Consider the following 115,343-nt stretch of genomic DNA (forward strand, 5'->3'; position numbering starts at 1 on the left):
GCTCTCGCCTACCCGACAGCTTGACACCTGCAACGGGTGCCAGGACCACACGGTTTTGCCGTACGCTTATCCACGCCGTCGTCGAGGCGTAAACCAGCGTCCACCGCAACCCGTCCAACGTCCGTGACGACGGCCGACGCCCTTCTGACCAGGACGGGATGGCCAACACATACGCCTGATTTTCCTTCTGGTAAACAGAAATATTTTTTATTTAGGGGCTTGACATGATTTCCGTAAAACAGAACTGATTTGCCCGTCGGGTTGTTTTGCCGCAGGCATGGCTGCCTTAGCCGCATTGGTCGGTGGCAGCCATCCTGGGGCACCCTCAGTTCACATTGAACCTTCAAGCGGCTGGATCGCACCAAGGCTGCATCAGCGCGGCTCGCTCCAAGGCGACGCGGGAGATTTCATGTGATGGATACTGTGATGGATAGTGCCGTACAATCCCGCCGGTTCAGCATTATCGGCAGCGTGACAGGCCTGTTGGCGCTGCTGGTCTCGGCGCTGACGCAATTGGTGCCGGGGGTCTATCTTTCCGGGCTCGTCGGTCAGGCGACCTGGAACGAGGTACTCTCAACGGGGGCGGCCGCGCTCGGCGTGATCGCCATCTCTTTCGCCGTCGTCGCAATCATCATGAAGGAAGGAAAGCTGCTGGCAGGTATCGCGGCCGTCCTCGGCTTCGCAGCCATCGCCGTCCAGATATGGTGGGTTCTGCTCATCCTGGCGATCGCAATCATCATCATCAACTCGCTATAATCCTGAACGCGCAGGATGGGGTGGGGATGAAAGTGCAGTCCGCCGTTCGAACGATAAAATGCACCGTTACCGTAACCCCTCGCATGAAATAGACCCCTACGCGGTTCCGGCAAAGACGCCCGTTATCTAACTGCACCGAATACCGAACCTTCGAAGTGCCGCCAAAAGGCTTTCGGAATCAAATGGTTTGGAGAGGAATACCAATCGTTCATCATGCGCAAATCTGCGACGAACGCTGTCGTCGGCATAGCCGGTCGCCAGGATGATCGGCAGATCAGGTTGAACTGCGCGAATATCCGCAACCAATTCGTCACCCCGCCGGTCTGGCAATCCAAGGTCGATAATTGCGCCGGCAAGCTCGCCGTGCTCAGCCCGAAATTTCGTCAACCCCTCCGAGGCGCTTGCAGCCCCCAGGACGACGCATCCGGCGTCAACGAGAACGTCTGCGAGAAACATTTGGACCAGGAATTCATCCTCAACCACGAGAATGCGCGTCTCCCGCTGCTCCCGTTGACGATCCAGCAATTCACGAATTCGCGTTGCGAGCGCGGCGTAGGTGAAGGGCTTGTTGAGCAATTCAATCTCGGCATCAAGCCTGCCCTCGTGGACCAAGGCGCCGGCGGCGTAAGCCGTTGTCATCAAGACTTGAATAGAGGGGCGGTTTGCCCGAGCGCGTTCCGCCAAAACTCGGCCATCCATGCCGCCCGGCAGCCCAAGGTCGGTAAACAACAGGCAAATGTCATTCTCGCGGGTAAGGATCTCAAGCGCGGACCGTCCGTCAATGGCTTCAAAGACCCGATAACCCAACTCGCGCAGGCTATTGACCGTGTAGCTACGAACGTCCGCTTCGTCCTCGACGACGAGAACTGTCTCGCCTTGTTTGGCGCGCGGCGCATCCGCGGCCGCCTGCGGCTCCGCGACAGGAGTCCAGGTGGGAACAGCGGCATCCATGACCTTCGGCAGATAAATTTTGACTGATGTGCCGATACCGGGTTCGCTGTAAAGCTTCACGTGACCGCCGCTCTGCCTGACAAACCCATAGACCTGGCTCAACCCCAAACCCGTCCCGCGCCCGCCAGCCTTTGTCGTGAAGAACGGCTCAAAAACCTGCTTGAGCACATCGGGCGTCATCCCCATTCCCGTGTCTGTAACGGAAATGAGAACATAGGGCCCACTTGCGATATCGGCGTTGACTGTCGGATGCTCGGAATCGAGTTCGACGTTGGACGTTTCGATCACAAGTTGCCCACCCGACGGCATCGCGTCGCGTGCGTTGACCGCAAGGTTCAGAATCGCCGCTTCGAGTTCTGTGGGATCGATTTCAACGTTCCAAGGGTCTTTGATCAATCCGGTCCGCACGACGATCTGCTCGCCGAGTGTGCGCTGGAGCAAATCGGACATCCCGGAAACGAGACGGTTGACGTCAAGCAACTGGGGTTCGAGCGGTTTCCGCCGCGCAAACGCCAGCAATTTCTCCGTGAGCTTCGCGGCCTGTCGTGCGCCCCGGTTGGCATTTTCCAGCGCGCGCGATAACGCAGGATCAGTGGCAGCAAATCGACGTTGAGCGCTCTCCAGATTGCCCAGCACGACCGTCAGAAGATTGTTGAAGTCGTGCGCTATCCCCGCCGTCAGCAATCCGACCGCTTCCATTTTTGCCGAATGTCTCAGACGTTCCTCGGTGGCCTTGCGGGCCGAGACATCCCGAAGGCTTGCAAGGCGGACCGGCTGACGATCCCAGGTCGTATCAACAATCCGTATTTCCGCGTCAATTTGGTCGCCGTCCGGCTTGTGGATGGCGATTTCAGCTGTGTCTCCGGCGATAAACGGTATTCCGATCGGACGCCCGATCAATAGCTCGGCCTGCCGCCCGAAAATCTGCTCTGCGGCGGGGTTCGCAAACAGCACGGTTCCGTTCTCGTCAATCACAATGATCCCGTCGGCATTTTTCTCGACAAGGAATCTAATCTCGGCTTGATCGATGCCGCTGCGGGAATTGGCATCCGCACTATTCATGGTATCGACCTTGCCGCCTGTTCACCGCTTCATCGTGCAATATCATCACCGGTGAACACGTTTGGCGCGGTTTTGAAGGACTCGCCAAAGTGCATGCCGGCGCTGTCGATTGTGAACTTCCGAATTTCCTTGGCATGCTCGCTGCCTCGCATCTTTAGCACCATAAGACCTCTATTCATGGTGTTCTGCTCCTGGATGTAGCGCAGCAAGATGATGGAATCGGTCAAGGTCGAGATGTGCTGCTCGCTGACGCTCTCACCACCGATGAGGGATTTGCTGGTGGCGGTACAGAGCCCGGCAATTTCCCGCTTCTTGATGAAGGAGGTAAGGCTGATCAGAAATTCGCGGAACCCGGTATCCGGGGCGATCCGCTCCAACGCGGAGAGGCTGTCCACCGCAATCCGGTTCGGCTGGAATTCGTCGACAAGGCTCTGGATGGTGAGCAGATGATCCGGCAGCCCCTGCGCTTCAGGATAGAGACAGACGATTTTGAGTTTTCCCGCAGCCTCCATCTGAGCAAAATCGGCGCCCCAACCGCTCGCGTTGCGGAACAGCTGGCCTTTGCTTTCCTCATACCCAAACAGAATGGCCTTCTCTCCGGCGACTACGCCGCCGGCGAGAAAGTTGGTGACGAGCAGGGTCTTGCCGGTGCCTGTTGCACCGCTCACCAGCGTCACGCTGTCGCGAAAAAAGCCGCCCCCGCACATTTTGTCGATTTCAGAATTTCCACTTGTGACGCGCACCGTGCTTGATTGCTGTTCCAGGCGAAGCGAGGAAAGCGGGACAGCGACGACGCCCTGGTTCGCCAGCAGGGTAAAGGGTGCCTCACCTTCGGCGTGATGGCTGCCGCGCATCTTGAGGACCTCGATGGTGCGGCGACGCTTTTCGCGATAAAGGACGTTGCGCAAAATAACGACGTTGTCTGCAACGAACTCTTCCAGGCGATGTCGCGTGATCTCTCCATATTCACTATTGCGTTCCGCCGTCATGAGCACCGTAAGGCCGGACTTTTTGAGGGCGCTGCTGATATGAAACAGCTCGCGACGCAGTATCTTCGGGTCGCCGATAAAATGGTCAAAAAGTTGAGTAAGCGAATCCAGAACGACGCGCTTGGCGTTTACGGTCTTGACTGCATGCTGAACGCGAGAGAGCAAACCAACCAGATCGAAATCGCCAATAATCAATTCATCGCTTGCCGGCGGACTGGCATCGACAAATCCCAGGCGCCCGTCTTTCCGCCATTTCGCCAGTTCCCAGCCAAATCCCCGCATATTGGCTTCAATATCCGCCGGCGGTTCCTCGAACGTTACAAGCACGCCATTCTCACCAAAAGTCGTAATTCCGTGTGCGAGAAATTGTGTCGCGAAGACCGTTTTGCCGCTTCCAGGCGTGCCACCAACGACCGTGGTTCGAGCGCGAGGCAACCCACCCATAACCAGTTCATCGAAGGCCTGAACGCCGGTCTGAACCCGATCCAGCACGGCAGCAATGTCGGCATCCTCTGTGGTCATGCTCTTGTTCCTTCAGATTCGATTCCGAGAAAATCGAGGACCCTCTCCACGTCGCTGAGATCACCGATTATCCGCCGCGGGCGAACAGGGTGTTCAAGAGCGAGTGTCGGCGTGGCGATGATCGCAGCTTGCTCGGCGAGTTCCGGATTCTTGAGCACATCGATAATTTCGACGGCCAGTCCGTCGCGCGCCTTCGCGACGTCTCGCAGGCGCCGCAGATTCTGCTCCGCTCGGCGAGAGGTCGCTGACGGTCCGGCGATGTAGAGTCGAAGCAAGAGGTTGGTCACGTCGGAATCGCCTTCTTGGCGCTGAGAAACATCGGGCGTCGCCGATGAAGCCGCACTGACCTCGCACCGCGCATGGGGACCATGGCGGCACATCCGAATGCCGCCATGACTCGTCCTAGAAGACACGGTGGCCGGCTTTCCGGCAAGAGAGAGAGAAATACCAGCCCTACTAGTACAGGCCGTCGCTTCGCGGCGTTTGGCCCGAGCGCTTCGATGACGCTCGCGCGTTCAGCGCGTCGTGGCTCGTGAGCGCACGCTCCCGCGCCCAGATGACCGCGGCGCTACGGCGATTTACGCCAATTTTGCGGTACAATGACGCAATGTGGTTGCGCACGGTATTCTGGGAAAGATGAAGCATCTCGCCCATTTCGGAGTCGCTTCGCCCTTCGCAAATCAGCCAAAGCACCTCGCGTTCGCGGCCCGTTAGAATATCGAGGTCGGAGGATCGCGGCGACGACCTCGTGCCCTGACGCAATGCGTTGAACTTCTCAACGATCATTCGGGTAAGCCACGAACTGTCGGACATAACGGCCTCGATAGCTGCGATCAGCTGCGAAGGCTCCTTTTGTTCGCCGGCTTGTTGAATTACGCACACCGGAGAAGGTTTGCCGTCAATCATGACCTGGGTAGTCGCGACAAAGCAATCGATCGTCCGGCCTTCCGGCCGGGGTATCGGCAAGGCAATATCCTGCAAGCCACCGTTGAGACGACGCCGCAGGTTTTCATCGACCCAAACAATTTGTCCTGTCGCATCGACAAAAATAGCGCCCTCGGTAAAGGCAGAAGCGAGTTGCTCCAGCTCCTCGTTGCGCCCAAAATCTCTCGTCACCTGGTCCATGACGGCCCCCTGTGTGGACTCATGATCGGCAAATTGGAAGTTGCCAAGATAACGTTGCGGAGGGGGACTGGTTCCGGCCTACTAACTCCATAGTACATCAGCACTATTCGCAGCGTGGAGCGGTCATGAGTTCGCGCGGTGCGGTTCCGATCGGAAAGTGGAGAATTTTACTGCGTTCCTGAGCAAAAATGCCGGCGTAGAATGAACGAGGCAATGCCTGCTGCGTGCGAGCGAAGCAAGCCATCACGCCGCTTGCGAAACGATGGAGTGCTTCCACCTTCGCTCGTTGAGCTACAGCGGACAAGCCGTCGCTGTCGCTCCTCGCAATGACGAGACCTCAGCCCGTCGGGTTGTTTTTGCCGCAGCCACCGCGGCGTCAGGCCAGATGCCGGTCCCGCGCCGCAATGAAATTCCGGATCGATTGCGGGATCGGGACCGGACGATGGGATTTCTGATCGGTATAGACCCAGACGATCTCGCCGGTCACCAGCGCCTCATGGCTGCCTTTCTGAAAGATCGCGAGTTCGAAGGTAAGGCTTGAATTGCCGATCCGCGCCACCCGCGCCCCGACGTCCAACTCCTGGTCGAACAGCACCGGCGCCTTGTACTCGATCAGCGATTTGACGACGTGGAAGTCGATCCCGGTCTTTCGGGAGTCGGCATACTGGTCGTAGCCGAGCGCGCGGAAATATTCGGTGATCGTGGTGTCGAAATAGGTCAGGTAATGCGCGTTGAAGACAACGCCCTGCCCGTCGATTTCGGAATAGCGCACTCGAAACGGGTGGAAGAACCAGAACTGCTCGCGTGACATCAGATCATTTCCCGGAAAGACCGCTCTTCCGCGCCGAGTTCAGACCGACACGCTTTTCCAATGTCGGCAAGTCGCCATGCACCAACTTCCATAGCACGGGCGCGGCAATACTCTCGTAATCGTGGCGCAGTACGTTGCCGATCCCTGCAACTTTCTGCCATGGGATTTCCGGATGGCGCGCCTTCAGGTCGTCCGTAAGATGACGACTGGCTTCCGAAATGATCTCGTCACCGCGCTCGACGAGCCACTGTCGCTGCCAATCGCCTTCGAACGCTTCGAGCGACACATCCGCCAATACGCCATTGACGCGTTCGATCGCCTCGATGATGTCCGTTAAGCGGGGGATGAGCGACCGTGTTATCACTAGAACACGCGGACGGCTGTTGCTTCTATCGTATCCCGCAGCGCCTTGTGCAGGCTGTCGCGCGTCATGATTTCCGTCTTCCGGCCGAGAATGCTGGCCGCGTACTCTTTCACGTCCATCAGCTCGTACACGCCGAGCTTGCCCTTCTCGTAATCAAAAAAGAGATCGACGTCGGAATCGTGTTTCGCCTCGCCACGCGCCATTGAGCCGAACATGTAAAGATGTTCGACGCCAAGCCGCTTCAAATCGGCTTCGTGCTGCCGCAACCGGCTAATGGCCTCATCGCGTTCCATAGCAACATCATAGCAAATCCGGGCGGGTGATTCCACGCCTTTCGATCTCGGCATCACGTAGCAGGTAGCCCGCATGAGCTTCGCGATATGCGGGGACACGCCCCGGATGTCGCTGCGCTCATCCGGGCTACGGATCACAGACAAGTCACCCGCTCGGCGGCGAGATAGCCGAACAGCAGGCCGAGGCCGAACAGCAGCACCAGGCCCGCCGCGCCGAATTCGATGCCGCGCATGATCAGCGCGCCGCCGCCTTCGCGGCCGGCGCTGAGGCGCTCGGCGAGACCTCGCGCGGACACCGCGACAACGGCAATGGTCGCGACCGTGATCGCGGTACCGAGGCCCATCACGAAGGTCGCGGCGATGCCGGCCCAGAACAGGCCCTGCGCCAGCGCGAACACCAAAACCAGGATCGCGCCCGAACAGGGCCTTAGGCCCACGGCGAAGATCGCGCCCAGCCCACGCTGCCAGCCGCCGGGACCGGCAAGCTGATCCGGCGTCGGGCCGTGGGAATGGCCGCAATGCTCGTCATGGACGTGGTCGGCTGCGTGGGAATGAGCGTCAGCATGAGCGTGCGCGTGGGCGTGACCGTGCGCATGGGCGTCAGCGTGCGCGTGCGCATGGTGATGATGTTCATGGTGGTGGTGATCGTGGTGATGGTGATCGTGGCCATGATTGTGATGATGGCTGGCCGCAGCCGTAGCGGTGGCCATCGCGGGCACGGGCTTGGCCTGCAGCGCGCGCATAAATCCGCCGCCCTTGGTCCAGACCAGCCGGGCGCCGAACGCCGCGATCAGGGCGTAGCTCGCGATCTCGATCGCCTTCTCCGCCCCGCACATCGTCTTGGCGGTGGCGTTGAGCAGCCAGGCGCAGATGCCGACGATCAGCACGGCGACCAGCGCCTGCAGCATCGCGGACGCAAACGACAGCACGATGCCGCGCCGCGCGGTCTCCTGGTTGGCGACCAGATAGGACGAGATGACGGCCTTGCCGTGGCCAGGACCGGCGGCGTGGAAGATCCCGTACGCAAAAGAGATCGCCAGCAGCGTCCAGACCGCTGAGCCGTCGGACTTGGCGGCGCGGATGGTCGCCGACATTTCGCGGTAGAATTCCGATTGCTTGGCCAAGAGCCAGCCGACGATGCCGCCGACCTGCGGCTCAGGGGCTTTGGCCGGCCGGGGGCCGCCGAACGGGTTTTGCGCCAGCAGGGCGTGGAGGACGCCGTCGACCGCGACAATGGCGGCGAGTGCGACGATCCCGATCAGGAGCGCGTGGGTGAAGCTGGAGCCTTTTCCGTTTCGATCGAATCGAAACGCGGCTCCAGATTCGTTTTCTTGACGCGTTTTCTTGACGCGAACCGGACCCACTTCGCTGGAAAACGCTTTGGTCACGGGCAATCCACCAAAATCTTGTTGGCGTACATGGCGCCGTAGTTGGAATTGTCGCCGTTCATGAAGTTGTTTTCGTTGAGCCGCTGCGCATTGGCGGTGCCGTCATTGGGCCGCTGGAATTGCAGCTTGCAGTCGGCGGGGGCGCCGACCAGCTTGATCGGGTCCTTCTCCTCGAACTTGAAATCGATGAAGAAGGCGGGATCGAACACCTCCAGCGCGGCCTGTTTGGCCTTGAACGGCGTCTTGGCGGGCAGCATGAAGTGCAGCGTCAGCGCGTCATCCTTGAATTCGAGGTAGTAGTCGACCGGCTCCAGGAATCTCTCCTTCTTGCCGTCGGCCTTGGCGAAGGTGAAGTAGCCGAATTCCTTCAGCGACTCGATATTGGTCTGCGCCAGCGGCGCCAGTTCCTCGCGGCTGTAGACGCCTTTTGTCTTCGTCTCGATGCCCTGCAGCGCATAGGTCGAGAACATGTCGTCGAAGGTCCAGGCGTGGCGCACGCCTGAGATCGCGCCGTCAGGGGCGTAGACCACCTCGCTCTTGGCGGTGATCCAGACATGCGGATGGGCCTGGGCTGGGGCAGCGCCGAGCAGCGACGCGACGATCAAGCCTAAGAAGCCGAACAGTACACGCATTACGTCGTCCCTGCGAACGCAGGGACCCATACGCCGTGTCGTCTCGTTTGGGCAGTGTGGCAAAGGCGTTCCTTTACAACGAACATTAGTGGTTATGGGTCCCTGCGTTCGCAGGGACGACAGTGGGGCTCACGCCGCCTCCGGCGTTTCGAGCAGGCCCCGGCGGCGCAGCAGCGCGTCGGGCTCCGGCTCCCGGCCGCGGAACGCGACATAGGCATCCTCGGGGTCGCGCGAGCCGCCGGACGAGTAGATGTCGTCATGCAGGCGCTTGGCGGTGGCGGGATCGAAGATGTCGCCGGCCTCCTCGAAGGCGCCGAACGCATCGGCGTCCATCACCTCCGACCACATGTAGCTGTAATAGCCCGACGCATAATGGTCGCCGGAGAAGATGTGGCCGAATTGCGTGGGCCGGTGCCGCAGCGCGATCTCGGCGGGCATCCCGATTTTCTCCAGCTCCGCCTTCTCGAACGCGCCGACGTCGCGGCTGGCCGAGGCCGGCTGGGTGTGGAATTCGAGGTCGATCAGCGCCGAGGAGACGAATTCGACGGTGGCAAAGCCCTGGTTGAATTTTCGCGCGGCCAGGAAGCGGGTGAGCAGTTCGTCCGGCAGCGGCTCGCCGGTCTGGTAGTGTTTTGCAAACTGCCGCAGCACCTGCGGCTGCTCCTGCCAGTGCTCGTAGAGCTGCGAGGGCAGCTCGACGAAGTCGGTGAAGACAGAGGTGCCGGACAGCGAGGGATAGTTCACGTTGGACAGCATGCCGTGCAGGCCGTGGCCGAACTCGTGGAACAGGGTCCGCGCGTCGTCCGGCGACAGCAGCGACGGCTCGCCGTCGGCGCCCTTGGCGAAGTTGCAGACATTGATCACCAAGGGAGCGATCGCGCCGTCGAGCTTCTGCTGGTCGCGCAGCGAGGTCATCCAGGCGCCGGAGCGCTTTGACGGCCTGGCGAAGTAGTCGCCATAGAACAGCGCCTTGTGCTTGCCGTCGGCGCCCTTGACCTCCCAGACCCGGACGTCCGGGTGCCAGACCGGGATATCCTTGCGCTCGGCGAAGGTGACGCCGAACAGGCGGGTGGCGCAGTCGAAGGCGGCCTCGATCATGTGGTCGAGCACCAGATACGGCTTGATCGCGGCGTCGTCGAAATTGGCGCGGACCTGGCGCAGCTTTTCGGCGTAGTAGCGCCAGTCCCACGGCGCCAGCGCGAAATTGCCGCCCTCTTCGGCGATCATGGCCTGCAGCGCGTCGCGGTCGGCGAGCGCCCTCGCCCGCGCCGGCTTCCAGACCCGCTCCAGCAGGCTGCGCACCGCCTCGGGCGTCCTGGCCATGGAGTCTTCGAGGCGATAGGCCGCATAGTTCGGGTAACCCATGATCTTCGCGGCCTCCTCGCGGAGCCCCAGGATCTCCACCACGGTGGCGTTGTTGTCGTTGGCGTTGCCGTTGTCGCCGCGGGCGGTGAAGGCACGGAACACCTTCTCGCGCAGGTCACGCCGATCCGAGCTCTTCAGGAACGGCTCCACGGAAGAGCGCGACAGCGTCACGATCGCCTTGCCGGCCATCCCGCGCGCCTCGGCGGCGGCCTTGGCGGCGGCGACGAAGGCTTCAGGCAGCCCGCCGCGGTCGTCCTCGCCAAGCTCCATGAACCAGTCCTGCTCGTCGCCGAGCAGGTGATGGCTGAACGAGGTGCCAAGCTCGGCCAGCCGCTCGTTGATCTCGGCCCGGCGCGCCTTGGCGGCTTCGTCGAGGCCGGCGCCGGCGCGGTGGAAGTTGGTGTAGGTGCGCTCCAGCAGCCGGATCTCCTCAGCCGTGAGGCCGAGCGCGGCGCGGTTGTGGTGGAGCATGGCGATGCGCCCGAACAGCACCGCGTTCATCATGATCGGATTCCAGTGCCGCGCCATCCTGGGCGACACTTCCTTGTCGATCTCCAGGATCGCCGGATTGGAGTGAGCCGACACCAGGTCGTAGAACACGGCGGAGACCTTGGAGAGCAGCTTGCCGGAGCGCTCCAGCGCCGTAATCGTGTTGGCAAAGTCGGGCGCCGCCGGATCGTGGGTGATGGCGGCGACCTCGGCGGCGTGATCGGCAAAGGCCTGCTCGAAAGCCGGCAGGAAGTGCTCCGGGAGAATTTCCGCAAACGGCGGCGTCTCGAACGGCGTCAGCCACGGCCGAAGCAGCGGATTTGCCGGGGCTTCCGGAGGGGCTGCATTTTGCTGGGTTTCCGACATCACAAATCCCGTTTTCGCGCTGAAGCCGCTGCGGGCCCCAGGCCTTGTTTTTGACGCGTTTTGCTCAGGCGAACCGGTACCCGCTTCGGCTCGAAAACGCTCTGAATGATGCGTCAATCTATATCACGCGATACGGCATTTTTGGGCCTTTTAAGCTTGATAGTGGGGGCCTTTTCGGAGAGATTGCGCCCACCCAACAGGACCCGTTTCCATGAGCATGCAGCCTTCTTCCGGTGCCAAGAGCGAGATCATCTGGCCGAGCGTCATCACCGTCATCTCGGCGGCGATCCTGATCGGCGCCGAGGTGTTCGGCGCGGCGTTCGCCGGCGGCTGGGCGATCGCGATCCTGCTTGGACTCTCCGACACCGGCGCGCACATCCTGCAGGCGGTGATGTTCGCCATCGGCGTCGTGATCATGGTCGGCTTCATCCGCCAAGCTCAGCGCATCGAGCCGTTCTGGAAACGCAGCTGACGCGCTTGAAGCGAAGAAAGCGCTGCGGCGCAGGCGCTTTCGCGATTCCACTTCACGCGACAACACTCCGTAATTTCCCCGAGAAGTCTTAACGGCTGTTCATGTTTGACGTCGCCAGCGCGCGCTGGCGACGTCAAGAGACGCGCTGAGCGCGCTGCTGTAAGCACGCGTTAGGGAAATTTGCCCACAGCCTAAAAAAAATGTTGCGAAGCGGATTCAAAAGTCTTATTTGCACTCTTGCCCAATTTCGCACGTGCCTGTGGTCGTGTGTCAGTCGGTAGGTATCCGGACAAGAGGCCGGACAGCCGCCAAGGGATGAAGAACCGAGGGTCGCTTCATTAGCGGCCAGCATCTCTCTCAAGAGATGCCGTTGAAGGTCTCTGCATCCTTTGCAACCGTGACTGGCAGCCGGAGGCGAACCGGCGCACCCCGCTCTCAACGGGGGACGCGACTTAAAGCAACGACGGATCGGGCTTTTTTGGTCTCTACCGGCATTCCAACGCCGGCGCGGGCTACTGAAAAGGCTTGTCCTTCATTGCCAGGTGTGCGGGCGGGAAATTCCCAACCAATCCACGGCAGCACTATTCGGTCTGAGTCCAAGGCCTAGTCGCGTCTCCATCGTGCGACTGCGCCGAAGCACTTATGGCCGAGATTTACATTTGAACGGGTCCCGTCGCTGGGCCGTTTGGAGGGTGCTATGACCGAACGTATTCAGGAATTCCTGCGCAACCGCCGCAGCGAGGGCCAGGACACCGAGCCGTGCCTCGTGGTCGACCTCGAAGTCGTGCGCGACAACTACCAGACCTTCGCGAAGGCCTTGCCGGACAGCCGCGTGTTCTACGCGGTGAAGGCAAACCCGTCGCCGGAAGTGCTGCAGCTGCTGGCCTCGATGGGCTCGTGCTTCGACACCGCGACCGTCGCCGAGATCGAAATGGCGCTGGCTGCCGGTGCGACGCCGGACCGCGTCTCCTATGGCAACACGATCAAGAAGGAGCGCGACATCGCGCGTGCCTTCGCGCTCGGCATTCGCCTGTTCGCGGTCGACTGCGCCGCCGAAGTCGAGAAGGTCGCCCGTGCCGCGCCCGGCGCCAAGGTGTTCTGCCGCATCCTCTATGATTGCGCCGGCGCCGAATGGCCGCTGTCGCGCAAGTTCGGCTGCGATCCGGAGATGGCGGTCGACGTGCTCGACCTCGCCAAGCGCCTGGGCCTGGAGCCGTGCGGCATCTCGTTCCATGTCGGCTCGCAGCAGCGCAAGGTGAAGGCGTGGGACCGTGCCCTGTCGATGGCCTCGTCGGTGTTCCGTGACTGCGCCGAGCGCGGGATCAACCTGTCCATGGTCAACATGGGCGGCGGCTTCCCGACCAAGTACCTCAAGGACGTTCCTCCGGTCCTGCAATATGGCCGGTCGATCTTCCGCGCGCTGCGCAAGCATTTCGGCAACCAGATCCCGGAAACCATCATCGAGCCGGGACGCGGCATGGTCGGCAATGCCGGCATCATCGAGACCGAAGTCGTTCTGATCTCCAAGAAGAGCGACGAGGACGAGGTGCGCTGGGTGTATCTGGACATCGGCAAGTTCGGCGGTCTCGCCGAGACGATGGACGAGTCGATCCGCTACGCCATCCGCACCCCGCATGACGGTGCGGACATGACGCCGTGCGTGCTCGCGGGCCCGACCTGCGACAGCGCCGACGTGTTGTACGAGAAGCTGCCGTATCCGCTCCCGGTTACGCTCGAGATCGGCGACAAGCTGCTGATCGAAGGCACCGGCGCCTATACGTCGACCTACTCGTCGGTGGCGTTCAACGGCATCCCGCCGCTGCGGACCTACCACATCTGAACTGGCCGCTGAGGCCTGACTAACCGGGAGCCGGCGCGCCGGCTCCCATCCCTCATTTCGCGATTTTTCTGACAACGCTCCGCGGCTCGAACAGCCGTGCGAGTGAGGACTGACGTGCCATGACTGCTTTGCGGAAGACCACTGTTGCCCTCACCCCGAATGCCGCTCCGTTCGCGATCCGTGCGGAACGGGCTTCGGACGTCGTCGCGCGTGAAGCGCTGCTGGATGCCTGCTTTGGCGCAAACCGCCTTAACCGCACCTGCCAGCGCCTGCGTGACGGACGTACGCCCGCCGAAGGCCTTGCCTTGTCGGCCGTGGCACGGGGGAAGCTAGTGGGCACCGTCCGGTTGTGGCACGTCAGCGCCGGGGGCATCCCGGCGCTGATGCTCGGCCCGCTGGCGGTTGAGGAATCCTCCCGCCAATTTGGCGTCGGGGCCGCGCTGATGGACCACGCGCTCGCGGCGGCGACGGCGCGTGGCCATCGCGCGGTGATCCTGCTCGGCGACGCGCCGTATTACGTCAGGTTCGGCTTCTCGGCCGAAAAGACCGGCGCGCTGTCGCTGCCCGGCCCGTTCGAGCGCGACCGCCTGCTCGGCCTCGAACTGCGCGACGGCGGGCTCGACGGCGCGTGGGGTATGATCTCGGCGTCCGGCGCGCCGCTGGCCAGGGCAAAGGCATCTCGCGCGAAGAAGGCGCTACAGACTGTGCCGCACGCGGCCTGAGCCGTCGCGTCAGAGGGGTTGCGCGGTCCGGCGAAAAGCCCTTAAACCCCGCCAAATCAGCTATTTCCGGATCAGGCCGCAAATCGAGGTTCCGATGCCCCGCCGTCTCATTTCCACCGGTTCGCCGTTCGAGAAGACCGCCGGCTACAGCCGCGCCGTGATCGACGGCGATTTCGCCTTTGTCGCCGGCACCACCGGCTATGACTACACCACCATGACGATGCCTGACGATGTCACAAGCCAGTCACGGAACTGCTTCAAGACCATCGAGGCCGCCTTGAAAGAAGGCGGCTTCGCGATGGCCGACATCGTCCGCGCGACCTACTACATCACCGACCTCAGGGATGCGGATGCCCATTTCGCGGTCTGCGGCGAAGTCCTCGGCGACATCCGTCCGGCCGCGACGCTTCTGGTGGTCGCCGGGCTCTACAAGCCCGAGATGAAGATCGAGATCGAAGTAACCGCCAAGCGCCGCAGCGCCTGATCCACCCCTCACCATCTGTCCGCCAGCACTTTCCGGAGAAACCATCCCATGAGCCCCGCCTCGCAGATCTACGCGAAGATCACCGGTCCCATCGTCATGGTCGGCTTCGGCTCCATCGGCAAAGGCACGTTGCCGATGATCGAGCGGCATCTCGATTACGACAAGTCGCGCATCACCGTGATCGATCCCAAGGACGAGGGCCGCAAGGCGCATTGCGAGAAGCACAATGTAAGATTCATCCAGCAGGGCGTGACCAAAGACAATTATCGCGAGTTGCTTACCCCGCTGCTCACTGAAGGCGGCGGCCAGGGTTTCTGCGTCAATCTCTCGGTCGATACCGGCTCCACCGACATCATGGAGCTCTGCAACGAAATTGGCGCGCTTTATATCGACACCGTCAACGAGCCCTGGCTCGGCTTCTATTTCGATTCGTCGAAGGGCCCGGAAGCGCGCTCCAACTACGCCCTTCGCGAAGCGACGCTGGCCGCCAAGAAGGCGCGCCCCGCGGGCTCGACGACGGCCGTCTCCTGCTGTGGCGCCAATCCCGGCATGGTGTCCTTTTTCGTCAAGCAGGCGCTGCTCAATGTCGCCGCTGATCTGAAGCTCAATGCCCCCAAGCCGAAGACCAAGGCCGAATGGGCTGATTTGATGCGGCAGGCCGGGATCAAGGGCATCCACATCGCCGAACGCGACACCCAGCGCTCCAAGTCGCCGAAAGAGCCTGACGTCTTCGTCAATACCTGGTCGGTGGAAGGTTTCCTGTCGGAAGGCGTGCAGCCGTCCGAACTCGGCTGGGGCACCCATGAAAAATGGATGCCCGAGAATGCGCGTACCCACCAGGCCGGCTGCGGCGCCGCCATCTATCTGATGCAACCCGGCGCCAACACGCGCGTGCGCACCTGGTGCCCGACCCGCGGCGCGCAGTATGGCTTCCTCGTCACCCACAACGAGTCGATCTCGATCTCCGATTACTTCACGGTGCGTGACGCATCGGGCACGGCGATCTACCGGCCGACCTGCCACTATGCCTATCACCCGGCCGACGATGCCGTGCTGTCGCTGCATGAAATGTTCGGCCGCGCTGCAAAGATGCAGGAAAAGCACCACATCCTCGACGAGAACGAAATCGTCGACGGCATCGACGAACTCGGCGTGCTGCTGTTCGGCCATGACAACAATGCCTACTGGTACGGCTCGCAGCTCTCGATCGAAGAGACCCGCAAACTCGCGCCCTATCAGAACGCCACCGGCCTGCAAGTGACCTCCGCCGTGCTCGGCGGCATGGTGTGGGCGCTGGAAAACCCGAACGAAGGCATCGTCGAAGCCGACGAGATGGATTTCGATCGTCTGCTGGAAATCCAGATGCCGTATCTCGGCCCGGTAAAGGGTTTTTACACCGACTGGACGCCGCTGACGGACCGGCCGGGCCTGTTCCCGGAAGACATCGACACGTCAGATCCCTGGCAGTTCCGGAATATTCTGGTGCGGTAAGGTTGGGTTCCACGCCCCGGTGCACTGCAGCATCAGGGGTCGCCGCTCAGCGTAACGCTCGCTTAATGAAATCGCGCCATCCTGAAGGGTACCCCTTTTGCGAGGGCCTTGAGCCGTCCTGTGTCTCTGCGCAGCGACGTCCCCGGTGGAGCGGTGGAAATGCGCGTCTTTATCGCAATCATGCTATCGGCGGTCGTTTTGGCCGGGTGCAAACCTGACAACAACAACGACATCACCGGCTCGATCGATAACTGCGCCCGCAAGCTCTACAGCTCCTACAATCCCAAGGACCTGAAGCAGTGCATTAACGTGTGCATCTCCTGCCAGCGCGGCGTGATGACGACCTGCTCGACCTCCTGCACGCTGAAGGGCGCGCAGTAGAGCGTCTTCGTCATTCCGCGATGGTGACGACCCTCACTTCGCCATATAGTCGAACGCCACCTTCCCCAATCCCAGCGTCAGATCGGCCTTGAAATGCAGTGCGGAGACCACTTCGCGCACCGGAAGCCGGGCAACGTCGCACAGCGCATGGGGAAACAGGCCAAGCGCGGCCGGACCGCTCCATGCTTCCTTCAGCGTGATGTCTTCGAGATGGAAGCGGACCAGTTCGCAGATCCGAGGGCTGCCGTCGACATGCGGGATGATCTTGAGAATGAAGTTCGGCGCCTTCATGCCCTTCAGCACGGCGTCATGATCGACCGGGCGGTGCTTGTAGCCCATGGTGGCGGAGGCGCAGAGCACCGAGCCGTAATGCAGCGAGCCGACCAGCACATCGCTCTCGACTTCGATCTTCGGCTTCGCCAGCTTTTTGGGGAAACCCCAGATTTCACGACCGCCGGCGATCGGGCCTTCGTCGTCGAGATACATGGCGTGGGTATAGGCGCCCTCCTCGCCGTTGAGACGGACCGGGATCACCTGGCCGGTTTCGGTGTAGTCGCCGAAGCCGGTCGAGTCGGGCATGCGGATGAACTCGTATTTGACGACGGGTTCAACGACTTCGAGCGGCTCCGGCACCACGGCACGAAGCACCTCCGGGTCGGTCCGGTAGGTGATGATGAAATATTCCCGGTTGAAGAACCGATAGGGCCCCGGCGGGAACGACGGGTTGGTCAGCGGCATCGAGTACGCGGTTTTCCTGACATCGTCGATCTTCATGGCCTGCCCCATCTGTCATCGGCGCGGTCGCGCGATGAGGGATTATGGGGGAGCTTGATGATGCAGGCGAGACTGTAAATCCGGCAGCGTCAGTCAAATCGGCGTCAGCGAGGTGATGCTGACGTCATCCTGAGGTGCGAGCCTTGCGGTGCACTTGCACCGCTGGGCGAGCCTCGAAGGATGGGCCACGGGCCGTATTCATCCTTCGAGGCGCGCAAGAGCGCGCGCACCTCAGGATGACGGTGCGGGATTTGGAAATCCTACTTCTGCTTGATTGGTTCGGCCGTTTTCTCTGCCGGTGCGGGCGGCAGCGCGGGCTGTGCGCCCGCTTTCTGCGCGTCGGCATCGGGACGCGCCGGTTCAGGCGGCACGTTGGACGGCCGGGTGCCGGTCGTCGTCTCCGCAGGAACAGACGGCTTTTTTTCCGCGTCCGGCGTCGATTGCAGCGGCTGGGTGGCCTGCGCCAGTTGTTGCGGCGGGCGCGCGCTCAATTCCATCAGCGACAGGCCTGAAATGACAAGCCCCGCCGTGACCAGGACGGCCGCGACAAGAAAATCATTCCGGTAATTGCGCTTGTCATGATCGGCAGGCATGTCGTTCACCGCGAGATTGTTCGCGACATCAACGGCCGGCCACAAGAATTGTTCCGCGCGCAGCCCGCGTGGAACCGGCAACCGAGGAGAACGCCCTAATCCTTGGTGCTGACTTCCCAGGTGGCGTGGCGAACGCCGGGCTGGCGCTGCATATCGACCGCGACCGCATTCAGTTCGTTGGGATCGATCGCGGTGGAGACCAGCGTGGCGACGATCTCCAGGAGGTCATCGCCATGCTCGACCACATTGAGTTCAGCGACCGGATATTTTGCATGCTCCAGCCGCTCGACCAGATGGTCGCGCATGTCGGGCAGCGCCTCCGCACTGACCGCGAGCTTGAAGTAGTAGGTCGCCTCGGACGCGCGTTCGTCGATCGGAATGCGGTTGATCGCGTTCACCAGCGGACGCAGCAAGGTGTTCCCGGCGACCACGAACACGGTCAGCGCCGCCGCCTGGGCCACCATGTCGGCGCCGGCGCAAGCTCCGACCCCGGCCGACCCCCACAGCGTTGCGGCGGTGTTGAGGCCGCGGACGTTCATGCCCTCTTTCATGATGACGCCGGCGCCGAGGAAGCCGATCCCCGAAACGACATAGGCGATCACATGTACGGCGCCTTCGGCGTACTTCAGATGCATCGCCAGATCGACGAAGGCGGCCGCACCGACGGCGACCAGCACATTGGTGCGCAGGCCCGCGGTCCGCTGCCGGTATTGCCGCTCGGCGCCGATCAGGGTGCCCAAAACGAACGCCGCGGTCAGGCTGACCAGGGTGTCGAGGAAATCGGCGATCTGGAATGTCGTCAGGAAGCGCATGTCGGTTTTCTAGGGGAGAGAGGTGACGAATCTATCACAGCCTGAACGATCTGGCCCGTTCCGGCGACTAACCTCGGGTGCGAGCGACGATCCGCTTCGCTGCGGGCAACGGCGCTCGATGCGGTCCCGGATAGAACAGATTCGCCTGATTCTGCGAGAATTGTCATGAAAAGATTGCTTTACGTCGCGGTCTCGCTGCTCGGCATTCAATGCTCGCCCGCGGCTGCGGACCAGAACTGCATGACGGGCTATTACCGCACCAGGCAGCCCGCCTGCATCGACAGCGTGCTGTCGCAAATGCGAGCCGGCCCAAACGCTGATCCCAGTGCGGTCATCGGATTCCTGGCGCAGATCTTCAGCACGTCGCCCGCGGAAAAGCAGCGCATCCTGCAGCTTGAAGCCTCTTCATATGTCAAATCGGTGAAGCTCGTAGCGCTCTACGGCGCCGGCCTCACGGAAGACGCGCAGAAATTTGCCGAGGAAAACCAGATCAAGGCCACGCTGCAGAAAATCGAAAAGAACCAGCCTGCCAAACTTGCCGTGGTGCGGCCGTCGTCGAATGCCGCCGACAACGACCTCTTGATCGGCGCCTATATGGCATCCGGTGACACCAGCTTCATTGAAAGAATCCTCGCAAACTTCTCCAGCGCAGACGACGACATGGCAGGCATCGCCATGCGCATGGGATTCATGAAGAGCAAGTTCGGACCGAACATGACCGCGGAAGGCCGGGACAACGTGATGGCCAAGATGGCCTGCGACAAATACGCGTGCAAAACCGAGCCCGCCAAATTCTTTCGCGTGCTGACATTGGCGAGCGCCTTTTGGGCGTTGCAGTCGCTGGCATCAGCCGACGACGGCATCAAGAAGACCTTCACCGGCTTTTTTGCGAACGATCCTCGCCTGAAAAACCTGTTCGCGGCCGAGCAAGCGGCGTTCGGGAATTATGTGACGGCGCTCACCATGCTCGCCGTCTTCAAACCCGACCCGAAAGACCGCGACAAGACCGCCGAAAACATGAGCAAGGCCGCTTCGGCCTTCGAAAATCTCGAACCGGCCGGCAAGACGTTTGACCACATCGAGGCTTACGTCAAAGCTGGGAAGAAGGTGAAGTGACGCGGGCTGGATTGGCTTCACCTCTCCCGCGTGCGGGGGTCGAGACGAGCGAAGCTCGCTCTTAGGTCGGATCGCATCGACAGATGCGATTCGGGTGGGGGAACCTCTCTCCCCACGAACAGTCTGACTCGTGGCGACACCCCCACCCAACCCTCCCCCGCAAGGGCGGGAGAGGGAGCGCACCGTCAATTGCCGATGCACTTCAGTCTGGTCTCGCCAGCGCAAACGGGTGACCTACAGCTCCACCATGCCGGCGTCGCCGTCTTCGGTGCCGAAGGCGAGCAGCGATCCCTTGGGGCTCCAGGCCAGCGCCGAAACCGCGGCGTTGCCCCGCCGGCGCACCAGGATCTCCGCGCCGTCCTCGATCCGCACCATCAGCACGCAACCGTCGCTGTAGCCGGCGGCCAGGATGTCATGCTTCGGATGACAGGCGACCGCGGAGACGCGGGCCTGCAGCGGCGCCAGCATCGCCGGCTCCTTGCCCATCGGCCCGTCCTTGCTGGCGAACGGCCAGATGATCACGGTGTCGGCGCCCGAGGTTGCGAGCCCCTTGCCGCCGGCGCTCCACGACATCGAGCGGACGCGGCCGGGATAGCCGCTCATGCGCATGTGCCGGTTGTCGGCGAGCCGCCAGCCATGCAGCGCCGGCTCGTGCATCCCGGTCACCAGAAACTTGTTGTCCGGGCTGAAGGTGACCGACAGATGCGAGCCGGCCCATTCCAGAAACTCAGGCTTCGCCGCCATGTTGGGAAACCACAGCGTCACGCCGTTATAATGCGCGACCGCCAGCCGCAGGCCCTTGGGCGCGAACGCCAGGCCGCCGACGGTCGAGGGCATATCGAATGTTTTCTCTTCGCTCTTGCCGCTGCGGACATACGAGACCTTGCCGGCCGACCATGCCACCGCGCCATCGGGATGCAGCGCGACGTTGTCGATCCAGCGCCGCTTGGCATCGGTCGCGAGCACGCTGACCTCGCCCTTGGCATTGAGCGCGACGAGCTTGCCGTCGTCGCCGCCGGTAACGACGCGCGCGCCGTCGGACGCCGCACACAGCACCGCACCGCCGTGAATATCGACAGGTGAAATCTCGCCGCCGGCGCCGACGATGGCAGCCTTCTCCTCAGCGCCGACGAAGACCGCGGTCTCGCCGAGAAAATACACCGACGATATCGGCATGCCGACCGCAAGCGGCCGCACCTTGTCGGTGATCGAAGCAATGGAGGCGCCTTCGCCCGGATCAAACTGTTTCATCACGTGGTGATACAGCTCTCAAAACCGTCGCGAATCATCTGCTCCGGCAATTCGCGACCGATGAACACAAGCCGGCTCTCGCGCCGTTCGTCATCCTTCCACTTACGCTGATGGTCGCCCTCGAGCATCATGTGGACGCCCTGGAACACGTAGCGGTCGTCATCGTCGCTGAAGGCGAGGATGCCCTTGGAGCGAAGGATCTTCTGCCCTTCGGAGGCGACGAGGTTCTGCAGCCACGGCATGAACTTGGTGGCATCGAGCGGCTTGTCCGTGCGCAGCGACAGCGACTGCATCTCCTCGTCATGGTAGTGCTTCAGCCCGCCATGGCTGTGGCTGTGATCATGATGATGGTCATGGCCGTGGTGATGATCGTGATCATGGTGATGATCATGGCCGTCGCCGGCATCGAGGAATTCCGGCTCGATCTCGAGAATGCGGTCGAGATCGAACGCGCCGCGTTCCAGCACGTCCGCCAGCGCCACCTTGCAGCGCTCGGTGCGGTGCAGTTTTGCGTAAGGGTTGATGCCGCGGATCCGCGCCTCGACTTCGGCAAGCTCGGCTTTGGAAACCAGGTCAGTCTTGTTGAGCACGATGACGTCGGCGAAAGCGATCTGGTTCTTGGCTTCCGGCGCGTCCTTCAAACGGTCGCTGAGCCATTTGGCATCGGCGACGGTGACGACCGCGTCGAGCCGGGCGTTCTTCTGCACGTCCTCGTCGACGAAGAAGGTCTGCGCGACCGGCGCCGGGTCGGCCAAGCCGGTGGTCTCGACGATGATGGCGTCGAATTTGCCCTTGCGCTTCATCAGGCCGTCGAGGATGCGCACGAGGTCGCCGCGCACGGTGCAGCAGACGCAGCCATTGTTCATCTCGAACACTTCTTCATCGGCGCCGATGATGAGGTCATTGTCGATGCCGATCTCGCCGAATTCGTTGACGATGACGGCGTATTTCTTGCCGTGGTTTTCCGACAGGATGCGGTTGAGCAGCGTGGTTTTGCCGGCGCCGAGATAGCCCGTCAGCACGGTCACAGGAATTTTTTGGGACGTCAGTTCAGACATGGTGGCTCCGGGCGGAAATTCGGGCACGCCGGCAACAGCAGGGAGGCCCCTGCCCTATTCGCCAAGCGCGCTGGTCAGTGCCTTTATATTGTGCCTGACCATATCAATGTAAGTGGGTGCATCGCCCTTTTCGGCCGTCAAACTGTCCGAATAGAGGGTCCCGCCGATCCTGGCACCGGTCTCGGCCGAGATTCGGCGGATCAGGCGCGGATCGCTGACATTTTCCAGAAAAACCGCCGGGATTTTGGCGGTTCGGATCTGGGTGATAATACCGGCGATATCGCGGGCACTGGGCTCGGATTCCGTGGATACGCCGACGGGGGCAATGAATTCGACGTCGTAGGCGGCGGCGAAATAGCCGAAGGCGCCGTGGGTCGAAATCACCTTGCGGCGGCCCGCCGGGATCTTTGCGACGGCTTCGCGCGCCTCGCGGTCCAGGGTGTCGAGTTTCGCCAGATAGGCCTCCGCATTGGCGCGAAAACCCTGGGCTGAGGCAGGATCGGCGGCCGCCAGCGCGTCGCGGATATTGCCGACATAGATTTTGGCATTGGCGACGGATTGCCAGGCGTGCGGGTCGGCATCCGAGCCAAGCTTGAGCGGCGCGATACCGGCGGTCGCCGTCACGACGGAAACCTTGCTCCCGGCGGATTTCAGCAGCCGCGGCAGCCAGCCCTCGAAGCCAAGGCCATTGACGAAAATCAGCTTCGCATCGGCAATCTTCTTCGCATCCGCCGGCGTCGGCGAGTAGACATGCGCATCGCCGTCAGCACCGACCAGCGTCGTGACGCTGACGCTGGTGCCGCCGACATTGCGGACGAAATCGCCGAGGATAGAGAAGCTGGCGACAACCTTGAGGCGCTCCTGCGCGCTGGCCGGAACGACTGTGGCGATCAGCACCAGACACATGAGGGAGAACAAACGCTGCATCGTTACGCCTCGAGATGCCGGCCGGGGAACAGCTGCCGGACCAGGCCGCTGACATTGCCGAACAGCACGGACACCACATAGATCCCCGCCGCGACCAGGATGACCGCGGGGCCTGACGGAATTTTGGTCTGGAACGACAGCACCAGCCCGGCATAGCCCGACACCATGGCGCTCGCGACCGCGATGCAGATCATCCCGGTGATGTCGCGCGACCAGAACCGCGCGATTCCCGCGGGCAGGATCATCAGCCCGACGCCGAGCAAGGTGCCGAGCGCGTGAAAACCGTTGACGAGATTGATCACGACCAGCGCCAGAAACGCCAGATGCGCCGGCGCGCCGGCGCGGCTCACGGTGCGCAGGAACACCGGATCGACGCATTCGATCACCAGCGGGCGATAGATCACGGCCAGCACAAGGAGCGTAATCGTGGCGTTGAAGGCGATCACCAGCAGGGTCTGGTCGTCCATCGCCAGGATGTTGCCGAACAGCACGTGCAAGAGGTCGATATTGGTGCCCTTGATGGACACGATGGTGACGCCGAGCGCCAGCGACACCAGATAGAACGTCGCCAGCGAGGCGTCTTCCTTCAGTTCGGTGGTGCGCGCGACCACACCGGCCAGGATCGCGACCGTAAAACCTGCGATCAGGCCGCCGGTCGTCATCGCAAACAGATTGAGCCCGGAGACCAAAAAGCCGATCGCGGCCCCGGGCAGGATCGCATGCGCCATGGCGTCGCCGACCAGACTCATCCGCCGCAGCATCAGGAACACGCCGATCGGAGCGGCACCCAACGACAGCGCGATCACGGCCGCCAGCGCGCGGCGCATGAACTCGAATTCGGTGAAAGGCGCGATCAGCGCATCATGGAGCATTGCAATCAGGCCGCCCGCGACGGCGCATCTTCGGCGCAGGCCGCGGCCCGGTCGTCGAAGGCTTCGCACATCTTCATCGCCACCATCAGGTTATCCGGCGTCAGCACCTGCGCGGTCGCGCCCCATGCCACCGGGCCTCGGGCCAGCAGCAGGGTTTCGGGGAAATGGTTGCGCACCATGTCGAGATCATGCAGCGCCGCCAGCACGGTGCGGCCTTCGCCGTGCCAGCGCTTGACCAGCGCAACCAGGTCGGCGGAGGTTTTGGCGTCGATGGCGTTGAACGGCTCGTCCAGCACGATCAGCCGCGCGTCCTGCAACAACACCCGGGCGAACAGCATGCGCTGCATCTGGCCGCCGGACAGCGTGCCGATCGGGCGGTTCTCAAAACCGTTGAGGCCGACGGCGGCAAGCCCCGCCAAAATCCGCTCGCGCTCTTTCTTGCCCATGCCGCCGAAGAAGCCGGTCGAGCGCCACAGTCCGGTGCCGACGAAATCGAACACCGAAATCGGAAAGCTGCGGTCGATGTCGGCGGTCTGCGGCAGGTAGGCGATGTCCTTGCTGTCGAGCCCGCCCAGCGCGATCGATCCCGACAGGGGTTTAAGGATGCCGGCAAGGCCGCGAAACAGCGTCGACTTGCCGGCGCCGTTCGGCCCGATCACCGCGACCAGCGCGCCCCCGGCGACCTCGAGGTTGAGATGATGCACCGCCGGATGCCGGTCGTAGCCGAGCGTGACATTGCTGAATTTCACCTGAGCTTTTGCCTGCGCCGCCATGCTCACCTCATCGCCACCAGCACGACCACCCAAAGACAGGCGCTGACCGCGAGCGCCGCGCCAAGCCGTGCCGCCACGGTCATCCGCAGGATCGACCACGGCGCCGGCTGCGCCGGATGCGGCGTCGAGGGGTCGTGGTGATGGGGGTGACCATGGCTATGGGCGTGCCCGTGGTGTCCATGGTCGTGGGAATGGGAGTGAGCCATGCAAGGATGTTATATTATAACATTACGGGAGTCCACGCGTTGGCGCCGGATACTGGACCAACCGCTGGCGTGATTTGCCCGACTGGGTGCGGGGCCAATCCGGCCGATTGGAACCTTCACAGGCCATGCTTCGCCCAAACGGCGCGGACCTCTTCGTCTGTCGCAAACTCGCCGCGCGCAGCTTCCGCCCGCGAAGCATCAAAGTCCGCTTCTTCGTCAAGCGTGAGTCCATAAGGCGTTTGGGTGAGGCTAGGAGCGGTCGTCTCACGGGTCGTTTTCACGGCCGTCTCGTCACTTCTGCGGTTGATTACACGCAAGATCAGATCTCGCCTTCTAACGCCTTGATCTCGGCGACAGCGGCAGCAAGCAAGGGCGGAAGATGCACCGTTACGGTTTCCCAGACATAAGACGCGGCGACGTTGTCGTATTGATGCCGATAGAAATTGCCAACATCCCGGATGGATCGCCAAGGCAATTCAGGATGCCTATCGCGCAGATCGTCGGGTAACCGGCGGCTTGCTTCCGAGATAATTTCCAGAGCGTGTCACGGCATAGAGATGCAAACGCGACTCGCCGAATTCCTGGCTGGTCAAACCTTCGACAAATCCGCCGGCGAGCAGGATGTTGTCCCGAATGTCGTACAAGGCGAGCTTGACGGACTCAGAATGCATAAATGGCTTCGCGCTCGGCGATCGGCTTCAAATGAGGCTTGAGCGCAATCCGGTTTGAAACATCCACACGCACCGGAAACAGGTCTTCGATGCTGTGAACGATCCCAACGTATTTGAAAACATCCATCCGGACGTCCGGCGCGATTTCGACCAGAATGTCGATGTCGCTGTCGGGACGGGCGTCGCCGCGGGCGCGCGAGCCGAACAGGGCCGCATGGCTCACACCCTGAGCCTTCAAGGCGGCTTCATGCTCGCGCAACCTCGCAAGGATATCCTGCTTTTCCATGGGATGCATTCTACCAGAAGCGCTGCTTTCCAGCAGTCCCAAAAAGCGGCGAGTCCTTAGCTACCACTCAGCAGAATAAAATTCCCATATTTTCAATAGCTTGAGGAGGCAGCTGCCAACCTCACGGCTTTCCGATCGCCATCGCCAAGGCCGCCGCCAGGAACGGAAACGGCACCGACACTGCGGCCCGGAACCAGACGAAACGCGCCGGCATGAACGGGATTTCCCAGAGTATCAGCCGCTGGAAGGCGAACAGCGCCCAGGCGACGACATAGGCGATCACCTGCGGCGAACCGCCGCCGACCTTCAGCGCCACTGCGCCGATGGAAAAGCCGACCACCGGGCCGCCCGGGGTTAGCCCGCCCGCGATCACGGCGGTGAGCACGCCGAGCCAGCCGGAATCCGGGCCCAGCCAGCCGGTGATGATTTCGGAGGGAATGACGGCGGCGATGTAGCCGGAGCCGATCACACCGAGCGCGATCCGCGGCACGATGTTGATGAAATCCATCGCGCCTTCGCGCGCCGCCGAAACCACCACGACACGGCCGCGCCGGAACGCGATCAAGCCGAGCACCAGGACGGAGCCCCACAGCGTAATGTCGATGAGCAGCGCGCTTATCGTCATGACGGCTCGCCCTTCATGTTGGCTCACCCTTGGGATACATCCGCACATAGACGAAGCGCCCGAGCGCGCCTGCGAGGATCGGGATCGGCAGCGAGATCACGATCCGCCACAGCGTGAAATCGGTGCCGAGGATCGGCAGTTCCCAGGCGACCGCGCGGCCGTAACCGATCAGCGTCCAGCTCACCACCATCGCGATGGTGGCGCCGAAATCCGCGCCGACGGTGAGCAATGCAGCGGCCACCGGATAGGCCGTGAACGGCCCGCCCGGCAGGATGGCGCCGAATGCCGTTCCGATCAGCAATCCCTTCAGGCCGGAGTTCGGCCCGAGCGATCGCGACACTTTCTCGTGCGGCAGGATTTCCGTAATGAGCGCGCCGAGCAGGCAGCCGGCCAATACGCGCGGCAGGATCTCGCCGAACAGCCAGAGATCATCGGTGAGAATCTTGAGCACGCCGTCGATACCGTCGCGGCGATAGACCAGCGTGGCGCTGACCGCGACCAGCACGGCGATGAAGATCATCGACCAGCCGACCGGCTTGCGCTTGCGTCGCGGGACCGCTTCGGCCTCCGGGCTATCGTCGGCCGGCGCCGGCTGTTTCAAAGGAGGTTCTGACAATGCAATGAATCGGCAGGTGAAAAGTCCAACCCTGCTTAGTCCCGGCCGGGTCCTCACGCAAACGGAACAACTGAAACATCCATGCGCGGCTCAGGCATGGCCATGCAAGGCTGTCACGGGCCTTTCAGGTCAGGTGGCGCACCAGCGCGAGGCCGGCAAACAGGCCGGCAATCGACAGCACGACCGAGCCGATAATGTAAGCCGCCGCCAGGCCAAGCTCACCCCGCTCATAGAGCACGGCGGTATCGAGCGAGAACGCGGAAAACGTCGTGTAGCCCCCGAGTATGCCCGTCATCAGGAACAGCCGCCACGGCTGCGAGGTCTCGCCCTTGAGGACGAGATAGCCGGCGATCAGCCCCATCACGGTCGATCCTGAGATGTTGATGATGAAGGTGCCCCAGGGAAATCCGGTACCGATGCAGCGCGCACAGGTGAGGTTGATGAAATGGCGCAGCGACGCGCCAAGGCCGCCACCGACGAAGACCAGCAAATAGCTCATCGCAGCATTTTCCACATCGCGAAATCACCCGGCCACAGCGCTTGTGCCGCAAGCCCGCGACGCCTGCAAGCATGGCATGGGAGGCAAAAGATAAGGGCGGCAGTTTTGCACTGCCGCCCCTGAAATTTATTCTACGTCATTCCGGGGCGCGCGATAGCGCGAACCTCAGATGCGCAATTGCGCATCGGGGGAATCTCGAGATTCCGGGTTCGATGCTTCGCATCGCCCGGAATGACAAACAGATCAAGCCTTGCCGAACAGCTGGTCGACATATTCCCAGTTCACGAGATTATCGACGAACGCCTTCAAATAGTCCGGGCGGCGGTTGCGATAGTCGATGTAGTAGGAGTGCTCCCAGACGTCGCAGCCGAGGATCGGGGTTGCGCCATGAACCAGCGGGCTTTCGCCGTTCGCGGTCTTGGAGATTTCGAGCTTGCCGTTCTTGACCGACAACCAGCACCAGCCGGAGCCGAACTGGCCGACGCCGGCGGCGGCGAAGTCGGTCTTGAACTTGTCGAGCCCGCCGAGATCCTCGGTGATCTTCTTTTCCAAACGGCCGGGCAGCTTGCTGCCGCCGCCATTCGGTTTCATCCAGTTCCAGAAATGCAGATGGTTGTAGTGCTGGCCGGCGTTGTTGAACACGGCCGGGTTCTTGCCGAACGAGGCCTTGACGATCTCCTCGAGGGACTTGCCTTCGAATTCGGTCCCCTTGATCGCGTTGTTTCCGTTGGTCACGTAAGCCTGGTGATGCTTGTCGTGGTGGAATTCCAGCGTTTCCTTGGACATATAGGGGGCAAGGGCGTCATGGGCATAGGGAAGATCGGGTAGCGTGAAGGTCATGGGGTGATGTCCGAAAATGATGGGAGACGTGGTGTAACGGGAACCCTTATAGAAGGTTCCATCGTGCTTAAACACCGCAATTTGACAAAGCGGGGCGGCTTCTTCGGTAACGATGCTCCGCGTCCAGCGTATGACGGGACATACGGCCATTGCGGGGTGAAAGATGAGTATCGAGATCGATATCCTGAACGGGGACGCGTCATGGCCGCGGGTCGAACCGCTGATGAATGCGGTCTGGCCGACACGTGTGGTCGAGAAACTGTCCTGGGGCCACGTCAAATGGGCCCACGCCGATTTGCGCGTGCTGATCGAAGCGCCAGAGGAATCGTCAAAACCCGGCCTTGTCTGCCATGTCGGCATCTATTTCCGCACCGTGACCTGGAACGGGCGCAAGGTCGATATCGGCGGTATCGGCGGGGTTGCGACCCGCGAGGATTTCCGGGGGCGCGGGCTTGCCGGCCTCGCGCTCGGCGCCGCGGTCCAGACCATGCGCGACCACGAAGCGATCAAGTTTGCGCTGTTGTTCTGTGAGCCGCATAATTTCGCCTTCTACGAGGCCCGCGGCTGGCATAAATTCACTGGCGAGATCTATGCCGAGCAGCCGGAGGGACGCATTCGTTTCGAGGCGATGGCGCCGTTCGTGTTCGACTTCACCCGCGCCCCGCGCGACGGCATCATCGACCTATGCGGCCTGCCATGGTGACCCCTGCGCGGCGATGGGGTGGCTTGCGGTCGCGCGTGCCGATAATATGTTGGCCATAATATATTGCCTTCTGGCCGACAAACCGGTGACGCATGACGATCGACGCCCCGCTTGATTTGCGCCCCGCGGCCATCCCGGCTGCGCCGGTCAACAACCTCTTGACCTCGCCGATCCTGCCGACGCTGCTAAAACTCGCGCTCCCCAATGCGATCGCGATGGTCGGCACCGCGCTGGTGGCGGTCGCCGAGACCTCCTATATCGGCCGGCTCGGCACCGAGCCGCTGGCCGGGATCGCGCTGGTGTTTCCGTTCGTGATGCTGACGCAGATGATGTCGGCGGGCGCGATGGGCGGTGGCGTGTCCTCCGCCATCAGCCGCGCGCTCGGCGCCGGCAACCGCGAGCGCGCCGCGACGCTGGCGCTGCATGCGGCCATGATCGGCACCTGCGCCGGGCTGATCTTCACCGTGATGATGCTGGCGTTCGGCCGGCAATTCTACTCGCTGCTTGGCGGCCGCGGCGGCGTGCTCGAGCAGGCCATGCAATATTCGCACGTGCTGTTCTCCGGCGCGGTTTCGATCTGGCTCGTCAACACGCTGGCCTCGGTGGTGCGCGGCACCGGTGATATGCGCATTCCCTCGGCGGTGCTGATCGTCGTCGCCTTCGTTCAGGTCGTGGTCGGTGGCGGCCTCGGTCTTGGATTGTTCGGCCTGCCGAAGCTTGGCATGCCCGGGGTTGCCGCAGGCCAGCTCACCGCCTTCACACTCGGGGCGATATTCCTGGCGTGGTACCTCGCCAGCGGCCGCAGCCGGCTGAAGCTGAATTTCACAGCCTTCCGGTTCGAGCGCGACATGTTCATCGACATCCTCAAGGTCGGCGCGATCTCCTGCCTGGCGCCGCTGCAGACCGTCCTGACCATCCTGATCTTCACCAAAATCGTGGCGGGCCTCGGCACGGAGACGCTGGCCGGTTACGGCATGGGTTCGCGGCTGGAATTCCTGCTGGTCCCGATTGCATTTGCGTTCGGCATCGCCTCGGTGCCGATGGTCGGCATGGCCGTTGGCGCTGGCCTCGTGGCGCGGGCGCGCCGGGTGGCTTGGACCGCGGCCGCCGCGGCAGGCCTGACCGTCGGCCTGATCGGCCTGGTCGTCGCGATTAAGCCGACGCTCTGGATCTCGCTGTTCACCAGCGACCCCGGGGTGACGGCTGCCGCCTCTTCCTACTTTGCCTGGGCCGGTCCGGCCTTCGGCTTCTTCGGCACCGGCCTCGCCCTCTACTTCGCCTCGCAGGGCGCGGCAAAGGTCGGCGGCCCGGTCATGGCCGGCACCATCCGGCTACTGCTGGTCGGCCTCGGCGGCTGGTGGCTGGCGTCATCGGGCGCACCGGCCTGGACCTTGTTCGCGCTCGTCGGCGCCGCGATGGTCGTACACGGCCTCTCCACGGTGCTGTTCATTCGCTTCACGCGCTGGGGCAAATGAGCATCCAGCCCCGTTGTGTGGCGGCGAGCAGCTTACGCCGCCATCGCCTTCAAGGCGGTCGCCGCCGAGGCATAGCCGCCGCGTGCACCATCGATGAAGTGAACGTGGTCGCTGCGCATCACCGACGGTGTGAAGCAGGTCATCATCGCCGCGTCCTGGCGGTGCAAGCCATATCGCACGACACCATTTGAGGCCGCCTTTGCCAGCCGTTGCGCCAGCGCCTGCTCGAGCTCCGGCGTGCAATCGAGGATCATCCGCAATCCATCGTCGTATTTGCGGAAGTCGGAATTCTCCACCACCTGCTGCATGTAGGTCTTCGGCACGAAATTGCCGACCTTGATGCCGAAGCGCAACACGACATAGGCCCACAGTGCGATGGCCAACGCGGAACTGCGCCGCCGCAACAACGACCCGCCGCGCGCGGCACGCGCCTCGTATTCGATGCCCGCCGGAGGAAAGCGGATATCGGGTCCGCCTGAAGGCACCGGCCGCCCGGCATCAGGGCTGCGTTCGACGAGATCGATGATGTCTTCGATCGCTTTGCGGAATGCGCGCGGATCGGCGCCCTTTGCCGGAACCACCAGCACCGAAAGAATGAGACCGCGGGTGGAGGGAATTTCCTCGAACCGGCATGACAGGCCGGACAAATCCGGCTGCTCGCCCGCCGGCGCCGCGGGGACCGCGAATTCGCCGCGCTTCATCGCCGCGTCCGCCCAGCCGAGACCGCCGCCGGAAAACATCGCGAGGGACAAATTGGGCGACGGCCCGAAGCGCGCGACTCTGATGTCGAGGCCCTGCGCGCGGATTGCTGTCACCGGCACCAGCGCCACCCGCATCGAAAGATCAAGGCCTTCGCTGACCCAGGTCGCAGTCGCCGCCAGCGCCTCGCGCGCGCGGCCGAGATCGGCGGGCGCCACGGCAAAGCTCGCGCCATCGCCGCCGAACACAAACGGAAATTCGCGTCCATCCAGCGCATTGGTCACGGCGGCGATCACAGCGGCTCCCGCCATGTTGACCGCCTTGTAGCGCTGGTTGGCGATCGCCTTGGTCGATTCCACGATATCGGCGACGCCGACGGTCCAATCATCCGGCAACGGCGAATACAGCGCCGGATCCATCAGGCTGGTGAAGCCGCGAAAGACCGGAATGCCGCCGTAGAAGATGTCGGTGCCGTCGGGCGTGGTCATTGCGATGCACCCCGTTTTCCGAAGCTGTCTAACAGATACGGCCTAACCTATATTCGGGTTCGCCCCTGCTACAGTTTGACACCCCGCAGCACCAATTGGTTGAGCCTGCTCGCAAACGCCGCCGGGTCTTCCGGCAACTCGCCATCGAGGATCTGCGCCTGCTCCAGCAGCAGGAACGACAGGTCCGCGGCTGCGTCCTTGGCCCCGGCAATCGCCGCCACCAAAGGATGGCGCAGATTGATCTCGAGGATCGGTTTTGTCAGCGGACCCTGGTTCTGCATCGCCAGCAAGCGCTCGAGCTGGCGGTCGCGGCCGTCGCCGCCGGCCACCAGACAGGACGCGCTCGACGTCAGCCGCTGCGACGCCCGCACGTCGGAGACGCGTTCCCCGAGCGTATCCTTGATGACGGCGATGGTCGCGGCCTCGTCCGTGGTGCTCTCTTCCTTCTTGTCGTCCGCTTTGTCGTCCAGCAGCGGGATCAGACCGAAATCGATATCGCCCTGGCTCAGCGATTTCAGCGGCTTGCCGCCGAAATCGAGCGGCGCCGAGGTCCAGAACGCATCGACCGGATCGGTCAGCAGCAGCACCTCGATGCCACGGGCCGTTGCGGATTCGAGCTTCGGGTTCGACTTTAGCCGCTCGATGCTGTCGCCGGTGAGGTAATAGACCTCGGTCTGGTTCGGCTTGAGGTTTTCGACATACTGCTTCAGCGAACGCTTCTCGCCCGATGTTGTGGTGAAGCGCGACAAGCCCAGCAGTTTCTCGCGCCGCTCGAAATCTTCCCAGATGCCTTCCTTGATCACCGGCCCGAACGAATCCCAGATTTTCGCGAACGCCTCCGGCTCCTTGTCGCCGAGGCTTTCCAATTCCGTGATCACGCGGCCGGTGACGGCCTTGCGGATCTGCGCGAGCTGCGGATTGTTCTGCAGCATCTCGCGGGAAATATTGAGCGGCAGGTCCTCGCTGTCGATCACGCCGCGGATAAAGCGCAAATAAGCCGGCAACAAATCGGCATCGTCGGCAATGAAAACCCGGCGGACATAGAGCTTCACCTTGCCCTTGCGTGCCTGGTCGAACAGGTCGAACGGTTTTGTCGATGGCGCGAACAGCAGCACCGCATAGGACTGGCGGCCCTCGGCGCGGTAATGCAAGATCATCGCGGGCTCGTCGAAGGCGCCGGCGATCGACTGATAGGCGCCCTTGTAATCGTCAGGCGTCAATTCCGATTTCGGCCGCTGCCACAGCGCGCTGGCCGAATTGATCTGGCGCGGCTCACCCTCCTCCGGCACCAGCTCAATCGGAAACTGGATGTTGTCGGAATAGGCGCGGACGATGCGCTCGATCTCGTAGGTCTCGAGATATTTCTGCGCGCTCTCTTTCAGATGCAGCACGATCTCGGTGCCCTGCGTGATACGCGCGGCATCTTCCTCACTCGCGGGCGCGATCTCAAATCCGCTGCCGCCCGACGACGACCAGGTCCAGACCTGATCCGAACCGGCGCGGCGGCTGGTGACGACGATGCGCTCGGCGACCATGAAGGCGGCATAGAAGCCGACGCCGAACTGGCCGATCAGATTGGCGCCATCCTTGGCCTCGGTCAGGCGCGACAAAAACGACTTGGTGCCGGAACGCGCGATGGTGCCGAGATTGTCGATCAATTCCTGCCGGTCCATGCCGATGCCGCTGTCGACCACGGCAAGCGTGTTCGCCGCCTTGTTCGGCACGATGCGGATCGCGGGCGGCGCGCCATCGGTGATCAGCTCGGGTGCCGCGATCGCCTCATAGCGCAGCTTGTCGCAGGCGTCGGACGCGTTCGAAATCAGTTCGCGCAGGAAGATATCGGTTTCCGAATAAACCGAGTGCACCATCAGATGCAGGAGTTCGGCGACCTCGGCCTGGAACGGCTGGGATTCGGGGGCAGTCGTGGTGGTCATCAGGGGCTCACGAGATCAAGCGTGGGTGGGAAAGCCCCTGATATAGCGATACTATCTGGAGTGGCAAGGTTCGACGGCCTGGCTGGTTCCTGCCCTCGGCCGACCCTAATCCGCAATCGCGGCCAGATAGCGCCGGACCGAAGCATCGAATGCGGCCTTTGCGCCCGCCTCGATGTTCTTGCCCCACCACGCGCCATAGATGCGGTCGAACGCCAACGGCGCGACCGCGCGCGCAATGCCTTGAACCGATTTCGCGTTCAAGGGGATGTAGTTCGGGAAGCTGTACATGAAGCTCAGCGAGCGGCGGTCCATCGCCACCATGGCAACATCACCGGTGAGCAGCGCGCCTCGCCCCTCGCCGCCCGCACGCCAATGCAGGATCGTGCCGCCGGCGAAATGACCGCCGGTGCGGATGAGAACAATGTCATCGGAAATCTGGCGGCTGTCGCCGGTCCACGGCACGATCGCGGCATGCGGCCGCGTGACCCATTGCCGATCGTCGCCATGCAGATAGATCGGCACGCCGCCAAAGGCCTCGCTCCAGTCGGCGACCGCGCCGTAATAATGCGGGTGCGAAACCGCAATCGCCTTCAGGCCGCCGAGCGAGCGGACATGGTCTACCGCCTCCGATGTGGCCAGAGGCACGCAATCCCACATCACGCAACCGTCGGCCTCGGGAACGAGCAGCGCGCGCTGCCCGATCGCGAAGCCCGGATCGAGAGCGATCCCTGATATGCCGAGGTCATCGCGCCAGACGAGCTTATGGCGCTCCGCCAATGCTTCGCGCGAAAACCATTGCTGGCCTTTCCAGTTCACGTACTGCCGTTCGTCCTCACAAATCGGGCACGCTGCCGGCGGCGCCACGCTGTCCGGAAACTGGGCACCACATTGCTCGCAAGTCCACAAGGGCATCGCCGTCACTCCCATCCGATAGAAACGCGACTCTGGCAAATGCGCGGTTTCGGATCAACAAGAGCAAGTTTTAGACTTCAAGTTCCGGACAATTGACTTGCTTCCGCGCCGCTGGGGGGTAAGTTCCGCCTGATTATTGCAGGACGCGCGCGCAGCCGGCGCGTGGACGGGCTGGATGATCTCCACGCCCAGGGTTTTCTCAACAATTATTGACGGGATCAGATTATCTCGACCATTCAAAAATTTTGCATGATTGTAGGCTGGCTGGCGCTGGCATTCATCGCCTACGCGACGCTGTCGCCGATCGACGCCCGCCCCGTGCTTGCCGAAGGTCTGATTGAGCATTTCGTCGCCTTCGCCTTGCTGGGCCTTGCGCTTGGATTCGCTTACCCTGACCGCGTGGTTTTTGTTGTCGCGATCGTTGTCGGAGGCGCAGTGGCGTTGGAGACCATGCAACTGCTGACGCCGGACCGCCACGGCCGTCTGCTTGATGCAGCCGTGAAGGCGGCGGGCGGCATCGGCGGGATTGGCGCCGGACAATGGGCGGTCATGCTGCTGAAGGGCAAAATCGGCCGCGGCAAATAGCGCATTTCGATTCGGTTTTACCGTTATTTCAAATAGCCGTTATTTCAAATGCCTTGCCCGGACACTTGGTGTCGATATTTCTTATGGGGCGCCTGTTTGGATTATCCCAAGACAGGCGCCGATTATTTCCAGCGACGCGGAACTGTCATGCCCTTGGTCACTCCGCCGCGAGCTTCACTTCCGGTGCAGCAGCGCGGACGTCGGCGTCGACCTGGGCTTCGAATTTCGCAAAATTCTTCTGGAACATGCCGACCAGCGCGCGCGCGGTCTTGTCGAATTCGGCCTTGTCCTGCCAGGTATTGACGGGATTGAGGATGTCGCTGGGGACACTCGGCAGCGCCGTCGGCACCGCAAAACCGAAATATTTGTCGGTGCGGAATTCGACATTGCGCAGCGAGCCGTTGAGCGCCGCGGTCAATAGCGCCCGCGTCACCTTGATCGGCATCCGGCTTCCGGTGCCGTATTTGCCGCCGGTCCAGCCGGTGTTGACCAGCCAGCAATCGACATTGTGCTTGGCGATCAGCTCGCGCAGCATGTTGCCGTAGACCGACGGATCAAGGGGGAGGAACGGCGAGCCGAAACAGGTCGAGAATTCCGGCTGCGGCTCGCTGCCGAGACCACGCTCGGTGCCGGCGACCTTGGCGGTGTAGCCGGACAGGAAGTGATACATCGCCTGCGCCGGGGTCAGTTTGGCGATCGGCGGCAGCACGCCGAAGGCGTCGGCCGCCAGCATCACCACGTTCTTCGGCTGGCCGGCACGTCCGGTGCGCGAGGCGTTCGGGATGAAATCGAGCGGATAGGCCGAGCGGGTGTTTTCGGTTTTCGAACCGTCATCGAAGTCAGGCACGCGGGTGCGCTCGTCGAGCACGACGTTTTCCAGCACCGCGCCGAAGCGGTTGGAGGCCGCGAAAATCTCCGGCTCGGCTTCCGGCGACAGCTTGATGCACTTGGCATAACAGCCGCCTTCGAAATTGAAGACGCCGTCCTTGCCCCAGCCATGCTCGTCGTCGCCGATCAGCGTGCGCTGGGGATCGGCCGACAGCGTGGTCTTGCCGGTGCCGGAGAGGCCGAAGAAGATCGCGGTGTCACCGTCGGGGCCGACATTGGCCGAGCAGTGCATCGGCAGCACGCCCTTGGCGGGGAGATAATAGTTCAGCGTCGTGAACACGCTCTTCTTCATCTCGCCGGCATAATAAGACCCGCCGATCAGGACGATCTTGCGGGCGAAGTCGATTGCCACGACGTTCTCGGACTTGCAGCCGTGGCGTTTGGGATCGGCGCGGAAGCTCGGCAGATCGATGATGGTGAGCTCCGGCACGAAGCTGGCGAGATCAGCAGCTTCAGGGCGGATCAGCAGCGTGCGGATGAACAGCGAATGCCAGGCCAATTCCGTAAAGACGCGGGTCTTGATCTGGAACGAGGGATCAGCGCCGCCATAGAGATCCTGCGCGAACAGCGTCATGCCTTCGGCGTGCGTGAGGAAATCGGCATAGAGCGCGTCGAACTGCTCTGAGGTGATCGACTGGTTGCCGGCCCACCACATCTTCTCGGTGGAGGCGTCGCGCACCGTGAACTTGTCCTTCGGACTGCGGCCGGTGAATTCGCCGGTGTCGGCGCACAGCGACCCATCGGCGGAGAGCACGGCTTCGCCTGACGACAGCGAATATTGGTAGAGCTGCGGCGCTCCGAGGTTCCAGCGAACCTCTTTGAGTTTCTTTAAACCGAACTTATCGGCGCCAAAGGCACCGTTACGCACGCCTGTCTCTTGCACGAAGGATCTCCATCAATCACCGCACGACCTAGCGGTCGATCACGAAATGCGAATGACAATGAAACGCAAGAATAGTGCCACGAGCCGCGGCCTACCTACTCAAGACGACGGGCAGGCATGCAACAGCATCATGTCCGGCACAATCTGCCCGAATTGTAGTCGCGGGGCGTGAGATCTCCGGGCAGTTCGCCGGTGAGGCCGGCCGTAACCATTTCTTTTCTCGCCCGGATGGGCCGTGCCGGTCAGCCCGCCACGCCATGGTAACCGCGATACCATTCGACAAATCGCCGCAGGCCCTCAGCCAACGGCGTCGACGGCGAGAAGCCGACATCGCGTTGCAGCGCCGATATGTCGGCACAGGTCTCGAGCACGTCCCCCGCCTGCATCGGAAGGAGATCCCGAACCGCCGGCTTTCCAATGATCTGTTCGAGCGTCGAAACAAAATCGAGCAAATTTACCGGCTGGTTGTTGCCAATGTTATAGACCCGATACGGAGCCGCACTTGTGGCGGATTCAGGCCGCTCCGCATCCCAGGCCGGATTCGGCGCAGCCGGACGATCCAGGGTGCGGATCACTCCCTCCGCGATATCGTCGACATAGGTGAAGTCGCGCCGCATGTTGCCGTGGTTGAAAATCCTGATCGGCTTGCCTTCGAAAATCGCGCGCGTGAAGAGATAGGCCGCCATATCCGGCCTTCCCCACGGGCCATACACGGTAAAGAACCGCAGGCCGGTGACCGGAAGCCGGTGCACATGGGCATAGGTGTGCGCCATCAGCTCGTTGGCTTTTTTACTTGCGGCGTAGAGGCTGACCGGATGATCGACCGAGTGCTCCGTCGCGTACGGAAGCGTGCGGTTGGCGCCGTAAACGGAACTCGAGGAAGCAAAAACCAGGTGCTTCACGTTATGTCGGCGGCTGCTCTCCAGCACGGTGACGAACCCGTCGCAATTCGCCCGGATGCAGGCGATCGGATCGTCGATCGATGCGCGAACGCCCGGCTGCGCGGCAAGATGCACGACGCGATCGGGTCTGACCGCATCGAAAACAAGTTTCGTCGCGCTGGAATCCGCAAGATCCGTTTCATGAAATGCGAAGCCCGTGTGCTGCTTCAGGTAATTGAGCCGGGCGCGCTTCAGCGCCGGATCGTAATAGGGCGTGAGCGCGTCGATGCCGACAACCTGCTCACCACGCGCGAGCAGCCGTTCGCACACCTGCATGCCGATAAATCCGGCGGCCCCAGTGACAATCACAGGTCCTAAAGTCGACACGGTCATCCTCATTCGGTCCGCGCATTACCAGCGTAAGGCAACTCGCCACGCTTCAAGCGCAATCTGCCAAATTCGTGTGCAGAGTATTTAAATCGCCTTCGCGCGTTCAATCCCTGAAAGACGTATGCAGGGCATCCGTCAGCGGCGACACGATATATTCCAGCGCCGTGCGCTCACCGGTCGCGACCACGACGTCGGCCTGCATGCCCGCGATCAGCTTGTCGCGGTAGCGTTCATCGAGCTTGGCATCGGAGAGATCGATGAGGCCGAGGAAATAGGGCTGCTTGGTAACATCGTCCACCAGTCTGTCATGCGAAATGGATGCCAGCTTTCCGGTCATCATTTGAATCCCGCGCGCGCGAAGACCCGGGAAACGAATTTCGGCGGTCTGCCCCACGCTGAGATGTTCGATCGAGTTGACGGGAAGCTGGGCGTGAACGACGAGCTTTTGGTTGCTGGGAACGATTTCCATCAGCGATTCGCCGGCACGAACGACCTGTCCGACCGTGAACACCTTCAGATTCTGTACGGTGCCTGCCCGCGGCGCGCGAATATCGAGGCGCGTGAACAAGTCCCGCGCCACGATCAGCTTTTCCTTCGCGGTGTTTATCTTCTGGCGCGTTTCCAGCAGCTGGGCCGATACTTCCTCCTGGAATTTCTGCTCCAGCTGCATCACCTGCAGGCGCGCTTCGCTGATTCCGTTGGTCGCTTTCGCCGTATCCGCGATGGCACGGCCGACGATGCCCTCAAGGCGCGTGCGCTCCCTTTCCATGGCAAGCACGCGCGTGATCGGGATCAGTCCCCGCTCCTTCAGCGAACGAAGGCCCGTCAACTCCTCGTCGAGGAAACCGATCTGCTTCTCGGTCGACGACTTCTCGACGCCGATGCCTTCCATTTCCCACCCGAGCTGCTGAATCTTGGATTCGATCAGCGTGATCTGGGTCGCACGCGAGCGCTTGCGCTCTTCAAATTGCAGCGTCTGGTCCTGGACGATCCTGGCCAGGACCGGTGAAGCGGCCTGCCGCTCCAATAGTTCCGGAGGAAAGGTGATGCGATCGCGGCGATCGATTTCGGCAACCAGCGACGCTTCCAGCGCGAGTGCGCCGTCGAGTTGACTGCGCACCGTCTCAAGCCCCGAACTGGCCTGCAGCGGTGACAGGTTGACCAGCAATTGCCCTTCAACGACGGACTGGCCCTCCCTGACGGAAATCTCGCTCACCATGCCGCCTTCGAGGTGCTGCACCACCTTGCGGCTGTCCTCGATCATGACGACGCCCTGCGCAACGACGCCGCGGTCGAGCGGTGCGACAGCCGCCCATCCCCCCATCACTCCGAAAGTGAAAATGATCAGCGTGTATCCGGCGATCGCCGTTTTGCCTTGCGCATGGACGAATGGCTGCGAATCGGGGACGCGCCGGGGAATACCTGCCTTGAAGCGCGCAGGAATTGAAAACCATGCAGGAATTGAAGACCATGCAGGAACTGAGAAACCAACTTTGAACATGATGCCTGACCTCAGCCTGCCGCAGCCCGAACGGGCACTGGAGGAGCGATCAAATGCTTGAGCACGTCGTGGCGCGGACCAAACACCTGCGCCATGCCGCCCTCCAGCACGAGAATCTTGTCGGCGACGGTCAGTACGCTGATCTTGTGGGTAATCAGAACGACTGTGGTGCCGAACGAGCGAAATCGGCTGATGGCCTGGACCAGCGCTTCCTCGCCACCCTGGTCCAGACTTGCATTGGGTTCGTCGAGCACGACCAGGGACGGACGATCAAAGAACGCCCGCGCCAGCCCGATGCGTTGGCGCTGACCGCCGGATAGCGTGGCGCCCCCCTCGCCGACCGCGGTATTGTAGCCGTCCGGCAGGAGCTGGATCATCTCGTGACATCCGCAAAGTCGGGCGGTCTCGATCACCGCTTCGCTGTCGACCTCCTGAAACCGCGCGATGTTCTGCGCGACGGTTCCGGAAAACAGCTCAATGTCCTGCGGCAGATAACCGATGTAGCGACCGCGTTCGCGCGGATTCCAATGCGAAAAATCGAAGCCGTCGAGACGCACATTGCCTGACGACGGTCGCCACACGCCCGTAATCACCCGAGCCAGGCTGGATTTTCCGGCGGCGCTCGGGCCGACAATGCCCACGACTTCGCCCGGTCGTGCTTCGAACGAGATGTTCCGCAAGGTGCTGCGGGACTGTTCCGGAGGCCCTGCGGTGACCGCCTCGAGCGTCAGATGGCCGACCGGCCGCGGCAGGCTCACCCGCTTCGGCTCCTCGCCGGCGACGGCGAACAATTTGACAAGCCTGCTCCAGCTGTTGCGCGCGTTGGTCAGCCCCTTCCAGTTTCCGACGACGCCTTCGACCGGAGCAAGGGCCCGCCCGACAAAGATCGAGGCGGCGATGATCATGCCCGCGGAAATCTGATTGTGGATCGCAAGATAGGCGCCAAGGCCAAGCACCATCGCTTGCAGGAACATGCGGACGAACTTGGACGCGGCCGCCATCAACCCCGACCGTGTGCCCGCGATTGCCTGAAGATTGAGCACATGGGCATGTTGCGCAATCCAGGTCTCGCGCAGGACATCGAGCATGCCCATGGCGTGAATGACTTCGGCATTGCGCAGGGCAGATACGGCCTTCTGATTGGCCGCGATCGACGTCTTGGAGGCCTGGCTCATCGGGCCCGTGGTGGCGAGCTCACTGGCAAGCGTCAACAGGAAGATGAGAGCTGAACCGACCAGCGCGATAGCCCCGAACCAGGGGTGAAGAAAGAAGCAGGTCACGATGAAGATCGGCATCCACAGCAGGTCGCACAGCGCAATCAGGGCGGGACCGGCGATGAACTCGCGAACAGAATCGAGGTCCCGCAGCGTTTGTCCCTGGGCAAGGCGAGGGAAATGCAGGCCGGCGGAGTGCGTTGCATCAAAGACCGAGCCGGCCAGCTTGCTGTCGACGGCGAGGCTGGCCTGAACCATCAGGCGCGAGCGCAGCATCTCAAGCAGCGCATTGATGATCAGGAGATAACCTACCAGCAGCGTGATGCCGAGCAGCGTGGTCTCGTTGCGGCTGCCGATCACCCGGTCATAGATCTGCAGCATATAAAGCGGGCTGGTGAATGCGAGCAGATTAATGAAGAAGCTGAAAACCACCGTCGTCATGACTGCCGGAACGCACGACCTCACGCCGTTGACGAGAACGGCGCTTGCCTTAATTGGACCAGACCCAGCCATTGCGAAAATCCCGCTCCACCATTCTGCGCTGATCCAACAAGGAAACATGCCCGCGCACGTCCCATGCGCGCAGAATGTGTGCTTTTTGTTGCGCGGTGAGTTCCATCTCCACTCAATTAAATCCAGCCGACAGCGCGCGCCCGATCAACATCAAACCAAATTCGTTCCTAAACAATTAGCACGCTGCAAGATTCATGAAGCCGACATGCTCGTTTGGTTTGCTTTTGATTGAACCTCTCTTGCCAGCACGGCATGTGCTGATTTAACGGAGGCAGCATGCGTGCGGAACGGTTCCCACGGATGGTTCGCCATGCCAGACTTCGCCTTGCCAGACTTCGCCTTGCCAGAATTGGCACAATTCGAACTCACTCCCTCGTGCCCACTAACAAGGCAGCAACGGGCGCTGGGTGCGTGAAAGCTGAAGAAGATCGTCTTTGAAAATTTTCATCAACGGTAGATTCCTGTCGCAATCGCTTACGGGCGTTCAGCGCTATGCCGCCGAAATGGTTAAGGCCATGGATCGCCTGCTGGCGTCCGGGCAAGCCGCGCAGCCCCTGCTCGCGGCGGAATGGCAGCTCCTCGCCCCGCCCAACGCGAAGGCCGAGCTCGACCTCGCCGTCATCAGGACCAGACAGGTGGGCCAACGGACCGGGCATGCCTGGGATCAGATCGACCTTGCGCGGGCGTCGGCGGGCGGCCGGCTGATCAGCCTCGCCAACTCCGGGCCGGTTCTGCACCGTAACCACCTCGTCGTCCTGCATGACGCACAGGTGTTTCGCCGGCCGGATTTCTTCAGCCGGAGCTACCTGATGCTGCATCGGACGCTGGGCCACCTGCTGGCCCGAACCGCGACAATCGCCACGGTTTCCGAGTTCTCGCGGCGCGAACTCGCCGCCGCCCTGCGGCTGGCACCGCCGGCCATTCCGGTGTTTTCCAACAGCGCCGAGCATTTTGCGGCAACAGTGCCGGATTTTGGGGTGATCGACCGGTTGGGCCTCGTTCCCAACAGATACTTTCTCTTCGTCGGGTCGATGACGAAAAACAAGAATGTTTCGCTGGCGATCCAGGCGTCGGAGCGGCTGGGCCGCGCGGATATTCCGCTCGTCGTGGTCGGCGGCGACAACAGCAAGGTGTTTTCGGACGGCCCCACCGCCGCAAGGGCCGGAGTTGTGATGGCGGGCCGGCTCAGCGACGAAGAGATCGCGGCGCTGTTTTCGCGGGCAAATGCGTTTATTTTCCCCAGCCTTTATGAAGGCTTTGGTGTGCCTCCGCTGGAGGCAATGTTCTTCGCCTGTCCGGTGATAGCGAGTACGGCAGAGGCGGTACGCGAGACCTGCGGCGACGCCGCCGCCTATTTCGACCCGCTCAGCGTGGACCAGCTGCATCAGCGCATGCTCGAAAGAATTGCAGCCGGAGGCATCTCCGGCCCCGAGCGGCAGAAACAGGAATCACGCCTGGCAGCCTATTCCTGGGATAAATCCGCTGCCGCCATGTTGCGTTTTCTCGAAAAACCACCAGTTTAAAATTTAAATAAACGTATTAAACCTGAACAAAGGCAGGAACCCACCACATCGCGGCCCAATTATTGCTGCGTAATGGGGTCAGCCTTGTCGTATCAGCGCGAAGAAAATGAAGGATTAAGGGTGCCCAGCAGTCAGGTTAGAACCATGAGAGTTCTGCATGTCGCCGAAACGATCCGGGGCGGCATCGCGACTTATCTCAACGAGCTGCACCCCCATCAGCGCACCAGCCTCGGCGCCGGCAACGTGCACTACGTCATTCCATCCGGTCATCGGACCGATTTGGTTGGGATCGAAGATGCGGAGATCACGGAATTCGGCCGTTCGGACCGGGGTGTTTCGGGCCTGTTCCGGATGCTGGTCGCGACCCTGCGCGCGGTGCACCGCCAGCAACCGGATGTCGTTCACCTGCACTCCTCGTTTGCCGGACTGGTTCTCCGCCCGTTCCTGTTGCTGAGGCGCAAGCGGCCGCGGGTCGTTTACTGTCCGCACGGCTGGGCGTTTTCTCGCGAGACGGGCCGGCTGAGCCATCAGGTCACCAAAATCACGGAAGGTATCCTCGCCAAGATCACGGATCGGATCATCTGCATTTCGAGGGATGAATACAAAGAGGGGGTTCAGGCCGGAATTGACCCCGATCGCCTGGTTCTTGTGCACAACGGTATTTCGAAGCACCGCCCGCTGCTCGATACGGTCTCGGCGATATGGCCTTCGGACAAGACCAAGGTTCTGTTCATCGGCCGCCTCGACCGCCAGAAGGGGTACGATCTCCTGACCGAAGCCGCCCGCGCGCTCGAGGACCAGGTGGACGTCCGGATCGTCGGGGCTTCGGTGATCGGCAAATACAAGGATGAGGGGCGTGCGCTTCCCTCCAACGTCTCGTTGCTGGGCTGGCAGGATCGGCACCAGATCGAGGCCCAGCTCGAAAAGGCCGATCTCGTCGTCATCCCCTCACGCTGGGAGGCCTTCGGCCTCGTCGCCCTCGAGGCGATGCGGGCGGCCAAACCGATCATTGCCTTTCGCATCGGCGCATTGCCGGAAATCGTCGAAGATGGCGTGACGGGTGTGCTTTGTGAACCTACTTCCGCCGCCCAACTCGCTGAAGGGTTTCGGCGCGCGCTGAAGCTCGATCTGCCTGCGGTCGGTCAGCGAGGCTACGAGCGCTTCAGACAGCTTTATGACATCGAGAAGACGCATCGCGTCCTGAGCCAGGTCTATGTCGACCTCGGTCGAGGCGATCACATCCGATCCCGGCAACAAGCCGAGCTGCAATCGGATTCGCCGAACAATTTCTGATCGTCGCCGCAGCCTTGCTGCTTGCTGCGCCGACTTAATTTTCAAAGAAATTTAATTTTCAAGGGCCTTAATTTTCAAAGGCCTGGACGCCGCGTTGAACGGCTGGCTTCCGGGCCTCGTCAAATTTCACCTGCCCAGCCACAGAAAGTCGACTCCGCGCGGCTTCTGGTCATCGCTGGCGGCGGACTCGTTGCCGCGCTCGCGCCTGTCGGAGAACGACCACCGTATCAGGACAGCGACGAGCAACGCGCAGGTCAAAAACCCAGCGGTGAACGCCAACAATGCCATCGGTAGGGCATCCATTTCGCCTGCCTCCCCTTTTCTCGTTTGAAGGGAGTATAGCTAGGGAGCCCGAATTAGTAAGTAGTTACATCGATCCAAGAGACTCGTGCTTAACGGCTGAAATCCCTAACAAATCTTGGACAACTGGCGATCGCTGCGGCGCGCGAAATATTGTTGCGCTGCGGCATCGATTTGCGGCGAGTTCCCCGTGCCAACTCATGTATAAGTGGCGGACGCCCTGAGGAGGCTTCCATTTGGAAACGCTGCTGTACGTTTTGGCAGGCTGGTTCGTGTTTAATATCCTTTTCGCCTTGGCAATGTACTTTCGACCGATCCGGCCAAATCCTGCCTCAACCGATAACCCGGCCAAATCTCACGCTGCGGATCCATCCGATGCCGCGAGCGGGCGTCAAATACAATTTGAATCGTCCGGTGGACGCGGCCATTCCATCGTCACCAGGGTTTTGTTCTTTGGCCACTGGCTAAGCGACCGCGTTCGCTCATCGATCGCCGCGAAGCAAGAACCCACCTAGCCGTTCAAATCCTGCGTGCGCCCGCTGCAGCCGATCGGGACGGCTGTCCTGGGCGCCCTGTATCCGCCCCTCGGGCGGGCGCACCGCAAGCGCGCCGAACGGCGTTCCGCGCCCGATCGTTCCGCCGCCTCGGGCTCGGCGTCCCAAGGATCATTCGGCGGATCATTCGGCTGATCGTTCGGCCGGTCGCTCGACCCTGCATGTCGACCTCGATCCGCGGCACCGCACTCATCCGCCGCGGCGTATGCGCGCCGTCGCCCTGATATTAAATAGTACCGAATAATACGGTATTTAATTTACCGCCGGACATGAAGGCGAGATCGTGACGAGAAAACGGCAGACTTACTGACCGATACACGCCATGCTCAAACTTTAGCCAGGTTTTGCTCAGAACCCTCTCAATGCAAGTTGCAAGAAGGTCACATGGACGAGGCTTTACCTCGGAAGGCGGTCGCTCGGGAGTGACTTCGGATCCGGATGGTTGCTACGGTTAAACCGGACGAAGAGTTTTAAATTGGACCAAGCGTATCACGAGGGTGCTGCAGTGATTGAAAGAAGAGCAAATGCAAGAGGGTTGATTTGTTCTTCTGCTCTTTTCGCGGCACTGGCGTTCGGCCTTGGCGGCTGCGCGGGCTTTATTCCGACGGATGCGCCGGATGGATCAGCGACGCATTCGAACGCTGCGATCGTCACGCAGCCATCGGCACCACTTCCCTACATCCTGATGCCGATCAATCCGGTGGTGCTGCAGGCCACCAATTCCTTCACCGACGGGGCGGGATTGGTATTTTCCAAATTGCCTGGCGGGAACTATCGCGATGTGACCATTGGCGTCGGCGATATCGTCACCGTCACCGTTTACGAAGCGCAGGCCGGCGGTCTGTTCATCCCGCGCGAAGCGGGCGTGAGGCCGGGTAATTTCGTCGACATTCCGCGCCAGCAGGTCGACCAGTCCGGCAACATCAACATTCCGTATGCCGGTTCGATCAAGGTATCCGGCCTCACCCCGCGCGCGGTAGGCAATATCATCCGCGAACGTCTCAAGGATCGCGCGATCGACCCACAGGCCGTCGTCAGCGTTGCAGAGCAGCGCGGCAACCAGGTTAGCGTGCTTGGCGAGGTCAACACGCCGCTGCGCTTTCCCGTCGATCCCGGCGGCATTCGACTGATGGGCGCCATCGCGCGTGCAGGCGGTCCTAAATATCCCTCTTACGAATCCACCATCACGATCAAACGAGCTGGCCGTACCTACAACGAGTCGATGTCGAGCGTGGTCCGTCATCCCGGCGAAGACATCTTGCTCGCTCCCGGCGACGTCGTCTTCCTGACGCGAATTCCGAGGGTGTTCATGGTCTTCGGCTCGACACCGTCGCCTGGCTCGATCGGTGGCACCAACAACCGCCGTTTCACCTTCGAAAACGACAGCATGACGTTGGCCGAAGCGCTGGCGAAAGCCGGCGGTCTGGACGGCATCCGCGCCGATGCCAAATCGATCTTCGTCTATCGCTTCGAACCAAAGCCGCTGCTGGAGAGGGTCGGACTTAACGTATCTCAATTCCCGACCGAGCTGGCGCCTGCCATCTACAAGTTCGACATGAGCAAGCCCGATGGCTGGTTCCACGCAGATTCATTCCGGATGCGCGATCACGACGTGATTTCGGTTGCGGAGTCGCCGTCGACCGAGTTCATCAAGCTGATGAACCCGCTGAACGCGGCGACCACGAATGCAGCAAATATCAGCGCCACCATTGCGAACTCGAGATAGACCAGGGAGCATCGCGCAAACTCGAACCGCACAAGCGAAGAAAAACGCGTTCAGGCAGTTGACCGCCGTAGCGAGTTGATAGCGCTTGGGTGAATGTGCCCGACGTAACGTCCGGCTGCCGGTGGCCGCGTCGTTGCTCGCAATGGCGCCGTGTACGAGAGCCCTTGTCTTGATCAAGAGTCGGAACACATCGGGCGTCAGGACCGCACGCTGTTCCGACATGCCTTGCAGCTGAAAAGGCATGGCAGGCGCTGACGAGACTGCCTATCTCTGTCGTCAAGCACCGAAGCCAATTGCCGCACCGGCATTGGGCATCGGAACCCGCTGCCGGTCGATGCAGATGGCCCGACTTCCCTCGCCTTCAATTTCCCTTGGCGAATGGAACTCTCGCACCGGCAAGCTTCCAACCAGAGGCGATCCTTGAGAATACTTATCGTCAATACGCTTTATCCTCCGGAGATCATCGGGGGCGCTGAAGTTTCCGTGTCCCTGCTCGCGCAAGCCCTTTCCCGCAACCACCATCAGGTTTCCGTCGTCAGCCTGCATGACGCGCGGAGTACCGCGGTCAGCGACATGAAGGGTGTCCGCGTCTACAGGCTCCAGATCGACAATGATTACTGGCCATTCGGCCGGGATCGAAAGCCATCGCGGCTGCAACGCCTGAAATGGCACTTGCGTGACACCTGGAACCGGAAGGCCGCCAAACGGTTCGCGGAAATCCTGGATATTGAAAAGCCTGACGTCGTCCACACCAACAATCTGACGGGATTTTCAGTGGCACTCTGGTCGGAAGCCAGGCGCCGCAACATCAGGATCGTGCATACGTTGCGCGACTACTCGTTGCTCTGCAAAAGGTCGACGCTTTTCAAGAATGGCGCTACCTGCGAGCGCCGATGCACGTCATGCGCTGCCATGACGGCTTCGTCCCGGCTGGCCTCGCGATTGGTCGATGCCGTCGCATCCAACAGCCAGTACGTGCTCGATCGACATCAACGTCTCGGATACTTTTCCGGAATTCCCGAACGCGTGATCTTCAACATTGCCGACACCAGCGCACTTGCCCCTGCGGCGGCCCCCTCCGATGAGGATGACCTGACATTTGGATTCATCGGACGGATTGAAGCCGAAAAAGGCATCGATGTCGTGCTCAAGGCCACAGAATTGCTGCCCGACACCGGTTGGCAGCTCAAGATTGCCGGTAGCGGGCTCGAATCCGATGTCCGGGAATTCAAAGCCCGTCACCCGAGCGACCGGGTGAAGTGGCTGGGCTTTGCCAAATCTCAGGATTTTTACGCCGGTATCGACGTCTGCCTGATCAGCTCGGTCTGGCCGGAGCCGCTGCCGCGCACCCTGATCGAGGGAATTAGCGCCGGCCGCGCCACAATTTGTTCCACTGCGGGTGGGATACCGGAGATATCGGGGTTTTCTAACCTTATCGGTATGTACCAACCAAGCGATCACCGCGAGCTGGCCGGACTAATGTTGAAGGGGATCGACGAGGCCGCTCGATGGAAAAAAAGCCTGCCTCCGCGACCAGACTTTGCGGAGAAGTTCACGCCTGAGACCATTACCCGCGAATATTTGGAGATGTATTCGGCCGACAGCTAGGGGGACCGTTCTGTACCAATGAGAACAATTGCAACCAATCGCTATGCGACCTTCACCGGGACGGCTCATTTTTGATGAGGGTCCTTGTTACAACATCCCTCTACCCGACACCGCTGGCTCCAAAGGTCATCGGCGGCGCGGAAATATTCGTACGCAAACTGGTCGAAGGCTTCGTCGCCAGCGGAGACAGTGTGGAAGTGATCCGCGCCGCGTCAGCCCCCAACCAGCAAACTGAATCATGCGACGATGTCGATATCTATTCCGAGCCGGTCAGTAACATCTATCTGCCGTTCACCGAACAACACAGCGCACCAATGCGGGGACTCTGGCACGCGGTCGAGGATTGGCGACGATCGACAAAACTGGTCGCCGACCGGATCAAGGCGTTCAGGCCTGACGTGCTGCATTCCAATAATTTGTCGGGCCTGACGACGGCGGTCTGGAAAGCCGCATCCGACCACGGCGTCCCTATCGTCCACACCTTGCATGATTATTATCTGACGTGCCCGCGATGTTCGCGCTTCTCCCACGGCAGCACCTGCACGCACACCTGTTTCAGCTGCAAGTTGCTGACCGTAAGCCGCCGCACTGCGACCAGGCAGCTCAGCGCGATCGTCGGCGTGAGCCAGCGCATTCTGGATATTCACACGGAGTTGGGCCTCTTCGCAGACACCCCGCTGCGCAAGGTCATCAGACACGCTTCGGCACTCCCCCCGGTCGCGCCCGAGCCCAGACGCCCGGCCGACCTCCTGACGCTGGGTTTCATCGGGCGCCTCACGGAGGAGAAAGGCATTTACAATCTGGTCAGGGCTGTCGGCACGTTGCCGCCAAACTCCGTCAAGCTGGTGATCGCAGGCTCTGCCAGCGCCGAGATGAAGGAGCGGTTGATTGCCCTGGCACCTGAAGCCCAGATCGAATTCCTGGGATTTGTCGCGCCCGAAACGTTCTATCGTCAAATCGACGTCGTGGTCATTCCGCCGATCTGGGAGGAGCCCGGCCCCATCGTGGTCGCTGATGCCCAGGCCGCCGGCAAACCCTTCCTCGGCACCCGCTTCGGAGGCATACCGGAGGCCGTTGCAAGGGGCGCGGTCGGATGGCTTACGGCGCCCGATCCCGACTCGCTGGCCGAAAGCATCAGGAAGATGTTGTCGAATCCTGACGAAGTAACAACGATGACCCGGAAGTTCGCCGACAAGAACAGTCAACGCACATTCTCGGAAGTCGTCGCCGAATACCGCGCGATCTTCGAGGAATTGCGCCACCGTGAGGACTAGCCGTGTGATGGAGAACGATGCGGCTCCGTTTTCTCAAGTATCCTGCCGCCAGATAGCTGCCAACCCTATCGTCGGCGCCCGTTAACAAGGATTTAATTTCCTGATGTCCTTCGGGCAACGGGACATTTAATACTGCACACGTTGTTGCGTGCAGTGCCGCGCGTTTCGGCTGGCAGCACCGCTTGGTGGAAGGTAAGGTCGAACGAGTCGATCGTTCAGGACCTGCTTCGCAACAAGGCACCGGCGGTAATCGATCGACACCGATGAGGCGATAGTTGAAGATACTTCTCGTAAACAGCCTTTACCCTCCGGAAATCATGGGAGGCGCTGAAGTTTCCGTTTCTCTGCTGGCGGAAGCACTGGCCCTCAGGGGTCACCAGGTTTCCGTGATTTGCCTTCACAAGGCGGCGGAAACCTCGATCAGCGAGATCAGGGGTGTTCGCGTATACAGGTTGCAGATCGACAACGACTATTGGCCATTCGACCAGGATCGAAAGCCGTCGCGGCTGCGACGACTTAAATGGCATTTGCGTGACACCTGGAATCGCGAGGCGGCCAAACGCTTCGGAGCGGTTCTCGATGCTGAGGCGCCCGACGTTCTGCACACCAACAATCTCACGGGATTTTCGGTATCGTTGTGGTCGGAAGCCAAGCGCCGCAAGCTGCGGGTCGTCCACACGCTGCGCGACTATTCCCTGATCTGCAAAAGGTCGACCCTGTTCCGCAACGGACAGACATGTACCCGCCGGTGCCCGGCCTGCGCGACCATGACCGCCCCTTCCCTGATTGCTTCGCGCATGGTCGATGCCGTCGTTTCGAACAGCCAATTTGTGCTGGATCAGCACCAGAAACTTGGCTATTTCGCCAACATCCCGGGCAAGGTCATCTTCAATATTGCCGACGTCAGCGAGGCGGCCCCGGTTTCGCCGCCCGCTACCGGCGATCTGGTGTTCGGCTTCATTGGACGGATCGAAGCCGAAAAGGGTATCGAGGTCGTCCTGAAGGCGGCCGAACTGCTGCCTGACGTAGGCTGGAGGCTGAAGATTGCCGGAAAGGGGCTCGAGCAGTACGTAGGCAGCCTGAAGGCCGGCCAGAAGAACGATCGCATCGAATGGCTTGGCTTTACGAAAGCGGCGAATTTCTACGCCAGCATCGACGTCTGCCTCGTCAGCTCGGTCTGGCCGGAACCGCTGCCGCGGACGCTGATCGAAAGCATTAATGCCGGCCGCGCAACTATTTGCTCGACGGCAGGAGGGATTCCGGAGATTTCGGGATTTTCAAATATGGTGGGCTCCTACGAGCCGAACAATTTTCGTCAGTTGGCCGAGCTCATGGTGAAGGCGGTCAACGACACAACGAGATGGAAGATGACGCAGCCGCTACAACAGGACTTTGCAGATAAATTCTCGCCGGAGTCGGTCACGCGGCAATACATGGAGGTTTATTCGGCCGGCAGTTCGAAAGCTCCCTGACAGGGAATAGTTTCAAGCATCCATTTTCTATTGTTCTTGGGGACGAGACTCCTTCAATGAGAGTTCTTATTACGTCATCCATCTATCCAACGCCGCAGGCTCCAAAAGTCGTGGGCGGCGCCGAGATATTCGTGCGCCGGCTTGCCGAAAGCCTGGTGGGCAAGGGTGACAGCGTGGAAGTGATCCGCGCAGCGTCCGCCCCCAACCAGGCAATGGAAGCGTGCAACGGCATCGATGTTTATTCGGCGCCGGTAAAGAATGTGTATTTCCCGTTCAGCAAACCTCATGGCGCGCCGATCCGGGCGGTCTGGCACGCGGTGGAAGACTGGCAGCAGACCGCGCAACTGGTTGCCGCACGGATACGGGCCTTCAAGCCCGATATCCTGCATTCCAATAACCTCTCGGGATTGACAACGGGGGTATGGAAAACTGCTTCGGACCTGGGCATTCCGATCCTTCATACCCTTCACGACTATTACCTGACCTGCCCGCGGTGCTCCCGCTTTTCGAACGGAAGCGCGTGCGCTCACACCTGCGTCAGTTGCAAGATTTTGACGGTCAACCGACGCAGCACGACCAAGCATCTCGACGCCGTCGTGGGCGTGAGCCAACGTATCCTTGATATCCATACCCAGTTCGGGTTGTTTGCCGATACGCCGCTGCGCACCGTCATTCGCAACGCTTCGACCGCCGATGTCGGCGACAAGGCCACGGAAAGTCCCGACGGAGTGGTTACCTTTGGATTTATCGGAAGGTTGACGCAGGAGAAGGGCATCTACAACCTCGTCCAGGCGGTTGCGGCAATTCCACCTCACCTGATGCGGCTTGTCGTCGCCGGCCATGCAACGGAAAGCCAGCGCGCGCATATCAAATCGCTGGCGCCCAACGCCCGAATTGATTTCCTGGGTTTTGTCGCACCCAGGGAATTCTATGAACAGGTCGATGTCGTGGTGGTTCCGTCAGTCTGGGAAGATCCAAGCCCGCTGGTGGTGGCCGACGCGCAGGCGGCTGGAAAACCGCTGCTCGGGACCCGCTTCGGGGGAATACAGGAAGTCATCGAACAGGATGTTACGGGGTGGCTGACGGCGCCTGACCCCGGCTCTCTGACCAAGAGCTTGTTGCAGATCACTGAATCCCCGCGGCAGATTTCCGATATCAGCCAACGGTTAAGAGCCGGGCTCAACAAATGGACCTTCGTCGACGTCGTCGCCAGATATCGCGATGCATTCGAGCGCGTCAGGCAATCCCGGGGAATGGCCAGATCATGATTGTCCCGGCCATAGCGGCTGAGAGCTTCGCCCCGGCTCGATGCCTGGGCTGGCCGCCAATTCGTGCCGGCCTGCGATGATCCGCCTCCTCGCGTTCGGCGGCTATGTTTTCCAGAGTGCGGCCGCCATCGCGCTCATTTTTGCCGTCAGCCATCTCCTGCCGCCCGCCAGCTATACTTCGTTTTCGCTCGCTTTGGCGTCAAGCCAGTTGCTGTGCGTATTCATGTTCGAATGGCTGCAACTTGCCGGCGTTCGTTTTCTCGCGGCGGCGGAGGGCGAGGACGCCGCGAGATTGCGGTCCTCGTTGTTCGCCGCGGGATTGTTGAGCGCCGCGGTGCTGGTTTCAGTCGGTAGTGCCGCCTCACTGATCGGCACTCTCGCGCCCCGCGTCGTCGCGCTTGGGTTGGCAATCGCGGTTCTGCAGGGACTCACCGACATGTATTTCATGGCGATCCGCGTGTCGGATCGGCTTGGTACCGCGGCGCTCCTCCTGATCCTGCGAGCCGGCCTCCTGCTTGTCGGCGCCGTTGCCGGCGCGAGCATCTATGCAACGGCGGAAGCCACTCTCCTTGGCATCGTATGCGGGCATGCGACATCCCTGGTCGCCGGCCTGTTTGCGCATCGCACGCCGCTGCGACGGGTACCCTGTCGTATCATGTTGGCGGACTGGATGGATTTCTCCCGCTACGGAATGCTGGCCGCCGGCGCCTCGGTGATCCATCTCTCCGTTCCGGTGATGATCCGTTTCATCGTTGTGAGCAGCTTGGGACCAGCAGCCCCCACAGCGACCGCAGCCTTTTTGATGGCGATCGATTTGCTGCAGCGGCCATTCTCGGTTCTCGTGGCCGCGATACACACGGTGAGTTATCCTGACGTGGTCGTCCAGTTCGAGCGCGGCACGGACGATGAGGCGCGGCGCGCGACGTCCCGGCTGCTCGACTTCATTCTATGCGCGACAACCGTCATGTTGGGCGGCCTGATCGGCTTTCTGCCGGATGCCAGCCGGCTGTTCGTTCCGGCCAATCTCCTGTCGAGTTTTCTGGCGGTGGCGCCGGCAGCCACCGTGTTTTACTTTCTTCATACCCATCTGCAGGCCACGCTTGCGGTGATCCCGCACTTAAGAAAATCCGCCACCAGGCTTGTGGTGGTCGCTGCGTGTCAACTGGCGCTGGTGTCGGTTGTTGCATCGATTGCAGCGGTGCTGCGCTTGTCTACAGCCGCTCAGGTTGCGAGCGCAGCCGTTGCGACCGCAATCGTCATATTGTGCGGCAGCGGCCCGATCATCCGTTTCGGCGTGGTTCCGAGATGGCTGCTGCTGGGCGTATCGATCGTTGCAGCCACCCTGATTGGAGCTTTCGCTGCAGTCCCTTCCGAGCCCCTACTCTGGCTGGCCGGCAAAATTGTCATCTCGGCCATAGCCGTCGCGCTGGTCGCCTGGCAGGGCGAGTTTCTGTCGGCCAGACACGCGGACCAACGTCCGGGCAAAGACTGATCCATCACGTCAGAGCGTAATCTTCCCGACCCTTCTCGGCTCGTTGCGGCTGCGCCGGAACTAATCCGTAGATCTGCAGGGTTTGATCGACCATCGGACCGACACCGAAATACTGCTGGGCTCGTGCGATGCAATTATTTGCCATCGCCTGCCGCCGGGCGGGATCAGCCAGCTTTTCGATCGCCTGGGCCAGCGCATCCACGTCCTCGAACGGAACGACGAAACCGGTTTGTCCGTTGATGATCTGATCCGAGGCGCCGCCGGCCGGCGTCCGGACCGGGACCAGTCCTGTCGCCATCGCCTCGGCAACGCCTAATGGAAACCCTTCAAAGCGGCTGGGAAGCACAAACACGTCGGCGGCCCATAGCGCCTCGCGAACGTCGCCCATGAAACCCAGAAACTTGAACGTCTGATTGTCCTTTTCATCGCCCGCATAGGCGAACGATTTGATCTCCTTCTCGCGGTCGGCGCCGCCGCTCCCGACAAAGAAGCACTTCAAATCGAGCGGAGGGGGATCGCCGCGGTCGCGTAGCTTTCGCGCCGCCTTGATCAGCAGATCGTGTCCCTTGACCCATGCCAGACGGGCCGCGAGCAGGCACATGAAGTCGCCTTCTTCCAGACCGAATCTTTTCCGTGCCTGCAGCCGCTCAGAAGCCGAAGGCGGACAGAAATGTTGGGTGTCAACGCCGCCATAGACTTTTGCAATTCCATCCTTCCGAAGCAAAAGATATCGGCTCAGGTGCTGGCGCGATTCTTCGGACATCAGGATCAGCTTGTGGGGAAAGAAGGCGTTGAAGAACAGTATCTGCTTCAGACTGAACTGTGACTTCGGCGCGTTCTGGGCATTTGCGATATTGCCGAGAACGGACGGGTGATAGGTCGCAACGCAGCGCGCTCCCGTCAGGAGAGACAGCAGCTTGCCCCATAACAGCATGCCGAGGCCGTGGACGTTGATGACCGTAATCTTTCGCTCCCTGATCAACTTCAGCAGCCGAAAGAATATCGCCGGCGACGGCAGCTTGCTCAGTCCGGGAATCTCGTGCCATTCCCTGACGGCCGCGCTCAGCTTTTTGCGCTTGTATTCAGACTTCTCGTCCGAGCGCACTTCGCCGGAAACCAGATAGATCTGCACGCCACGGCCTTGCAGGCCGGTCGCAAGCGTCTCGCAATACGAAGCAATGCCATCGTTGCAATTCACCACCTCAACCAGAAACAGGACATTGGCGCTGCCGGAAGCGACCTCGGTCATCGATTTATCTCTCTACTCGATCTCGTGAAACATAAGGCAGGGTTTAGCTTGGAAATCCGTCCCGATCGATGACGGATCTCCGTCGCCCGCCCGGTTTTTCTCCGATTTTCAGATTTTCTGATTATTCTCTGATGGGATTAATCTGTGATCGGATTATCAGGGTGCAAGATGCGGGCCGGGCGCACCGTCAATTCCCACCCGGGGATCGGCGTCACACGTCGGCCGGCCGCTCCTCATAGCCCTCTCTTTTCCAGTTCGGCGGCCTCTTCAGGGGAGAGAGGAGCCCCCGCAAAGCGGGAAACAAGGTACATCGCGATCTTTGGCGTCTTTAGATCGTACATCAGGCCGAACCGGTTTTCAGGCGGGGCTTTTGAGGGTTCATCGAGCAGTTCATAGATGCTGATGCTCTCGACGACGACATCCTTTTGGTCCCGGAGCGCGGTGAGCGTGTCGTTCAGGCTCTTCAGGCAACGCTCCGTCATATGGTCGCCGGGCTTGTTGCCATAATCCGGTTTGTAGATCTCGCCGCAATTGATCTCATTGAATATGACGGGCCTCCGATAGGTGGCCAGTTTCTTGAACAGGTTGAAGCGCGGATTGGGGCCATTCCAGGCTCTGTTGGGATTCTCTCCCAGCACTTCGTAATAATGGTAGGAAATCACATCAAACCCGACCCCGCGCGCGGCCATGAAGTCCAGGAAGCCGAACATCGTCGATGTCGTATTCAGAACCTTGCGCAAATGAAGTCCGTTTTCCTTGTTGATCTTGTCGATCGCGTCTGACGCGCCGCGCAGGACGGCCGCCCAATCTTCCATGATCGGCTTTTCAAACTCTTCCGCCGTGCCGCCGCTGCCGAACAATCTCTTGCCATCAGGACCGTGCGCGACGAGGTTCAACTCGTTCTCCAGTTCCCAGTCCTTGATATCGTGCTTGAACTGGTTGACGAAATCGTAGGTCCGGTTGAAGCCCTGGCGATACAGCGCCTCACGGTCGCCCTTCGGATAGTTGCCCGCATCCGTGCGATCTCCCCACCGGAAGGCGAAGCCGAACACGGGATGTAGCGTTACCCCGTGGGCCTTGCCCTGTGCGATCGCCCGCCTCAACATCGGGGCTTCGGTCGGTTCGGTGTCCTTGGTAAGATTCACACCCATCCTGAATTGCGTCAGGCCGCGCTCTTTCATGACCTTAAAGGCGGGCCCCAGATTCGCCCTGATGGCGGATGGCCCGTTGGTGCCCCACTCCAGGGCGTTAGCTGGCAACGAACTGATCGCGGCCGCAACCAGGACGAGGAGCGGAAGACCCAATTTCCGCGCGATGATCGCCGCGGCCGTCCGCTCAAACCCAGTCGCCTTCACAACGCTCATCATAATCACCTTCTGTGACGCCTTGGCTTTTCGAAACAAAAGCAAGGACCATGCGAAACCCGATCCACGCATGCCGTTGCTGCAATTTGCCGCGGTAAGGCGCTTTGCTTTAGCGCGCCGCAAAAGTCGGGTCCAGTCCGGGAACCGAATACAAATGCGGCCGGCCATTGACATTAAACGACCCATTTAATCCGATCGTTTGACCACAACGCGCCAAAACCGTGCCCTTTCAGCGCCGTGAGGAACATCCGCGGCAAATTCCCCGATCCGCCGGATGCGACGTGAAAAACCAACCTCCGATTAACCGTCGCAGACAAACCCGTATTATTTCGATCTCGACCGCTCACGACGTCCATGATTGCCTGCTTGGCAAGCAGCCAAGCATTCCAAGTAGGCAACGCAAGGCAGCCGCCGCCTTCAGTCCGTCATCATGAGAACAGACCAAGCTGCAATATCCAAGCTTGCCGATTCTGGCTCCCATTCCAGACGTCGCGCAAACAAACCGCCGGGAAATCCTTAGCAATGAAAAATCCCCTTGTTGCTTCCACTTTTATCCAAATCAAATACTCAAAAAAGAAAACTGGCAGCTAAATCTCGCACAACTCTTCCCTTCCAACAGCCGGGCAATCGATGACCACATCCGCCGACCAGACCGTCCTCTCCGCAAGTTCCTTCGTGAGTTCCATCGGCGTCAACACGCATGTGGGGTATTCCTGGGGCTCGTATGACAATCTCGCTTTGCTGCAGGACAGCCTCGAATATCTCGGTGTCACAAAACTGCGCGACGGGCTTACCAACATTCCGGAGGCGCAACCTGTCCTGAATGGACTGGCTGCGGACGGCTACAAATTCGATCTGGTGGTTCCGTCCGGCGTGCCCGCCGGCGGCAGCGCCGCGCTGCAGCAGTATCTGGCCACGGTGGAACAGTTCAGCACAGCTCATGCGGGTAGCGTTATTGCGCTGGAGGGCCTGAACGAGGCCAATCTTCAGGCATTCAGCTACAACGGCAGTTCCACGATCGAAGCCGCGGCCCAGTTCCAGGCGGCCTATTTTGCCGCCGTGAACGGCAATGCCGCTCTCGCCAACATCGCCGTCTACAATCTCTCGCTGGGTTACAATGACCTAGCGGACTACGCCAAGCTGGGCGACCTGTCGGGCGCTTCCGACTTTGCGAACTCGCACGCCTATGTCAGCACGAGCTCGACGCCCCACGCGGCGCTCCAGTTATTGCTGGCCAACGCCAAATCCGTATCGTCGGGCAACCCGGCCGTCATCACCGAGACCGGCTATACGACCCAGACCGATACCCCCTACATCGGCGCCAGCGAAAACGTGCAGGCCAAGTCGATCCTCAACACCCTGGTCGACGCCTTCAAGGGCGGCGTCGGCACGACATATCTCTACCAACTGCTCGACGCCGGTGCGAGCGGCGTCAGCAACGATCCGGAGATGAATTTCGGCCTGTTCAACAGCGATGGGACGCCGAAGCTGGCGGCTACTGCGGTCCACAATCTCACGACCATCCTGAGCGACGACGGCACCGGTGGCCATCAACCAACCGCGCAGCTGGGCTACTCGCTCAGCAACATGCCCGATACGGGCAACAGCATGGTCCTCGGCAAGAGCAACGGCGCCTACGAACTCGTGATCTGGGCCGAGCCGAAGGTCTGGAACGACGCCACCGACACGGAAATCTCCAACCCTTCTCAACCTGTCACCGTCAATCTCGGAGGCGTGCACCATTCGGTCAGCGTCTACGATCCGCTGAGCGGCTCAACCCCGATCGCGACCTATACCGACGTCAGCCAGATCACCGTCCCGCTCAGCGATCATCCCTTGATCATCGAGATCGACGCGCCGGCGCCTGCGCCCGAAGAGCCGCTGCCGACCAATGTCAGCGGGACGGCCGCGGAAATCGCGCTGCAATTGTCTGATTTGAACACCAACGACTCGCTCGCGACGATTACCTTGACCGATACTCACGTGCTTCCGGTCGCGTCCGAATCGACGATGAAATATATGATCTCGCATTATGGCAATGCGCTTTCGGCCATCCAGGGCGGCTATTCGTTTTCGGTTACGACCTCCACCAGCGCCTGGAGCGTAACCAAGCTCTTCGATTCTTCCGCAAACCTGCAGTCCACCAGCACGTCCAACTTCACCGGCGGAATGATCACCAGCAAATCGACGATTTTTGCAGACGGATCAACCGACAGCACCCTCTATACCGCGGGCGTGGCCACGCAGCAGGTCACCGTCGATGCGGCGACGGGTTCCAGGGAAACGAAGAAGTTCGATGCCGTCAACGGCAAGCTGACCTCCGAGCTGGTGCAGAACACGGATGGCTCATCCTCGAACACGCTGTATTCGGCCGGCGTCAAGACCAAGATGTATGTTACCAACGCCGACGGCAGCCATGACAACAGCTATTACAATGTCACCGGTCAGAACTATACCACCCAGACCCAGCACTACAGCCCGACCGGACAACTGACCTCGGATAGCCGCTGGCACGCCGACGGCTCGCTCGCCTACACCCAGACAATCGCGGGCGACGGCAGCAGCAAATTGACGACGCTGTATGACGCCACAGGCCACAAGACCACGGTCATCGCCTGGAATTCCGCCGCCACCACGACCGGCAAGTACGACGTGTCCGGCAATCTGGTGCAGGAAGTCGTCCGCACGGTCACCGGCGATGTGACGACATCCAACTACAACGGGTCGGTGCTGTCTTCGGTCTATGTCGCCAGTTCCAACGGCACGAAGGAAGCAAAGATCTACGACAGCGCCGGTCGCCTCACCAGCGATCTGATCCAGAAAACCGATGGCTCATCCTCGAACACGCTGTACTCGGCCAACGTCAAGACCAAGATGTACGTCACCAACGCCGACGGCAGCCAGGACAACTCCTATTACAACATCACCGGCAAGTCCTATACCACCCAGAAACAGCACTACGATTCAAAGGGCGTATTGACCGCTGATACCCGCTGGCACGCCGACGGAACGCTTGACTACACCAAGGTGATCAGCAGCGACGGCAGCAGCAAGGTGACGACGCTGTATGACGCGGCCGGCCACAAGGCCACCGTGACGAGCTGGACTCCGACTGCCACCACGATCGAAAAATACAATTCATCCGGCAATCTGGTCCAGGAGGTCGTCCAGACCACGACCGGCAACGTCACGACCTCCAACTATAACGGCTCGGTGCTGGCGTCGGTCTATATCGCCAATGCCGACGGCTCGAAGGAAGCGAAGCTTTACGACAGCGCGGGTCGCCTCTCCAGCGATCTGGTTCAGAACAAGGACGGCTCGTCCTCGAACACGCTGTTTTCGGCCGGCGTCAGGACCAAGGTGTATGTCAGCAACGCCGACGGCAGCCAGGACAACACCTACTTCAATATCGCCGGCCAGAGCTATACCAGCCGGACCCAGCACTACGATTCAAAGGGCGTCATGACCGCAGAAACGCGGTGGCATGCCGACGGCTCGCTCGACTACCACCAGGTCGTCAGCAGCGACGGCAGCAGCAAGGTGACGGCGCTGTATGATTCGGCTGGCCACAAGACCACCGTGATCCGCTGGAATCCGACCGCCACCAAGACCGAGAAATACGATACGTCGGGCAATCTGATCCAGGACGTCGTGAAGAACGCGAGCGGCGTAACGACCTCAAACTATAACGGGTCGGAGCTGTCCTCGGTCTATATCGTCGGTGCCAACGGCTCGAAGGAAGCGAAGATTTACGACAGCGCTGGCCGGATCGCCAGCGACCTGGTCCAGAACAAGGATGGCTCGTCTTCGAACACGCTGTTTTCGGAGGGCGTCAAGACCAAGATGTATGTCACCAACGCCGACGGCAGCAACGACAACACCTACTACAACATCACCGGCCAGGCCTACACCACCCGGTCCCAGCACTACGATGCCGCCGGCAAGATGACGGCGGATACCCGCTGGCACGCCGACGGCACACTCGAATATCGCCAGGTCATCAGCGGCGACGGCACCAAGGTGACGGACCTCTACGACAGCACCGGTCACAAGCTAACCGAGATCACCCACCACACGGACGGTTCCACGGTGACCGATAGCTACAACGCATCGACCGGTGCGCTGGTTCAGGACGTCGTCAAGACGGCCGGGGGTGACGTCACCACCACGAATTATTCCGGCGGCGTCATCGCCTCGATCTACGTCGCCAACGCGGACGGCTTCAAGGAAAGCAAGCTGTTCGACTCGGCCGGAAACATGACCAGCGACTACGTTCAGAACACGGATGGCTCGTCCTCGAACACACTGTACTCGTCAGGCGTCAAGATGAAGATGTATGTCAGCAACGCCGACGGCAGCGATGACAACTACTATTACAACATCACCGGCCAGACCTACACGACCCAGATCCAGCATATCGACGCCGCGGGCAAGATCACCTCTGACACGCGCCTGCACGCCGACGGATCTCTGGATTACAAGCAGGTCATCCACTCCGATGGTAGTAAGGTAACCGATCTGTACGACAGCGCCGGGACCAAGACCCAGGAAATCGTCAACAACGCCGACGGTACCAAGGACGTCTACAAATATGCCGTCACCGACAACCCGGGCGCGACCCTGCACGAAAGCTATGCCGCCGGCGGCACGCTGCTGCAGCTCGATCTTCTGAAGAGCAACGGAGCCCACACCGTCACGGCTGTCAGCGCCGGTCAGTCGATACAGGGCGGAAACGGAAACGACTTGTTCTCAGCCGCCCCGGGATCGACGACGATCGTCTTCGACCATGGCAATGACCAGATCAACAGCTTCCAGGCCGGCGCCGCGGCCAACCATGATACGATCAAGATCGCAGCATCGCTGGTCGCCGACTACAGCCACCTTCAGTTTACGCAATCCGGAGCCGACACGCTGATCCACCTGTCAGCCACGGATTCGATCACGCTGAAGAACGTTTACGCGACGAACCTCGATCACAGCAACTTCCTGTTCGTCTGAGGCGGGCGATGCGCTCTCACGCGAGCGCATCGGCTTTCTCAGGGCAGGAATCGCGGCGGACCGAGCGGACAAGCCCCGGCCAACGGGGCAAGTCTTCATCGCTGGAGGTTTTAGGGCTCAAGGCTTCCTGGTTGGTTCCCAAAACCTCGACGTACCGGATCGCCGGACCGGGTTACGCCCGGCCGGGCGTCACCGAGCCGGTGAAGATGATGTCCTCGGCAAGCAGAGGCAAACGCCGCAGCAGCATCGTCTTCATCATGCCGGCCCGCTTGAACGTTGCCATCTGGATCTCCTCCGGAGAAAATCCAGCATCCAGGGCAATTTTTGCGATCGTGTAAGGCGTAAAGAAGAAGCGATGGTCGGAATTGATCGTTTCGGTGTTGTTCAGGATTCCCTTGATGTTACCGCCCCTGAACGCGTTCGGCACGGTAATGACGATTTTCTCGACGACATCACCATAGTTCTCTCTAAATCGACCGAGAAAAGACACTGGGTTCGGTATGTGCTCAACCACCTCACCGAACAGGGCAATATCGAACTTCCGGCCGGAGATCTGGTCAATCTTCTGGCCGGACGTCACATCGCCGGACACCATGTTGTCGAGTCCGGAAATCCGGCTCGCCTCCCGCACCGCGTCCGCATCGATATCGACACCGACCGTATACTCGGAGCACTCCGTGATCAGACCATGGAGCCAATCCCGGTGATCGATCTTCTTCTTGATGAGAGGAACGTGGTCGCAGCATCCGACATGAAGAACCCGCTTTCCGCGGCACATGTCGATCAATACGTCACTTCGGTACCTGACACCCGTCTTGCCGCTGTAAGTCACGGCCATGTTCTCGTTGAACTTCGTACCTGCAAGATATGGAAAAATGCCCGTAAAGTCGGTCATGATGGACGACATTCTGATCTCCTCGTCGACTAACCCCCAATGAACGATCGTCGATCAACGCCACAACTGCGATTTTAACAAGGCCGTCACGCCGGGGCGGGCTGACGATCTGCGACGAAAGCGAAAGTGATCTCCTGGCCGGAGCGACGCTAGGAAGACGACGATGCGGAACGCATCGACTTGGCCGGAATCCCCGCGACCACTGCTTTCGGCAAAACATCTCGATTGACCACCGAGTTTGCTGCTATCGTTGCACCTTCACCAATCTTGATGGGTCCTATGATGACAGCACCGGCATAGACGACGACACCGTCTCCAATGCGCGGGCAGCCCGGCTGGTTCCAGGCACGTCGACCGAGTGTCACGTTATGATAAAGCATAACCGCACTCCCGACATGCGATCCCTCCCCAACGACAAGCCCGGTCGGGTGTGGAAGCTTGAGTCCCGGGCCGATTTCCGCGAGCAACGAGATATAGCAGCCGCGTCGCGCCAGGGAACGCACGATCAGCCAGGCGATACCGTGCCCCCAACGCGTGTTGAAGCGCAGCCATTTGGCAGCACGCCACCAGGTGATCACCGTAAAGCCGGGATCGGTTATCAAGGCAACCGCGGCAGCAACTACGCCGGAATTTCCGGTGTTCGCCAGCAAATCCGCCCGCCACGCGGCCTGGGGAGGCGCGCGCCTCACCATCTTATCTGTTTCGACATGTGCGTTCATATCAAGGATCTCTCACGTCGCCGAGGGAACGTCTAACGGTTGTGCTTCAATTGATCGGCCGAGCAACGATCGCACGCTGCCGCGAATCTGATGCCTGAATGCGACGTAACAGGACAGCACGACCACCAGATATAGACTGGTTGCAAGCAGCCAATGCTTCATGCTTGACACATCGGCCGACGTCGCCGCGAGAGCCACGACGGTCCCGGCCAAGGTCGCGATGCTCGCTGGGAGCAGGGATTTGACGATCGACATGAAAGGCAGCCCGGTATTTCGGCTGCCAACCACCAGCATGAACGTGCACACGATGATCGCCGTGACAAGATACACGATAGCAACGGCCTTGAGACCGAATGGCAGCGCCACCACGAAAGACAGGATCATGGCGATGCTGTTGGCGCTGCTGATCCAGAACTGCAGACGGGCTTTCCCGCGCGCGAGCAGAATCGGGCCGGCATAGGCAGCAATGGATTGCGCGGCCCCCGCCGGGGCAAGCGCGCTAACCAGCGGCAATACGTCCTGCCAATGCGGCGAAAGGAATGTCGTCACCGGGTAGTAGAGCCCAAACGTCAGATAGATCATCGCGGGGAAGGTAATCATCGCCGTCACACTCAGCATCGCGCAGATCGCCGCGTTCTGCTCTGCGTGCCGCCCGTTACCGGACATGCGGCTCAGCGTCGCCATCAAGACACCGCCGCCTGGCCACGAAAGGATCATCAACGGAAAGATCATGAACTGAAAGGCCAGGCCAAAGAGCCCTACCGCGGCCGCGCCCAGCTTCGCACCAATCAGCAGATTGCCGATGTTGCGCGCGGCGAAATTGAGAATGTTCGAGGCCAGTATCCAGCTCCCGAAGGAGAGCATCGAACCAACACCACGCCATCGGAAGTTGAGCCTGATCTGATGCCGCGTAATCGCGTAGAAAGCGATCGCGCGAATGATCTGCATCAGGACGTAATATGAAATCAGCGCCCAGATCCCCCAGCCCAGAACGGCTCCGAGGACGCCCACGGACGCGGCGGTGATTGACGCGCCGGCCTCCACCATCGCCACGGTCTGGTAACGCAACGCGCGCTCGAGCACCGCACGCGGTCCGAGCGCCGCTATGGAAAGGACGACGGAGACGGACAGCGCGGTCAGCACGCCCGACAGGCCATCCATCTTCACGGCCCCGGCCAGCGGCCCCGCTACAACCGCCAGCACCACAGCACAGCCGATGCCGATCGCCAGCATCATGGTCACGGCCGCTCCGGTCTCCTCACGCGAGAGCGAGCCTCGCTGTATCATCGCGCTCGACAAGCCAAGATCGGTGAGAAGGGCTATGAAGGCGACAAACGGCAGCGAGAAGGCGACCAGACCGAACTCGGCTGGGGTGACGAAATAGGTCATCAGCAGCGTCATCAGAAACTGGACGACCGATTTCACGATGTTCACGCCGGACATCGAGAGCAGATTTTTCAGGATCATGACGTCATCCGTACGTTGTTCGTGCAGCCGACACGGAAAACGCGCCGGCACAGGCAAAGGTCCGCTCCACGTCTAGCGAACGAGGCCGTGATCGTCGGGGATGGAGGTCCGGAAGCCGACATCATGCCTCGACCCTCTTGGGTACACGACCGATCGTTCTGAAAAACGTCAGCAATGGCTTCTCGACCAGCAGGTAGAATGCCACGCCTACCGCTACGCCCCCCGCTGCAACCATCACGAACAGCAGTTCGTTCGGAATACCCAGCGCTTTCAGCTTGGTCGCGACTTTGGCGAAACCCGAAAGCGCCGGAAAATGAACGAGGTAGATCGAGTAGGACGCCTCGCCGAGGAATATGAGAACACGTGGTAATCGCAGCGCCGTCTTCGTCTCGAGTAGGACCCCGCCCAAAATCATCAGCATCGCGCCGACGCCGTAGCACCAGGTGGAGATCGCGTTCTTCAAGAGGGCGCCGTAGGCAACGGCTATCCATGTGCCGCCGAAAAGGACGACCCCAAACGTCAAGCAGAGCTTCGGGGACACGATGTCCCGGCGATTGAACAGCCAGTACGCCAGAATCCCCAAGCCAAAGAGCACATGAGCGGGATGGAAAACAAATGCGAGCGGATAGGCCGGGAACAATACGGGTTGCACGAAAGACATCGCCAGCCAAACCGCCCCCGCGATCCAGCCGATCCTGGGGTTCCAGATCGCTACCGCAAAGATGGCGTAGAAGATCATCTCGTGGCGCAGCGTCCAGACCACGTCGATAATCGGCTCGTGCTCTATCGGCAACAGCAGGAAGGACGAGAATAGGTCATAAAAGCTCAGATCTGCCTTCATCAGAAGCACGAGCGGAACGACACAGATCAGGGCGACCCAAAGCGCCGGATATATTCTTTGGACGCGACGCCAGACGAAACGAAGGGCGTTGTCGCGATCGCCAAAGTCATTGGCGTGCGCCAGGAAAATGACAAAGCCGCTCAAGACAAAGAAATACATGACGCCGGAATCTCCGGCGTTGAAGATCGGAAATACGTTCTCATCGAGGTACTTGGGCTGGGCCAACGTCCTGGTCGTGTGATGACCCACCACGGCGAGCGCCGCGAAGGCGCGTCCCAGCTGCAAGGTGTCCAGACTGCGTCTCGAGGCCAGCTCCGTCATGCCAGATGCCCCGCTCCATCAGGCGTCCGAAACAGCCGACGTCGAAACGCCGCGTCCAGAAAACGCCGAAGACGCACCTCGAAAAGTTCGTAACTTATCCCTCCGGCGATAATTGACAGGATGAAGCCCAGAACCGCAAAGGCAGCAGAGAGCAGCCACAGATCCACGCCGCGTCCGGCAAGGTTCGCTCCGATCATTTGCAGTGGGAAAAGGGCGAAGGGATGCACCAGATAAAGGCTGTAGCTGATCTTGCCGAGATATTGCAGCGATGGCCCGCTCAACGCCGCCGCAACACCGGAGTTTTGCGCCAACACCATTCCGAACAGCAGAAGGCCAGGTATGAGGCCGACAAACGGGTGCAGATACTCGATCGATAGATACATCGCGATGCCGCATACCGCACCGGCCAGCAACCCGGTCCACCCGCGCAGCCGGATCGGCATATCGACGGCGCTGAACAGCAGCCCAACCAGGAAATACGCGGCAATCGGCCGAAACCATATGCCTGCCAGAGCCAGAGCAATCAGCGGCAGCGCCAGCATCCAGTTTCTCCGCCGAGCCACCGCTACGAAAATCGCGGCGAACAGAATGTAGAACGCCCACTCATAGCTCAGCGTCCAGGCGTTCTGCTGGCCGATCGGAAGCCCCAGGGCATCGGGCAAGAACGCAAGGTTGACGAAGAACAACTGGACGTAAGTTCCAACATCAATCCCCTTGAAGAACTTGTAGCCGACGATCGGGCCGATGGTGAACAGCGTCAGATGCAGGATGACGAAGACGGGAAGGATGCGAAGACAACGATCATAGAAGAATTTGGCAACGCTGCGGTGGCGCACCAGGCTGGCCGGAATCAGGAAGCCGCTGATCATGAAGAACAGTTCGACGCCATGTCCGCCCATATTGATGGTCGATCCCAGCCACGGCCAGATCGGCGCCATGAAACCCGCCAGCAGCGGCATGTCGTAGAGATGCACGATCAGGACACTCAGCGCAGCGATGCCGCGCAGTCCCTGGACGGCCGGAAGGAAATCCTGTTTTGGAGCGTTCACCTCTGCTTCCTCCCGCACTGAGAAGGAGGCAGGGCAGAGCCAAGCGCCGGCGCGTGCGAAAAAGGCACTATCAGCGCCGGTGAGTGCCACGAGTTTTTCATCATGCCGGCCGCGATGCCAGACCATCGATGCCAGGCGCTATCGGTGCAGAACTCGCGAGATCCTGATCGGTCGCGCGTCGCTTGGCGAACATCTGGCTAAACGCGGCGCCAATCATGATCAATCCGCTGGCGGGTCCATAGGCCAGCACCGTGATGGTAAAGAGGTTCATTGCGATCGTGCCGGACAGTTTGTAGATATCCCTGGTCTTCGAGACCGCGGCGATCGCGAAAACCATGAACAGGACGAAGATCGGGCCGAACATCAGATACGTGCCGATATAGAAATTATCGACCGGCACATAGTAGCTGAGCTTGTTCGAAAACAGCTGCTGCGGATAGTTGAAACAGCCGAGGCCGCAACCGGTCACGAATCCCACGGGCATGAGCTCTTGCATATACACAAACGGCAGCTGCCAGCTGTTATTGACGCGATCCTGAAGGCTGAAGAATCCCCGGGAGATGCTGGTGAGGCCGTCGCCCGCGAAGAAGACCATCAACACGACGGGAACCAGGATCGATGCAAAGGAGAGCAGCGCCATCCGGCGCAGCATGGGAAATCTCTCGCGTTCCGGAAGCATTCGAATGATAACCAGGCACACCAGGTACATTATCATCACGCCCAGCGTGGTCTTGCTGGTCGTGAGCTTGATGGCGTAGAGGCCAACCGGTGCCCAGATGCAGACCCACAGCATACTCTTGCGAGCCGACGTAAACACGAAAGTAATGAACACGAAAAAGGCCGCCATGGTACTGTCGGCGGCGAACCCCGCCAGTCGCGTCTCCGACGCGGCCCACCAAAGTCTGGTCGCCTGGCGCGTTGCTCCCAACGTTTCGTAAGCAAAACCAACCCACGGAAACTGCACGCGCGATGAAATGAAGATGCCGATAATGGTAATGAAGAAGATCGGGTGGATCAGGGCAAGAAGCTGCTTGTACTGGCTGAAATCACGTCTGCAAAAGCAGAACCCCACGAACACGGGCGCGATCATCTTGAACGACGACGCCATGCCGGCGAAGTAGCCCAGAAAGACAAATCCGACGTACAACGCGAAGGCGATGTACAGCAGCGTGAGGACAGCGATCAGGCTTTTGCCCTTGATGATGTAGCGCTGGATAAAGGCCAGAATGCACATCAGCGCAAAGATGTCCGGCAGAAACCACAGCACGTCCAGCTTGGTGAGACTGAGATAGTAGCGCAGGGCGCCGGCAAAGGCGTCGCGATAGAAATAGAGAAGCAGTGCAATCGCCTCGACGTTCCAGATGCCGATCTCCGGCAACTGGTTGTTTAGAGGCAACGGCTCCGGAGCTTTGAAATCCGGTGCTGTGAGGGATGACGACGACGAGCGGTTCGTCATTGCCCCCCTCCTTCGGCCGTCGCGACAACGCGAGGCCGGCGGGCCAGGAGTCCGACGATGGCCTTTGAACCGGGGATCTCGATATTGGCATAGGTCAGGTTCGACAGCGCAAGAACGGCCACAACGTACCCCGACAGCAGCAGCGTTGCAGCTAATCCCGAACCGAACTGATCAATCATCGGGAAGGTCCGCATGCCAACGCCGCGCGAAAAATACTCGATCAGTACGAGCACGAGCGCGTGCACCATGTAGATCGAATAGGATCGCTTGCCGAGCCACACCAGCGGCTTGACCGACAGCAGGCTCGGCAGCCTGCGTCCGGGGAACGCCATCAGCGACCCGAGCAGGACGGCGAATATAACCGGCGCGAGAAAGCTCAGCATCGGCTGCATTCCGACCACGCAGACAATGGCGATGGCCGCGATCGCGGCCCCGATCTGCCACACCGACTGCACGGCCGGGCGCACGGCGGAAGGCACCGACGCCACCGCTCTGAGCGTCAGCACCCCGAGGAAGAAACTCAGTATGCAGCGCGCGATGCCATAGGTGTGAAAGTCCAAGGCATATTGTCGAAGAACCAGCAGGATGAAGGCCCAGCTGGCCATCGACAGAAACAGCGACAACACATAGATAATGCGAACGTCCCGGAATTTTTGCGCCAGGACCACGACGCCGCCGAACACGAGATAGGTATAGAACTCGGCACTGATGCTCCAGCTAGGCCCGTTCCAGCTCAAATAATCAACGAATCCGATCGCGTGCAGCAGGAGCACATTCAGGAAGAACGAATAGCCGTTGTTGACCGCCATCTCGGGCGGCGCGAAATGAATCAGACCGGTGCCCACAAGGCCGAGCTTCATCATTCGAAACGACAGGAATGCGAGCAACGTGACGATGTGGAGCGGATAGATGCGGGCGAGCCGGCGCACGATGTACTCGCGAAACTCGAATGTACCGAAGCCGCCTTGCACGTAACTCATCGAAATCACGATGCCGCTCAGAACGAAGAACAGATCAACGAACAGCCAGGCGTTATGGAAAAACGCAAAGTCGATCCAGGCCCTGTTCGGCAGGATTGCGGCAAGCGGTTGAGAAATAACAAAATGATGGACCACGACGCAAAGCGCGGCGATGCCGCGAACGCTGTCGAGCGGGACATAGTGTTCTTTGGAGCGATGGCCCGTCACGATCGAATTATGTCCGAATTGTTGCGATGCAGCATAGTGCCCGTCTTCCGTTTTCCGTTCAACCCGAACATTAAAAACCGGCAAAGAAAACTCGGCGCCGCATGGCTGATCCGCAAATAAATACTCTCGCCAGAAAGCGGCCGCATTTTTAATCGTCCTGCCCGTTTAATCGTCTCGCGTGACCGACCCAAAATAAATACGCCCCAAAAAGCACCGCATTTTCAATCGGCCTGTGTCGGCATAGATGCCGCCGCGAAGGCAGCGCTATTTAGACCGTCGTGAAGCCTTGCATCGCTGGCTCTTTGGAAGGCAGATCGATAAATTCGGGAACCTGGGACCAGCCCGGTAGGCCGCCGCCGTTTACCGCGCCCAAGTTCCAGTCAGTTCAGGAATGGGGTTTGGCACCTGCCGTCGCATAAGGGATCAATCAGGAAAATTCTGGGCGGTGCGTCCAATCTTGTCGCGATAGCTGTTTTCGTCCTGGCGCCATTTCCGCTTGGATCGGCGGATTTCGTCTGGATCTGGATCTGGATCGTCCTGCTCGCGCTCAGTCTGTTGACGGCGGATCTGCAAGCCATCGGCCGCGCGGATTTTCGCCTGTTGCTGCCGCTGTTCATGACGATGGTGCTGATCGGCGCCATCGTCACGCTGCAAACATGGCCGGGTCCGCTGGTGGGACGGACGAATCCCGTCTGGAAGCTTCCGCTCGATCTCCTCGGCGCCGATGTCCCTGCTCGCATTTCGATGACCGCGGCCGGTCCGTGGCTCGCATTCGGCTCCCCGCTGCTCGCGTCGCTTGCGTTCGTGCGTGCCTTTCTTCTTGCAGCCGATGCGCCCGCGGCTCAACGGCTTCTCCGGATATTGGCGTGGGCTGGTTTTCTCTACGCGTGTTACGGCATCCTGGCGCAGCTTGCCGACCCGAATACGTTGTTATTCAGGCGAAAGGAGGCCTATCTCGGCTTCGCCACCGGCACGTTCGTCAATCGCAACACCGCCGCGACATTCTGGGGCAGTTGCGCCTTGCTCTTCCTGGCGCCCCTGTTGCGTTCGCTGCATCGCGGAGACCGGCGCGCTGCCCCGCCGTCAGATCGGCCGCTCGCGTTGCTCGGGCACTATCTCGCCACACCAGCGGCTCTCGCTGTGGGATTTACCGTCTGCACGCTGGCGACGGCGATGACGGGATCGCGCGCAGGGCTGTTGCTGTCGATCTGCGCGTTTCTGCTGGCCGGCACGCTTTATCTGTGGCCGCTTGAGCTCGGTACTTTTCGAAGATGGGCGCTGCTGGCGGGAGCCGCAGTCGTTGCCGTCCTGGTTCTTCAGCTGATCGGCGGCGCGGTGGCAGGGCGGATTCTCACCTATGGCCTGATCGACGATCAGCGGCTGGCGGCCTACCGCGCCGCGATCGCAATCGTCAGCGACCATCCGCTGTTCGGCGTCGGATTGGGCAATTTCGAGGCGGCTTTTGCCGCCTACCGGCCCGCCGAATTGGGCAGCCTCGGGATTTGGGATCGCGCCCACAGCACGCCGCTGCAACTCGCGGTCGAAATTGGCTTGCCGGTGACCATCCCGATCGTGGCGACCGTGCTTTGGTACGTTTACCAATTGTTCCGGGGCAGCTTGCTGCGGCGGCGCGATCGCTACATCCCCGTCATCGGAGCCAGCGTCGCCGTGCTGGGGCTGCTTCACAGCAGCATCGATTTTTCGCTGCAGATAGCCGGTTACGGCGTTTTCTTCGCCGCGATCACCGGGGCCGCGCTGGCGCAGTGCCTGCCGTCATCATTGCGAAAAAACGGTGGCGGAGCTGTGGCGAGTGAATTATGATTTAATTTAAATCGGCTGTTTTTAATTGCGATTGGGCAATGACAATGCGTTTGGTGGGTTTTTGTCTCGTGATGCTCGTGGCCGGCGGATCGGCCCCGGTTGCCGCGGCACCGGCCAGCGGCGGATGCGTCCCGAACTCCTCGCTGGTGTCGGCAGAGCGCGCGACGTCCTTTCTGGAGAAGCCTGAAGCGCTCCTGGGCCAGTTCAAGGACGGTCAGGGCGGCCTCGCGTCGCAAGTCCGCGACATGCTGATGACCCGGCCCGAGACGCTTGAAGGCATCGCATCGCTTTCCAAGGCCAGCTCCGCCGATCAAAGCCGTGCGATCGGCGCCGGTCTCGGCACCGCCGCCGCCGTGTGCGTGCTGACGCAACCGGCCTTTGCCCAGCAAATCCAGGAAGTGGTCCTGAAAGCTGAGAATCCACCGCTGATTCAAGCCTTCGTGAGCATCACGGGGGATATTCCGACCGAGGCGATCACCGGAGCAGATCCGAACGGCGACACCACCGCCGGCGGTGGACAGGGCACCACATCGACGCCGTCGCCGGGCGCCGTGTCGAGCAACAGCAGCACGACTTTCGGCGGCGGCGCTGGCGCGAGCACCAGTACAACGACGCTTTTCACGACAGCCGCGGCCGGAACGCCGTCGGTCCTGACGCCGGTCAGTCCGACCAATTGAGCCCCGTGGAACACCCTGGTGGAACGCCTGGATTGATCGCGAATTAACCAATATCGATCAGGCAGATAACGTCATCTGCGGTTGGATTCAATTTTAACTATCGGCGGAACCTAAACCCAACAACTCCGTGAGACACCGTACCTGCGTCAAGAAAAAGAATGACGGGGGACGACATGAAACTGCTATTTGCACCGATGCTGGCGATCGCAATCGCATTTGCCGGTGGTGCCGCGAGGGCCGAAACCGACGCCTCGACCGACGTGTCGCGGACCAACCGGACGGCCTTCATCGAGGAATTCGACAACACGCTCGCGCCGCTCCAGTTCGTGAAGTTCTGCATGAACTACCGCGCTGAATGCGATGCGGAAGCCGGCGTGCAGGCGTTGCCGGCCGCCGACCGCGCGATGGAAATCCTGCGCGACGTCAACACCTCGGTTAACGATGCGATCTCGCCGCTGCGCAAGTCCACGGATCCGATAGCCGCGCGCTGGACGATCTCGCCGGCCGCCGGCGACTGCAATGACTACGCAGTCACCAAACGGCATCAATTGATTGCGATGGGTTGGCCGCAGAGCGCCCTGCGCCTTGCGGTCGTCATGACCAGTGGCGGTCAGGGGCATCTTGTACTGGTCGCGCGGCTTCCCGACGGCGACGTTGTTCTCGACAACCTGTCGCGCGACGTCCGTCCCTGGAATGCCATGGGCTATACGTGGATTTCGATGCAGTCGAGCGCCAATCCGCGGTTTTGGGTTGCCGTCGGCAGCCACGGCCAGCGCCTCCAGGCGAACCGGCTTGCATCTGTCAGGCCGCAGCTTCAGTGAATATTTATTGATAACTCACGGCATGGTTGCCCTCCCGTGAGCCTGCACCCACCATCGATGGCTCCAAGCCACGGGCGGGTTGCAGTTCGTTTCACCCTCGGGTGAGACGCACGCTTTATTGATTATATTCTTATTAATAGCTCAAAAATATTGCCACCCTCAGGCATCGGCGGCCGCCAAGGCCCGCTTTGGATGAGGGCCGCCGTGGGTCGCCGGACGGACGGCGCATTTCACTGGTCCGGAATTTGCTAGTTCCCCAAAGTCATGGGGATTACTCTTTTGCACTGCACAAAAAGATGACACAGTTCTTTGCCATCATTGCCTTGAACAGGTGATTAAATGCCTGCATGTGATTAAACGCCTGAACCGGCGATTAAACCGTATTTCCCCATCAGTCAGCGGTACACGAATGAACGGTATGTCCTTGATTCGACGACAGACTCTTGTGGCTGGGTTTAGGCAACTGGCAGGCATAGCGCTGCTCCTGGTGATCGCGGCACCATGCCATGCGCAATGCGTCGCGCTGGCTGAGCGCGTCCCCCCGCTGGCCCTGCAGGCGTTCAGCGCCTCGCCCGGAACGCTGTTGCAACAGTTGCGTAACGACAAGGAAAAACTGGCGGGACGCCTCAGCGGATACCTGATCACCGATCCGTCACTGCTGCCTGCCGTGGAAAAGCTGGTGAACCAATCATCGGACAAGGATCGCGTGGCAATCGGCTCAGGTCTTTACAGAGCGGAGTCACGCTGTCTCACGACCAAGCCTGAAGCGTCTCGGAAGATCAATGATTTCGTGCGCAAACTGGGAGACCGCGCGGTCTTGATCGGCTACTCGGCCGAGTCCGAACAGTCGGGCGCGGCGGCACCGACTGAGGCTGCGAAGCCAGGCAATACTGGTTCCGGTCTGCTGACAGGTGAATGGAACACCGAGATATCAGATCCGTTTGCCAAGATACCGGTCCCGCTCAGCCAATCCCGCTACAATTGAGCTTGCAGATGTATCAACCCAGAGACCAGTTCCAGGCGCTCAAGAAGTACGGCATCGAGATTGGCAGCACGACGCTGAGCGTCGAGCGTGCCGTCGATATCGTGCGCCGGCAATGGCCGCTCATCGCCTCGGTTGTCGCCGGTACGTTGGCGCTTGTCGTCATCTATCTGCTGGTGTCGACGCCGATGTATACGGCGAATGCCCGTATCCTGATGGATACGCGCCAGACCCAGGTGCTCGACAAGGATACCGCTATCAACAGCAACCTGATCGACACCGGATTTGTCGACAGCCAGGTCGAGATCATCGGCTCGGAGGACCTGATCCAGTCGATCGTTCGACGCCTGCGATTGACGGAGGACCCCGAATTCAACGGATCCGATCCCGGAATAGTGGCGATCATTATCGGCAAGACGCTTTCCCTGTTCGGGTCTGACGGGCCGCCCTCCAAGGAGCGGATCGAGCGCGCAGCCGTCGAGGCGGTGCAAAAGAATCTCAAGGTCGAACGCGTGCTCACGACCTATGTTCTGTCCCTCAACTACCGTTCCAAGAATGCGGACAAGGCCGCGCGAATCGCGAATGCGATCGCCGACGCCTACATCGTTGGCGCGCTCGAGGCGAAATACCAGTCGACCAAGCGGGCCGGCGCGTGGCTGCAACAGCGCAGCGCCGAACTGCGCGAACAGGCGACCGCGAGCGACCGCGCCGTCCAGACCTTCAAGACAGAAAACAACATCGTGGGCACCAGCCGCGGCTTGATGACCGAGCAGCAGCTATCGGACGTCAATACCCAGCTCATTCAGGCCCGCGCCGCCACGGCCGAAGCCAAGGCTCGTCTCGACCGTATCGATGCGATTTCGGACAAGGATCTGGCTCAGCCGACCGTCACCGACGCGCTCAACAATTCGGTCATCACCAGACTTCGCGCCCAATATCTCGATCTGGCGGGCCAGTATGCCGATTGGTCGGCGCGCTACGGCAAGACCCATCAGGCGTCGATCAATCTCAACAACCGCATGGAAGAGCTGCGCAAGGCGATTGCCGACGAGGTCCGCCGTATCGCCGACGCCTACCGAAGCGATTACGCCATCGCCAAGAGCCGCGAAGCCTCGCTTGAGGAAAACATGAAAGGTCTGGTCGCCCAGGCCGGCAACACCGGTCAGGCGCAGGTAAGGCTGCGTGATCTCGAAAGTGCCGCCGATACCTATCGCAACCTGTACAACAACTTCCTCGAGAAGCTTCAACACGCGACGCAAAACCAGAGCTTCCCGATCAGCGAAGCGCGCATCATCGGCACGGCGGTCAAGCCCGACAAGAAGAGCTCGCCCAAAACCCTGCTGGCCCTGGTCGGCGGCCTGGTCGGCGGGCTCTGCTTCGGATTCGGCGCGGCCTTCTCGAAAGAACTGATGAGTGACGTTCTGCGGTCTCCCAGCGAGGTCGAGGACGAGCTCGGCGTGAAATGCCTCGGCGTGCTCCCCGATTTACGTCCGCAGAAGCCGGTTGGGAAAAAGGCGCGCCTGCTGCTGCCGGTCGATAGTTCTGCAGCGAAGGGCAAGGACGATTCCCTCTCCCATTATGTCGTTGACCACCCGTTTTCGCGCTACGCTGAAACCTTGCGGAACATCAAGGTTTCCATCGACGTCGCCCGGTTGACCCGCGACGTCCGCGTGATCGGCATCGTCTCTTCGTTGCCGAAGGAGGGAAAGACCACGGTTGCCGCCAATTTTGGCCACCTGATCGCCTTGACCGGTCACCGTACCCTGCTGATCGATGGCGACCTGCACACCCGCTCGCTGACGCGCGAACTGGCACCGAACGCCAAGACCGGCTTGCTGGAAGCGCTGAGAGATCCCCAGTCGCTGGGTCAGCACATCAAGCGCAGCAAGGAAACCGGGCTGGATTTCCTTCCGTCCTTCGTCGTCGCGCGCATGGTCAATTCGGCTGACGTGATGGCCTCCAAGGCGATGACGGATATGCTGGCGACGGTGCGCAACAATTACGACTACATCATCATCGATCTCGCGCCGGTGATGCCTGTGACCGACGCAAAGGCGATCAGCCACCTCCTTGATGCGATGGTCTATGTCATCGAGTGGGGCCGGACGACGCGCAGCGCGTTGCAGGAATCGCTGGCCAGCTCGGAGGCCATCCAGAAGAAGCTTCTCGGGGCGGTTCTAAACCGGGCAAACCCCAAGATGCTCAAGCGTATCGAGGCCTATAAGGGCTCCCACTACAATAGCTACTATGTCGAAGGCGCCTGAGGCGGCACTGCCGGCTCGGCCATCCTGCCGCCTCCACCGCCGGCTCATGCTGGGCGCCAATATCATTCTCGCCGCCGGCGCACTGGTTTGGGCGGCGCGGGTAATTTCCGACATTGGCGATCCCGCGGTTCCGCTCGTTGCCAGCCGCCTCGCACGCGGCGAGAAATACGACCCCGCCCTCCTGCGGGGAATGATTGCGGCAAACCTCCCGGCCGCCGAGCGGCAATGCAATTCGAAGACGCTGCGCGAGTTGCTGCTCCTGCAGATCGGACTAGCCGATGAAACGGTGCGTAGCGCCAATCCGCAGCAGGCCGACGCCGACACCGCCGGCGTCAACTCCCAGAGCAAGGCGCTGATTGCATGCGCCCCCACCGAATCGCTTGGCTGGCTAGGGATGTACTGGTCCAGCATCCGCCAGGAGGGTTTCGGGCCGCGCGCGGTGGCGCTTCTCAACCAGTCCTATCGCCAGGCGCCCCACGAGGCCTGGCTCCAGCTCATTCGCGCTCCATTGGCGCTGCGGAGCTTCAACGCCCTGCCACCCGCCCTGCAGGACGCGGTCGCACAGGATTTCGAGGACATTTTTCAAGCCCGGCTATATCCAAGCGCAGCCATACTCTATCAAGGGGCAACCGCCAGTGCCCAAACGAAACTGCTCGACCGCACCTGTGCCGCTGCGGAAACCGAGCGGCTGGTATTTCTTCATTTCGTGTCCGAGAGCGGATTGCAGATCCGCCACCGTTGCTATCCAGCGGGTCCCGCGCCAGCCATCGATGCACGGCGACCGTGAAACGACGGGCTACGGCTTTGCGGCACCCCATGCGAGCGGTGCGAAATCGTTGAGGCTTCGCTCATTGGACGACTGGCCCTTGAACATCAGCAGGCCGCGGCTCGTGGCGACGATGTCGCCGGCGCGTAAACTGTCATCCTCCAGAATTCTTTGGAATGCTTCGCGGGCGACGTCCACATCGGATGGCGTGGGCTGGGCAAAACTCCGCCCTTCACGCCTTCTTTCTTCGATGCGCTGGCGGGCGGCCTCAATATCGGCAAGCCACTGCTCGCGAGACATTCTGGGCTCGCTGGGCTGTTCCGACTCCGGCCCGGCCTGCGCCATGACATCAGGCGGAAAAACGCCGCCAAGGACGAGTGCCGCAATCAGGACCCTGCATGATGCTAACAGCATCGGAAAATCTTAGACCAGGAGCCCCGAAAGGCAAAGTCCCGGGATCAGCCGAGCGCGGGACGCCCCCCGTCGCGGCTCAATAGGCATCCTGATACATCATGACCATCGCGGTTCGGATGATGATCCGCATATCCAGCCAAATGCTCCAGTTGCTGACGTACCAGACGTCATACTCGACGCGCTTTTCCATCAGGTCGATGGTCGGCGTTTCGCCGCGGAAGCCGTTGACCTGCGCCCAGCCCGTCAAGCCTGGCTTCATATGATGGCGATACACATAGTTGCTGATCACCTGGTCGTAATAATTGTCATGGGCCAGCGCATGCGGTCGCGGACCGACCAGCGACATTTCCCCGCGCAGCACGTTCCAGAGCTGCGGCAATTCATCGATGCTGGTTTTTCGGAGGAAGCGGCCAACCCGGGTCACCCGCCTGTCCTGCTTGGTCGCCTGGGTAACGGTGTGGCCGTTCTCCGCAACGCTCATGCTGCGAAATTTCCAGATCTCGAAAGGCTTTCCGTTGAAGCCGCGACGGGACTGCCGGAAGATGATGCTGCCCTCTGAATCGAGTTTGATCAAAACCGCTGAGATGATCAACAGTGGCGCCAACATTAAAAGGGCAATCGATGCGAGCCCGATGTCCAGACACCGCTTCTGCGCCCGTTCGAATATCGAGAGCGGCGGCCGCTGAATTTCGATCGCCATCGTTCCACTGACGGGCATGAACGGCCGCGAAACCAGATCTGCGATCGGGAAATCAGGCAACAGCCGAATCGGCTGCGGAACCTGGCGCAGTCGCTGACTCAGCTTCTGAAGCATCGGCAGTTCGTTCCAGTCGATTGCCAGAAGAAACTCCTCGGCATTCGTCGCGCGCGACTGCCGAATGATGTTCAAAATTTCGGCATCGAGGGCCACGTCATCCTGCGTCGCGTTCAACACGAAATGACGCACGACGTCGAAGCCGTTCTTGCGCAAGTCCTTGAAGCGGTTCGAAGTAAAATCGAGCGGTTTCAGGCTGAGCAGCACGACCCTGCGGTCAATCAAGTGACCCTTTGCAAGCGAAGACGCCAGGCCAATGCGCCAGGCCGCCCGGTGCGCACCCAGGCTGACAAGCCCGGTAATTGCGAACACGATGGTCGTACCGCGCGAAAGGCTCGTCGTCGATTTCAGAAGAAAGGCGATGAGAGCCAGAATCGCCAGCGACATCATCCAGACGAATACAACCTTGCGCGCCTGCCACATTCCGTTGAACAGACGATGGCTGTCGTAGACGCGCTGGAAAAAAGCGATGGCGACGAACGCAACACTGACGATCAGACCCGCGCCAATCGGAACTTCCTGATCGGCCGGCGTCCCCATGAACTGGCGATAGACGACACCCGCCACCAGATAGCTCACCAGGATCAGCAGAAAATCGCCACTGATGAGAAAAACCTGGAAGGGGCGCTGCAGGGATGCGCCACGGCTCGCGATCGTCGCAGAGACGTCTTCGGAACCATATGTTGTTGCAGACATCTCAGGCCCTCGTCACTTCCATCACTGCAACCGTCGAAATCGCTGCAACCACCGAATGTTCTGATTTAAATAACCGGAGGCAACGAGCGATCCCGATTAAATCTCGTGGAGAGATTTCCGACAACGCCTTGAGAGAGTGCTAACCAATCGAAGCGAGAGTGTGGCACCGCACCCAAAAAATCAAATGTATTTTTGCATTGCGTCAATGCGGCAATTAAATGATCAGTCCGTGCTATTTAAATATTCAATATGCGCGCCACATGCGCAACGGACCGTCAAAAACAGGGCAATTTTTTCCCACCGCGTCATAATTCCGGTGTCGCGTCATAATCCTGATAATTATGTGGCGCCGTCGCAGCACGCCCTTCGTGCGTTTATCGAGATCGCGTTTCGGCATCAATGCGGGGATGGGCCAATTGATGCCACGCCCACGAGGACCTCACAACCGTTGCCAGATCCGAGCAAGCGGGACGAAAATCGAGATCGGCGCGAGCTGCCGACGGATCGGCGACCAGAATGGGCGGATCACCGGGCCGACGCGGCTTTGTCACCAGTGGAAGGTTAAGGCCTGTTTCGCGCTCGATGGCCGCCAGCACCTGGCGCACCGAGAATCCAGAACCCGTACCGAGATTGTAGCGACCGCCCGGAGAGCCGTTCAGCAGGGCATCGAGGGCACGAACATGCGCTGCAGCCAGATCCACCACGTGAATGTAGTCGCGTATCGCCGTACCATCCGGAGTCTCATAATCATCCCCGAAAATCGCAAAGTCGCTGACATGACCTTGCAGGGTCATCATCGCGCGGGGAATGAGATGGGTTTCCGGATCACGAAGCTCGCCGATTGATCCCGACACTTCCGCGCCACAGGCGTTGAAATAGCGCAGGCAGAACGAATTCATGCCATAGGCGGCGCGATAATCCGCCAGGATTTGCTCGATCATCCATTTCGAAACGCCGTAAGGGTTCACGGCAACGCCGGCGGCGCCCTCACTGATCGGATCGCGACCCGCATTGCCGTAGACGGCTCCGGTACTCGAAAAAACCAGGCGGCGGCATTTCTGCTCGAGCATCGCTTTCAACAGCGACAATGTCCCGCATACATTGTTCAGATAGTATTTCTGGGGCGCGGTGACGGATTCACCCACCTGGCTGAATGCAGCAAAATGCATCACGGCGACGACGTCGTGGGACGCTATCGCTTCGGCTACTCGCGGCGTGTCACTGACGTCGCCCTCGACAAAAGGACCCCACTTCACGAAGCTGCGGTGACCGGTCGACAGGTTATCGAAGCATACAGGGACGTAGCCGGCCTCAGACAAAGCCTTGCAGCAGTGCGCGCCGATATAACCGGCTCCTCCGGTCACAAGAATGGCAGGGCGTTGGGACACTGGTTTCTCCACGAGAGCAGTACCTGGATTCAGACGCGGTAGTTGGCTTCAGGCTGACATTAGCATGGCGTTGATGCAGAGCGTTTTCCCGCGAAGCATGCCCTCGGACTTGGTCCGTGGGGCGGATTCCGGTTCGCGTGAAGAAAACGCGTCAAAACAACAAATAGAGCCCCGTTCCGATTCTTTCGGAACGGAAAAGGCTCTAGCCCGCGGCTTTCGTTTGGCGCCCGACGCTCTGGTACAGGAATCCCCTGCCGGTCAGATCGTCCGGGTTGTATACGTTTCGCAGATCGATCACGACCGGAGCCGCCATCTCCTGCTTTAGCCGATCGAGATCGAGGGCTCGAAATTGCTCCCACTCGGTCACGATGACCAATGCGTCGGCACCCTCGGCGCAGCTGTAGGCATTCTCGTGATACTCGATGTCAGGCATCTCCAATCGGGCCTGTTCCATGCCCACCGGATCAAACGCCCGAACCGTCGCGCCCAAGTCGCGGAGCGCCGTAATCAGCGGGATCGAGGGGGCCTCTCTCATGTCGTCGGTATTGGGCTTGAAGGTCAAGCCGAGGACAGCAACTGTTTTTCCGCGAAGGTTGCCGCCGAACGGCGCGGCCACTTTGCGCGCCATGGCGCGTTTGCGGGTGTCGTTGACCGAATTCACCGCTTCCAGAATCCTTAGCGGAACGTCGTAGTCCTGCGCAGTCTTGATCAGCGCACGGGTGTCCTTGGGAAAACACGAGCCACCGTAACCAGGACCGGCATGAAGGAATTTCGATCCGATGCGATTGTCCAGGCCTATGCCGCGGGCAATCTCCTGAACGTCCGCGCCGACCTTTTCCGCGAGATCGGCGATTTCGTTGATGAAGGTGATCTTGGTAGCCAGAAATGCATTGGCCGCATACTTGATGAGTTCGGCGGTACGGCGCCCGGTGTACATGATCGGCGCCTGGTTCAAATAAAGCGGCCGGTAGATCTCGCCGATCACCTTGCGCGCGCGTGGATTTTCAGTGCCCACGACGATGCGGTCCGGATGCTTGAAGTCACGCACGGCCGCGCCTTCGCGCAGAAACTCCGGGTTCGATGCGACGGCGACATCGGCCGCCGGATTCACCTGCTCGATGATTCGCTCGACCTCGTCGCCTGTGCCCACCGGGACGGTCGATTTCGTGACGATGACGGTAAAGCCCCGGACGGATTTCGCAATTTCACGCGACGCCGCATAAACATAGCTGAGATCCGCATGACCATCGCCGCGCCGCGACGGCGTTCCGACCGCGATAAAGACAACGTCGGCTTCGCCTACCGGTCCCGCAAGGTCGGTCGTGAAGACGAGCCGGCCTTCGCGCGCATTGGTTTGGACAACGCGGTCAAGGTCGGGCTCGAATATCGGAATTTCGCCGCGCTGTAGCGATGCGATCTTGGCCTCGTCCTTGTCCACGCAGGTGACGTGGTGTCCAAAGTCGGCGAAACAGGCACCCGAAACCAATCCAACGTATCCCGTTCCCACAACAACAACGCGCATGAGCTGAGCACTTTCTTTTTCCGGTATTTAATTCCCGACAGCGAAGGCTTTAAATTAACCATGGAAGCGGGTCAAACCTGCCCCTTCGATTTGATGAGTCTGCCCGATTTCCTGGCGGTGGGCGCAAAATCCTGGATTGTCCTGCAAACGCAACACTTACACGAAACAAACGGTCTCGAAGGAAGCGACGCTGGAAATTAAATGCGCAACGTTGATCGGTTCAACCCGATCCAGAAAATTTACTGCGCTGAGTGCCCATCGGCGCGCACCCCTGGCAACCGGCTTGGGATCAGAATTTCAAGCAATTTCAATGGCTAAATTAAGCCAATTTTAGGGAGGCCGACGTTAGAAAACACTGTAGTTTGTATGGAGTAGGTGGTGTGACCACGCTGGCCATTTGCAGTGCGTTGATTGGATTGGTGCTTGGAATTCGATTCCGGTTTCTGGTTCTGGTGCCCATTCTTTTCGTTGGGTCAATTTCACTAGCGGCGATTTCGATGACCCAGGGCCAGACCCTGCTCCAGGCAATTTCAGCGATAGCAGTTTTCGCAGCGCTTCTGCAGGTTGGATACGCATGCACAGCGCTGCTGAGGTCCTTCGTAATGGCTCCCCGTGCCGACCGGACCGTGCCCCATGCCGCCGCCGGGGTTGTTGTTGTCCGGAAGTCCTGATCCTCACTAGGGGCCGATTGCAATCCACCACACAACGCGCGTCTGCCGGACTACGACCTGATCCGGAGCGTCGCCGTCAGGCTACGACGTTGGGCGGCTTGCGTCGAACACCCTGACAATAACCCGTATGGCGTCCTGCCAAAACGGCGCCAGGATCGTATATATTCTTCCCAGGCGATTAATGCCAAGGTGAGGATTCGCGTGGCCTCGGGCCCGGAACGCCTTTGAGAGTATATTATCCCGATGTTGTCAGCACTGCGCCATGCGAAGCCGTTGGCGAAGCCAAGGTTGCCGGACGGGGTTCGCATATACGCCATCAGCGACATTCACGGCTGCGCACATCTACTTGAACAAATGCTCCGGGTCATCGACGCCGACGTTGCACACAGCAGGCCACGTCACGCGATAGAAGTTTTCATGGGCGATTACATCGACCGCGGTCCGGATTCGCGCTCAACGCTCGACCTCCTGATTGAACGTTCGCATCGCGGAAACGCGGTCTTCCTGAAGGGCAATCACGAAGCCTTTCTTGACGACGTCTTTCGCGATCCCGGCCGCATGGAGAATTGGTTTCAGGTCGGCGGACTGGAAACATTGATGTCCTACGGACTCTCGCCGTCGGTAAATCCAGACGGCGATGAGCAGCATGCATTGATGAGAGAGCTAGCCGAGGTCATGCCGGCGCGCCATCGCGACTTTCTGGGGCGCTTGCGCCTGAACTTCTCTTGCGGCGATTTCTTTTTTGTTCATGCAGGTGTTCGGCCGGGCATCCGGCTGGCTGAGCAGCGGGAGGAAGACCTGCTTTGGATCCGAGAGGATTTTCTGCAGCATAAGAAGCGGTTCAGCAAATATATTGTTCATGGTCATACGCCGGTTCGCAGTGCAGAGATTTTGGCAAACCGCGCCAACATAGATACGGGCGCCTACGCGACCGGCAATTTGACCCTGCTCTCGATTCAGGGTTCCAGCCTGCTGGCCGTCTGAGCATTGCACTGCGGGGCGTGCGAGGAAGTGCTTCGCGCGCGCCCTTGTCCTGTTTTCCTTCGCTCTCCTCGGCCGGGCACCTGAGAGCTGCCCCCGCCTTCCCTTGTTAAAATCGGCATAAGCGAGGTTTCCGGAGGCCGCCGGGTTCCATGATTTCGTGTAAATTTTCCGGCGCGCCACGTCGCTGACCTTTGCCGGCCACCGAAACGCGAGCGACGTTCGCACGGCGCCTAAGGAGATGGGCTGGGTTGGCGCCGGCTCCATGCCGTCCGAGGCGGCGGCCCCTGTCAGGAAACTGCGGATTGCCCAGAACTCAGGCTGGGAAGCTGACCGTACTTCAACTACGATTAAAATAATCACGCGCGAAGCCACGGCTATCGGGCGGCAAAAAAAACGGGAGGATGTCCTATGCGAGTTGGGATCGAGATCAATTTCGCCCTTTGGGGCATGATCATTTGTGCTGTCATCGAGGCGCGTCAGACCTTCGCGTTCCTGTAAACGCCTTGGATTGCAGGCGGCGCCCGGGATTGCAGGCGGCGCCTTGCCTGAAGGCCGCTCCAGAACGAGCCCGGCGCGAGGTTCCTTGCCGCCGATCCGCGCGATCAATGGCGCTTGGCAAGGCGTACAGCCTCGAATCAGAGCCGGTGGCCTTGGGGCAGAGACTGATACTGATCCAGGCAGCAGGCGATCCCCGAAACGGCGCAGCGGCCGGCGCCCGCTTACGTGGGGGGCTTGAAGTCCGGAAACCGGCTAAGCAACGCAGCCTTCAAGAACTTGAAATGGGCTATCGTTGTCGCAAGTTCCTGAAGCCGGCGCTGTCCGTTGGAGATCTCGTTGCCGAACAAGGTCTGGTGGTGGCTGTCGAGTGCGTCGCGCTCAAGGTATTCGTCGGTGCCATTTCCGAATGTCACCGCAGCACGGGCCAGGACGTCTTCGACGCGCCGGCTTAGCCCCGATTGCTCCTGCTCCGCCTCGCGAATGGAAGTATCCAACGCGCCCAGAATGGAGCTCACCCGTAACCGGTCGGTGTCGAGATCACGTCCGGCCGACCGAACCCTGAAAGCCTGGTCGCCCGATCGATCGCCTGCATGCCTTTGCGCGCGAGTCCGCGAGAGCAGCTGAAACATCATTTAATGCCCGTCCCGTTGGCGCCGCCACGGCAGCATAATGCCCTAGGTCACTCGAACCTGGTTAACAATGATTTAATTTCGGAGACAGCTCTGTGGGGCATCAGGCGTCTTCCCTTCAAATGTCGTTGATCTGGGGTTCCGGCTCGCACGATCGCGGCAAGCATCGATGCCGCTCAAGGCACCCCTCGATCATTGCTCGGATCTGCGCCAGCCAGGATCTGCCGGTCCATGCCGTCGATGCCCGTGCTCGCGCTGATGGACGCGATCCTGCTGCTCGGGGAGCTTTCGCCATACCTCCCGCGAAATTTTTCGTTCATGGCCTTCGACGCGGACGATCAAGAGCTCACCGTCTGAGCGAACAAAGGACGCGACCGCACCGTCCCACAGCTTAGCCAGGAAAATGTCCGCCATTCACGCTCCCATAACTCCGATCGCCCGCGCAGCCCGTCTTGCGGCACCGATACTTTGATAGTTGATATTTGACATGCCTGCCGCTCGCGCGCGTGCCGCCCCTGGAAAGCGATTCGACCGAATCCGAATCCACCGGGCCCGGCATCCTGCCTGTCGGTCAGGAAAGAAGCCAGGTCACCAGGTTCAAGAAGATGGAGCCCAGGAAGTACATCCACACCGCCATCACCAGCAGTATCAGCCCGAGGAATCCTCCCGTGAAAAACTTCTCTTTGGCCCTGACAACAAACGGGATTCTTTCCGGCCGCTGCAGCATTTTGGCGCGCTCTTTTTGTTTGGAGAATTGAGAATGAGGTGCTGAACTTGAACAGCTCGTGGCACACCCTCTAGTGGCGCACTGTGTTCAGTAAATGTCGATCGGCTCGGCGATCAAATAAAATCTGATTCCTAATCCAAATGTGATTTGGGCAGTTGAATTTTAAAATTTGATCGGAGTAATATCTATTTAAATGTCGGGAGCAAGATGACTCTCGCGATATGGCATCTTCGTCCGTTAGCCTTCTCCTCGACGGACAAAACTTTCTGATATTCGCGGATCGATCATGCAGCAGGCATCCCTGAGCGACAGATATGTGGATTTTGCCAATCACTGCCTGCAGCTGGCCGCCACGACGACCGATGAACAATCGCGCCGGATGCTGCGCGAGATGGCAACCGAATGGCTCGAACTGGCCGAGGTGGCACTGGCCGGCTAGGCCGTCGACCGGCGAGGCGGGAAGATGATTTCCAGCGTTCAGCCGGCTCGTTTCGCGCCCACTCGCTGCGCGCTCGACGCAGTTACCCCTGCGCGGCAGGCGCAGCGTATGGGCCGGTCGATTTGCGGCGCGCTGAATGACATCCGCGGCTGCGAACGTGCGTTGGGCCCGAACTTCTGCGGTCTACCGGGTGCTCGCGCGCTTGCGCTTGACGCGATCAATCAGAAAATCATTCATCTTCTTGCCGGCCTTGAGCTGCAAGACCATCCAGCGCGGCTGCTTGCCTCGGCCGGCCCACGTTTCGGACGGGTCTGATGGATTCTGGAATTTGGGAAGCACTGGAGGATATTTTCGGCGAACGGCTCGCCGTTCCGCAACTTGCCGATCCGGCCGTTTGATTTTCGCCATGATGCCGCTGTTGAGCTTCGCAAGGCGTTGCTCCAGCTCACGTTTTTCACTCGTTATTTTTTCGGCCAGGATATTGCCGACCTGCTCATGGAGCGCCCACAACTCATCCATGGAAAATGACGAGAGATTGAATTTGCGAAGCTTCATTTCTTCTCCCTGCAATATTTTTTCTGGCGACTTATTTGTTCGCTCAGGTGTGTATTCCCATTCAATACTCCGCAAAATTACCACATTTGATTATGGGAAAAACGGGGTCGCACCAAAAAAGTTTTGCGCAGGAGGCAATTTGGAGGATAAATTTGCCCGCTACAACATCCGCTGGTTGCCTCTTTTAATGCTGCAACCCCTGGACTAGCTGAAGCCGGGGCAAATCGGTATCGGGCTCGACATCATCCCGATCGGGGCCTTTTGAATACCAGTGGCCCGGGACCAGCATCTAGGCGTGCGCGACCGATATGCGCCAAGAAGCGCTACAGGGTTTGGCGTCCATGTGACCGGACCTGTCGGCATGCACCTCGCAACCGGATGCGGAATCGCGCCCCCCGACTTTTCAAGCGACAGCGACGATCGAAACGATGCCCTAACGCATTCGCCCGTTTGCGCGGAGCCTGCCGGGCTCCAGAGGCGCCAGCGCTTGCCGTTGTCGAAGCGATATCGCCCGGCGCAAGGCCAGATTCTCCTCGAGCTGCTGGGCGAGTTGCAGACGCGTCTCGTAGATATTGCGGAGGGAGGAATCCTGCAGCTGAATTTCACGTCCAAGGTGTTCACCGACGGAAAAATCCTGTTCGTCATCACATCGCATTGGTGAACTCATCTGCTATTCCACTTTGTTAGGCGGGCTGTATTGCGCATAGATACGACAAGAAAGAGACAGGCATGCGGTTCCGGCTCACAGAAAATAAAATGCATGTGATGGAGTGTGCCGGATCTGACGACAGCGCATTTGACCCATGCAATCAGCGGGGAGGAACTGTGGCTTTCGACTGACCTTCCGCTGCGAGCCACGCATTCCAGCCGGTTTCGTGCTTGCGATAAAGCTCCAGCCAGCGCTTCTCTTCGGGCGTTGTTGGTTCGTCATCAAAGCTCCACGCGCCATCGCATGAGGGGTTATCAAGCGAAAGCTGATCCAGCCGTTCGAACTCACTCGTCTCCTCTACCGTCAGTCCGATGAGGGTACAGGGTTGAGAGGCACCGGCTTGATATCGTCTTGGAAAGATTCGTTCATTACTCATGCGCACCACTCCCACCAAGCGGCCCCGCGTGATGCTAACCTGTTCGTGCACAGGTTTCGTGGTGAAAGAGTCGTCTGTCATCGGAAGATTTAGGCAGCGCATTGCTTCACTCATGGGCGATCGAGTTGGACGGACTGTCAAAGCATGAGGCCTACGGAGATTGGCTTGCGCAAATCAGTCGCTGGTTGAGAGTTTGCACGCTGCGGTAGCGCAGCAGGAGCGCCTTGAGACGATTCCGCGAATCGCCTGCGTATCGCTGCCACCGATTTGACGCCGCGCGATTCGCCCGCACGGGAATGGCCTGATGGCCGGGATCGGTGCCCCAAAGAAAAACCCTTCCAGGTCGATGACCTGGAAGGGCGATCTTGGTTGCGGGGATAGGATTTGAACCTATGACCTTCAGGTTATGAGCCTGACGAGCTACCGGGCTGCTCCACCCCGCGTTAAACCGTTGCGCGCCTTCCCAAAAACCGAACCCGAAGCGAACGCGGCCAACGCTTTTGGGCGTCGATCGATCCCGGCCAGAGGCTTCCTGAGAAGGCAACCCGGGCAATGCCCCTGGGTGCGAGGGGTATGTATCAACGCAAGCCTGCTTTGGAAAGGCCCATGGTGCGGTTTTTGAGGTTTTTGTGACGCCAAAAACGGCACGAAACGGCCTCGGGAAGCCGCCCTTGCCATTAAAGGCGCAAAAGCGGAACTTTGGCGCAACAAAAGTCCACAAAAACTTCATTATTGGGGGCGGCGCGTGACGGATACCTTCGACTTCGTGGTGGTGGGCGGCGGCTCCGGCGGCTGCACGGTGGCGGGACGGCTTTCGGAGGACCCGCAGACGTCGGTGGCGCTGCTGGATGCCGGAGGCAACAACGACAATTGGGTGGTCACCACGCCGTTCGCGCTGGCGCTGATGGTGACCGGCAAGATCAACAATTGGGCCTTCAACACCGTGCCGCAGGCCGGCCTCAACGGCCGCATCGGCTATCAGCCGCGCGGCAAAGGGCTCGGCGGCTCGTCCGCGATCAACGCCATGGTCTATATCCGCGGCCACCGCAGCGACTACGACCAATGGGCCTCGCTCGGCAACGCCGGCTGGTCGTTCTCCGACGTGCTGCCCTATTTCAAGCGCGCGGAAAACAACGCCGATTTCGACGGCGAATATCACGGCAAGGGCGGCCCGCTCGCCGTCAACAAACTGCGCACCGAAAACCCGGTGCAGCAGATCTTCCTGCAGGCGGCGCAGGAAGGCCAATTCCGGATCCGCGAGGATTTCAACGCCGAGGAGCATGAAGGCCTCGGCATCTACCAGGTCACACAGAAGAACGGCGAACGCTGGAGCGCGGCGCGCGCCTATATCCATCCGCATATGAATAGCCGCGCCAACCTGCGCGTCGAGACCACCGCGCAAGCCACGCGCATTCTGTTCGAGGGCAAGCGCGCGGTCGGCGTCGAATACCGCCAGGGCAAGGAGTTGAAGCAGCTTCGCGCCCGGCGCGAGGTGATCGTCGCCTCCGGCGCGTTCCAGACCCCGCAGCTGCTGATGCTGTCCGGCCTCGGCGACAGCGCGGCGCTTGGCAAGCACGGCATCGCAAGCGTGCATCATTTGCCCGGCGTCGGACAGAACTTGCAGGACCATCCTGACTTCGTGTTCGGCTACCTGTCCGACAATCCGAATTTTAATGGCCTCTCGCTGAAGGCACTGCCACGGTTGCTGCGCGGTATCCGCCAGTACCGGCGCGAGCGCCGCGGGCCGATGACCTCGAATTTCGCCGAATGCGGCGGCTTCCTGAAAACCCGGCCCGACCTCGAGGTGCCCGATGTGCAATTGCATTTCGGCATGGCGCTGACCGACGATCACGGCCGCAAACGGCACAAGGGCACGGGCTTCTCCCTCCACGTCTGCCAACTGCGGCCGAAGAGCCGCGGCCAAGTCGCGCTCGCCAGCGCCGATCCTTTTGCGCCGCCGTTGATCGATCCGAATTTCCTCGGCCACCCCGACGATCTCGAAACCATGGTCGGCGGCTACAAAATCGCAAACCGGTTGCTGGACACCCCGGCGCTGCGCGCGCTGCAGAAACAGGACATGTTCACCGCGGGCGTGCGCACCGACGACGACATCCGCAAGCTGCTGCGCGAGCGTGTCGACACCGTCTACCACCCGGTCGGCACCGCCAGGATGGGCGTTGGCGACCCGATGGCGGTGGTCGATCCCAGGCTGAAAGTGTACGGCATGGAAGGCCTGCGCATCGTCGACGCTTCCGTGATGCCGACCCAGATCGGCGGCAACACCAATGCGCCGACGATCATGATCGGCGAGAAGGCGGCCGATATGATCAAGGCGGAGATGCGGGCGGGGTGATCTGTCGTCGTCATCCGCGGGCAGCCACCACCATTCGTCGTCCCGGCCTTGAGCTCAGATGCGCAATTGCGCATCGGGGGACCCATACCGCGTGATGCTCATTGTTGTAGAAGGTCTCTAACGCCAGCGTTTTCACCGATAGGCCGCGGATTATGGGTCCCGGGTCAAGCCCGGGACGACGGCGGTGTTTGTTGTTGCACTGTTATCCCAAACGCAGCTTCGCGATCTCGCGACGCATGGCGCCCGAGCTTTGCTGGAAACTTCCCGCCCTCTTCAAACAGAGGGCGCAGGGAAGACCGGGTGCGCGCTGCACCCGCGGTCCCGTGTGCGGTTTGCACAAAACAAAATGCACACGAGCATACAGGGCAGCGGAGAACACCCGGCCTTCCCTGCGCAATGGCTTTACGGCTTATGCCGTGATCTCCCCGGAGACGAGTTCTTGGTTGACTCCGTCGCTGCCGGTTCAGCTCACGCTTCTCCGGCAACTTGACGCCTGCAACGGGCGCCAGGACCACACGGTTTTGCCGTACGCTTATCCACGCCGTCGTCTCAGCGTAAACCAGCGTCCACCGCAACCCACCCAACGTCCGTGACGACGGCCGACGCCCTTCTGACCAGGGCGGGATGGCGATAGATGCGCACTGATTTGGGTCGGCCGACTACAGAAAATATTTTTGATTTACGGAAATTTTCTACTTGACACGATTTCCGTAAATCGGAACTGATTTGCCCGACGGGTTGTTTTGTCGCACGCGGATCGCGTGATTGCGCTTGCGCGCGAGCCGACGCAGTTCGCATTGCCCATCCTTGCGAGATAGCGGGTTAAAGAGAACCCGCCCTACGCAGCCGAATCCGACTTGGACATCTCCTGCAGAAGCTGCAGCGCTTCATCGGCTCTGTGCTCGGGCACGAACAGATGATCATGGTAATAAGCCGACACGGCATTCACGCTGATGCCGGCTTCCGCGAGCCGGCCGGTGATTGCGGCCAGAAAGCCCACCGCTTCCAGCGAGGAATGAACGGTCAGCGTGATCAGGCGCGATGCGAACTGATACGGCAAACCTGCGCTTTCGGCCTCCTCACGCCGCATCACGAGAGTGGTTCCTTCCCGTTCACGGAACAGGTGCACCGGCCTGAGCGTGGCGGGAATCTCCTTGTCTGCCGGGATGCTGCAAAACACGAAGACGCCGTCGTGCATTTCCGGCTTCATGTTCTGCAACAATGTTGCAAGATTGCGTTCGCCCGACACAGTCGTTTCCCTTTGAAGAAGCTCCCGTAGGGCGGGTTCTCTTTAACCCGCCATCTCGCACGGAGCGACGGGTTAAAGAGAACCCGCCCTACGGAGTTGGATGACTGAGGACGCATTTTAGATTATCGACGGCCTCTTTGATGTCCGCCTCCGCTTCGGAGCATCACCTTATCCAGCGCGTAGACAACACAAGAAATAGCGCCCGATTACCCCGGTACTTGGCCGCCGGTCTGGTGCTCTCAAACCCGCCGATAATCGTGGCCCCATAGCGGTCACAGACCCGCCATTCCCACTTGGTCGAGCTTCGCTTGGTAATCAACACTTCCAACACGATGCGTCCCGCCATCCCCAGTTGCGTACCATCAAGATTACCAACGGGCTTTAAGGTGTCGGTTCGCTTTTAGACTCTCAGATGCAGTTTGATGAAAATGAGTGTTTGAAACAGTGTTTGAAACACGATGGCGACACTCGGCCTTCGGCGCGACAATCACTCCTCAACGTCACAGCACGCATCCGCAGCGCGCCGATCGAGCATAGAGCAAAAGCCGGGGGTCGGCCCTGGAATGCGCCTCGCAAAAGCGGTCTATGATTTGCGTCACCGCCTCGTTGTGGTCTCGCTGCCAGTGTCCCAGCCCGTGCAGAGCGCTCTCCTGACAGGCGATCGAGTCGAGGTGAAGGATGCGCTCCATGGTACGCAGCGCGCAATTCTGGACAGTTGGCAGGTCCGGATCGCCAGCAAGAGCCAAACTCGGAAACGTATCCCACCACATATAGCAAACACAGTTTAGCGTTCCGGCAGCGGCTTCGCTTAAGTGGGATAAACTGGGAGAGCACCGTGGCTCGAACAGTTTCGTAAATAGTGAAGCTACAGACTTAACGCAGCGGACACGATTTCTGACCGGCACATCAGTTGAACAAAGCCATCTGTTATCGCCGCTTGCGCTCGTATTCACGAGGTAGGTTAAGCCCTGTGCAATTTGGCTGTCAGCAAATCCCTGTAATGCCGGCTCGGGATCTTCAAACAGTCGAGTGAGATAGGACACGGCTTCCATAGGTGGCGGATCCCACCAATCCTGGTCCGGATCGAAGTACCAAGGCGCTTGCTGAAGGCGAACTTCGCGTCCAAATGAGTGTTCCAGCCAATCATCAAAAGTGAGTTTTTGCAGGCGCATCACGGAAGCCGCGACCAGTATATCAAGAGGCGATAATCTTGCTGCCTCTCATCGTAGAAGCTCTGAAGTCAGATCAGGTCAATCATTGCCTTCAGCCTTGACCGGCGGCTTCTGTGCGCTCTGAACGCTCTGGCTCAGCGACGCCAGCGCAGTCTTCAGCTCGTCAGAGATGGATGCGATGTCCCTGACGTCTTCGAACGCCTGAGCGACACGCTCACTCGCTGATTTCTCGAATGGTTCGAAACCTTCAGAGATGCGCGATCCTGCTCCAAGAGCTGTAAAAGCGGCCATAGGCCCGAGCAGCAGGATTGCGGTTCCGACGATGCCGATTTTACGGATGTGAAGGATTGGCGGTGGTTGCACGAGGCGATCGTTGGGCATGGTCTCTACCTCACGGCGCATAGGCTTGCATCATGCCAATGGTCGCGAACAAACGGTAGATCGGGTGCCTGCCATTAGGAGGTACTCCCAGGCGGAGGCGCTTTCTTGTCCAACCATCAGAGCGCGGTCAGCACCATGCGTCGGCAACACCCGCGCGAACTCCCCACCCCCTGGCTAACGCCAGTTCGTAGGGCGGGTTCTCTTTAACCCGCCATCTCGCTACGCAGCCATAGTTTCGGGAGATCAGTGATACAGTTTGTAGACCCATTCGATCGTCGGCAGTGACGTCCCCACAAATACGCCGATCGAGAACGCCTTTCGAATTGGTGTCCCCCAAGGAAACCATCTCGCTCCGCCCATAAAATATACTGCGGCCCAACCGAGCGCAAACACCGTCCAATCGCGCCAAGCGGTTTCCATTGCCACTGCAACGATAGCTGCGGTCACAAGGAATACGCCTAACCGGGAAAGAAGTTGCCCAATCGACTCCCGTGCAGGGCCTGACGGGGTCATTTGTTTCTGTTCCATCTTTCAGCCGGTGTGCAGTAGCAGGTAGAAGGATTACCGGATGTCGCGGGGCCTGTCATCGGGCGTGCATTCGCGCGACCCGTTGGCTCATCCGGGCTGACCATCGACCGGCTGAAGCGAGAGCAGCGAATTTGGCAGGCAATGACCGACTGATATGCATTTCGCGCAGCGACGAGCCACTTATCATGGCCGTCGCGATTGGCTACAGTGTCGCTATCGAAATCTAGAAAATCACCTGACATAACGGGAGTGAGACAGTGGATCTTGGGATCAAAGGCCGACGCGCCATCGTATGTGCCTCCAGCAAGGGTTTGGGACGCGCCTGCGCGATGCAACTGGCCAATGAAGGCGTGCACGTCACCTTGACGGCGCGCGGCGCCGAGGCGCTGAAAAAGACCGCCGATGAAATCCGCAAGGCGCATCCCGGCGTCACGGTGACGGAAGTCGCCGGCGACATCACCACGCCGCAGGGACGCGCGGACGTGCTCAAAGCCTGTCCCGATCCGGACATCCTGATCAACAATGCCGGCGGCCCGCCGCCCGGCGATTTCCGCAACTGGACCCGCGACGACTGGATCAAGGCTGTCGACGCCAACATGCTGACGCCGATCGAACTGATCAAGGCCACCGTGGACGGCATGATGGCGCGCAAGTTCGGCCGCATCGTCAACATCACCTCGGCCGCGGTGAAATCGCCGATCGACATATTGGGCCTTTCCAACGGCGCCCGCGCCGGGCTCACCGGCTTTATCGCCGGTATCTCGCGCAAGACCGTGATCAACAACGTGACCATCAACGGCCTGTTGCCGGGTCCCTTCGACACCGACCGCCTGCGCGGCACCGCCAAGGGCGAAGCCGAGAAGCGCAAGATCGACGTCGAGCAGGTGCTGGCGGAGCGTGCCAAGCTCAATCCCGCCGGGCGCTTCGGCACCCCCGAGGAATTCGGCGAGGCCTGCGCGTTCCTGTGCAGCGCCAAGGCCGGCTTCATCACCGGCCAGAACATCCTGCTCGACGGCGGTGCGTTCCCGGGCACGCTGTAGTGTAAGGGGCGCTGGATGAAAGCGGTCTGGTACGATCGAACGGGCCCCGCGCCCGAGGTGCTGACCTATGGCGAGATGCCGACACCAGAGGCCGGCCCGGGCGAAGTCCGGGTGCGGCTGAAGGCGTCCGGCGTCAATCCCGCCGATGTCGGCCGCCGCAGCGGCAGCTATCGCGCGATGGAATATCCGCGCGTGATCCCCAACAGCGATGGCGCCGGGATCGTCGACCAGGTCGGCGAAGACGTCACGCAATTGAGGGTCGGCCAGCGCGTCTGGCTGTTCAACGGCCAGCGCAACGGCCGCGCCTTCGGCACCGCGGCGGAATACATCGCACTCGCCGAGCATCTGGTGACGCCACTGCCGGACAGTCTTTCCTACGCCGCGGGCGCCACGCTCGGAATTCCCGGGATGACGGCGTGGTGCTGCCTGTTCTGCGATGGTCCGATTGCGGGAAAAACCGTGCTGGTCACCGGCGGCGCCGGCGCGGTCGGCCACTACGCCGTGCAACTTGCAAAATGGGGCGGCGCAAAAGTGATCGCGACCGTCAGTTCGGAAACGAAGGCCGAACAGGCGCGGCTTGCCGGCGCCGATCTCGTCATCAACTACCGCAATGATGACGTCATCGCCAAAGTGCTGGCCTTCACCGGCGGGCGCGGCGTCGACCGCGTGGTCGACGTCGATTTTGGCGGCAACATCGCCATCACGCTGAAATTGATGGCAATGAATTCGACCATCGCGGTTTACGCCACCAACGGCAATCGCACGCCGCTGGTCCCGATGCGTGACCTGATGGAGAAATGCATCGCACTGCGCGCGCTGGTGCTGTTCGCACTGCCGCCGCCGCTGCTGGCCGCAGCCCAGGCCGACATCACAAAATGGCTCACGGCGGGCAAGCGCATTCACAATGTGGCCGGCGAATTTGCGCTCGCGGACACCGCGCAGGCGCATCTGGCGGTGGAAAAGGGCGACAAGCTCGGCACCGTCATTGTCGATTGCGCGCGGTGAAGAACGCCAAATCATAAGGGAAGCGCCGGATGCACTGGACTGTAGGCAAGGTCAAGATCACCAAGGTAGTCGAGCTCGAGACCGTCGGCAGCACCCGCTTCATCCTGCCGCTCGCGACCAACGAAGAGATCCAGAAGCTGCCCTGGCTGATCCCGCATTTCGCCAACGAAGAGGGCCGGCTCAAGATGTCGATTCACTCGCTGCTGGTGGAGACGCCATCGCGGCGGATCATCGTCGACACCGGATTGGGAAACGACAAGCAGGGCCGCAACGTACCGACCTGGAACAACCGCCAGGACCCGTTCCTCGACACATTGACGGCCGCAGGCTTTGCGCCTGACAGCATCGATACGGTGCTGTGCACGCACCTGCATGTCGACCATGTCGGCTGGAACACCAGGCTGGTCGGCGGCCAGTGGGTGCCGACCTTTGCCAACGCCCGCTACGTGTTCGGCAGAGGCGAGTTCGAGCACTGGCGCGACCACAGCGAGGAGCCGGCCCATCTGGCCGTGTTCAATGATTCCGTCAAACCGATCGCGGATGCCGGCAAGGCCGACCTCGTGGCCAGCGACGCCAGGCTTTCGGACGAGATCACCCTGATCCCGACGCCCGGCCACAGCCCCGGCCATATGAGCATCCACATCAAGTCCGACGGCCAGGAGGGGCTGCTCACCGGCGACGTCGCCCATCATCCCTGCCAGATGGCCCATCTCGACTGGTCGTCAACCGCGGATTCCGACCCCAAACAGTCGGCCGTGACGCGGCGCGAGCTGTTCGGACGTTTTGCCGACACCCCGACGCTCGTGATCGGCGGGCACTTCAATGCCGGCCATATCAAGCGCGAGGGGGATGCGTTCAAGTTCATCGCGCTGGGGTGAACCCTACGAATTAAGAGACCTGCAATGCGGGACGCTTCCGTGGTTGAATTTCCCCGCCCGCTGTTCCATGAAGCATTCCAAGTAAATAAACCCCTGAGGGAGCAGTACAATGAAGCTTGTTCGTTACGGCGCGCTTGGCCAGGAAAAGCCCGGCCTGATCGATAAATCCGGCCAGCTGCGCGATCTTTCCGCGCATGTGAAAGACCTCGACGGCGAGGCCTATGCGCCCGCTTCGCTGGCCAAGCTTGCCGCATTGGATCCCTCAAAACTTCCCGCCGTCGACGGCAAGCCGCGCTTTGGTGCGCCGGTCACCGGCATCTCCAAATTCGTCGCGATCGGCCTCAACTATGTCGATCACGCCAAGGAAACCGGCAATCCGATCCCGCCCGAGCCGATCTTCTTCTTGAAGGCGAACACCTCGCTGAGCGGCCCGAACGACGCGATCGAAAAGCCGCGCGAGTCCAAGAAGCTCGACTGGGAAGTCGAGATCGCCGCCATCATCGGCACCCGCGCCAAATATGTCAGCGAGGCCGACGCGCTCAATCACGTCGCCGGCTACTGCGTCTGCAACGACGTCTCCGAGCGTTACTTCCAGCAGGAGCGCGGCGGCCAATGGACCAAGGGCAAGTCGCACGACACGTTCGGCCCGGTCGGCCCGTGGCTGGTGACCAAGGATGAAATCGCCGACGTGCAGAAGCTGTCGATGTGGCTCGACGTCAACGGCAAGCGCTGCCAGACCGGATCGACCTCGACCATGATCTTCACCATGGCCAAGTGCATCGCCTATGTCTCGACCTTCCTCACGCTGCTGCCCGGCGACATCATCACGACCGGCACGCCCCCCGGCGTCGGCGCCGGCATGAAGCCGCCGCAATTCCTCAACGTCGGCGACGTCGTCACCCTCGGCATCGAGGGCCTCGGCGAACAACGGCAGCAAGTCATCGAGGCGTGAGGCTGGGAGCGCGCGTTACACACTCGTCGTCATGCCCGGCCTTGTGCCGGGCATCCACGTCTTAGCGCTGTGGCTGAAAAGTAAGACGTGGATGGCCGGGACAAGCCCGGCCATGACGGAGAATAGGAACAAAGAGGATCTCAAAGCATGAAACTCAGCTTCTCTCCCGCCTCGCCATTCGCCCGCAAGGTCCGCATCGCCGCGATCGAGACCGGGCTGATCGACAAGATCGAGTTCATTTCGGCGACGGTGGCGCCCGGCACGGCCAACGAGGAATATTCGAAGATCACGCCGCTGAAGAAGCTGCCGGTGCTGATCCTGGACAATGGCGACGTCATTCTCGATTCCTACGTCATCGTTGAATATCTCGACGAGCTTGCCGGCGGCGGCAAGCTGATCCCGGCCTCAGGCCCGACGCGCTGGCAGGTCAAGTCGGATCATTCCCTGCTGCAGGGAATGCTCGATGCCATGCTGCTGTGCCGCTACGAGGGCATGGTGCGTCCGCAGGAATTGCGGTGGAAAGCCTGGTCCGACGACCACTGGAACCGGGCGTGGACCGGGATGGCGCGGTTCGAGAACAAGCCCGACGTATTGTCGCGGCCGTTCGACATCGTGCAGATCGGCCTCGTCTGCGTGCTCGGCTACGCCGATTTCCGTTTCGCCGATTGCGGCTGGCGCAAGGCGTTTCCGAAGCTCGACGCGTTCCATCAGAAGATGCTGGAGCGGCCGTCGGTGAAAATCTCGGTGCCGCCGCCGGCGTAACCTAAGGAGACGGCAACATGCGTGAGGGCGGCAGGAGATTGCGGCGCTTCGGCATCGCTGCCGTGCTCCTGCTGGACGTGGCCGCAAGCGCAGGGACAAACCGGCATGGCATGCGGAACGCCCACCACCCTCGACGATGGCTGGGCCATCGCCTCTCCCGAAAGCGTCGGCCTCGACGGCGCGCGGCTCTGCACCATCGCAGCGCGGCTGAAGGAAACGCAGGCCAACGTCCACGCCGTGGTCATCCTCCGCCACGGCAAGCTGGTGTTCGAACAATATTTCGCCGGCTATGACGAGCCCTGGGGCCAGGGCGGCGGCCAGCACGCGTTCGACGCCAGCACCAGGCACGACATGCGCTCGGCCTCGAAGAGCGTGATCTCGCTCTTGGTCGGCATCGCGATCGAGCGCAAGCTGATCGCGAGCGCGGACGAGCCCGTCGTCAAATTCTATCCGGAATATGCTTCCGTCAAATCGCCGGGCTGGGACCAGGTCACGCTGCGCCATCTGCTGACGATGTCGTCCGGCATGCAATGGGACGAGAACCGCGCCTGGAATGATCCGAAGAACGACGAGCCGCATCTCGGCAGCGAGAGCGACCCGATCCGCTATATCCTGTCGAAGCCGATCGCAAAGCCGCCGGACGTCGTGTGGACCTATAATGGCGGCGGGACGGACTTGCTCGGCAATATCCTCGAACGCGTCTCCGGCAAGCCGCTGGAAGCGTTCGCGCGCGAGGTTCTGTTCCAGCCGCTGGACATTACCGACGTGGAATGGATGACCTATGCGAAGAACGGCAAGATCGCCTCCGCCGTCGGTCTTCGCATGCGACCGCGCGATGCCGCCAAGCTCGGCCAGCTCATGCTCAATCGCGGCACGTGGGGCGGCAAACAGATCATCTCGCCCGAATGGATCGCGCAATCGGTGCGGCCGCGCTTTCAGGCGATCGGCTATTTCAGCGGGCTGTTCTTCTATGGCCAGCAATGGTGGATGGGCCGTTCGATCGCGCAGCAAGAGGAAGTGAAATGGATTGCCGCGATGGGCCTCGGCGGCCAGCGGCTTTTCATCGTGCCCGACCGCGACCTTGTGGTGATGACGACTTCCGGGCTTTACTTTCGGCCGGGCCAGGGTGACGGCGCACTCGACATGATGGCGAACTACATCCTTCCCGCCGTTCGCGACAGCAAGAACAAGGAAAAACCATGAGCCTGAAATTCACCGTCGGCGATCTCACCATTCACCGCATCATCGAGCAGGAAACCACCTTCGTGCCGGCGCTGGAGATGCTGCCGGGACTGACGCCGGAAGTGCTGGCGGAAAACCGCGGCTGGATGCAGAAGGCCGGCGCGCTCGACGCCGAGGACGTGCTGATCCTGTGTTTCCAGTCCTACATCGTGAAGACGCCGCACCACACCATCCTGATCGACAGCTGCATCGGCAATGACAAGCCGCGGCCGCTGCGTCCGAAATGGAACATGAAGACCGACGACACTTATATCCGAGGGCTTGCCGCGGCGGGATTTTCGGTCGGCGATATCGACTATGTCATGTGCACGCATCTGCATGTCGACCATGTCGGCTGGAACACGCGGCTGGAAAACGGCCGCTGGGTGCCGACCTTCCCGAAGGCGCGTCACATTTTCGGCAAGGCCGAATTTGACTACTGGACCGAGACGCACGCCAAGACGCCAGTGCCGCCGTTCGGCGACAGCGTGTTGCCGGTGGTCGAAGCCGGACAAGCCGAGATCGTGCGCGACGATTTTGCGATCGGCGACCACGCGCGCCTGTTGCCGACGCCGGGCCACACCCCCGGCCATCTCGCCTTCACCTTCGGCCGCGGCAAGGACGATGCGGTATTCTCGGGCGATCTGATGCACTCGCCGCTGCAGACGCGCTACCCGGAGATGTCGGTCAAGTTCGACGTCGACCAGGCGCAGGCGGGCGTCACGCGCCGCAGTTTCCTCGAACGCTATTGCGACACCGACACGCTGTGCTGCACCGCGCATTTCCCCTCACCGTCCGTGGGGAAAATCCGCCGCGCCGGCAACGGGTTTACCTGCGAGGCGATATGACCGCGCCCATCGAAACACCCGCCTTCGAAACCCTCGCGCTGGAGCGAGTGGACGAGCACGTGACGATCGTACGGCTGAACCGGCCGGACGCCTCCAATGCGCTCAACACCCAGATGGGCCGCGATCTCGTGCGCTGTTTCGAGGATGTCGCGCTCGATCCGGCCAATCTGCGCTGCATCGTCCTGACCGGCTCCGGCGACAAGGCCTTTTGTGCGGGCGGCGACCTGAAAGAGCGCCGCGGCATGACCGACGAGCAATGGACGCGCCAGCACGTCATCTTCGAGCGGATGGTGCGGGCGCTGATCGACTGCCCGGTCCCGATCATCGGCGCCGTCAATGGCGCGGCCTATGGCGGCGGCTGCGAGATCGCCGGCGCTTGCGATTTCCTCTACGCCGCCGAAACCGCACGCTTTGCGCTGACCGAGGTCACGCTCGGCATCATGCCCGGCGGCGGCGGCACGCAAACCCTGCCCCGCGCGGTCGGCGAGCGCCGCGCCAAGGAATTGATATTGACCGGCAAACCGTTTACGGCAGCGCAGGCGCGCGACTGGGGGCTTGTGAACGAAGTGTTTCCGCAAGCCGATCTATTGCCGGAAGCGCTGGCGACCGCGTCGCTCATTGCCCGCAACGCGCCGATCTCGGTCCGTCAAGCAAAGCTTGCGATCCACCGCGGCCTGCAGTCATCGCTGCGCGACGGCCTCGCGCTCGAGATCGAGGCCTATAACCGGATGGTCCCGACCGAGGACCGCCGCGAAGGCGTACTGGCGTTCAACGAGAAGCGCCCGCCGAACTTCAAGGGGCGGTAGACCAGGATCTCAAAGAGCCAGCATCGCGTCGCTTTGATCTTAGCCTGCTTTCGCTTCACCGGTGCAGCATGGCGTACGCGAGCACCCCGGCTACGATCCAGAACAACAAGCCGGTAAAGACACACATGATGTCGGGAGGGCGCCGCCATCCAAGCGGACCGAGCAGCCTTCTGCCAGTAGCGGCAAACAACTCTTCGAACAGCGCGCCGATCAATCCTGTGATCAGGTCAGCCATGCTTTGTGGCGCCACGCTGTTTGGACTATCCGATCGTCAGCAGTCAGCGGTTGTCGATCAAACCTACCAAGACTTCGTGGATAGGCTTCTTCAAATTGTGTTGATGGCAAAGAATCCAGAACCAATCTGCCCCTCGACCCTGATGAAAAGCGAGTTGTAAGACAAATATTCGTCGCGTTGTGCGAGTGGAGCGGTTATCATGTTCGTCGTAATCGGATAGGAGCTTTGAAGCTGATTTCACAGCGAGGGCGACGGACATGTGGCTCATACTTCTCGACGCATCTGGTTCGATGGCGGATCCATTCAGCAGCACCAGCGAGTTCGCGGCCCGCACGCGGCAAAGCAAGAGCACCGTGAAGATTGATGCCGCAAAAGAATCGCTTATTCTTCACATGCGAGGATTGGGTCAGGCGACCGAAACCGCGATCTTCGTCTTCAGAGATGAAGCCGAACTAATCTACGAAGGCCTATCGTCTCAAAACAGCAAAATAGAAGCGACGCTCGCGACCGTCAAAGCTGGGGGCGGCACGGATATTGCGGCAGCGCTTACCGCTGTGAGCCGCCACGTGGATGCTCATCCCGACCAACCCCTTATCCGGGTACTATTGACTTCGGACGGCTTATCAAGCGTCGACGCAGCCGAGTCCGCGGCCGCCGAACTCAGGAAGCGACGAGTCCCAATCGACGCCATTCTCATCGATCCGAGTGAACCAGGTGAAGAACTGATCCGGCGTGTGATCGGGGGACTCGGCAGTGTTTCCGGAGTGACTTCCGTGTCCGAACTGGGCAAGGCAATTGGCGATATCGGCGAGGAGATGCGGTCCGACGTCGCGGCTGCGGCTCAAGCCCAAACCAACCTCGATACCGCGATGCAGGCAACACCGTCCGTGGCCCCAGCGGAGGATGTCAGTTTCACCGCAGCCTATCCAGGCGAGCTCGCCCAGGACAATTGGGCCTCCTTGTTGGTGTATGTACATCTGTCGGCGCTGGGAGACGAGGCTCGCAGTCGCGCTCTGGGTCTGGGCCGGCTCAAGGGGTCCGAGGTGCTTAGTCCGTCCATGCCTGGGTCAAGCCGTTTCCCACGCGGTACCACCCTCACACTCACGCCTCGGATCGAAGACTTCGTTATCAATCCACCCGCCGCAACAATCAATTGGTACGAGGACATTGAGAGCCACGAGTTTCGGATTCGTCCAGGCCGTGCAACGTCGGGGCCAATCCTCGGCGAGGTCGAAGTCGCGGTCAGGGGCCTTCCCATTGCGCGGGTACCACTGTCGATCCTCGTTCGTCCAACCTCCGACCCGCGGCCAGGCAATAGTGAATCAAAAACAAGTGTTTGCGGGCCGTTCAAGACTGTTTTCGCGTCATACGCCCGAACGAACTTGGATGTCGTCAAGGCCTGCGCCAGCGTGTATTCCGGCCTCGGCATCTACACGGTAATCGACAAGGACGCTTTGATTGCAGGACAAGCCTGGCGTCCCGCGATCCGCGCCTTGATGGCTCGCGCAGACGCGTTCCAGCTTTTTTGGTCCAACGACTCGAGCGTTTCGCGGCCTGTTCAGGACGAAATTGTGGAAGCCATCTCGCTTCAAGGCGACCGGGGGGAAGGCTTCATACGGCCAACTTATTGGATCGAGCCACCGCCCCCTCTGCCTCCGCAACTGGCTTCGCTAAACTTCACGTTTCTGGATCTCGATTGGCTGAAAAACCCATCCACGGACCTTCCGTCGCGAAGCGACCGCGACGTCCCGCTTACCGGTGCAGCTAAAATACCCGTTGACGTTCTGCCCCTTTTGCCGGGAACCTCAATCAATGTCTGTCACGAAATCACGGCGGACACCTCCTTCGCCGTCGATTTCATCGAACAGACCACAGCGGCGCGATATTATCCGGTACCGACATTGCTTGTGGACGAATACACGGTCCGCAGTATCCGAGCGACACAAACTGTCGACTATGAACCTCTCGACCATCAGCGCCAGAAAGCCCTGCTTGATTGGTCGAGCATCATCGGCAGCATCACAGTTGCCTTCCACGTGAACACCTTCTGGGATGGCTCGGACGCGGGTGTCGCAATCGCGCAACACGCTGGACTGAACAGCACCTCATTTGAGGCCTTGCGCCGGATTTCCGAGGGACACCCGCGCTCCTGGCTTCAACCCGCCTGGGTGAGCCCTGGCAATCGCAACAAACTCAACGAGATCCTGTCCCTTCATGACGCCGCAGCGTCTGTCGTCGAGACGGCCCTGGCTGCGGACACCGCGAGCAGCAGTACGAATCTAAAAAGCTATCTGTGGAGTTCCGAAATCTGGATGGATTGGCAAGCCGAACTCGAGCCAATGGGGTTGAAGTTTTCGTTCCAATATCTGGATGCCAGCGGCGTTGCGTTCCGCAACGCCCTTCTTAAACTATGGAGGTTCATAGAGCCGGTGTTGGTCGGCTGTACGGATCGCCTCGAACCTCCAGCCCTACCCAGCCGTTTCCAGTCCGCCGTCCACATCGCCGACGCAATAATCCACGCGCTAAAGGGGCAGTTCGCAACAACGATCGATTTTATCTTGCGCGAGCTGGACGCAGGCGTGGGATGGCGCTCCGCTCACGCAGAGTTGCTGAACCTCGATTTGCCGGGTGTTGAGCCGGAGCAAAAATTCTTCGCATTCGCAGACGTCTTCTTCGGTGCAATAACTACGGTGTTGAAACAGCGAATCCGAGAGGCCGGGGATGAAACCGTTCAGGTCGGCTATACCATTCCAATGCCGGCATGGCGGCGAATAGAGGCCCTGGGCCTGCGCAACAACCTAACCGCCTCGGAAACCGAATCTTACGACATGGAGGGTGGCAAAGATGCCAAGCTCAACGGTCCGATCAGTGGTTTCATCGAATTGCTAAACGTTGCATGGGCCCGGGCAAGAGCCATTCTCAGCGGTCGAATCCGGGTCGATCGCTTCATCGCGAGCGACGTGCCGACCTACGGCATTTTTGCTCCAGCCAAGGTTGCAAAGGTTGACGCAGACTTGCAAGCCAGGATGCTGGAATGGGGCTTACGCAGCGAACTGATGTTACCAAACACCGACCGCGTTCTGCTTTGCGGCAATGCGCTCGACGATTTTCGTGCTACGCTCACGAAGCACCAAAAACAGAACGTCGCCCGACTGTTTCTTCGCAGCATTCTCGTCCACGAACACTTCCATGCGTTCCTGGAGACCGCGCCCATGAGCAATGGGAAGCCGCCTCCCGGACCGAATTTTCTGGAGCAATGGAATGCCGCGAAGCCCGTTAACGAAGCTCTCGCTGCCTGGATGCAGGTCCACATGGCCCGCGACAATCAGCCGTTGTCCTCAATGATCGGGCAGTACGTCAGCGCCGGCTCCTATCCTGAATGGCCCTATGCCGGAGCAGAGACAATCGAAACCGTCTACCAGAAGGATGGAATTGAGGAGATTAGAAACCTCATAGGCAAGCTGAGGACTGATCCACCATTGGCGATTGCATGGATGGAGAAGCACGCAAAGCAGCGCCTTAATTGAGGTCGCTGTACGCAGCAACTTTCGGCGTGGCCGCCGAGTCACCCCGAGCACCGGGCACTGCCCAAGAGCGACGCTAACAGCTATTCTCAATCGAACAGGTTCGGCGTGTGGTTCACGACAGCGCCTTCGATCGCCAGCATCTTCAATTTCGTCACCACGCCGCCATTGGCGGAGAAGCCGCCCGGCTTGTTGCCCGCCGCCAGCACGCGGTGACAGGGCACCACGATCGGACAGGGGTTGCGGCCGAGCGCCTGGCCGACGTCGCGCGATAGCTCGACACCGCCGAGCTTTTTCGCGATATCGCCATAGGTCATGGTCTTGCCCGGCGGAATGGTGCGCGCGATGTCGTAGACGCCGCGGTTGAATTCGGGCACGCCGTCGAGGTCGAGCACGACGTCCGCCAGGTCGTTCGGCTTGCCGGCCAACAGCTCGACAATCCCCTCGATGGCGGACTGCACCTTGGCTGGCGGCTGCGCCTCGTCGATGTCGCCATGGCGCTGCTGCAGGCGGGTGCGGGTCTTCTTCTCGTCGCCCATCGGCAGTTGCACCGACACAATGCCGCGCTCGCCCCACACGATCCCGCAGCGGCCGATCGGGGTGTCGAATATCGCAAATTGCTGTTCGGTCATGATCTCGCTCCAGATCCTCTCGCTCCGATAGTTTGAGCTTGATGCTGGTCTCAAATCTAGGCTTGGAGATTGTTGCTATCCACCCGAAACCTGAGGGAACTTGACGGCATAAACAACTTCCGATGATGTGGGATATTCACCGCGCCATTCAATGGCCCCGCCCCGCACACCGAGCCCCGTATGCAGACCCTCCCCGTCAACGGCTTCGACATGGCCTATCTCGAGGCCGGTGACGGCCCGCCGCTGGTGTGCGTGCACGGCTCGCTGTGCGACTTCCGGATCTGGTCGTCGGTGATGGGGCTGCTGTCGAAAAAACACCGCGTGATCGCGCCGTCGTTGCGGCACTTCTTCCCGGATCATTGGGACGGAATCGGCGATACCTATTCGATCGCGCAGCATGTCGATGACGTGATCGGCTTCATCGAGCAACTGAACCTCGGACCGGTCGATCTGATGGGCCACTCCCGCGGCGGGCACATCGCGTTTCGCGTCGCCCAGCGCCGGCCGGACCTGTTGCGCAAACTGATCCTGGCCGAGCCCGGCGGCGAACTCGACGCCTCGCTCGATCCCGCCTACAAGCCCGGCCCCTCCCCAATCGCGGCCCGGATTGCGGCCTCCGCGGAAGTCATCGCCAAGGGGGATATCGATGGCGGGCTTGCCATCTTCATCGACGCGCTGGAAGGCCCCGGCGCCTGGAAGCGCCTGCCGGCGACGCCAAAGCAATTGCTGCGCGACAACGCCACCACGCTGATCGGCCAGATGCGCGACGCGCGCCCGCCCTTCTCCAGGGCGGATGCCGAAGCGATCAAGACGCCGACGATGTTCATCGGCGGCGCCAACACCCGGGGCGCGATTCCGCTGGTGCTGCGCGCGCTCGCCGCGAACGTTGCGGGGTCGCGCACCGAGATGATCCCCCGCACCACGCATCCGATGTTCGAACAGGCGCCACAGAAATATTGCGAGATCGTGCTCGCGTTCCTGGCAGAGGCTTGATCCCATGCAGACGCTTACCGTCAACGGCTATGACATCGCCTATCTCGACGTCGGAAAGGGCCGGCCGCTCGTCTGCGTCCACGGCACGCTCGGCGATTTCCGCACCTGGTATCCGGTGCTCGGGCCGCTGTCGAAAAAACACCGCGTGATCTCGCTCAGCCTGCGGCACTTCTTCCCGGAGCACTGGGACGGCGTCGGCAACGACTATCTGATGGCGCAGCACGTCTCCGACGTCATCGGCTTCATCGAGCAACTGAAACTCGGTCCCGTTGACCTGATGGGACATTCCCGCGGCGGACATATCGCCTTTCGCGTCGCCGAGCAGCGGCCGGATCTATTGCGCAAGCTGGTGCTCGCCGAGCCCGGCGGCGACCTCGACGCCACGCTCAGTTCAGCCGGTGCGGGCCCGGGTTCGTCGGCGATTGCGGCGCGGATTCCGGCCGCGGTGGAGAAAGTCAAAAGCGGCGATATCGACGGCGCGCTTGACCTGATCGTCGACATGATCGATGGCGAGGGCACCTGGAAGCGGCTGCCGGCTGCGCCCAAACAGCAGCTCCGCGACAATGCGTTCACGCTGATCGGCCAGGTCGGCGAGAGGCGCCGGCCGTTTTCACGCAGCGAAGCGGAATCGATTGGGATGCCGACCTTGCTGATCGGCGGCGGCGACACCCAGGGCTCGCTGGCGCAGATCTGGCGCGTGCTGGCGCAGCATATTCCGGGCGCCAAAACCGCCGTGATCCCCGGCGCCCGCCACTGGATCTTCGATCAGGCGCCGCAGGAATACTCCGAGGCTGTGATGGAGTTCCTGGCGGCGTGAGCGCTGCCAGTTGATCACTTTTCATCGAGACGCCATGCGCCGTCCCAATCGGCGGCCGGCGGGCTGGCCTGAAGTTCACCGATGCGTTTGATGAATACCCCGGACGGACCGTCGGCGGGGACCGCTTCGAGCCCGGCGCTGAAGGCGTGGCGCGCGTCGTCCCAACGGCGCTCGCGATAGGCGGCGAGCCCTTTCGAATAGCTGTCCAGCAGCGACACCTGCTCCGACGTGAGTTCGTCCTCGCGCCCGATGATCTCGAACACCGTCTCCGGCTGGCTCTGGCCGACCACGACCAGGCGGTCGATCTCGCGAAACGCCAATCCGTCACCGGCTGCGGCGATGGTCGGCGCCGAGACCAGGCAATGGCTGCCATAGGCCTTGTTGGCGCCCTCCAGCCGCGACGCCAGATTCACCGCGTCGCCCATCACCGTGTAGCTCATCATGAATTCCGAACCGATGCTGCCGACCAGCACCTCGCCGGTCGCAACGCCGATACGGACGTCGCAGTCGCTCGGCACCGTGCGCACGCCGAGCAATTCGGGAAGCTCCGTCCGCAACGCCGTCCCGCGGCGGGCCATGTCGATCGCGGCCAGACAGGCCAGCCGCGCCTGTTCGCCGTCTTCGTTGAATGGTGGACCCCAATAGGCCATGATCGCGTCGCCGATATATTTATCGATGATGCCGTGATGGTTGCGGATCGGCCCCGACATCGTCGACAGGTAATGGTTCATCACCTTGACCAGCCCCTGCGGCGTCATGCCCGTGCTGAGGCTGGTGAATCCCTTCATGTCGCAGAACAGCACCGTCATCACGCGGCGCTCGCCGTCGGTTGCGGTCTGCGCCTGCCGGTCGATCAACCCCGCGACAACGCGCGGGTCGATATAGCGGCCGAAGGTTTCGCGCATCTTCTCCTTGTGGCGCAATTGTTCGACCATGTTGTTGAACGCGGACGTGAGCTGGCCGATCTCGTCGCGCGTGGTGACATCGATCGATCCATCGAGACGGCCGGCCTCGACGGCGCGGGTGCCCTCCAGCAACCGCCGCACGGGCCGGGTAATCCCGGTGCTGATGAAGATCGCGAACATCAATCCCAGTATAGCTGCAAGCCCGGTCAGGATCGCGGAGATCACGATCGTCTTTTGCTGGTCGCGCATCGTCACCACGGCATCGCTGCGAACTTGCGTCAGCATGTCCTTCCTGATGTCCTCGACCTTCTGATTGAACTCGTCGCGCAGCTGATCGGCCCGTGCCACGATGGCCTGGGCCTCGGTGAATTTGCGTGCCTCCAGCAGCGGCAGCAGGCGCAGATATTCCTCCCGCATGTAGCGGCGCAGATCGCCGTTGGCATTTTCGATGCGAGTGTCGATCCGGCCAAGTCCGGCGTTGTCGGAAGCCGTGGAGGTATCTTCGATGATAGCGTTGATCAGCTTGCGCGCGGCCTTCGCCTCCTCGTCAATATCCTGTCCTTTCGCCTCATAGGTCTTCTGGCGCTCGGCAAAGCCGGCCTCATCCGGCGGCGTCTGCATCCGGGCGATCACCATGCGGCGCAACGCCAGCGCCTGCTCCAGCGAGCGGACATTCATCCGCGCCAGATGTCCGTAGGCCTCGACATATTTGGTTGAGAGTTCGTCGAGCTGATGGGCGACCTTTCGCGTCATCACCGTCGACAAAACCGATGTGATCGCCATCAGGACGATCAGCCCGACCGCGATGGCAAGGATTCGCTTCCTGATCGACGGTCGCAACATGGCTCGGGGCTCTGACATAACGGGCACCGGAATGGATGACTGAGGCAAACGAAAAAGCCCGGCCGATCGGGATCGGCCAGGCTTGTTCTTTAGCTCGCGCAGGTAAATTAAGCACGAGCGGGCGCACTGGAATTGAGGCCAATGTCCGGGGATTCCGGGCCGGCCCCCGGCGTAACCGCCCCTCAGACCTTCCAGACACCCACGGGCTGGCGCACGGCGACGTTGAGTCTGTTCCAGACATTGATGTTGGCGATCGCCAGGACCAGCGCTGCAAGCTCCTGCTCGTCGAAATGCTTGTCGGCCTCATTCCAGATCGCATCCGGCACCGGATCGGCGCGGTCGCTGATGCGGGTCAGCGCTTCCGTCAGCGCCAATGCGGCCCGCTCGCCTTCCGTGAAGTAAGGCGTGTCGTGCCAGGCCGCGACCGCGAACAGCCGCTCATCGGTCTCGCCGGCTTTCTTGGCGATCTTGGGGTGCATGTCGACGCAAACGCTGCAGCCGTTGATCTGGCTGGCGCGCAGATGCACCAGCTCGAGCAGCTTTTCCGGCAAGCTGTTCTTGGTCAGTTCGCCGAGCGAGTGCAGCGCCTTCATGGCGTCGGGAACGACCATGACTGGGTGGTTCATTCGAGCCTGCATCATTTCTCTCTCCATCCGTTGGTTAGGTTTTGACGTGACCGCGCCGATTTTCTGTCACACCGGCGGGGTTTCGTTCGTCATAGCCATGACGAGACACGACATGGGAATGTGACCGATGGACGAGAAAAAGTTTCTGGCTGAGAAATTCGAGGCCAACCGGGCCCATCTGAGGGCGGTGGCCTACCGCATGCTGGGATCGACCGCTGAGGTCGACGATGCCGTGCAGGAGACCTGGTTGCGCCTTGGCCGTACCGATACCGGTGCGGTCGAAAACCTCGGCGGCTGGCTCACCACGGTGGTCGCCCGCGTCTGCCTCGACATGCTGCGGTCGCGCAAATCGCGGCGCGAGGAACCGATGGGCCCGGATGTGGCGGAACCCATCGCCCACGACGAACACGAGGGCGATGCTGATATGGCCGATTCCGTCGGCGCGGCGCTGCTCGTGGTGCTGGAGACGCTGGCGCCGGCCGAACGGCTGGCCTTCGTGCTGCACGACATGTTCGCCGTTCCCTTTGAGGAGATCGCGCCGATCGTCGGCCGCACGCCCGCCGCAGCGAGGCAACTCGCCAGCCGCGCCCGCCGCCGGGTGCAGGGCACCCCGCCCGCGCCGGACGCCGATTTCAGCCGGCAGAAACAGATCGTCGATGCATTCCTGGCGGCCTCGCGCGGCGGTGACTTCGAAGGGCTGCTCGCGGTGCTGGATCCTGACGTGGTGTTCCGTGCCGACCAGGCCGCCCAGCGGCTGGGTTCGCTGCCGGAAATCCGCGGTGCTGCGGCGGTGGCCGAAACTTTCAAGGGCCGCGCCCAGGCCGCAAGGCCCGCGCTGGTCGATGGTGCGCTGGGGGTCGCCGTCGTCCTCGGCGGCGAAATGCGCATCGTGCTGCGGCTGACCATCAGCGGCGAGCGGATATCGGCGGTGGACGCGGTGGCGGACGCGGAAGCGATCGGCACGTTCGATGTGGAGGTGCTCTAAGTCCGAGCGCAACTACCGGAAGGAGCGGTTCGGACCTGCGCCACCCCTTCTACGCTATTCCTTCTGCCAGCAACCGGCGCATGACCTCCGGGTCACGTTCGATTGCCAACAACAGCGCCCGGGCCGGTGCATCCGGCGTGCTTCGACGCTGCTCCCAATCGCGCAGCGTGGTGATCGGAAGGTGGAAGGCCTCAGCAAATTGCATCTGCGTCATGCCGAGGCGTTGTCGAAGCACCTTTACGCGCGACACCCGGCGCATCCCGGACAGTTGCTCTGGCGTGAGCGGCTGGGCGTCGGGATCGGACAGTGCAGCGGCCACGACTTCCTCATCGGTCACGGCATCGAGTCGCGTCCAATCGGTATCGCTCCGAGGCGATGTGCTACCAGGCTTCGTGGTCACCCGCGTAGTACCGGTCTTGTTCATGTCGTGTGGCTTTCGGGCCGATATAATTCTGCAGCTATCTTCGCCACGCAGTGTGATCACAAACAGGACGTTGCTACGAGCCATTCCGATGACCTGAACTCGCTCCTCTTCGTATACGAACCGGGTGTCGACTTCTTCCAAACGGTTCGCATCTTCGAGGGCAGCAATCGCATCCGCAAAGTCCACGCCGTGCTTGCGAAGGTTCTCAGCGGCTTTGCCATTGTCCCATTCATACTGCACACAGGAGACAGTACCGGATACCGGTAGTCCACGCAATCTGCGCGGCTTTCGGCAAGGCCAGCGGCCCTCTTGACCTGGTCACCTGCCGGGAGTATCCATACCGAATACGGAATTCCGTATTCCTCTTTGGACAGCCGGCATGATCCCGTTAGATCCGCTCCCCAACCTGATCGACCAGGTCTATGCCCGGATCCTCGAGGCGATCATCGACCGCACGCTGCCGCCGGGGCAGCGCATCACCCAGAACGAGCTGGCCGAGAAGCTTGGCGTATCGCGCCAGCCGGTTTCCCACGCCCTTCATCTGCTGCACCGTCAGGGCCTGGTGGCCGAGAGCGGCCGCCGCGGCTTTGAGGTCACCGAACTCGACCCGGCGCGTATCCGCCAGCTCTACGAGGTCCGCGGGGCCATCGACGCCCTGGCAGCACGGCTTGCCGCCGGACGCGTGAAGACCGACACGGCCGGACGGGCGGCGCTGGAAGCGGCCTTGGAGGCCGGCCGGACCATCGGCCAAGGCACCCCGCTGGCGCGGCTGATTGCGCTCGACGTCGACTTTCACAGCGCGATCTACCGCCTCGCAGGGAACCCTGCGATCGAGGAAATGATCGCGCCGCAATGGCCGCACATGCGCCGCTCGATGGCCACCGTGCTGGCCGAACTCGATTACCGCGACAGCGCCTGGAGCGAACACGAGGCGATCGCCGTGCAGATTCTGGCCGGCAATGCTGGGGAAGCCGAGGCTGCGGCGTTGGCGCATGCGCAGACGGCAGGACGGATGACGGAGGAAAGACTGAGGGCGACGAGCAAGGCGGCGTAGCAGCAGGGAATCCTCATCCCTGCATAACGGCTCCGCCGTTATTGCTGGAGGAGCGGCAAAGACGCGTCTCGAAGGATGGGCCGGCAGCCTCATGGTTCGAGACGCGCGAAGACGCGCTCCTCACCATGAGGGAGAGAAACAAAACAAAGGGAGAGACGACATGAAACTCATGCAAGAGCAGATCGACTATTTCAACCGCGAAGGCTGGCTGTTCCTGCCCGAGCTGTTCAGCCCCGAGGAAGTGGCCTATCTCGCCCGCGAGGCTGTCAGCATCTATGACGCCGACCGGCCCGAGGTGTGGCGCGAGAAGAGCGGTGCGCCGCGTACCGCCTTTGCGGCGCATCTCTACAACGAGGCGTTCGGCGCGCTCGGTGCGCATCCGCGCATGATCGAGCCGGTCGAGCAGGTGTTCGGCGAAAAAGTCTACATGCATCAATACAAGATCAACGCCAAATCCGCCTTCACCGGCGATGTCTGGCAATGGCATCAGGATTACGGCACCTGGAAGCGCGACGACGGCATGCCGCAACCCCGCGCGATGAATATCGCGATCTTCCTCGACGAGGTGATGCCGATCAACGGTCCCCTGATGCTGGTGCCCAAGAGCCAGCACGCCGGCGACTTGCAGGCCTCGCACGATCTCGAGACCACCTCCTATCCGCTGTGGACGCTGGACGAGGCCACGGTGACGAGGCTGGTGAAGGAAGGCGGCATCGTCGCGCCGACCGGCAAGGCCGGCGGCATGCTGATGTTCCACGGCAATCTGGTGCACGGTTCGGCCGGCAACATCACGCCCTACCCGCGCAAGATCGTCTATCTGACGCTGAATGCGGTCTCCAATTACATCCGCACCCCGACGCGGCCGGAATATATCGCCCATCGCGATTTCACGCCGATCCAGACCGTCGATGACGACGCGCTGTTGCGATTGGCGCGGGCGCATCGCCAGGCGGCGTAGGCCACTCTCGTGCCCCGGACGCCGCGCAGCACCATCAGCGCGTTTACGCGCGTCTTCGACGCGCTATGGTGATGCGCTGCTGAGCCGGGGCCCGTACTTGAACCAAGCCCGGTTATCTCCATGGGTCCCGGCTCTGCGGAGCAGCGTGAAGAACGCTGCACCGCGTCCGGGACACGCCAACTTTCGGATTTGCCATGAATCTCCACCACCTCCTCCAGGCCCGCCATGCCGCCGGCAAACCGGTTCGCGTCGCGCTGATCGGCGCCGGCAAGTTCGGCTCGATGTTCCTGGCACAGGTGCCGCACACGCCTGGACTCGAGGTGCCGCTGATTATCGATCTCGACCGCGACCGCGCGCGCGAGGCGTGCCGTACCGTCGGCTGGGACCAGGAACGGATCGCACGGACCGCCTTCACCGATGACGGCCTGCGCGCGATCGCCAGCGGCGCGATGGATGTCGTGGTGGAGGCGACCGGCAATCCGGCCGTCGGCATCCGGCATGCGCGCGCGGCGATTGCGGCCGGCAAGCATGTCGTAATGGTCAATGTCGAGGCCGATGTGCTGGCAGGTCCGCTGCTGGCGGAGGAAGCCCGCAAGGCCGGCGTGGTCTATTCGCTGGCCTATGGCGATCAGCCGGCGCTCACATCAGAGATGGTGGACTGGGCGCGCGCCACGGGGTTTCGCGTCGTCGCCGCCGGCAAGGGTACAAAGTATCTGCCGGCCTATCACGACGTGACGCCGGAAGGCGTCTGGGGCCATTACGGCCTCACCGCGGATGAGGCGCAATCGGCGGGCATGAATCCGCAGATGTTCAACTCGTTTCTCGACGGCACCAAATCCGCCATCGAGATGGCGGCGATCGCCAATGCGTGCCAGCTCGACGTGCCGACCGACGGCTTGCTGTTTCCGCCTTGCGGCGTCGACGACCTGCCGCATGTGATGCGGCCGCGCGACAAAGGCGGCGTGCTCGAGAAATCCGGCGTGGTCGAAGTGGTGTCGTCGCTGGAGCGTGACGGCAGGGCGGTGTTTCGCGATCTGCGCTGGGGCGTTTACGTCGTGCTGGAAGCACCGAACGATTATGCCGCGGACTGTTTCAAGCAGTACGGGCTGAAGACCGACGCATCGGGGCGGTTTGCTGCGATGTACAAGCCGTATCACCTGATCGGACTGGAGCTGAACATCTCGATCCTGTCGGCGGCGTTGCGCAATGAGCCGACCGGGCAACCGCATGGTTTTCGCGGCGATGTCGCGGCGGTCGCGAAACGCGACCTGCGCGCCGGCGAAATGCTCGACGGCGAAGGTGGCTACACGGTATGGGGCAAATTGATGCCGGCAGCCGCCAGCCTCAAAGCCGGCGCGCTGCCGATTGGTCTCGCCCATCGCGTCAAGCTGAAGAACAACGTCGCCCATGGCGCCGTGGTGCGCTGGAGCGACGTCGAGGTCGATGAAGGCAATGACACCATCAAGACGCGGAAGGCGATGGAAGCGAAGTTCGGGGCGGCGGGTAATACGTAGATTGGGTCACGCCTGCTTCCGCCGGCAAACCGCCTCGATGTTGTGGCCGTCGGGATCGAGCACGAACGCGCCGTAGTAATCTTCATGATAATGCGGGCGCAGCCCCGGCTGCCCGTTGTCGCGTCCCCCGGCTGCGAGCGCGGCCTGGTGAAATCGGTCCACGGTTTCCCTGTCCTGGGCCACAAAGGCGACGTGGCTGCCGGTTTGCGACGCGTTTTTCTCGCCGATCCAGAAGAATGCCTTGCGATCGGCTCCATAGCCGGCGGCGGTTGGACCGTCAGCGTACAAGCGCTCGATGCCGAGCGGGCGAAGCGCGTGATCGTAGAATTTCCTTGACCGCTCGATATCGCTGACGCCCAGCGAGACGTGATCCAGCATTGCAGCCTCCTGATTATCTCGACGATTCATGACGGCATCTGGCGCGGATCGGCGCAGCCTCCGAATTTGCTACGGCAGCAAGCGGCTCGATCGCGCGATGCCAAACCATTTCCGGAACATCACCTCGGTATCCATCATCTCCGTAAAGCCGGCCTGGTTGATCTTCACGGTCGAGACGATCGAGGGCGGCCCCGACTGGGTGTGGCCATAGCGCATGCTGTAATCGGCGTACTGGAACGAAAGGCCGACAAATTCTTCAAGGCCGGGCGAAATCAGATTGTGCTTGCGTCGCAGCTCGTCCCACGGCGCGATCCATTTGGGATACTCGCGCGCCAGCGACAGCGCCACGGCATTGCCCGGCTTCATCTCAAGCGCGTCTGCAATCGCCGGCCAGACATTCTCCCAGGTGAAGACATCGCCATTGGTGACGTTGAAGGCTTCGTTGCGCGCGGCGGCCGCCTCGCCGGCCCAGGCGATCGCGCGCGCCAAAAGATCGACGTCGACCGCTTGCGAAACCCGCGCGGCGCCGCCGGGATAATCGAGCGGGCGGCCTTGCTCGCGCAACATGGCGGCATAGACGCCGAGCGGCGGGATCAGGTCCATCGCGCCGCCGATCGTCTCACCGACGATCAGGACCGGCCGCAGAATGCTCCAGTGCCAGGCTTTGCCCTGCTGCAGCTCACGCAGGAAATTCTCCTGCGCCCAGTAGAAATTCGGCTGCTCGTACATTTCCGAGCGGCCCTCGCGCGCCGGCACGGTGAGCGGGCGGACGTGGACGCCATAGGCCTTGGTGCCTTGCAGAAGTGCGACATGCCGAAGCTGCGGCGCGACCGGTTCGAGCGCGGCCATCAGATTGCGCAGCATCAAATCGTTGGTGCGGATCTGATCCTGATCGCGCCAGCCGTCGACCAGATTGGGCGCTTCATAGAGCGCGGCGTAGACAAGGTGGGTGGCGCCCTGCAA

108 protein-coding genes and 1 tRNA gene (1 of these 109 running past the window's edge) are annotated in these 115,343 nt (G+C 61.0%); 49 read left to right on the plus strand and 60 right to left on the minus strand.

Going from position 1 to position 115,343, the window contains the following annotated elements:
* Positions 1 to 426 precede the first annotated feature (426 nt).
* The gene (locus JQ609_RS19145; RefSeq protein WP_212274542.1) at positions 427 to 756 is read left to right on the plus strand and encodes a hypothetical protein; all 330 of its coding nucleotides are present in this window, start codon (positions 427 to 429) and stop codon (positions 754 to 756) included.
* A gap of 126 nt (positions 757 to 882) precedes the next feature.
* Here the strand turns inward: JQ609_RS19145 and JQ609_RS19150 are convergent, their stop codons facing one another.
* From JQ609_RS19150 to JQ609_RS19195, 10 genes are all read right to left on the minus strand, one after another.
* On the minus strand, positions 883 to 2,769 hold the full coding sequence (locus JQ609_RS19150; protein ID WP_212274543.1) for a response regulator: 1,887 nt from the start codon (positions 2,767 to 2,769) through the stop codon (positions 883 to 885).
* Between the two features lie 29 nt (positions 2,770 to 2,798).
* Positions 2,799 to 4,280, minus strand: a complete 1,482-nt coding sequence (kaiC, locus tag JQ609_RS19155) for a circadian clock protein KaiC (protein WP_212211490.1) — start codon at positions 4,278 to 4,280, stop codon at positions 2,799 to 2,801.
* Complete coding sequence (locus JQ609_RS19160; RefSeq protein ID WP_212274544.1) at positions 4,277 to 4,567, minus strand: circadian clock KaiB family protein; 291 nt, start codon at positions 4,565 to 4,567, stop codon at positions 4,277 to 4,279. Before JQ609_RS19160 ends, kaiC begins: the two co-directional genes overlap by 4 nt.
* A gap of 169 nt (positions 4,568 to 4,736) precedes the next feature.
* Complete coding sequence (locus tag JQ609_RS19165) at positions 4,737 to 5,405, minus strand: response regulator transcription factor (RefSeq protein WP_212274545.1); 669 nt, start codon at positions 5,403 to 5,405, stop codon at positions 4,737 to 4,739.
* Between the two features lie 376 nt (positions 5,406 to 5,781).
* The gene (locus JQ609_RS19170) at positions 5,782 to 6,216 is read right to left on the minus strand and encodes a thioesterase family protein (protein WP_212211496.1); all 435 of its coding nucleotides are present in this window, start codon (positions 6,214 to 6,216) and stop codon (positions 5,782 to 5,784) included.
* Positions 6,217 to 6,220: 4 nt separating this feature from the next.
* Positions 6,221 to 6,580 (minus strand): HepT-like ribonuclease domain-containing protein, encoded by a 360-nt coding sequence (locus JQ609_RS19175; protein WP_212274546.1) that lies wholly within the window; start codon positions 6,578 to 6,580, stop codon positions 6,221 to 6,223.
* Complete coding sequence (locus JQ609_RS19180) at positions 6,580 to 7,011, minus strand: nucleotidyltransferase domain-containing protein (RefSeq protein ID WP_312014717.1); 432 nt, start codon at positions 7,009 to 7,011, stop codon at positions 6,580 to 6,582. The genes JQ609_RS19175 and JQ609_RS19180 overlap by 1 nt, the downstream gene beginning before the upstream one ends.
* Positions 7,008 to 8,135: a nickel/cobalt transporter gene (locus tag JQ609_RS19185; RefSeq protein WP_212274611.1), complete on the minus strand. Its 1,128-nt coding sequence runs from the start codon at positions 8,133 to 8,135 to the stop codon at positions 7,008 to 7,010. Before JQ609_RS19185 ends, JQ609_RS19180 begins: the two co-directional genes overlap by 4 nt.
* Positions 8,136 to 8,257: 122 nt before the next feature.
* Positions 8,258 to 8,893, minus strand: coding sequence for a DUF1007 family protein (locus tag JQ609_RS19190; RefSeq protein WP_212211500.1), 636 nt, complete (start codon positions 8,891 to 8,893; stop codon positions 8,258 to 8,260).
* Positions 8,894 to 9,022: 129 nt separating this feature from the next.
* Positions 9,023 to 11,113, minus strand: a complete 2,091-nt coding sequence (locus JQ609_RS19195; protein ID WP_212274547.1) for a M3 family metallopeptidase — start codon at positions 11,111 to 11,113, stop codon at positions 9,023 to 9,025.
* A gap of 211 nt (positions 11,114 to 11,324) precedes the next feature.
* Here JQ609_RS19195 and JQ609_RS19200 point away from each other — a divergent pair, with 211 nt between their 5' ends.
* The 6 genes from JQ609_RS19200 (at position 11,325) to JQ609_RS19225 (ending at position 16,503) form a co-directional block, all read left to right on the plus strand.
* Positions 11,325 to 11,585, plus strand: a complete 261-nt coding sequence (locus JQ609_RS19200; RefSeq protein ID WP_212211503.1) for a hypothetical protein — start codon at positions 11,325 to 11,327, stop codon at positions 11,583 to 11,585.
* Between the two features lie 697 nt (positions 11,586 to 12,282).
* Positions 12,283 to 13,425: a type III PLP-dependent enzyme gene (locus JQ609_RS19205; protein ID WP_212211505.1), complete on the plus strand. Its 1,143-nt coding sequence runs from the start codon at positions 12,283 to 12,285 to the stop codon at positions 13,423 to 13,425.
* Positions 13,426 to 13,544: 119 nt separating this feature from the next.
* Complete coding sequence (locus JQ609_RS19210) at positions 13,545 to 14,147, plus strand: GNAT family N-acetyltransferase (RefSeq protein WP_212274548.1); 603 nt, start codon at positions 13,545 to 13,547, stop codon at positions 14,145 to 14,147.
* Positions 14,148 to 14,241: 94 nt separating this feature from the next.
* Positions 14,242 to 14,631, plus strand: a complete 390-nt coding sequence (locus JQ609_RS19215) for a RidA family protein (protein ID WP_211993997.1) — start codon at positions 14,242 to 14,244, stop codon at positions 14,629 to 14,631.
* Positions 14,632 to 14,679: 48 nt separating this feature from the next.
* A complete protein-coding gene (locus tag JQ609_RS19220; RefSeq protein WP_212274549.1) occupies positions 14,680 to 16,122 on the plus strand; it encodes a homospermidine synthase in 1,443 nt (480 codons plus the stop codon).
* Between the two features lie 159 nt (positions 16,123 to 16,281).
* Positions 16,282 to 16,503 carry a hypothetical protein gene (locus JQ609_RS19225; protein ID WP_192738183.1) on the plus strand — a complete coding sequence of 74 codons (222 nt, stop codon included), beginning with the start codon at positions 16,282 to 16,284 and terminating at the stop codon, positions 16,501 to 16,503.
* Positions 16,504 to 16,536: 33 nt separating this feature from the next.
* On the opposite strand, the gene JQ609_RS19230 is transcribed toward JQ609_RS19225, so the two are convergent.
* The 3 genes from JQ609_RS19230 to JQ609_RS19240 form a co-directional block, all read right to left on the minus strand.
* Entirely contained in the window at positions 16,537 to 17,277 is a 741-nt protein-coding gene (locus JQ609_RS19230; RefSeq protein ID WP_212274550.1) for an acetoacetate decarboxylase, read from the minus strand.
* A gap of 260 nt (positions 17,278 to 17,537) precedes the next feature.
* Positions 17,538 to 17,915, minus strand: coding sequence for a hypothetical protein (locus tag JQ609_RS19235; protein ID WP_312014715.1), 378 nt, complete (start codon positions 17,913 to 17,915; stop codon positions 17,538 to 17,540).
* Positions 17,916 to 17,965: 50 nt separating this feature from the next.
* The gene (locus JQ609_RS19240) at positions 17,966 to 18,682 is read right to left on the minus strand and encodes an MgtC/SapB family protein (RefSeq protein ID WP_212274551.1); all 717 of its coding nucleotides are present in this window, start codon (positions 18,680 to 18,682) and stop codon (positions 17,966 to 17,968) included.
* Positions 18,683 to 18,847: 165 nt separating this feature from the next.
* Here JQ609_RS19240 and JQ609_RS19245 point away from each other — a divergent pair, with 165 nt between their 5' ends.
* Positions 18,848 to 19,798 (plus strand): hypothetical protein, encoded by a 951-nt coding sequence (locus JQ609_RS19245; protein WP_212274552.1) that lies wholly within the window; start codon positions 18,848 to 18,850, stop codon positions 19,796 to 19,798.
* 234 nt (positions 19,799 to 20,032) lie between these two features.
* Here the strand turns inward: JQ609_RS19245 and JQ609_RS19250 are convergent, their stop codons facing one another.
* From JQ609_RS19250 to JQ609_RS19305, 12 genes are all read right to left on the minus strand, one after another.
* Complete coding sequence (locus JQ609_RS19250; protein ID WP_212274553.1) at positions 20,033 to 21,049, minus strand: WD40 repeat domain-containing protein; 1,017 nt, start codon at positions 21,047 to 21,049, stop codon at positions 20,033 to 20,035.
* Positions 21,049 to 22,107 carry a GTP-binding protein gene (locus JQ609_RS19255; RefSeq protein ID WP_212211518.1) on the minus strand — a complete coding sequence of 353 codons (1,059 nt, stop codon included), beginning with the start codon at positions 22,105 to 22,107 and terminating at the stop codon, positions 21,049 to 21,051. Before JQ609_RS19255 ends, JQ609_RS19250 begins: the two co-directional genes overlap by 1 nt.
* A gap of 54 nt (positions 22,108 to 22,161) precedes the next feature.
* Complete coding sequence (locus JQ609_RS19260; RefSeq protein ID WP_212274554.1) at positions 22,162 to 23,034, minus strand: metal ABC transporter substrate-binding protein; 873 nt, start codon at positions 23,032 to 23,034, stop codon at positions 22,162 to 22,164.
* A gap of 2 nt (positions 23,035 to 23,036) precedes the next feature.
* Entirely contained in the window at positions 23,037 to 23,906 is an 870-nt protein-coding gene (locus tag JQ609_RS19265) for a metal ABC transporter permease (RefSeq protein ID WP_211994028.1), read from the minus strand.
* A gap of 5 nt (positions 23,907 to 23,911) precedes the next feature.
* On the minus strand, positions 23,912 to 24,679 hold the full coding sequence (locus JQ609_RS19270) for a metal ABC transporter ATP-binding protein (protein ID WP_212274555.1): 768 nt from the start codon (positions 24,677 to 24,679) through the stop codon (positions 23,912 to 23,914).
* A gap of 2 nt (positions 24,680 to 24,681) precedes the next feature.
* The gene (locus tag JQ609_RS19275; RefSeq protein ID WP_212211524.1) at positions 24,682 to 24,885 is read right to left on the minus strand and encodes a hypothetical protein; all 204 of its coding nucleotides are present in this window, start codon (positions 24,883 to 24,885) and stop codon (positions 24,682 to 24,684) included.
* Between the two features lie 319 nt (positions 24,886 to 25,204).
* Positions 25,205 to 25,423, minus strand: coding sequence for a HepT-like ribonuclease domain-containing protein (locus JQ609_RS35130; protein WP_312014874.1), 219 nt, complete (start codon positions 25,421 to 25,423; stop codon positions 25,205 to 25,207).
* Positions 25,424 to 25,545: 122 nt separating this feature from the next.
* Positions 25,546 to 25,884, minus strand: a complete 339-nt coding sequence (locus JQ609_RS19285) for a nucleotidyltransferase family protein (protein ID WP_249128182.1) — start codon at positions 25,882 to 25,884, stop codon at positions 25,546 to 25,548.
* Between the two features lie 79 nt (positions 25,885 to 25,963).
* The gene (locus JQ609_RS19290) at positions 25,964 to 26,467 is read right to left on the minus strand and encodes a hypothetical protein (protein WP_212274556.1); all 504 of its coding nucleotides are present in this window, start codon (positions 26,465 to 26,467) and stop codon (positions 25,964 to 25,966) included.
* Positions 26,468 to 26,480: 13 nt separating this feature from the next.
* Complete coding sequence (locus JQ609_RS19295; protein ID WP_212211529.1) at positions 26,481 to 27,083, minus strand: permease; 603 nt, start codon at positions 27,081 to 27,083, stop codon at positions 26,481 to 26,483.
* 124 nt (positions 27,084 to 27,207) lie between these two features.
* Positions 27,208 to 27,582 (minus strand): fluoride efflux transporter CrcB, encoded by a 375-nt coding sequence (crcB, locus tag JQ609_RS19300; RefSeq protein WP_212211537.1) that lies wholly within the window; start codon positions 27,580 to 27,582, stop codon positions 27,208 to 27,210.
* Positions 27,583 to 27,825: 243 nt separating this feature from the next.
* Positions 27,826 to 28,422, minus strand: coding sequence for a superoxide dismutase (locus tag JQ609_RS19305; protein ID WP_212211539.1), 597 nt, complete (start codon positions 28,420 to 28,422; stop codon positions 27,826 to 27,828).
* Between the two features lie 163 nt (positions 28,423 to 28,585).
* Between JQ609_RS19305 and JQ609_RS19310 the strand changes: the two genes are divergently transcribed.
* Both JQ609_RS19310 and JQ609_RS19315 read left to right on the plus strand, forming a co-directional pair.
* Positions 28,586 to 29,125, plus strand: a complete 540-nt coding sequence (locus JQ609_RS19310; RefSeq protein ID WP_212274557.1) for a GNAT family N-acetyltransferase — start codon at positions 28,586 to 28,588, stop codon at positions 29,123 to 29,125.
* A gap of 92 nt (positions 29,126 to 29,217) precedes the next feature.
* Complete coding sequence (locus JQ609_RS19315) at positions 29,218 to 30,600, plus strand: MATE family efflux transporter (protein WP_212274558.1); 1,383 nt, start codon at positions 29,218 to 29,220, stop codon at positions 30,598 to 30,600.
* A gap of 32 nt (positions 30,601 to 30,632) precedes the next feature.
* Here the strand turns inward: JQ609_RS19315 and JQ609_RS19320 are convergent, their stop codons facing one another.
* The 3 genes from JQ609_RS19320 to JQ609_RS19330 form a co-directional block, all read right to left on the minus strand.
* Entirely contained in the window at positions 30,633 to 31,787 is a 1,155-nt protein-coding gene (locus JQ609_RS19320; protein ID WP_212274559.1) for a DUF3095 domain-containing protein, read from the minus strand.
* A 68-nt stretch (positions 31,788 to 31,855) separates the two neighbouring features.
* On the minus strand, positions 31,856 to 33,724 hold the full coding sequence (gene htpG / locus JQ609_RS19325) for a molecular chaperone HtpG (RefSeq protein WP_212274613.1): 1,869 nt from the start codon (positions 33,722 to 33,724) through the stop codon (positions 31,856 to 31,858).
* Positions 33,725 to 33,826: 102 nt separating this feature from the next.
* Positions 33,827 to 34,633, minus strand: a complete 807-nt coding sequence (locus JQ609_RS19330) for an MBL fold metallo-hydrolase (protein WP_212274560.1) — start codon at positions 34,631 to 34,633, stop codon at positions 33,827 to 33,829.
* Positions 34,634 to 34,882: 249 nt separating this feature from the next.
* Between JQ609_RS19330 and JQ609_RS19335 the strand changes: the two genes are divergently transcribed.
* Positions 34,883 to 35,218, plus strand: a complete 336-nt coding sequence (locus JQ609_RS19335) for a VanZ family protein (RefSeq protein WP_212211549.1) — start codon at positions 34,883 to 34,885, stop codon at positions 35,216 to 35,218.
* Positions 35,219 to 35,375: 157 nt separating this feature from the next.
* Here the strand turns inward: JQ609_RS19335 and JQ609_RS19340 are convergent, their stop codons facing one another.
* From JQ609_RS19340 to JQ609_RS19355, 4 genes are all read right to left on the minus strand, one after another.
* Entirely contained in the window at positions 35,376 to 36,989 is a 1,614-nt protein-coding gene (locus tag JQ609_RS19340) for a phosphoenolpyruvate carboxykinase (protein WP_212274561.1), read from the minus strand.
* A 242-nt stretch (positions 36,990 to 37,231) separates the two neighbouring features.
* Complete coding sequence (locus JQ609_RS19345; RefSeq protein WP_212274562.1) at positions 37,232 to 38,263, minus strand: NAD-dependent epimerase; 1,032 nt, start codon at positions 38,261 to 38,263, stop codon at positions 37,232 to 37,234.
* 100 nt (positions 38,264 to 38,363) lie between these two features.
* On the minus strand, positions 38,364 to 39,761 hold the full coding sequence (locus JQ609_RS19350) for an HlyD family type I secretion periplasmic adaptor subunit (protein WP_212274563.1): 1,398 nt from the start codon (positions 39,759 to 39,761) through the stop codon (positions 38,364 to 38,366).
* 11 nt (positions 39,762 to 39,772) lie between these two features.
* Positions 39,773 to 41,416, minus strand: a complete 1,644-nt coding sequence (locus JQ609_RS19355) for a type I secretion system permease/ATPase (RefSeq protein ID WP_249128186.1) — start codon at positions 41,414 to 41,416, stop codon at positions 39,773 to 39,775.
* Between JQ609_RS19355 and JQ609_RS19360 the strand changes: the two genes are divergently transcribed.
* The 10 genes from JQ609_RS19360 (at position 41,388) to JQ609_RS19405 (ending at position 53,998) form a co-directional block, all read left to right on the plus strand.
* Positions 41,388 to 41,720: a hypothetical protein gene (locus JQ609_RS19360; protein ID WP_212213776.1), complete on the plus strand. Its 333-nt coding sequence runs from the start codon at positions 41,388 to 41,390 to the stop codon at positions 41,718 to 41,720. The two genes, JQ609_RS19355 and JQ609_RS19360, sit on opposite strands and share 29 nt — an antisense overlap.
* A 202-nt stretch (positions 41,721 to 41,922) precedes the next feature.
* On the plus strand, positions 41,923 to 43,011 hold the full coding sequence (locus tag JQ609_RS19365) for a glycosyltransferase family 1 protein (protein ID WP_212274565.1): 1,089 nt from the start codon (positions 41,923 to 41,925) through the stop codon (positions 43,009 to 43,011).
* Between the two features lie 144 nt (positions 43,012 to 43,155).
* On the plus strand, positions 43,156 to 44,304 hold the full coding sequence (locus tag JQ609_RS19370) for a glycosyltransferase family 4 protein (RefSeq protein WP_212213658.1): 1,149 nt from the start codon (positions 43,156 to 43,158) through the stop codon (positions 44,302 to 44,304).
* Positions 44,305 to 44,840: 536 nt separating this feature from the next.
* Positions 44,841 to 45,119, plus strand: coding sequence for a hypothetical protein (locus tag JQ609_RS19375; protein WP_212213661.1), 279 nt, complete (start codon positions 44,841 to 44,843; stop codon positions 45,117 to 45,119).
* 574 nt (positions 45,120 to 45,693) lie between these two features.
* On the plus strand, positions 45,694 to 46,884 hold the full coding sequence (locus JQ609_RS19380) for a polysaccharide biosynthesis/export family protein (protein ID WP_249119125.1): 1,191 nt from the start codon (positions 45,694 to 45,696) through the stop codon (positions 46,882 to 46,884).
* Positions 46,885 to 47,262: 378 nt separating this feature from the next.
* Positions 47,263 to 48,492 (plus strand): glycosyltransferase family 4 protein, encoded by a 1,230-nt coding sequence (locus JQ609_RS19385; RefSeq protein ID WP_249128188.1) that lies wholly within the window; start codon positions 47,263 to 47,265, stop codon positions 48,490 to 48,492.
* Positions 48,493 to 48,566: 74 nt separating this feature from the next.
* The gene (locus JQ609_RS19390) at positions 48,567 to 49,766 is read left to right on the plus strand and encodes a glycosyltransferase family 4 protein (protein ID WP_212213667.1); all 1,200 of its coding nucleotides are present in this window, start codon (positions 48,567 to 48,569) and stop codon (positions 49,764 to 49,766) included.
* Between the two features lie 317 nt (positions 49,767 to 50,083).
* On the plus strand, positions 50,084 to 51,238 hold the full coding sequence (locus JQ609_RS19395) for a glycosyltransferase family 4 protein (protein WP_249128189.1): 1,155 nt from the start codon (positions 50,084 to 50,086) through the stop codon (positions 51,236 to 51,238).
* 110 nt (positions 51,239 to 51,348) lie between these two features.
* Positions 51,349 to 52,506, plus strand: a complete 1,158-nt coding sequence (locus JQ609_RS19400) for a glycosyltransferase family 4 protein (RefSeq protein ID WP_312014871.1) — start codon at positions 51,349 to 51,351, stop codon at positions 52,504 to 52,506.
* Between the two features lie 223 nt (positions 52,507 to 52,729).
* Positions 52,730 to 53,998, plus strand: a complete 1,269-nt coding sequence (locus tag JQ609_RS19405; protein WP_312014872.1) for a hypothetical protein — start codon at positions 52,730 to 52,732, stop codon at positions 53,996 to 53,998.
* Between the two features lie 4 nt (positions 53,999 to 54,002).
* On the opposite strand, the gene JQ609_RS19410 is transcribed toward JQ609_RS19405, so the two are convergent.
* Together JQ609_RS19410 and JQ609_RS19415 are read right to left on the minus strand one after the other, a co-directional pair.
* Positions 54,003 to 55,247, minus strand: coding sequence for a glycosyltransferase family 4 protein (locus JQ609_RS19410; protein WP_212274569.1), 1,245 nt, complete (start codon positions 55,245 to 55,247; stop codon positions 54,003 to 54,005).
* Positions 55,248 to 55,480: 233 nt separating this feature from the next.
* Positions 55,481 to 56,785, minus strand: coding sequence for a glycosyl hydrolase 53 family protein (locus JQ609_RS19415; RefSeq protein ID WP_249128191.1), 1,305 nt, complete (start codon positions 56,783 to 56,785; stop codon positions 55,481 to 55,483).
* Between the two features lie 456 nt (positions 56,786 to 57,241).
* On the opposite strand from JQ609_RS19415, the gene JQ609_RS19420 reads away from it, so the two are divergent.
* Positions 57,242 to 61,609 (plus strand): RHS repeat protein, encoded by a 4,368-nt coding sequence (locus JQ609_RS19420; RefSeq protein WP_212274570.1) that lies wholly within the window; start codon positions 57,242 to 57,244, stop codon positions 61,607 to 61,609.
* A 172-nt stretch (positions 61,610 to 61,781) separates the two neighbouring features.
* Here the strand turns inward: JQ609_RS19420 and JQ609_RS19425 are convergent, their stop codons facing one another.
* The 7 genes from JQ609_RS19425 to JQ609_RS19455 form a co-directional block, all read right to left on the minus strand.
* Complete coding sequence (locus JQ609_RS19425; protein ID WP_212213681.1) at positions 61,782 to 62,516, minus strand: methyltransferase domain-containing protein; 735 nt, start codon at positions 62,514 to 62,516, stop codon at positions 61,782 to 61,784.
* Between the two features lie 137 nt (positions 62,517 to 62,653).
* Positions 62,654 to 63,223: a serine O-acetyltransferase gene (locus JQ609_RS19430; protein ID WP_249128193.1), complete on the minus strand. Its 570-nt coding sequence runs from the start codon at positions 63,221 to 63,223 to the stop codon at positions 62,654 to 62,656.
* Positions 63,224 to 63,235: 12 nt separating this feature from the next.
* Complete coding sequence (locus JQ609_RS19435) at positions 63,236 to 64,690, minus strand: lipopolysaccharide biosynthesis protein (RefSeq protein ID WP_212213684.1); 1,455 nt, start codon at positions 64,688 to 64,690, stop codon at positions 63,236 to 63,238.
* A gap of 121 nt (positions 64,691 to 64,811) precedes the next feature.
* Positions 64,812 to 65,852, minus strand: coding sequence for an acyltransferase (locus JQ609_RS19440; RefSeq protein WP_212274571.1), 1,041 nt, complete (start codon positions 65,850 to 65,852; stop codon positions 64,812 to 64,814).
* On the minus strand, positions 65,849 to 66,991 hold the full coding sequence (locus tag JQ609_RS19445) for an acyltransferase family protein (RefSeq protein WP_409411190.1): 1,143 nt from the start codon (positions 66,989 to 66,991) through the stop codon (positions 65,849 to 65,851). The genes JQ609_RS19440 and JQ609_RS19445 overlap by 4 nt, the downstream gene beginning before the upstream one ends.
* 10 nt (positions 66,992 to 67,001) lie before the next feature.
* Complete coding sequence (locus JQ609_RS19450; protein ID WP_212274573.1) at positions 67,002 to 68,357, minus strand: hypothetical protein; 1,356 nt, start codon at positions 68,355 to 68,357, stop codon at positions 67,002 to 67,004.
* A complete protein-coding gene (locus JQ609_RS19455; RefSeq protein WP_212274574.1) occupies positions 68,354 to 69,544 on the minus strand; it encodes an acyltransferase in 1,191 nt (396 codons plus the stop codon). Before JQ609_RS19455 ends, JQ609_RS19450 begins: the two co-directional genes overlap by 4 nt.
* Before the next feature lie 555 nt (positions 69,545 to 70,099).
* Between JQ609_RS19455 and JQ609_RS19460 the strand changes: the two genes are divergently transcribed.
* From JQ609_RS19460 to JQ609_RS19485, 6 genes are all read left to right on the plus strand, one after another.
* The gene (locus JQ609_RS19460) at positions 70,100 to 71,365 is read left to right on the plus strand and encodes an O-antigen ligase family protein (protein WP_249128197.1); all 1,266 of its coding nucleotides are present in this window, start codon (positions 70,100 to 70,102) and stop codon (positions 71,363 to 71,365) included.
* A gap of 71 nt (positions 71,366 to 71,436) precedes the next feature.
* Positions 71,437 to 72,042: a hypothetical protein gene (locus tag JQ609_RS19465; protein ID WP_249128210.1), complete on the plus strand. Its 606-nt coding sequence runs from the start codon at positions 71,437 to 71,439 to the stop codon at positions 72,040 to 72,042.
* Positions 72,043 to 72,215: 173 nt separating this feature from the next.
* On the plus strand, positions 72,216 to 72,863 hold the full coding sequence (locus JQ609_RS19470) for a transglutaminase-like cysteine peptidase (RefSeq protein WP_212213701.1): 648 nt from the start codon (positions 72,216 to 72,218) through the stop codon (positions 72,861 to 72,863).
* A gap of 409 nt (positions 72,864 to 73,272) precedes the next feature.
* Positions 73,273 to 73,848, plus strand: coding sequence for a hypothetical protein (locus JQ609_RS19475; RefSeq protein ID WP_212213716.1), 576 nt, complete (start codon positions 73,273 to 73,275; stop codon positions 73,846 to 73,848).
* Positions 73,849 to 73,856: 8 nt separating this feature from the next.
* The gene (locus tag JQ609_RS19480; RefSeq protein ID WP_212274576.1) at positions 73,857 to 76,109 is read left to right on the plus strand and encodes a polysaccharide biosynthesis tyrosine autokinase; all 2,253 of its coding nucleotides are present in this window, start codon (positions 73,857 to 73,859) and stop codon (positions 76,107 to 76,109) included.
* Positions 76,093 to 76,896, plus strand: a complete 804-nt coding sequence (locus JQ609_RS19485) for a hypothetical protein (RefSeq protein ID WP_212274577.1) — start codon at positions 76,093 to 76,095, stop codon at positions 76,894 to 76,896. The genes JQ609_RS19480 and JQ609_RS19485 overlap by 17 nt, the downstream gene beginning before the upstream one ends.
* 9 nt (positions 76,897 to 76,905) lie before the next feature.
* Here the strand turns inward: JQ609_RS19485 and JQ609_RS19490 are convergent, their stop codons facing one another.
* The 4 genes from JQ609_RS19490 to JQ609_RS19505 form a co-directional block, all read right to left on the minus strand.
* Positions 76,906 to 77,175, minus strand: a complete 270-nt coding sequence (locus tag JQ609_RS19490) for a hypothetical protein (protein WP_212213732.1) — start codon at positions 77,173 to 77,175, stop codon at positions 76,906 to 76,908.
* Positions 77,176 to 77,365: 190 nt separating this feature from the next.
* Positions 77,366 to 78,799 (minus strand): undecaprenyl-phosphate glucose phosphotransferase, encoded by a 1,434-nt coding sequence (locus tag JQ609_RS19495; protein WP_212213735.1) that lies wholly within the window; start codon positions 78,797 to 78,799, stop codon positions 77,366 to 77,368.
* 374 nt (positions 78,800 to 79,173) lie between these two features.
* Positions 79,174 to 80,187: a UDP-glucose 4-epimerase GalE gene (gene galE / locus JQ609_RS19500; RefSeq protein ID WP_212213771.1), complete on the minus strand. Its 1,014-nt coding sequence runs from the start codon at positions 80,185 to 80,187 to the stop codon at positions 79,174 to 79,176.
* 202 nt (positions 80,188 to 80,389) lie between these two features.
* Positions 80,390 to 81,709, minus strand: a complete 1,320-nt coding sequence (locus JQ609_RS19505) for a UDP-glucose/GDP-mannose dehydrogenase family protein (protein ID WP_212213738.1) — start codon at positions 81,707 to 81,709, stop codon at positions 80,390 to 80,392.
* On the opposite strand from JQ609_RS19505, the gene JQ609_RS19510 reads away from it, so the two are divergent.
* A complete protein-coding gene (locus JQ609_RS19510) occupies positions 81,638 to 81,910 on the plus strand; it encodes a hypothetical protein (protein ID WP_212274621.1) in 273 nt (90 codons plus the stop codon). The genes JQ609_RS19505 and JQ609_RS19510 overlap by 72 nt on opposite strands.
* A 713-nt stretch (positions 81,911 to 82,623) precedes the next feature.
* Positions 82,624 to 83,364: a metallophosphoesterase family protein gene (locus JQ609_RS19515; protein WP_212274578.1), complete on the plus strand. Its 741-nt coding sequence runs from the start codon at positions 82,624 to 82,626 to the stop codon at positions 83,362 to 83,364.
* Positions 83,365 to 84,083: 719 nt separating this feature from the next.
* Here JQ609_RS19515 and JQ609_RS19520 read toward each other — a convergent pair.
* Positions 84,084 to 84,491 carry a hypothetical protein gene (locus JQ609_RS19520; RefSeq protein WP_212274618.1) on the minus strand — a complete coding sequence of 136 codons (408 nt, stop codon included), beginning with the start codon at positions 84,489 to 84,491 and terminating at the stop codon, positions 84,084 to 84,086.
* 231 nt (positions 84,492 to 84,722) lie between these two features.
* On the opposite strand from JQ609_RS19520, the gene JQ609_RS35595 reads away from it, so the two are divergent.
* Entirely contained in the window at positions 84,723 to 84,848 is a 126-nt protein-coding gene (locus JQ609_RS35595) for a hypothetical protein (protein ID WP_283813869.1), read from the plus strand.
* A 214-nt stretch (positions 84,849 to 85,062) separates the two neighbouring features.
* Here JQ609_RS35595 and JQ609_RS19525 read toward each other — a convergent pair whose 3' ends face one another.
* Complete coding sequence (locus JQ609_RS19525; protein WP_192738240.1) at positions 85,063 to 85,218, minus strand: hypothetical protein; 156 nt, start codon at positions 85,216 to 85,218, stop codon at positions 85,063 to 85,065.
* Positions 85,219 to 85,504: 286 nt separating this feature from the next.
* Here JQ609_RS19525 and JQ609_RS19530 point away from each other — a divergent pair, with 286 nt between their 5' ends.
* Positions 85,505 to 85,657 carry a hypothetical protein gene (locus JQ609_RS19530; protein WP_192738241.1) on the plus strand — a complete coding sequence of 51 codons (153 nt, stop codon included), beginning with the start codon at positions 85,505 to 85,507 and terminating at the stop codon, positions 85,655 to 85,657.
* A 183-nt stretch (positions 85,658 to 85,840) separates the two neighbouring features.
* Here the strand turns inward: JQ609_RS19530 and JQ609_RS19535 are convergent, their stop codons facing one another.
* Positions 85,841 to 86,212, minus strand: a complete 372-nt coding sequence (locus tag JQ609_RS19535) for an H-NS family nucleoid-associated regulatory protein (protein WP_212213746.1) — start codon at positions 86,210 to 86,212, stop codon at positions 85,841 to 85,843.
* 361 nt (positions 86,213 to 86,573) lie between these two features.
* Here JQ609_RS19535 and JQ609_RS19540 point away from each other — a divergent pair, with 361 nt between their 5' ends.
* Entirely contained in the window at positions 86,574 to 86,873 is a 300-nt protein-coding gene (locus JQ609_RS19540; RefSeq protein WP_212274579.1) for a hypothetical protein, read from the plus strand.
* 148 nt (positions 86,874 to 87,021) lie between these two features.
* Here the strand turns inward: JQ609_RS19540 and JQ609_RS19545 are convergent, their stop codons facing one another.
* Complete coding sequence (locus JQ609_RS19545; protein WP_212274580.1) at positions 87,022 to 87,297, minus strand: hypothetical protein; 276 nt, start codon at positions 87,295 to 87,297, stop codon at positions 87,022 to 87,024.
* Between the two features lie 366 nt (positions 87,298 to 87,663).
* Positions 87,664 to 87,740: transfer RNA gene (locus JQ609_RS19550), tRNA-Met, on the minus strand.
* Positions 87,741 to 88,042: 302 nt separating this feature from the next.
* Here JQ609_RS19550 and JQ609_RS19555 point away from each other — a divergent pair.
* Positions 88,043 to 89,650, plus strand: coding sequence for a GMC family oxidoreductase N-terminal domain-containing protein (locus tag JQ609_RS19555; protein WP_212274581.1), 1,608 nt, complete (start codon positions 88,043 to 88,045; stop codon positions 89,648 to 89,650).
* A gap of 838 nt (positions 89,651 to 90,488) precedes the next feature.
* On the opposite strand, the gene JQ609_RS19560 is transcribed toward JQ609_RS19555, so the two are convergent.
* The 3 genes from JQ609_RS19560 to JQ609_RS19570 all read right to left on the minus strand — a co-directional run bounded on the left by JQ609_RS19560 (position 90,489) and on the right by JQ609_RS19570 (position 92,452).
* Positions 90,489 to 90,899: an ACT domain-containing protein gene (locus tag JQ609_RS19560; protein WP_212274582.1), complete on the minus strand. Its 411-nt coding sequence runs from the start codon at positions 90,897 to 90,899 to the stop codon at positions 90,489 to 90,491.
* Between the two features lie 500 nt (positions 90,900 to 91,399).
* Complete coding sequence (locus JQ609_RS19565) at positions 91,400 to 92,071, minus strand: hypothetical protein (protein WP_212274583.1); 672 nt, start codon at positions 92,069 to 92,071, stop codon at positions 91,400 to 91,402.
* Positions 92,072 to 92,149: 78 nt separating this feature from the next.
* Positions 92,150 to 92,452, minus strand: coding sequence for a hypothetical protein (locus JQ609_RS19570; protein ID WP_212214068.1), 303 nt, complete (start codon positions 92,450 to 92,452; stop codon positions 92,150 to 92,152).
* A 785-nt stretch (positions 92,453 to 93,237) separates the two neighbouring features.
* On the opposite strand from JQ609_RS19570, the gene JQ609_RS19575 reads away from it, so the two are divergent.
* From JQ609_RS19575 to JQ609_RS19610, 8 genes are all read left to right on the plus strand, one after another.
* Positions 93,238 to 94,020 carry an SDR family oxidoreductase gene (locus tag JQ609_RS19575; protein WP_212214066.1) on the plus strand — a complete coding sequence of 261 codons (783 nt, stop codon included), beginning with the start codon at positions 93,238 to 93,240 and terminating at the stop codon, positions 94,018 to 94,020.
* Positions 94,021 to 94,035: 15 nt separating this feature from the next.
* Positions 94,036 to 95,025, plus strand: a complete 990-nt coding sequence (locus JQ609_RS19580) for an NADPH:quinone reductase (protein WP_212274584.1) — start codon at positions 94,036 to 94,038, stop codon at positions 95,023 to 95,025.
* A 29-nt stretch (positions 95,026 to 95,054) separates the two neighbouring features.
* Positions 95,055 to 95,903 carry an MBL fold metallo-hydrolase gene (locus tag JQ609_RS19585; protein WP_212274585.1) on the plus strand — a complete coding sequence of 283 codons (849 nt, stop codon included), beginning with the start codon at positions 95,055 to 95,057 and terminating at the stop codon, positions 95,901 to 95,903.
* Positions 95,904 to 96,012: 109 nt separating this feature from the next.
* Positions 96,013 to 96,855 (plus strand): fumarylacetoacetate hydrolase family protein, encoded by an 843-nt coding sequence (locus JQ609_RS19590; RefSeq protein WP_212274586.1) that lies wholly within the window; start codon positions 96,013 to 96,015, stop codon positions 96,853 to 96,855.
* A 147-nt stretch (positions 96,856 to 97,002) separates the two neighbouring features.
* A complete protein-coding gene (locus tag JQ609_RS19595) occupies positions 97,003 to 97,617 on the plus strand; it encodes a glutathione S-transferase family protein (protein WP_212274587.1) in 615 nt (204 codons plus the stop codon).
* A gap of 105 nt (positions 97,618 to 97,722) precedes the next feature.
* On the plus strand, positions 97,723 to 98,820 hold the full coding sequence (locus JQ609_RS19600; RefSeq protein WP_249128200.1) for a serine hydrolase: 1,098 nt from the start codon (positions 97,723 to 97,725) through the stop codon (positions 98,818 to 98,820).
* On the plus strand, positions 98,817 to 99,686 hold the full coding sequence (locus JQ609_RS19605; protein ID WP_212274588.1) for an MBL fold metallo-hydrolase: 870 nt from the start codon (positions 98,817 to 98,819) through the stop codon (positions 99,684 to 99,686). Before JQ609_RS19600 ends, JQ609_RS19605 begins: the two co-directional genes overlap by 4 nt.
* The gene (locus tag JQ609_RS19610) at positions 99,683 to 100,492 is read left to right on the plus strand and encodes an enoyl-CoA hydratase/isomerase family protein (RefSeq protein ID WP_212274589.1); all 810 of its coding nucleotides are present in this window, start codon (positions 99,683 to 99,685) and stop codon (positions 100,490 to 100,492) included. The genes JQ609_RS19605 and JQ609_RS19610 overlap by 4 nt, the downstream gene beginning before the upstream one ends.
* Before the next feature lie 55 nt (positions 100,493 to 100,547).
* Here the strand turns inward: JQ609_RS19610 and JQ609_RS19615 are convergent, their stop codons facing one another.
* Positions 100,548 to 100,727 (minus strand): hypothetical protein, encoded by a 180-nt coding sequence (locus JQ609_RS19615; protein WP_212274590.1) that lies wholly within the window; start codon positions 100,725 to 100,727, stop codon positions 100,548 to 100,550.
* A 257-nt stretch (positions 100,728 to 100,984) separates the two neighbouring features.
* On the opposite strand from JQ609_RS19615, the gene JQ609_RS19620 reads away from it, so the two are divergent.
* Complete coding sequence (locus JQ609_RS19620; protein ID WP_212274591.1) at positions 100,985 to 104,254, plus strand: VWA domain-containing protein; 3,270 nt, start codon at positions 100,985 to 100,987, stop codon at positions 104,252 to 104,254.
* 86 nt (positions 104,255 to 104,340) lie between these two features.
* Here JQ609_RS19620 and JQ609_RS19625 read toward each other — a convergent pair whose 3' ends face one another.
* Positions 104,341 to 104,883: a methylated-DNA--[protein]-cysteine S-methyltransferase gene (locus JQ609_RS19625; protein WP_212274592.1), complete on the minus strand. Its 543-nt coding sequence runs from the start codon at positions 104,881 to 104,883 to the stop codon at positions 104,341 to 104,343.
* A 180-nt stretch (positions 104,884 to 105,063) separates the two neighbouring features.
* On the opposite strand from JQ609_RS19625, the gene JQ609_RS19630 reads away from it, so the two are divergent.
* A complete protein-coding gene (locus JQ609_RS19630) occupies positions 105,064 to 105,876 on the plus strand; it encodes an alpha/beta fold hydrolase (RefSeq protein WP_212274593.1) in 813 nt (270 codons plus the stop codon).
* A gap of 4 nt (positions 105,877 to 105,880) precedes the next feature.
* On the plus strand, positions 105,881 to 106,693 hold the full coding sequence (locus tag JQ609_RS19635) for an alpha/beta fold hydrolase (RefSeq protein WP_212274594.1): 813 nt from the start codon (positions 105,881 to 105,883) through the stop codon (positions 106,691 to 106,693).
* 14 nt (positions 106,694 to 106,707) lie between these two features.
* On the opposite strand, the gene JQ609_RS19640 is transcribed toward JQ609_RS19635, so the two are convergent.
* A complete protein-coding gene (locus tag JQ609_RS19640) occupies positions 106,708 to 108,441 on the minus strand; it encodes an adenylate/guanylate cyclase domain-containing protein (RefSeq protein WP_212274595.1) in 1,734 nt (577 codons plus the stop codon).
* Between the two features lie 182 nt (positions 108,442 to 108,623).
* Complete coding sequence (locus JQ609_RS19645) at positions 108,624 to 109,079, minus strand: carboxymuconolactone decarboxylase family protein (protein ID WP_212274619.1); 456 nt, start codon at positions 109,077 to 109,079, stop codon at positions 108,624 to 108,626.
* A gap of 115 nt (positions 109,080 to 109,194) precedes the next feature.
* Between JQ609_RS19645 and JQ609_RS19650 the strand changes: the two genes are divergently transcribed.
* A complete protein-coding gene (locus JQ609_RS19650; protein ID WP_212274596.1) occupies positions 109,195 to 110,052 on the plus strand; it encodes a sigma-70 family RNA polymerase sigma factor in 858 nt (285 codons plus the stop codon).
* A 49-nt stretch (positions 110,053 to 110,101) separates the two neighbouring features.
* On the opposite strand, the gene JQ609_RS35800 is transcribed toward JQ609_RS19650, so the two are convergent.
* A complete protein-coding gene (locus tag JQ609_RS35800; protein ID WP_212274597.1) occupies positions 110,102 to 110,752 on the minus strand; it encodes a BrnT family toxin in 651 nt (216 codons plus the stop codon).
* 103 nt (positions 110,753 to 110,855) lie between these two features.
* Here JQ609_RS35800 and JQ609_RS19660 point away from each other — a divergent pair, with 103 nt between their 5' ends.
* From JQ609_RS19660 to JQ609_RS19670, 3 genes are all read left to right on the plus strand, one after another.
* On the plus strand, positions 110,856 to 111,530 hold the full coding sequence (locus tag JQ609_RS19660; RefSeq protein ID WP_212274598.1) for a GntR family transcriptional regulator: 675 nt from the start codon (positions 110,856 to 110,858) through the stop codon (positions 111,528 to 111,530).
* A 160-nt stretch (positions 111,531 to 111,690) separates the two neighbouring features.
* Positions 111,691 to 112,488 (plus strand): phytanoyl-CoA dioxygenase family protein, encoded by a 798-nt coding sequence (locus JQ609_RS19665; protein ID WP_212274599.1) that lies wholly within the window; start codon positions 111,691 to 111,693, stop codon positions 112,486 to 112,488.
* 194 nt (positions 112,489 to 112,682) lie between these two features.
* Positions 112,683 to 114,002, plus strand: a complete 1,320-nt coding sequence (locus JQ609_RS19670) for an NAD(P)H-dependent oxidoreductase (protein WP_212274600.1) — start codon at positions 112,683 to 112,685, stop codon at positions 114,000 to 114,002.
* 6 nt (positions 114,003 to 114,008) lie between these two features.
* Here the strand turns inward: JQ609_RS19670 and JQ609_RS19675 are convergent, their stop codons facing one another.
* Positions 114,009 to 114,380: a VOC family protein gene (locus tag JQ609_RS19675; RefSeq protein WP_212274601.1), complete on the minus strand. Its 372-nt coding sequence runs from the start codon at positions 114,378 to 114,380 to the stop codon at positions 114,009 to 114,011.
* A 69-nt stretch (positions 114,381 to 114,449) separates the two neighbouring features.
* A protein-coding gene (locus JQ609_RS19680) for an NAD-dependent epimerase/dehydratase family protein (protein ID WP_212274602.1) crosses the window boundary here: on the minus strand, positions 114,450 to 115,343 show its 3' portion. 192 nt of this gene lie beyond the right edge of the window; only the last 894 of its 1,086 coding nucleotides appear in the window; the start codon falls outside the window, past its right edge; it ends in the stop codon at positions 114,450 to 114,452.

This window comes from Bradyrhizobium sp. AUGA SZCCT0169 (assembly GCF_018130085.1).
Lineage (GTDB): Bacteria > Pseudomonadota > Alphaproteobacteria > Rhizobiales > Xanthobacteraceae > Bradyrhizobium.

Bases quoted from the DNA above. Each gene is read 5' to 3' on its own strand.
- JQ609_RS19145 (WP_212274542.1), top strand. From the start codon at position 427: ATGGATAGTGCCGTACAATCCCGCCGGTTCAGCATTATCGGCAGCGTG.
- JQ609_RS19150 (WP_212274543.1), bottom strand. From the start codon at position 2,769: ATGAATAGTGCGGATGCCAATTCCCGCAGCGGCATCGATCAAGCCGAG.
- kaiC (WP_212211490.1), bottom strand. From the start codon at position 4,280: ATGACCACAGAGGATGCCGACATTGCTGCCGTGCTGGATCGGGTTCAG.
- JQ609_RS19165 (WP_212274545.1), bottom strand. From the start codon at position 5,405: ATGGACCAGGTGACGAGAGATTTTGGGCGCAACGAGGAGCTGGAGCAA.
- JQ609_RS19170 (WP_212211496.1), bottom strand. From the start codon at position 6,216: ATGTCACGCGAGCAGTTCTGGTTCTTCCACCCGTTTCGAGTGCGCTAT.
- JQ609_RS19190 (WP_212211500.1), bottom strand. From the start codon at position 8,893: ATGCGTGTACTGTTCGGCTTCTTAGGCTTGATCGTCGCGTCGCTGCTC.
- JQ609_RS19195 (WP_212274547.1), bottom strand. From the start codon at position 11,113: ATGTCGGAAACCCAGCAAAATGCAGCCCCTCCGGAAGCCCCGGCAAAT.
- JQ609_RS19200 (WP_212211503.1), top strand. From the start codon at position 11,325: ATGAGCATGCAGCCTTCTTCCGGTGCCAAGAGCGAGATCATCTGGCCG.
- JQ609_RS19205 (WP_212211505.1), top strand. From the start codon at position 12,283: ATGACCGAACGTATTCAGGAATTCCTGCGCAACCGCCGCAGCGAGGGC.
- JQ609_RS19210 (WP_212274548.1), top strand. From the start codon at position 13,545: ATGACTGCTTTGCGGAAGACCACTGTTGCCCTCACCCCGAATGCCGCT.
- JQ609_RS19215 (WP_211993997.1), top strand. From the start codon at position 14,242: ATGCCCCGCCGTCTCATTTCCACCGGTTCGCCGTTCGAGAAGACCGCC.
- JQ609_RS19220 (WP_212274549.1), top strand. From the start codon at position 14,680: ATGAGCCCCGCCTCGCAGATCTACGCGAAGATCACCGGTCCCATCGTC.
- JQ609_RS19225 (WP_192738183.1), top strand. From the start codon at position 16,282: ATGCGCGTCTTTATCGCAATCATGCTATCGGCGGTCGTTTTGGCCGGG.
- JQ609_RS19230 (WP_212274550.1), bottom strand. From the start codon at position 17,277: ATGAAGATCGACGATGTCAGGAAAACCGCGTACTCGATGCCGCTGACC.
- JQ609_RS19240 (WP_212274551.1), bottom strand. From the start codon at position 18,682: ATGCGCTTCCTGACGACATTCCAGATCGCCGATTTCCTCGACACCCTG.
- JQ609_RS19245 (WP_212274552.1), top strand. From the start codon at position 18,848: ATGAAAAGATTGCTTTACGTCGCGGTCTCGCTGCTCGGCATTCAATGC.
- JQ609_RS19250 (WP_212274553.1), bottom strand. From the start codon at position 21,049: ATGAAACAGTTTGATCCGGGCGAAGGCGCCTCCATTGCTTCGATCACC.
- JQ609_RS19255 (WP_212211518.1), bottom strand. From the start codon at position 22,107: ATGTCTGAACTGACGTCCCAAAAAATTCCTGTGACCGTGCTGACGGGC.
- JQ609_RS19260 (WP_212274554.1), bottom strand. From the start codon at position 23,034: ATGCAGCGTTTGTTCTCCCTCATGTGTCTGGTGCTGATCGCCACAGTC.
- JQ609_RS19265 (WP_211994028.1), bottom strand. From the start codon at position 23,906: ATGCTCCATGATGCGCTGATCGCGCCTTTCACCGAATTCGAGTTCATG.
- JQ609_RS19270 (WP_212274555.1), bottom strand. From the start codon at position 24,679: ATGGCGGCGCAGGCAAAAGCTCAGGTGAAATTCAGCAATGTCACGCTC.
- JQ609_RS19275 (WP_212211524.1), bottom strand. From the start codon at position 24,885: ATGGCTCACTCCCATTCCCACGACCATGGACACCACGGGCACGCCCAT.
- JQ609_RS19290 (WP_212274556.1), bottom strand. From the start codon at position 26,467: ATGACGATAAGCGCGCTGCTCATCGACATTACGCTGTGGGGCTCCGTC.
- crcB (WP_212211537.1), bottom strand. From the start codon at position 27,582: ATGAGCTATTTGCTGGTCTTCGTCGGTGGCGGCCTTGGCGCGTCGCTG.
- JQ609_RS19305 (WP_212211539.1), bottom strand. From the start codon at position 28,422: ATGACCTTCACGCTACCCGATCTTCCCTATGCCCATGACGCCCTTGCC.
- JQ609_RS19310 (WP_212274557.1), top strand. From the start codon at position 28,586: ATGAGTATCGAGATCGATATCCTGAACGGGGACGCGTCATGGCCGCGG.
- JQ609_RS19315 (WP_212274558.1), top strand. From the start codon at position 29,218: ATGACGATCGACGCCCCGCTTGATTTGCGCCCCGCGGCCATCCCGGCT.
- JQ609_RS19320 (WP_212274559.1), bottom strand. From the start codon at position 31,787: ATGACCACGCCCGACGGCACCGACATCTTCTACGGCGGCATTCCGGTC.
- JQ609_RS19330 (WP_212274560.1), bottom strand. From the start codon at position 34,633: ATGCCCTTGTGGACTTGCGAGCAATGTGGTGCCCAGTTTCCGGACAGC.
- JQ609_RS19335 (WP_212211549.1), top strand. From the start codon at position 34,883: ATGATTGTAGGCTGGCTGGCGCTGGCATTCATCGCCTACGCGACGCTG.
- JQ609_RS19345 (WP_212274562.1), bottom strand. From the start codon at position 38,263: ATGACCGTGTCGACTTTAGGACCTGTGATTGTCACTGGGGCCGCCGGA.
- JQ609_RS19350 (WP_212274563.1), bottom strand. From the start codon at position 39,761: ATGTTCAAAGTTGGTTTCTCAGTTCCTGCATGGTCTTCAATTCCTGCA.
- JQ609_RS19360 (WP_212213776.1), top strand. From the start codon at position 41,388: ATGAAGAAGCTGAAAACCACCGTCGTCATGACTGCCGGAACGCACGAC.
- JQ609_RS19355 (WP_249128186.1), bottom strand. From the start codon at position 41,416: ATGACGACGGTGGTTTTCAGCTTCTTCATTAATCTGCTCGCATTCACC.
- JQ609_RS19370 (WP_212213658.1), top strand. From the start codon at position 43,156: ATGAGAGTTCTGCATGTCGCCGAAACGATCCGGGGCGGCATCGCGACT.
- JQ609_RS19385 (WP_249128188.1), top strand. From the start codon at position 47,263: ATGGAACTCTCGCACCGGCAAGCTTCCAACCAGAGGCGATCCTTGAGA.
- JQ609_RS19390 (WP_212213667.1), top strand. From the start codon at position 48,567: ATGAGGGTCCTTGTTACAACATCCCTCTACCCGACACCGCTGGCTCCA.
- JQ609_RS19395 (WP_249128189.1), top strand. From the start codon at position 50,084: ATGGGAGGCGCTGAAGTTTCCGTTTCTCTGCTGGCGGAAGCACTGGCC.
- JQ609_RS19405 (WP_312014872.1), top strand. From the start codon at position 52,730: ATGTTCGAATGGCTGCAACTTGCCGGCGTTCGTTTTCTCGCGGCGGCG.
- JQ609_RS19410 (WP_212274569.1), bottom strand. From the start codon at position 55,247: ATGACCGAGGTCGCTTCCGGCAGCGCCAATGTCCTGTTTCTGGTTGAG.
- JQ609_RS19415 (WP_249128191.1), bottom strand. From the start codon at position 56,785: ATGTCAATGGCCGGCCGCATTTGTATTCGGTTCCCGGACTGGACCCGA.
- JQ609_RS19420 (WP_212274570.1), top strand. From the start codon at position 57,242: ATGACCACATCCGCCGACCAGACCGTCCTCTCCGCAAGTTCCTTCGTG.
- JQ609_RS19425 (WP_212213681.1), bottom strand. From the start codon at position 62,516: ATGTCGTCCATCATGACCGACTTTACGGGCATTTTTCCATATCTTGCA.
- JQ609_RS19430 (WP_249128193.1), bottom strand. From the start codon at position 63,223: ATGAACGCACATGTCGAAACAGATAAGATGGTGAGGCGCGCGCCTCCC.
- JQ609_RS19435 (WP_212213684.1), bottom strand. From the start codon at position 64,690: ATGATCCTGAAAAATCTGCTCTCGATGTCCGGCGTGAACATCGTGAAA.
- JQ609_RS19440 (WP_212274571.1), bottom strand. From the start codon at position 65,852: ATGACGGAGCTGGCCTCGAGACGCAGTCTGGACACCTTGCAGCTGGGA.
- JQ609_RS19450 (WP_212274573.1), bottom strand. From the start codon at position 68,357: ATGACGAACCGCTCGTCGTCGTCATCCCTCACAGCACCGGATTTCAAA.
- JQ609_RS19465 (WP_249128210.1), top strand. From the start codon at position 71,437: ATGCTCGTGGCCGGCGGATCGGCCCCGGTTGCCGCGGCACCGGCCAGC.
- JQ609_RS19470 (WP_212213701.1), top strand. From the start codon at position 72,216: ATGAAACTGCTATTTGCACCGATGCTGGCGATCGCAATCGCATTTGCC.
- JQ609_RS19475 (WP_212213716.1), top strand. From the start codon at position 73,273: ATGAACGGTATGTCCTTGATTCGACGACAGACTCTTGTGGCTGGGTTT.
- JQ609_RS19480 (WP_212274576.1), top strand. From the start codon at position 73,857: ATGTATCAACCCAGAGACCAGTTCCAGGCGCTCAAGAAGTACGGCATC.
- JQ609_RS19485 (WP_212274577.1), top strand. From the start codon at position 76,093: ATGTCGAAGGCGCCTGAGGCGGCACTGCCGGCTCGGCCATCCTGCCGC.
- JQ609_RS19490 (WP_212213732.1), bottom strand. From the start codon at position 77,175: ATGTCTCGCGAGCAGTGGCTTGCCGATATTGAGGCCGCCCGCCAGCGC.
- JQ609_RS19495 (WP_212213735.1), bottom strand. From the start codon at position 78,799: ATGTCTGCAACAACATATGGTTCCGAAGACGTCTCTGCGACGATCGCG.
- JQ609_RS19505 (WP_212213738.1), bottom strand. From the start codon at position 81,709: ATGCGCGTTGTTGTTGTGGGAACGGGATACGTTGGATTGGTTTCGGGT.
- JQ609_RS19515 (WP_212274578.1), top strand. From the start codon at position 82,624: ATGTTGTCAGCACTGCGCCATGCGAAGCCGTTGGCGAAGCCAAGGTTG.
- JQ609_RS19520 (WP_212274618.1), bottom strand. From the start codon at position 84,491: ATGTTTCAGCTGCTCTCGCGGACTCGCGCGCAAAGGCATGCAGGCGAT.
- JQ609_RS35595 (WP_283813869.1), top strand. From the start codon at position 84,723: ATGCCGTCGATGCCCGTGCTCGCGCTGATGGACGCGATCCTGCTGCTC.
- JQ609_RS19525 (WP_192738240.1), bottom strand. From the start codon at position 85,218: ATGCTGCAGCGGCCGGAAAGAATCCCGTTTGTTGTCAGGGCCAAAGAG.
- JQ609_RS19530 (WP_192738241.1), top strand. From the start codon at position 85,505: ATGCAGCAGGCATCCCTGAGCGACAGATATGTGGATTTTGCCAATCAC.
- JQ609_RS19535 (WP_212213746.1), bottom strand. From the start codon at position 86,212: ATGAAGCTTCGCAAATTCAATCTCTCGTCATTTTCCATGGATGAGTTG.
- JQ609_RS19540 (WP_212274579.1), top strand. From the start codon at position 86,574: ATGCACCTCGCAACCGGATGCGGAATCGCGCCCCCCGACTTTTCAAGC.
- JQ609_RS19545 (WP_212274580.1), bottom strand. From the start codon at position 87,297: ATGAGTAATGAACGAATCTTTCCAAGACGATATCAAGCCGGTGCCTCT.
- JQ609_RS19565 (WP_212274583.1), bottom strand. From the start codon at position 92,071: ATGCGCCTGCAAAAACTCACTTTTGATGATTGGCTGGAACACTCATTT.
- JQ609_RS19570 (WP_212214068.1), bottom strand. From the start codon at position 92,452: ATGCCCAACGATCGCCTCGTGCAACCACCGCCAATCCTTCACATCCGT.
- JQ609_RS19580 (WP_212274584.1), top strand. From the start codon at position 94,036: ATGAAAGCGGTCTGGTACGATCGAACGGGCCCCGCGCCCGAGGTGCTG.
- JQ609_RS19585 (WP_212274585.1), top strand. From the start codon at position 95,055: ATGCACTGGACTGTAGGCAAGGTCAAGATCACCAAGGTAGTCGAGCTC.
- JQ609_RS19590 (WP_212274586.1), top strand. From the start codon at position 96,013: ATGAAGCTTGTTCGTTACGGCGCGCTTGGCCAGGAAAAGCCCGGCCTG.
- JQ609_RS19595 (WP_212274587.1), top strand. From the start codon at position 97,003: ATGAAACTCAGCTTCTCTCCCGCCTCGCCATTCGCCCGCAAGGTCCGC.
- JQ609_RS19600 (WP_249128200.1), top strand. From the start codon at position 97,723: ATGGCATGCGGAACGCCCACCACCCTCGACGATGGCTGGGCCATCGCC.
- JQ609_RS19605 (WP_212274588.1), top strand. From the start codon at position 98,817: ATGAGCCTGAAATTCACCGTCGGCGATCTCACCATTCACCGCATCATC.
- JQ609_RS19610 (WP_212274589.1), top strand. From the start codon at position 99,683: ATGACCGCGCCCATCGAAACACCCGCCTTCGAAACCCTCGCGCTGGAG.
- JQ609_RS19615 (WP_212274590.1), bottom strand. From the start codon at position 100,727: ATGGCTGACCTGATCACAGGATTGATCGGCGCGCTGTTCGAAGAGTTG.
- JQ609_RS19620 (WP_212274591.1), top strand. From the start codon at position 100,985: ATGTGGCTCATACTTCTCGACGCATCTGGTTCGATGGCGGATCCATTC.
- JQ609_RS19625 (WP_212274592.1), bottom strand. From the start codon at position 104,883: ATGACCGAACAGCAATTTGCGATATTCGACACCCCGATCGGCCGCTGC.
- JQ609_RS19630 (WP_212274593.1), top strand. From the start codon at position 105,064: ATGCAGACCCTCCCCGTCAACGGCTTCGACATGGCCTATCTCGAGGCC.
- JQ609_RS19635 (WP_212274594.1), top strand. From the start codon at position 105,881: ATGCAGACGCTTACCGTCAACGGCTATGACATCGCCTATCTCGACGTC.
- JQ609_RS19640 (WP_212274595.1), bottom strand. From the start codon at position 108,441: ATGTTGCGACCGTCGATCAGGAAGCGAATCCTTGCCATCGCGGTCGGG.
- JQ609_RS19645 (WP_212274619.1), bottom strand. From the start codon at position 109,079: ATGCAGGCTCGAATGAACCACCCAGTCATGGTCGTTCCCGACGCCATG.
- JQ609_RS19650 (WP_212274596.1), top strand. From the start codon at position 109,195: ATGGACGAGAAAAAGTTTCTGGCTGAGAAATTCGAGGCCAACCGGGCC.
- JQ609_RS19660 (WP_212274598.1), top strand. From the start codon at position 110,856: ATGATCCCGTTAGATCCGCTCCCCAACCTGATCGACCAGGTCTATGCC.
- JQ609_RS19665 (WP_212274599.1), top strand. From the start codon at position 111,691: ATGAAACTCATGCAAGAGCAGATCGACTATTTCAACCGCGAAGGCTGG.
- JQ609_RS19670 (WP_212274600.1), top strand. From the start codon at position 112,683: ATGAATCTCCACCACCTCCTCCAGGCCCGCCATGCCGCCGGCAAACCG.
- JQ609_RS19675 (WP_212274601.1), bottom strand. From the start codon at position 114,380: ATGCTGGATCACGTCTCGCTGGGCGTCAGCGATATCGAGCGGTCAAGG.